103 protein-coding genes, 3 tRNA genes, 1 rRNA gene and 1 riboswitch (1 of these 108 running past the window's edge) are annotated in these 115,343 nt (G+C 33.3%); of the genes, 56 read left to right on the forward strand and 51 right to left on the reverse strand.

What is annotated here, in order from left to right; translation table 11 throughout:
- The first annotated feature begins 89 nt into the window (after positions 1 to 89).
- The 10 genes from rrf (at position 90) to FLP_RS08710 (ending at position 10,009) form a co-directional block, all read left to right on the forward strand.
- Positions 90 to 199: ribosomal RNA gene (rrf, locus tag FLP_RS08665) — 5S ribosomal RNA — on the forward strand.
- A 1,246-nt stretch (positions 200 to 1,445) separates the two neighbouring features.
- Positions 1,446 to 1,519 (forward strand) — tRNA-Asp (locus FLP_RS08670).
- Positions 1,520 to 1,787: 268 nt separating this feature from the next.
- Entirely contained in the window at positions 1,788 to 2,609 is an 822-nt protein-coding gene (locus FLP_RS08675) for an AraC family transcriptional regulator (protein ID WP_065449135.1), read from the forward strand.
- Positions 2,610 to 2,974: 365 nt separating this feature from the next.
- Positions 2,975 to 4,285 (forward strand): TolC family protein, encoded by a 1,311-nt coding sequence (locus FLP_RS08680; RefSeq protein WP_243397610.1) that lies wholly within the window; start codon positions 2,975 to 2,977, stop codon positions 4,283 to 4,285.
- A gap of 153 nt (positions 4,286 to 4,438) precedes the next feature.
- Positions 4,439 to 5,491, forward strand: a complete 1,053-nt coding sequence (locus FLP_RS08685) for an HlyD family secretion protein (RefSeq protein WP_065449137.1) — start codon at positions 4,439 to 4,441, stop codon at positions 5,489 to 5,491.
- 1 nt (position 5,492) lies between these two features.
- Entirely contained in the window at positions 5,493 to 7,076 is a 1,584-nt protein-coding gene (locus tag FLP_RS08690) for an MFS transporter (RefSeq protein WP_065449138.1), read from the forward strand.
- A gap of 142 nt (positions 7,077 to 7,218) precedes the next feature.
- Positions 7,219 to 7,884, forward strand: coding sequence for an HAD family hydrolase (locus FLP_RS08695; protein WP_065449139.1), 666 nt, complete (start codon positions 7,219 to 7,221; stop codon positions 7,882 to 7,884).
- 417 nt (positions 7,885 to 8,301) lie between these two features.
- Positions 8,302 to 8,535, forward strand: a complete 234-nt coding sequence (locus tag FLP_RS08700) for a hypothetical protein (RefSeq protein WP_065449140.1) — start codon at positions 8,302 to 8,304, stop codon at positions 8,533 to 8,535.
- A 99-nt stretch (positions 8,536 to 8,634) separates the two neighbouring features.
- Complete coding sequence (locus tag FLP_RS08705; protein WP_065449141.1) at positions 8,635 to 9,261, forward strand: hypothetical protein; 627 nt, start codon at positions 8,635 to 8,637, stop codon at positions 9,259 to 9,261.
- A gap of 169 nt (positions 9,262 to 9,430) precedes the next feature.
- Positions 9,431 to 10,009 (forward strand): DUF4468 domain-containing protein, encoded by a 579-nt coding sequence (locus FLP_RS08710; protein WP_065449142.1) that lies wholly within the window; start codon positions 9,431 to 9,433, stop codon positions 10,007 to 10,009.
- Between the two features lie 117 nt (positions 10,010 to 10,126).
- Here the strand turns inward: FLP_RS08710 and FLP_RS08715 are convergent, their stop codons facing one another.
- Positions 10,127 to 10,756 carry a hypothetical protein gene (locus FLP_RS08715; RefSeq protein ID WP_065449143.1) on the reverse strand — a complete coding sequence of 210 codons (630 nt, stop codon included), beginning with the start codon at positions 10,754 to 10,756 and terminating at the stop codon, positions 10,127 to 10,129.
- Between the two features lie 341 nt (positions 10,757 to 11,097).
- Here FLP_RS08715 and FLP_RS08720 point away from each other — a divergent pair, with 341 nt between their 5' ends.
- Entirely contained in the window at positions 11,098 to 12,411 is a 1,314-nt protein-coding gene (locus tag FLP_RS08720; protein WP_065449144.1) for a phage integrase SAM-like domain-containing protein, read from the forward strand.
- A 100-nt stretch (positions 12,412 to 12,511) separates the two neighbouring features.
- Here FLP_RS08720 and FLP_RS08725 read toward each other — a convergent pair whose 3' ends face one another.
- Complete coding sequence (locus tag FLP_RS08725) at positions 12,512 to 12,793, reverse strand: helix-turn-helix domain-containing protein (RefSeq protein WP_083195837.1); 282 nt, start codon at positions 12,791 to 12,793, stop codon at positions 12,512 to 12,514.
- Between the two features lie 229 nt (positions 12,794 to 13,022).
- On the opposite strand from FLP_RS08725, the gene FLP_RS08730 reads away from it, so the two are divergent.
- Entirely contained in the window at positions 13,023 to 13,565 is a 543-nt protein-coding gene (locus FLP_RS08730) for a hypothetical protein (protein ID WP_065449145.1), read from the forward strand.
- Positions 13,566 to 13,635: 70 nt separating this feature from the next.
- On the opposite strand, the gene FLP_RS25755 is transcribed toward FLP_RS08730, so the two are convergent.
- Together FLP_RS25755 and FLP_RS08735 are read right to left on the reverse strand one after the other, a co-directional pair.
- Positions 13,636 to 13,728 carry a DUF3387 domain-containing protein gene (locus tag FLP_RS25755; RefSeq protein ID WP_243397611.1) on the reverse strand — a complete coding sequence of 31 codons (93 nt, stop codon included), beginning with the start codon at positions 13,726 to 13,728 and terminating at the stop codon, positions 13,636 to 13,638.
- Between the two features lie 259 nt (positions 13,729 to 13,987).
- Entirely contained in the window at positions 13,988 to 16,321 is a 2,334-nt protein-coding gene (locus FLP_RS08735; protein WP_065449146.1) for an nSTAND3 domain-containing NTPase, read from the reverse strand.
- A gap of 255 nt (positions 16,322 to 16,576) precedes the next feature.
- Here FLP_RS08735 and FLP_RS08740 point away from each other — a divergent pair, with 255 nt between their 5' ends.
- The 3 genes from FLP_RS08740 to FLP_RS08750 are packed head-to-tail and all read left to right on the forward strand — an operon-like array spanning position 16,577 to position 20,765.
- Positions 16,577 to 18,622 carry an ATP-dependent nuclease gene (locus FLP_RS08740; RefSeq protein ID WP_065449147.1) on the forward strand — a complete coding sequence of 682 codons (2,046 nt, stop codon included), beginning with the start codon at positions 16,577 to 16,579 and terminating at the stop codon, positions 18,620 to 18,622.
- Positions 18,623 to 18,626: 4 nt separating this feature from the next.
- On the forward strand, positions 18,627 to 20,387 hold the full coding sequence (locus FLP_RS08745; RefSeq protein WP_065449148.1) for a UvrD-helicase domain-containing protein: 1,761 nt from the start codon (positions 18,627 to 18,629) through the stop codon (positions 20,385 to 20,387).
- Positions 20,388 to 20,435: 48 nt separating this feature from the next.
- Complete coding sequence (locus FLP_RS08750) at positions 20,436 to 20,765, forward strand: DUF3892 domain-containing protein (RefSeq protein ID WP_065449149.1); 330 nt, start codon at positions 20,436 to 20,438, stop codon at positions 20,763 to 20,765.
- A 67-nt stretch (positions 20,766 to 20,832) separates the two neighbouring features.
- Here the strand turns inward: FLP_RS08750 and FLP_RS08755 are convergent, their stop codons facing one another.
- The 3 genes from FLP_RS08755 to FLP_RS08765 form a co-directional block, all read right to left on the reverse strand.
- Entirely contained in the window at positions 20,833 to 21,252 is a 420-nt protein-coding gene (locus tag FLP_RS08755; RefSeq protein ID WP_065449150.1) for a DUF2513 domain-containing protein, read from the reverse strand.
- Complete coding sequence (locus tag FLP_RS08760) at positions 21,236 to 21,523, reverse strand: hypothetical protein (protein ID WP_065449151.1); 288 nt, start codon at positions 21,521 to 21,523, stop codon at positions 21,236 to 21,238. The genes FLP_RS08755 and FLP_RS08760 overlap by 17 nt, the downstream gene beginning before the upstream one ends.
- Positions 21,524 to 21,589: 66 nt before the next feature.
- Entirely contained in the window at positions 21,590 to 21,928 is a 339-nt protein-coding gene (locus FLP_RS08765) for a helix-turn-helix domain-containing protein (RefSeq protein WP_065449152.1), read from the reverse strand.
- Positions 21,929 to 22,025: 97 nt separating this feature from the next.
- Here FLP_RS08765 and FLP_RS08770 point away from each other — a divergent pair, with 97 nt between their 5' ends.
- The 3 genes from FLP_RS08770 (at position 22,026) to FLP_RS08780 (ending at position 24,081) form a co-directional block, all read left to right on the forward strand.
- Entirely contained in the window at positions 22,026 to 22,238 is a 213-nt protein-coding gene (locus FLP_RS08770) for a hypothetical protein (RefSeq protein ID WP_065449153.1), read from the forward strand.
- Positions 22,239 to 22,304: 66 nt separating this feature from the next.
- The gene (locus tag FLP_RS08775) at positions 22,305 to 23,621 is read left to right on the forward strand and encodes a fibronectin type III domain-containing protein (protein ID WP_123921656.1); all 1,317 of its coding nucleotides are present in this window, start codon (positions 22,305 to 22,307) and stop codon (positions 23,619 to 23,621) included.
- 217 nt (positions 23,622 to 23,838) lie between these two features.
- Positions 23,839 to 24,081, forward strand: a complete 243-nt coding sequence (locus FLP_RS08780; protein ID WP_065449155.1) for a hypothetical protein — start codon at positions 23,839 to 23,841, stop codon at positions 24,079 to 24,081.
- An 88-nt stretch (positions 24,082 to 24,169) separates the two neighbouring features.
- Here the strand turns inward: FLP_RS08780 and FLP_RS25835 are convergent, their stop codons facing one another.
- Together FLP_RS25835 and FLP_RS08785 are read right to left on the reverse strand one after the other, a co-directional pair.
- Entirely contained in the window at positions 24,170 to 24,301 is a 132-nt protein-coding gene (locus FLP_RS25835) for a hypothetical protein (RefSeq protein ID WP_262496265.1), read from the reverse strand.
- Between the two features lie 15 nt (positions 24,302 to 24,316).
- Entirely contained in the window at positions 24,317 to 25,846 is a 1,530-nt protein-coding gene (locus FLP_RS08785) for a hypothetical protein (RefSeq protein ID WP_123921657.1), read from the reverse strand.
- Positions 25,847 to 26,487: 641 nt separating this feature from the next.
- Between FLP_RS08785 and FLP_RS25450 the strand changes: the two genes are divergently transcribed.
- Positions 26,488 to 26,670: a hypothetical protein gene (locus tag FLP_RS25450; RefSeq protein WP_165606659.1), complete on the forward strand. Its 183-nt coding sequence runs from the start codon at positions 26,488 to 26,490 to the stop codon at positions 26,668 to 26,670.
- Positions 26,671 to 27,358: 688 nt separating this feature from the next.
- On the opposite strand, the gene FLP_RS25840 is transcribed toward FLP_RS25450, so the two are convergent.
- A complete protein-coding gene (locus FLP_RS25840) occupies positions 27,359 to 27,481 on the reverse strand; it encodes a hypothetical protein (protein WP_262496266.1) in 123 nt (40 codons plus the stop codon).
- Between the two features lie 989 nt (positions 27,482 to 28,470).
- Here FLP_RS25840 and FLP_RS08790 point away from each other — a divergent pair.
- The 7 genes from FLP_RS08790 (at position 28,471) to FLP_RS08825 (ending at position 35,489) form a co-directional block, all read left to right on the forward strand.
- The gene (locus FLP_RS08790) at positions 28,471 to 29,268 is read left to right on the forward strand and encodes a hypothetical protein (protein ID WP_065449157.1); all 798 of its coding nucleotides are present in this window, start codon (positions 28,471 to 28,473) and stop codon (positions 29,266 to 29,268) included.
- Between the two features lie 18 nt (positions 29,269 to 29,286).
- Positions 29,287 to 29,865, forward strand: a complete 579-nt coding sequence (locus tag FLP_RS08795) for a hypothetical protein (RefSeq protein ID WP_065449158.1) — start codon at positions 29,287 to 29,289, stop codon at positions 29,863 to 29,865.
- A 978-nt stretch (positions 29,866 to 30,843) separates the two neighbouring features.
- Positions 30,844 to 31,854 (forward strand): hypothetical protein, encoded by a 1,011-nt coding sequence (locus FLP_RS08805; RefSeq protein ID WP_065449160.1) that lies wholly within the window; start codon positions 30,844 to 30,846, stop codon positions 31,852 to 31,854.
- 191 nt (positions 31,855 to 32,045) lie between these two features.
- Positions 32,046 to 32,639 carry a hypothetical protein gene (locus tag FLP_RS08810; RefSeq protein WP_065449161.1) on the forward strand — a complete coding sequence of 198 codons (594 nt, stop codon included), beginning with the start codon at positions 32,046 to 32,048 and terminating at the stop codon, positions 32,637 to 32,639.
- 149 nt (positions 32,640 to 32,788) lie between these two features.
- Positions 32,789 to 33,637: a hypothetical protein gene (locus FLP_RS08815; protein ID WP_065449162.1), complete on the forward strand. Its 849-nt coding sequence runs from the start codon at positions 32,789 to 32,791 to the stop codon at positions 33,635 to 33,637.
- 73 nt (positions 33,638 to 33,710) lie between these two features.
- Positions 33,711 to 34,532, forward strand: coding sequence for an HNH endonuclease (locus FLP_RS08820; RefSeq protein ID WP_065449163.1), 822 nt, complete (start codon positions 33,711 to 33,713; stop codon positions 34,530 to 34,532).
- Between the two features lie 33 nt (positions 34,533 to 34,565).
- Positions 34,566 to 35,489 (forward strand): hypothetical protein, encoded by a 924-nt coding sequence (locus FLP_RS08825; RefSeq protein WP_065449164.1) that lies wholly within the window; start codon positions 34,566 to 34,568, stop codon positions 35,487 to 35,489.
- A 110-nt stretch (positions 35,490 to 35,599) separates the two neighbouring features.
- Here the strand turns inward: FLP_RS08825 and FLP_RS08830 are convergent.
- Positions 35,600 to 35,681, reverse strand: a tRNA-Leu gene (locus tag FLP_RS08830).
- A gap of 109 nt (positions 35,682 to 35,790) precedes the next feature.
- Here FLP_RS08830 and FLP_RS08835 point away from each other — a divergent pair.
- The 4 genes from FLP_RS08835 (at position 35,791) to FLP_RS08850 (ending at position 39,965) form a co-directional block, all read left to right on the forward strand.
- On the forward strand, positions 35,791 to 37,179 hold the full coding sequence (locus tag FLP_RS08835) for a dipeptidase (protein WP_065449165.1): 1,389 nt from the start codon (positions 35,791 to 35,793) through the stop codon (positions 37,177 to 37,179).
- A 575-nt stretch (positions 37,180 to 37,754) separates the two neighbouring features.
- Positions 37,755 to 38,177 (forward strand): toxin-antitoxin system YwqK family antitoxin, encoded by a 423-nt coding sequence (locus FLP_RS08840; protein WP_065449166.1) that lies wholly within the window; start codon positions 37,755 to 37,757, stop codon positions 38,175 to 38,177.
- A 196-nt stretch (positions 38,178 to 38,373) separates the two neighbouring features.
- Positions 38,374 to 38,745, forward strand: a complete 372-nt coding sequence (locus FLP_RS08845) for a BlaI/MecI/CopY family transcriptional regulator (RefSeq protein WP_065449167.1) — start codon at positions 38,374 to 38,376, stop codon at positions 38,743 to 38,745.
- The gene (locus tag FLP_RS08850) at positions 38,742 to 39,965 is read left to right on the forward strand and encodes a M56 family metallopeptidase (RefSeq protein ID WP_065449168.1); all 1,224 of its coding nucleotides are present in this window, start codon (positions 38,742 to 38,744) and stop codon (positions 39,963 to 39,965) included. The genes FLP_RS08845 and FLP_RS08850 overlap by 4 nt, the downstream gene beginning before the upstream one ends.
- Before the next feature lie 294 nt (positions 39,966 to 40,259).
- On the opposite strand, the gene FLP_RS08855 is transcribed toward FLP_RS08850, so the two are convergent.
- Positions 40,260 to 41,624 (reverse strand): saccharopine dehydrogenase family protein, encoded by a 1,365-nt coding sequence (locus FLP_RS08855; RefSeq protein ID WP_065449169.1) that lies wholly within the window; start codon positions 41,622 to 41,624, stop codon positions 40,260 to 40,262.
- 193 nt (positions 41,625 to 41,817) lie between these two features.
- Between FLP_RS08855 and FLP_RS08860 the strand changes: the two genes are divergently transcribed.
- A complete protein-coding gene (locus FLP_RS08860; protein ID WP_065449170.1) occupies positions 41,818 to 42,204 on the forward strand; it encodes a DUF423 domain-containing protein in 387 nt (128 codons plus the stop codon).
- Positions 42,205 to 42,504: 300 nt separating this feature from the next.
- Positions 42,505 to 44,109 carry a phosphoenolpyruvate carboxykinase (ATP) gene (pckA, locus tag FLP_RS08865; RefSeq protein WP_065449171.1) on the forward strand — a complete coding sequence of 535 codons (1,605 nt, stop codon included), beginning with the start codon at positions 42,505 to 42,507 and terminating at the stop codon, positions 44,107 to 44,109.
- Between the two features lie 211 nt (positions 44,110 to 44,320).
- Here pckA and FLP_RS08870 read toward each other — a convergent pair whose 3' ends face one another.
- Both FLP_RS08870 and FLP_RS08875 read right to left on the reverse strand, forming a co-directional pair.
- Positions 44,321 to 45,376 carry a phytase gene (locus FLP_RS08870; protein ID WP_065449172.1) on the reverse strand — a complete coding sequence of 352 codons (1,056 nt, stop codon included), beginning with the start codon at positions 45,374 to 45,376 and terminating at the stop codon, positions 44,321 to 44,323.
- A gap of 74 nt (positions 45,377 to 45,450) precedes the next feature.
- A complete protein-coding gene (locus FLP_RS08875) occupies positions 45,451 to 48,261 on the reverse strand; it encodes a TonB-dependent receptor (protein ID WP_065449311.1) in 2,811 nt (936 codons plus the stop codon).
- Positions 48,262 to 48,491: 230 nt separating this feature from the next.
- Here FLP_RS08875 and FLP_RS08880 point away from each other — a divergent pair, with 230 nt between their 5' ends.
- Positions 48,492 to 49,592: a DUF4407 domain-containing protein gene (locus tag FLP_RS08880; RefSeq protein ID WP_065449173.1), complete on the forward strand. Its 1,101-nt coding sequence runs from the start codon at positions 48,492 to 48,494 to the stop codon at positions 49,590 to 49,592.
- 146 nt (positions 49,593 to 49,738) lie between these two features.
- Here the strand turns inward: FLP_RS08880 and FLP_RS08885 are convergent, their stop codons facing one another.
- The 7 genes from FLP_RS08885 to ruvC all read right to left on the reverse strand — a co-directional run bounded on the left by FLP_RS08885 (position 49,739) and on the right by ruvC (position 54,423).
- Positions 49,739 to 50,455, reverse strand: coding sequence for a PH domain-containing protein (locus FLP_RS08885; protein ID WP_065449174.1), 717 nt, complete (start codon positions 50,453 to 50,455; stop codon positions 49,739 to 49,741).
- Positions 50,456 to 50,526: 71 nt separating this feature from the next.
- Entirely contained in the window at positions 50,527 to 50,898 is a 372-nt protein-coding gene (locus tag FLP_RS08890; RefSeq protein ID WP_065449175.1) for an MmcQ/YjbR family DNA-binding protein, read from the reverse strand.
- Between the two features lie 8 nt (positions 50,899 to 50,906).
- Positions 50,907 to 51,257, reverse strand: a complete 351-nt coding sequence (locus FLP_RS08895; protein ID WP_065449176.1) for a DUF4260 domain-containing protein — start codon at positions 51,255 to 51,257, stop codon at positions 50,907 to 50,909.
- Complete coding sequence (locus FLP_RS08900) at positions 51,254 to 51,652, reverse strand: GNAT family N-acetyltransferase (RefSeq protein WP_065449177.1); 399 nt, start codon at positions 51,650 to 51,652, stop codon at positions 51,254 to 51,256. The genes FLP_RS08895 and FLP_RS08900 overlap by 4 nt, the downstream gene beginning before the upstream one ends.
- A gap of 158 nt (positions 51,653 to 51,810) precedes the next feature.
- A complete protein-coding gene (locus FLP_RS08905; RefSeq protein ID WP_065449178.1) occupies positions 51,811 to 52,578 on the reverse strand; it encodes a cyclase family protein in 768 nt (255 codons plus the stop codon).
- A 77-nt stretch (positions 52,579 to 52,655) separates the two neighbouring features.
- The gene (gene hemW, locus FLP_RS08910) at positions 52,656 to 53,792 is read right to left on the reverse strand and encodes a radical SAM family heme chaperone HemW (protein ID WP_065449179.1); all 1,137 of its coding nucleotides are present in this window, start codon (positions 53,790 to 53,792) and stop codon (positions 52,656 to 52,658) included.
- 76 nt (positions 53,793 to 53,868) lie between these two features.
- Positions 53,869 to 54,423, reverse strand: coding sequence for a crossover junction endodeoxyribonuclease RuvC (gene ruvC / locus FLP_RS08915; protein WP_065449180.1), 555 nt, complete (start codon positions 54,421 to 54,423; stop codon positions 53,869 to 53,871).
- 143 nt (positions 54,424 to 54,566) lie between these two features.
- Between ruvC and FLP_RS08920 the strand changes: the two genes are divergently transcribed.
- Positions 54,567 to 55,511 (forward strand): lysylphosphatidylglycerol synthase domain-containing protein, encoded by a 945-nt coding sequence (locus FLP_RS08920; RefSeq protein WP_065449181.1) that lies wholly within the window; start codon positions 54,567 to 54,569, stop codon positions 55,509 to 55,511.
- 205 nt (positions 55,512 to 55,716) lie between these two features.
- Positions 55,717 to 56,823 carry a glycosyltransferase family 2 protein gene (locus FLP_RS08925; protein ID WP_065449182.1) on the forward strand — a complete coding sequence of 369 codons (1,107 nt, stop codon included), beginning with the start codon at positions 55,717 to 55,719 and terminating at the stop codon, positions 56,821 to 56,823.
- Positions 56,824 to 57,047: 224 nt separating this feature from the next.
- Here FLP_RS08925 and FLP_RS08930 read toward each other — a convergent pair whose 3' ends face one another.
- A complete protein-coding gene (locus FLP_RS08930) occupies positions 57,048 to 57,527 on the reverse strand; it encodes a hypothetical protein (RefSeq protein ID WP_065449183.1) in 480 nt (159 codons plus the stop codon).
- A 47-nt stretch (positions 57,528 to 57,574) separates the two neighbouring features.
- Positions 57,575 to 57,958 carry a hypothetical protein gene (locus tag FLP_RS08935; protein WP_065449184.1) on the reverse strand — a complete coding sequence of 128 codons (384 nt, stop codon included), beginning with the start codon at positions 57,956 to 57,958 and terminating at the stop codon, positions 57,575 to 57,577.
- 49 nt (positions 57,959 to 58,007) lie between these two features.
- Between FLP_RS08935 and FLP_RS08940 the strand changes: the two genes are divergently transcribed.
- Both FLP_RS08940 and FLP_RS08945 read left to right on the forward strand, forming a co-directional pair.
- Complete coding sequence (locus FLP_RS08940) at positions 58,008 to 58,508, forward strand: DUF456 domain-containing protein (RefSeq protein ID WP_065449185.1); 501 nt, start codon at positions 58,008 to 58,010, stop codon at positions 58,506 to 58,508.
- 271 nt (positions 58,509 to 58,779) lie between these two features.
- On the forward strand, positions 58,780 to 59,382 hold the full coding sequence (locus FLP_RS08945; RefSeq protein WP_065449186.1) for a DUF937 domain-containing protein: 603 nt from the start codon (positions 58,780 to 58,782) through the stop codon (positions 59,380 to 59,382).
- 66 nt (positions 59,383 to 59,448) lie between these two features.
- Here the strand turns inward: FLP_RS08945 and FLP_RS08950 are convergent, their stop codons facing one another.
- The 6 genes from FLP_RS08950 to FLP_RS08970 form a co-directional block, all read right to left on the reverse strand.
- Positions 59,449 to 60,357, reverse strand: coding sequence for a pseudouridine synthase (locus tag FLP_RS08950; RefSeq protein WP_065449187.1), 909 nt, complete (start codon positions 60,355 to 60,357; stop codon positions 59,449 to 59,451).
- A gap of 434 nt (positions 60,358 to 60,791) precedes the next feature.
- On the reverse strand, positions 60,792 to 61,748 hold the full coding sequence (locus FLP_RS08955) for a geranylgeranylglycerol-phosphate geranylgeranyltransferase (RefSeq protein ID WP_065449188.1): 957 nt from the start codon (positions 61,746 to 61,748) through the stop codon (positions 60,792 to 60,794).
- 65 nt (positions 61,749 to 61,813) lie between these two features.
- On the reverse strand, positions 61,814 to 62,404 hold the full coding sequence (locus FLP_RS08960; RefSeq protein WP_065449189.1) for a DUF502 domain-containing protein: 591 nt from the start codon (positions 62,402 to 62,404) through the stop codon (positions 61,814 to 61,816).
- Between the two features lie 76 nt (positions 62,405 to 62,480).
- Positions 62,481 to 63,419 carry a mevalonate kinase family protein gene (locus tag FLP_RS08965; protein WP_065449190.1) on the reverse strand — a complete coding sequence of 313 codons (939 nt, stop codon included), beginning with the start codon at positions 63,417 to 63,419 and terminating at the stop codon, positions 62,481 to 62,483.
- 2 nt (positions 63,420 to 63,421) lie between these two features.
- Positions 63,422 to 63,571, reverse strand: a complete 150-nt coding sequence (locus FLP_RS25455; protein ID WP_165606660.1) for a hypothetical protein — start codon at positions 63,569 to 63,571, stop codon at positions 63,422 to 63,424.
- Positions 63,572 to 63,601: 30 nt separating this feature from the next.
- Positions 63,602 to 64,690 (reverse strand): diphosphomevalonate decarboxylase, encoded by a 1,089-nt coding sequence (locus FLP_RS08970; RefSeq protein ID WP_065449191.1) that lies wholly within the window; start codon positions 64,688 to 64,690, stop codon positions 63,602 to 63,604.
- 144 nt (positions 64,691 to 64,834) lie between these two features.
- Here FLP_RS08970 and FLP_RS08975 point away from each other — a divergent pair, with 144 nt between their 5' ends.
- On the forward strand, positions 64,835 to 65,317 hold the full coding sequence (locus FLP_RS08975) for a TspO/MBR family protein (RefSeq protein ID WP_065449192.1): 483 nt from the start codon (positions 64,835 to 64,837) through the stop codon (positions 65,315 to 65,317).
- 9 nt (positions 65,318 to 65,326) lie between these two features.
- Here the strand turns inward: FLP_RS08975 and FLP_RS08980 are convergent, their stop codons facing one another.
- The 12 genes from FLP_RS08980 to FLP_RS09035 form a co-directional block, all read right to left on the reverse strand.
- Complete coding sequence (locus FLP_RS08980; protein WP_065449193.1) at positions 65,327 to 66,076, reverse strand: hypothetical protein; 750 nt, start codon at positions 66,074 to 66,076, stop codon at positions 65,327 to 65,329.
- Between the two features lie 23 nt (positions 66,077 to 66,099).
- A complete protein-coding gene (locus FLP_RS08985; protein ID WP_065449194.1) occupies positions 66,100 to 66,831 on the reverse strand; it encodes a hypothetical protein in 732 nt (243 codons plus the stop codon).
- A 161-nt stretch (positions 66,832 to 66,992) separates the two neighbouring features.
- The gene (locus FLP_RS08990) at positions 66,993 to 67,640 is read right to left on the reverse strand and encodes an HAD family hydrolase (RefSeq protein WP_065449195.1); all 648 of its coding nucleotides are present in this window, start codon (positions 67,638 to 67,640) and stop codon (positions 66,993 to 66,995) included.
- Positions 67,641 to 67,644: 4 nt separating this feature from the next.
- Positions 67,645 to 68,853: a BaiN/RdsA family NAD(P)/FAD-dependent oxidoreductase gene (locus tag FLP_RS08995; protein WP_065449196.1), complete on the reverse strand. Its 1,209-nt coding sequence runs from the start codon at positions 68,851 to 68,853 to the stop codon at positions 67,645 to 67,647.
- A gap of 152 nt (positions 68,854 to 69,005) precedes the next feature.
- The gene (locus FLP_RS09000; protein WP_065449197.1) at positions 69,006 to 69,683 is read right to left on the reverse strand and encodes a glycerophosphodiester phosphodiesterase; all 678 of its coding nucleotides are present in this window, start codon (positions 69,681 to 69,683) and stop codon (positions 69,006 to 69,008) included.
- Positions 69,684 to 70,045: 362 nt separating this feature from the next.
- Positions 70,046 to 71,635, reverse strand: coding sequence for an alpha-amylase family glycosyl hydrolase (locus FLP_RS09005; RefSeq protein ID WP_065449198.1), 1,590 nt, complete (start codon positions 71,633 to 71,635; stop codon positions 70,046 to 70,048).
- Between the two features lie 360 nt (positions 71,636 to 71,995).
- Positions 71,996 to 73,873: a glycoside hydrolase family 13 protein gene (locus FLP_RS09010; protein WP_065449199.1), complete on the reverse strand. Its 1,878-nt coding sequence runs from the start codon at positions 73,871 to 73,873 to the stop codon at positions 71,996 to 71,998.
- 110 nt (positions 73,874 to 73,983) lie between these two features.
- On the reverse strand, positions 73,984 to 76,098 hold the full coding sequence (locus FLP_RS09015) for a glycoside hydrolase family 97 protein (protein WP_065449200.1): 2,115 nt from the start codon (positions 76,096 to 76,098) through the stop codon (positions 73,984 to 73,986).
- 19 nt (positions 76,099 to 76,117) lie between these two features.
- Complete coding sequence (locus tag FLP_RS09020; RefSeq protein WP_065449201.1) at positions 76,118 to 78,421, reverse strand: glycoside hydrolase family 65 protein; 2,304 nt, start codon at positions 78,419 to 78,421, stop codon at positions 76,118 to 76,120.
- 220 nt (positions 78,422 to 78,641) lie between these two features.
- A complete protein-coding gene (pgmB, locus tag FLP_RS09025; RefSeq protein WP_065449202.1) occupies positions 78,642 to 79,295 on the reverse strand; it encodes a beta-phosphoglucomutase in 654 nt (217 codons plus the stop codon).
- A gap of 16 nt (positions 79,296 to 79,311) precedes the next feature.
- Positions 79,312 to 80,667, reverse strand: a complete 1,356-nt coding sequence (locus FLP_RS09030) for an MFS transporter (protein ID WP_065449203.1) — start codon at positions 80,665 to 80,667, stop codon at positions 79,312 to 79,314.
- A gap of 180 nt (positions 80,668 to 80,847) precedes the next feature.
- Positions 80,848 to 81,879: a LacI family DNA-binding transcriptional regulator gene (locus FLP_RS09035; RefSeq protein WP_065449204.1), complete on the reverse strand. Its 1,032-nt coding sequence runs from the start codon at positions 81,877 to 81,879 to the stop codon at positions 80,848 to 80,850.
- 235 nt (positions 81,880 to 82,114) lie between these two features.
- On the opposite strand from FLP_RS09035, the gene FLP_RS09040 reads away from it, so the two are divergent.
- The 3 genes from FLP_RS09040 to FLP_RS09050 are packed head-to-tail and all read left to right on the forward strand — an operon-like array spanning position 82,115 to position 87,521.
- The gene (locus FLP_RS09040; RefSeq protein ID WP_065449205.1) at positions 82,115 to 85,183 is read left to right on the forward strand and encodes a SusC/RagA family TonB-linked outer membrane protein; all 3,069 of its coding nucleotides are present in this window, start codon (positions 82,115 to 82,117) and stop codon (positions 85,181 to 85,183) included.
- A gap of 15 nt (positions 85,184 to 85,198) precedes the next feature.
- Complete coding sequence (locus tag FLP_RS09045) at positions 85,199 to 86,764, forward strand: RagB/SusD family nutrient uptake outer membrane protein (protein ID WP_065449206.1); 1,566 nt, start codon at positions 85,199 to 85,201, stop codon at positions 86,762 to 86,764.
- A gap of 10 nt (positions 86,765 to 86,774) precedes the next feature.
- Complete coding sequence (locus tag FLP_RS09050; RefSeq protein WP_065449207.1) at positions 86,775 to 87,521, forward strand: SusE domain-containing protein; 747 nt, start codon at positions 86,775 to 86,777, stop codon at positions 87,519 to 87,521.
- 150 nt (positions 87,522 to 87,671) lie between these two features.
- Here FLP_RS09050 and FLP_RS09055 read toward each other — a convergent pair whose 3' ends face one another.
- Entirely contained in the window at positions 87,672 to 87,899 is a 228-nt protein-coding gene (locus tag FLP_RS09055) for a DUF6814 family protein (protein WP_065449208.1), read from the reverse strand.
- 11 nt (positions 87,900 to 87,910) lie between these two features.
- Positions 87,911 to 89,407 carry an MFS transporter gene (locus FLP_RS09060; RefSeq protein ID WP_065449209.1) on the reverse strand — a complete coding sequence of 499 codons (1,497 nt, stop codon included), beginning with the start codon at positions 89,405 to 89,407 and terminating at the stop codon, positions 87,911 to 87,913.
- A gap of 241 nt (positions 89,408 to 89,648) precedes the next feature.
- Positions 89,649 to 89,840: riboswitch (cobalamin riboswitch) on the forward strand.
- Between the two features lie 320 nt (positions 89,841 to 90,160).
- Here FLP_RS09060 and FLP_RS09065 point away from each other — a divergent pair.
- Positions 90,161 to 91,480 carry a DUF5074 domain-containing protein gene (locus FLP_RS09065; RefSeq protein ID WP_065449210.1) on the forward strand — a complete coding sequence of 440 codons (1,320 nt, stop codon included), beginning with the start codon at positions 90,161 to 90,163 and terminating at the stop codon, positions 91,478 to 91,480.
- A 591-nt stretch (positions 91,481 to 92,071) separates the two neighbouring features.
- On the opposite strand, the gene FLP_RS09070 is transcribed toward FLP_RS09065, so the two are convergent.
- Positions 92,072 to 92,147, reverse strand: a tRNA-Phe gene (locus FLP_RS09070).
- A 104-nt stretch (positions 92,148 to 92,251) separates the two neighbouring features.
- Here FLP_RS09070 and FLP_RS09075 point away from each other — a divergent pair.
- The 7 genes from FLP_RS09075 (at position 92,252) to FLP_RS09105 (ending at position 99,184) form a co-directional block, all read left to right on the forward strand.
- Entirely contained in the window at positions 92,252 to 92,983 is a 732-nt protein-coding gene (locus FLP_RS09075) for a type III pantothenate kinase (protein WP_065449211.1), read from the forward strand.
- Entirely contained in the window at positions 92,980 to 94,209 is a 1,230-nt protein-coding gene (gene bamG, locus FLP_RS09080; RefSeq protein WP_065449212.1) for a BamG family beta-barrel-assembly machinery protein, read from the forward strand. Before FLP_RS09075 ends, bamG begins: the two co-directional genes overlap by 4 nt.
- Positions 94,210 to 94,259: 50 nt before the next feature.
- The gene (gene lptC / locus FLP_RS09085; RefSeq protein ID WP_065449213.1) at positions 94,260 to 94,817 is read left to right on the forward strand and encodes an LPS export ABC transporter periplasmic protein LptC; all 558 of its coding nucleotides are present in this window, start codon (positions 94,260 to 94,262) and stop codon (positions 94,815 to 94,817) included.
- 2 nt (positions 94,818 to 94,819) lie between these two features.
- Entirely contained in the window at positions 94,820 to 95,014 is a 195-nt protein-coding gene (locus tag FLP_RS09090) for a hypothetical protein (RefSeq protein ID WP_065449214.1), read from the forward strand.
- 3 nt (positions 95,015 to 95,017) lie between these two features.
- Positions 95,018 to 96,280, forward strand: coding sequence for a hemolysin family protein (locus FLP_RS09095; protein WP_065449215.1), 1,263 nt, complete (start codon positions 95,018 to 95,020; stop codon positions 96,278 to 96,280).
- Between the two features lie 108 nt (positions 96,281 to 96,388).
- Positions 96,389 to 98,488: a peptidylprolyl isomerase gene (locus tag FLP_RS09100; RefSeq protein WP_065449216.1), complete on the forward strand. Its 2,100-nt coding sequence runs from the start codon at positions 96,389 to 96,391 to the stop codon at positions 98,486 to 98,488.
- Positions 98,489 to 98,767: 279 nt separating this feature from the next.
- Positions 98,768 to 99,184 (forward strand): hypothetical protein, encoded by a 417-nt coding sequence (locus FLP_RS09105; RefSeq protein ID WP_243397590.1) that lies wholly within the window; start codon positions 98,768 to 98,770, stop codon positions 99,182 to 99,184.
- Positions 99,185 to 99,248: 64 nt separating this feature from the next.
- Here the strand turns inward: FLP_RS09105 and FLP_RS09110 are convergent, their stop codons facing one another.
- Together FLP_RS09110 and FLP_RS09115 are read right to left on the reverse strand one after the other, a co-directional pair.
- A complete protein-coding gene (locus tag FLP_RS09110; protein ID WP_065449218.1) occupies positions 99,249 to 100,169 on the reverse strand; it encodes a GYDIA family GHMP kinase in 921 nt (306 codons plus the stop codon).
- A 101-nt stretch (positions 100,170 to 100,270) separates the two neighbouring features.
- Complete coding sequence (locus tag FLP_RS09115) at positions 100,271 to 101,584, reverse strand: hydroxymethylglutaryl-CoA reductase, degradative (RefSeq protein WP_065449219.1); 1,314 nt, start codon at positions 101,582 to 101,584, stop codon at positions 100,271 to 100,273.
- Positions 101,585 to 101,767: 183 nt separating this feature from the next.
- Between FLP_RS09115 and FLP_RS09120 the strand changes: the two genes are divergently transcribed.
- The 7 genes from FLP_RS09120 to FLP_RS09150 all read left to right on the forward strand — a co-directional run bounded on the left by FLP_RS09120 (position 101,768) and on the right by FLP_RS09150 (position 110,794).
- The gene (locus FLP_RS09120; protein WP_065449220.1) at positions 101,768 to 103,939 is read left to right on the forward strand and encodes a S9 family peptidase; all 2,172 of its coding nucleotides are present in this window, start codon (positions 101,768 to 101,770) and stop codon (positions 103,937 to 103,939) included.
- A 36-nt stretch (positions 103,940 to 103,975) separates the two neighbouring features.
- A complete protein-coding gene (locus tag FLP_RS09125; RefSeq protein WP_065449221.1) occupies positions 103,976 to 105,652 on the forward strand; it encodes a peptide MFS transporter in 1,677 nt (558 codons plus the stop codon).
- Positions 105,653 to 105,728: 76 nt separating this feature from the next.
- The gene (locus FLP_RS09130) at positions 105,729 to 107,387 is read left to right on the forward strand and encodes a peptide MFS transporter (RefSeq protein WP_065449222.1); all 1,659 of its coding nucleotides are present in this window, start codon (positions 105,729 to 105,731) and stop codon (positions 107,385 to 107,387) included.
- Positions 107,388 to 107,402: 15 nt separating this feature from the next.
- Positions 107,403 to 108,887 (forward strand): peptide MFS transporter, encoded by a 1,485-nt coding sequence (locus FLP_RS09135; protein WP_065449223.1) that lies wholly within the window; start codon positions 107,403 to 107,405, stop codon positions 108,885 to 108,887.
- A gap of 52 nt (positions 108,888 to 108,939) precedes the next feature.
- Complete coding sequence (locus tag FLP_RS09140; protein WP_065449224.1) at positions 108,940 to 109,407, forward strand: thioredoxin family protein; 468 nt, start codon at positions 108,940 to 108,942, stop codon at positions 109,405 to 109,407.
- Between the two features lie 221 nt (positions 109,408 to 109,628).
- Positions 109,629 to 110,081 (forward strand): hypothetical protein, encoded by a 453-nt coding sequence (locus tag FLP_RS09145; RefSeq protein WP_065449225.1) that lies wholly within the window; start codon positions 109,629 to 109,631, stop codon positions 110,079 to 110,081.
- Between the two features lie 263 nt (positions 110,082 to 110,344).
- Positions 110,345 to 110,794, forward strand: a complete 450-nt coding sequence (locus tag FLP_RS09150) for a hypothetical protein (RefSeq protein ID WP_065449226.1) — start codon at positions 110,345 to 110,347, stop codon at positions 110,792 to 110,794.
- A 17-nt stretch (positions 110,795 to 110,811) separates the two neighbouring features.
- Here FLP_RS09150 and FLP_RS09155 read toward each other — a convergent pair whose 3' ends face one another.
- The 5 genes from FLP_RS09155 to surE form a co-directional block, all read right to left on the reverse strand.
- Positions 110,812 to 112,833, reverse strand: coding sequence for a ComEC/Rec2 family competence protein (locus FLP_RS09155; RefSeq protein ID WP_065449227.1), 2,022 nt, complete (start codon positions 112,831 to 112,833; stop codon positions 110,812 to 110,814).
- Between the two features lie 52 nt (positions 112,834 to 112,885).
- The gene (locus FLP_RS09160; RefSeq protein WP_065449228.1) at positions 112,886 to 113,383 is read right to left on the reverse strand and encodes a C40 family peptidase; all 498 of its coding nucleotides are present in this window, start codon (positions 113,381 to 113,383) and stop codon (positions 112,886 to 112,888) included.
- Positions 113,384 to 113,398: 15 nt separating this feature from the next.
- Positions 113,399 to 114,511, reverse strand: coding sequence for a lipid-A-disaccharide synthase (gene lpxB / locus FLP_RS09165; protein ID WP_065449229.1), 1,113 nt, complete (start codon positions 114,509 to 114,511; stop codon positions 113,399 to 113,401).
- 68 nt (positions 114,512 to 114,579) lie between these two features.
- On the reverse strand, positions 114,580 to 114,852 hold the full coding sequence (locus FLP_RS09170; protein WP_065449230.1) for a hypothetical protein: 273 nt from the start codon (positions 114,850 to 114,852) through the stop codon (positions 114,580 to 114,582).
- A protein-coding gene (surE, locus tag FLP_RS09175; RefSeq protein ID WP_065449231.1) for a 5'/3'-nucleotidase SurE crosses the window boundary here: on the reverse strand, positions 114,845 to 115,343 show its 3' portion. Its footprint extends 281 nt past the window's final position; the window shows 499 of its 780 coding nt (coding positions 282-780); its start codon lies off the right edge, out of view — the gene reads right to left on this strand; its stop codon occupies positions 114,845 to 114,847. Before surE ends, FLP_RS09170 begins: the two co-directional genes overlap by 8 nt.

Below are 115,343 nucleotides of genomic sequence, written 5' to 3' on the forward strand. Positions count from 1 at the left end.
ATAAATAAAATACTTTTCTTTGTCTCAGTATGTTAAGATATTGTGTAATGTTGACTAGCTAAGGCTAATCACCCATTGCAAAACGGCCTTAAGGTGGTTATTGCGGCGGGGCTCACCTCTTCCCATCCCGAACAGAGTAGTTAAGCCCGCCTGCGCAGATGGTACTGCAGTTATGTGGGAGAGTATGTCGTCGCCTTTCTTTTAAGAATCCTTCCCGATTTATCGGGAGGGATTTTTTGTTTATATCACTTTGTGAAATTTACCGCAAAGTGCGCAAAGGTTTTTTTTATCGTCTGTACTGCTGTCTTTATTAAGGTCGCAAAGGCTGTTCGTTGCGCACTTTGCGTAATCCCTTGCGTTCTTTGCGGTTAAATAACAGTTTATTTACATGATCTCTTCTGAAAGTAAAAACTATGAGGTTCTATGGATTGGAATTTGGGATTTAGAAGTTGGAATTTCTTTTGAAAATAATACTTCCTTTTTACCGTAAACTGCGTTAGGGATGGGAGCGGTATCCTTTTGCGACACACTACACTTCTGGCAAAGCAGCCTAAAACCTCTCTCGCAAAAGATTTAGCGGACAGCCCGGCCCGGAGGGAAACGCCCAAATACATTTAATTATGCTTTCTGTGATTTATTTTTAGGTCTCATAAAATCGATAAGTTCTCAATGCTTAGATTGTCGTTAAAAGTCTTAAATTCTTAATGATTTCATTTTTCATGCCGTTTAGTTAGTTTATCAATGATTTTTTTTCTTTTATATTTTCAAAGATCTTAAAATTCTTCAGATGGGTTAAACCCTTTTTTGAATACCACTATATAATTCAAATTATTTAGCCCTTTTTATTTGATTGTAACGTCTATTTAGCTTGCTTTTATTCTGTCTAGTTTAGGTGTAATTAATCCTATTTTGAAAAGGGAATTAATCTCTTTTATGAAAATTGTATTGAATCCAGACTCATTTGCTTTTTCATGTTCTTCGGGTAATTTGATAAGGTCAATTATTTTATTGTTCAAATATTAAAGAAATATTCTGTTAGTTTATATAATACGTATTTAGAAAATAATCCCATATTTCGAGCTAATTCAAACGTTTTTTAGAAAGATTTCTTTTTTCAAATGTAATCTAACTTAAAAGAGCGATATTTTTTTTTAGTTTATTAGCCCAAAGTTATAATTTTGAGGGATGATTTCTATTAAATAAGTTGCATTTCAATGGTTGAGATCATTGACAATATTTAGAAAGCAGCCATTTATTTTTGTACGAAAAAACCTTTGTATAGGTTCTGAACCTTGAGAAATCCGTAGATATTCAATGGGAATTTGGATTTTAGAGGATTGGAATTTATTTATAATCAGTTCATTAAAAATAATTTAATTTTTATTCGTAAAAACCCTTGTAGAATCCAACTTCTGTTGTATTTTTGCACTCACAATAACGCAGTTGGTTTGGTAGTTCAGTTGGTTAGAATACATGCCTGTCACGCATGGGGTCGCGGGTTCGAGTCCCGTCCAGACCGCAATATTGGAAGAAGCCTTTCTTAACGGAAAGGCTTTTTTGTTTTTATATCTTTTGAGATTTAACCGCAAAGAACGCCAAGATTTAATTTTACTTTACGCATAGAAAACACAAAGTTCGCAAAGCTAGATCAAGACAAAGCTTTGCGAACTTTATGTTTTCTAAAAAGCATACTTTAAAAATCTTAGCGGACTTTGCGGTTAAATCAACACTATTTTATATTCCAAACTATTTATTTCTTCTTATATTTATATGTCATTATTATCTCAATGGAACATTCCGGTCAGAAACTAGATAGATATTACATCAAAAAAGTAGATGCCGATAAAAAAAGCATTTATTGCCACCATGATTTGATGGGTGAATTGTTTGTGCCTACACATAAACACAACAAAGCTCAGTTGCTATATGCTGAAGGTGATGTTGTTTTTGTAACTACAGAAACTAAAACTTATTTTTTGCCTGCAAGGCATTTTATTTGGATTCCGAGTGGTGTTTCGCACAGTATTGAACCAAAATCTGAAAGTGTGACAATGCGAAATTTGTATTTTCCTGTTGAGAAAGACGAGGATTTGTTTTATAAAAATGAAGGGATCTATCCGGTCAATAATTTACTGTTGCAAATGATGCTTTTTACCAATAGGTGGAATGGTGATCTCAAAAAAGGCTCTCCGAATTTTGCCATTGCCAAAGCGATCAAAGCAATATTACCTCAAATATGCCTTACTAATTTACCTTTAGAATTACCGCAGCCTAAAGATCCGCGTTTGAGTAAAATTTTGCGCCATGTTGAGAATAATTTGGGAGAAACGATTTTGTTCTCAGAAGTTGCACATGAATTTGGTTACAGCGAACGTTCTTTGTATCGCTTATTTCAAAAAGATCTTAATATGTCATTCATTCAATATTATACTATTCGAAGAATTTTGAAAGCAATTGAGCTTTTATTAGAAAGAAAACTTTCGGTAAAAGAGGTAGCGCTTGAAGTTGGATATAATAGCGTTCCGACATTTAGTAATACATTCTTTAAATTCCTCGGACAAAGACCTTCTGACTACTTAAATAGGGAAGAGATTTTAGAAGGGAAGTAAAATTTTTTATTTCACGCAGATTTGACAGATTTTAGCAGATCAGCGCAGATTTATTTAAAAATGTCTTTCTACATCCTTACTAAGTTCTCCTAATAAATAAAATAATATACGTAAATCTGCGTAAATCCTTTAAATCTGCGTGAAATTTAAAATCCAAACATTGTTTTTTAATGAATTGTTTATCAGTGTTTTAATATAACGTTTTCGGAAAATAAAATTTTAACATATGTCCGAAATGAATATGTTATTGACTTTTTATAATTATCAGTCAACAAAAAAATGTGGGAACTTTGCAGTATTAAAATCTTAAAATATTCATGTTCCTTAAAACAACAAATTCTACAGAAGATTGTTTTCTCAAAATCGTGTTGATATTTATAATCGTATTAACATTCAGTAATGTACAAGCACAGGAAATTCATTCGGTTTCGTTAAGTGAAGCAGTGAAACTGGCTAAAGAAAACAATAAAAAAATCCTTAGATCTCAGTTAGAGACTACGCTCTCTGAGCAAAACATCAAAGAAAGAAAAGAACTCCGTTTGCCGGATATCGAATTAAACGGTGAATATTCCAGAATTACCAATATTACGGAATTCAAAGGAAATGGTTTCCTAAATGGTAAAGAAGTAACCAAAGCAATTCCGGAGATTTATCAGGTAAATTCCACTTTTAAAATGCCAATTTATGCCGGTAATAAGATCAATAACGCCATTAAAATTGCCAATCAGGAAAATGAAATTGCCAAAATAAAAACCGAAAAGACCGAGAATGATATCGAGCTTGAAGTGGTAGCCAATTATCTGGCGATTTATAAAATGATGGAACTTCAGAAGATTTTTGAAGAAAACATCAAAGAAGAAAAAAGCCGATTGAAAGAAGTTCAATCACTTCAAAAACACGGAACCGTTACAAAAAATGAAGTGCTGAGAGCCGAATTGCAGCTTTCGGACCGTGAATTGAATTCGCTGACCAATTCAAAAAATATAAAAATCGCATTGCATGATTTAAAGACTTTGATTCAGCTTCCTGAAAACGAAGATGTGGCGATTGATACAACGGCAAACATTGATGAAATGAATAGTTTGGATCCGTATGATTTTTATTTGGAAAAAGCTTTTCAGAACGAAGAAATGCGAATCGCAAGCCAGGAATTAAACATCAAAAAAACAGAACTGAAATTGGTGAAAGGAAATTATCTGCCTACGGTAAATTTCTTTGGCAACTATGGATTTTATTATCCCAACTACAAATTTTTTCCACCAAATCCGTACTTGTACACTTTAGGACAAATCGGTATCGAAGCGCATTTTGATATTTCGGCTTTGTATAAAAACAAGACCAAAGTAGAACAAGCTACGACGCAAATCGAATGGCAAAAAATGCAGTCTGAAATTATAAAAGATGAAATTCAGGATAAACTGTTTAAAGAACATACCCAATACCAGGAAATCCTTGAAAAGTTTGTGGTTGTTGATAAAGCTTTGGATTTGGCCAATGAAAATTACCGAATTGTAAAATTAAAATACTTAAACCAATTGGTTTTGATAACCGAAATGGTGGATGCCGATAACGCTTTATTACAGGCAAAATACAATAAGATTTCGACCCGATTGGACGCGATTCTTAAACATTATGAATTGCTTCATACGGCCGGAATAATGCCGGATCAGATTTAATTTAAGAAGAAAGAAGCAAGAAGAAAGATTTTAGAAGCAAGAGAATAGTAAAGAATATAGATTTTAAGTTCCAGAGGAACGATTCATATTGTAGCGCCGGATTTTAATCCGGTGGAGAATTAGAAAAAATAGAAATAAAGAATATAAAATAATATGGTTAAGATAAAAAATGAAACTAAAAGAAACAGAACGTTTCATGTATTAATAACAGTTATTGCTTGCATATTAGTAGCAAGCGGAATCATTTTAGGGATTTGGTTTTATGTGTTCAATAGCAATCATGAAGAAACCAATGACGCGCAGGTTGAGCAATATGTAACACCTATCATGTCCAGAATTACGGGTTATGTTCAGGAAGTTCGTTTTGATGAAAATCAGTTTGTGCATAAAGGCGATACTTTGGTGGTGATTGACAATAGAGAATACAAATCAAAATTGAATGTGGCGCTGGCCGATGTTCAAAGTGCAAAACAAAGCAGCGTTGTGGCCGAAAGAAATGTAGCAACAACAGCAAGTACAACCACAATTGGCGAATCGCAATTGGCTGCAGCCAAAACCAATCTTTGGAAAACAAAATTAGAATACGAACGTTATCAGGCTTTGGTAAAAGATGAAGCCGCAACATCGCAACAATTAGAGAAAGTACGAGCAGATTATGAATCGGCGCAAGCGCATTTTCAGGAAATGCGAGACAGAATTCAGTCATCCAATTTAAGTACTTCTCAGGCGCAGGCAAATGTTCCTACGATGCAAACCAATATTGCGTCGAAACAAGCTGTGGCAGATAACGCTGCATTGTTTCTTTCGTACACCATAATAACCGCACCTTATGACGGTTGGGTGGGCAAGAGAACTTTGCAACCAAGGCAAATGGTTAAGGAAGGACAATCATTAGTTTCTATTGTAAGCAAAGAAAAATGGATTACGGCGAATTTTAAGGAAACGCAATTACAATATTTAACCGTTGGTCAGGAAGTTCGCATTAAGGCTGATGCTTTGAGTGGTAAAGAATTTACAGGAATCATTACTTCATTGTCTCCGGCAAGTGGCGCGAGATTCTCGTTATTGCCTCCGGACAATGCAACAGGGAACTTTGTGAAAATCGAACAAAGAATTCCGGTTCGTATTCAAATGAAAGAAGCCAACAAACAAGCCGACTTTTTAAGAGCCGGAATGAATATCACGGTTATTGCAGAACACCACTAAAATGGAAGATAAAAGTATTTTTAAATCCTGGGTTCCAAAATGGGCAATCATTATTATTTTGTTTGTCTGTCTCTTGCATTCCATGATTTTATTGGGCGTTTATACGTCAAACGTAACGTACGCGGCAAGTTTTCTGGACATTGAGCCTGAGGATTTGCAGTTTGCGATGTGCGTTACATACGGAACTTTGCTGGCAACAATCTTGATCGAAAGTCGATTTTCGAGTTTTTTCCCTGCCAAAAATTATCTCATGGCGGTGTATTCCGTTATCGGGATTACGATAATTTCATCGGCCTATATTACAAATTTTTATGTCTTTTTATTGCTGCGTGTTGCCGAGGGAATTTTAATGGCGCTTCCGGTAATTACGATCAGGCAATTGTTGATAGAACAATTCAATTCTAAAAACGCCATCATAATTGGTTTCTCTCTTTATTACGGTTCATTGTTATTGTCAACGCCGTTTATTATGAATATCGCCGTTTGGTTTTTGGATCATTACGATTGGAAATACATGTTGTATGTTTCGGGCGGACTTCAGGTTCTGAATGTCTTCTTGATTCTGGTTACTTTTCGTGGACATAGAATCACAAAGAAAATTCCGTTGTATCAAATCGACTGGATCAGTTATATTTTGGTGCTAACGGCAATTCTCGGCGGTGCGTACTTTTTTGTTTATGCTGAGAAAAAATACTGGTTTGAGTCTGCTCATATGGTTTTAATATTGATGATTGCGCTCATTACAGGAGGATTATTCATCTTTAAAGAACTTTTGGTAAAAAGACCTACCTTTAATTTTGAAGTTTTTAAATACGCCAATCTGCGAATTGGTTTTTTGTTATTCTTTCTTTTTTACATCAGTAGAGCCACGCTAAGTCTGTGTCATTCGGCGATGTATTCAATCTGGAATTGGGATCCATCCCGAGTTGCCGGCGTGCAATACATAAACGGATTAGGAAATGTAATTGGACTAATTTTGGCTGCTTTTTTCCTAATGAAATCCGTTTCGACTAAAGTTATTTTTATCATTGGATTTTCGCTAATTGCGTTATTTCACTTTTGGTTTACGTTTCTTTTTGTGCCAGATGTCGCTTTATCAGATATTATCATTCCGTATGTTTTGCAAGGCATTGGTGTTGGATTTTTATTCGTTCCTCTAATTTTGTTTACTACATCATCGGTTCCTGCAAAAATGGCGGTTTCTTCAGGAATTGTTGGGGTTTCCGGGCGTTTCTGGGGAAGCACAATTGGCTTTTGCGTGATGCAGAATGCGATGGTATTTTTAAACAAAAAACACTTTCTTAAACTAAGCCAATTCGTAACAGGAGATAATCCGCAAGCTCAGGAAACAATCACCAAAACTGCGCAGAGCTTCGCTGCAAAAGGATATTCGCTTGATGAATCGAATACATTAGCGCTCAAAAAAGTTTTTAGCACTGTCGCCAAACAATCGACTCTATTGGCCGATATGGAAATTTATACCATCGTTGGGTATGGTTTGGTAGTTTTAATTATTCTTATTGCCTGTAATCAGCATTTATGTCATACAGCTAATTTGTTTAAAAAGAAGATTTGGATTAGTTGATGGTTTTAATCTCGCAATCCCGATAGCTATCGGGATTGCGAGATTAAAAAAAACTCAGCGAATCTCTGCGAGAAACCTCCGCGAATCTCTGTGAAATAACTCTTTATTACCTTATCTTGCAACCGTTAAAAAAACAAAAATAATGAAACAGCAATGTGTAATTTTTGATATGGATGGCGTGATTTGTCACACCAATCCGCATCATGCAAAAGCTTTCGAGGCATTTTTCGATAAATATCAAATTTCTCATTCAGAGCAGGAATTTGAAGAACATATGTACGGAAAACATAATGGATATATTATGACGCATTTCTTCAAGCGCCCAATTGCGGGAGAAGAACTCGTAAAACTCGAAGATGAAAAAGAAGGAATGTTTCGTGAGATTTATAAAGACAAAGTCGAAACCATTCCGCATTATTTGGAGTTTTTAGGCGAACTGAAATCTCGTGGATTCAAAACGGCCGTGGCAACATCGGCACCGCGCGCAAATCTTGATTTGATTATGGGCGCACTAAAATTCGAAGACAAAATGGATTCTGTAATGGCAAGTGAAGACGTAAAATCTCATAAACCAAGTCCCGAAGTATATCTGGAATCTGCCAAACGTGTTGGCGTTTCTCCGTCTGATTGTATTGTTTTCGAAGATTCTTTTTCGGGCGTTACAGCAGGCTTAAATGCCGGAATGAAAGTCGTAGGTGTTTTGAGTACACATACAAAAGGACAGCTTCCGCCATGTAGTTTTTATATCAATGATTATAGCGAAGTGAATGTTGATAAGGTAATTGAGTTATTAAATTCCAATTTTTAAATTCCAAATTCCAACACAAGCGAAATTTACCTCAATTTTGTCATTTCGAGAAACGAGAAATCTTCGTAAGTAACTCCGTAACGAGATTTCAATCTTGTCGAGCTTCTAGTGGTTACTTTGCGCTCCTAGGGATTGAAATCCCTAGCTACAAAATAAATCATTCCTCCGGAATTTTATAAAGAGTTCCGGAGGAACGAAACATATTGTAGGGATGGATTTTAATCTATCTTAGCGATTAGAAATGATGAAGTAAATGAATAGCCTCCTGCTTTAGCTGGAGGTGTTTTTACGTTTTAAAGAAAGACTTTAGCCAAAATTTGATTTTATATATGAAAATAATAATTAGAGTTGAACGCATATATGGGTTCAAATGAAAATAAGTTTTGAGGATTTTTGCTTTTTGAAACTTTAAAAATTATGAACAAAAATCATCTTTCGAAAGAAGTTGAAACGAGACTAAAAGTTTTTTTTATTGATGTGATAGATCCCAAAGATATGGCAAAGATAATACGACAAGTAAATCATCTTCTTTCTTTATGTGTAATGCGAGGATGCGAAACGGTAGAATCTGAAGTAAAAAATATTGAAGATAATTTTTATTGGCTCAATAAATTAGCCGAAGCTTTAGATCCTTATTTGGATGTTGATTGAATGCAATTATAAGAACAAGAACATTTTTTTGTTTAAAAATATATTTTAATAAACCGAAAATTCTTATTTTTAAATAATGTCATTTAATTGAACAAAAAGATGAAAAAGGAAATTCTGGAACAAATTAAAAAATTAGGCGGAAATATAGACAATGTAAAAGGCAATTCGCTTCAGGAAGATTTACAATCCATAACTTTTGATACCGTTTTGTATCAACGACCAACAGATAAACCTTGGGCAACCGCTGAAGAAGAAGAACCGATTTACGGAATTGGAGATTTTATTAATCAAAACGAATCGCTTTTTAAAGAAGATAAAGCAGCTCTTTACGATAAAATCATTCAAAAATATTTCAGATTAACAACCGAAGGTTTTGGGCAGGTTTTTTGGGAAGCTTCTCCTTTTACACCTTTTAAAGAAGGAACACCAGATTACGCTGAATGGAATGGTGATTTCACAGACGATGAAACAGATTTAACTGAAATTATAAAAGTAACAAATGATCCTTCGCCAGATTTTATAATGCTTTTTACGAGTTATGGTTTTCCAGATAGTTATTACATCGCTTTATCTGACCCAAATCCCGAAAATCCAACTTTATTTGGCACAGATCATGAAGTCTTTTTCAGGGAAGTTACAAATGAAGGAAACTTAGAAGATTTTTTAAACACTTTTATGACCAAAGAGGAACTATTGGAAATTGTGAAGAGGAGAATTGAAAAGTAAAATAGAGAAATGACAATATTGGGGTTACTTTGTGATTTAGAAAAAAGTCAAAATTTAAAACCAAAAAAAAATTAATAATAGAGAAATGAATTACTTTTTTACGGAAAGTCGTAAAATCAATGATTTTCAAAGGACTACATTTGGCTATTATTAATTTAAGAAAAAAAAGATGAAAAAATTATTACTATTAATGCTATTCGTTTCAAGTATCATTAATGCTCAGGAATCAGAATTTACTTTTGATAATGTAAAAGGAATGACCGATTTTGTGGTAACGCCAATAGAAGGGAAAGCTGCTCCGGAAATTTATAAAAAAATTATTGAATGGATTAAAATAACGTATAAAAATCCTGATAAAGTTATACTTTCAACTATTGAAAATGAATATATAAGATTTGAAGGTAGTTCTGAGACTTTGTATTCTGCTAATATTATTATGCTAGGGAAGACATATTATAATTCAAAATATCAAGTAGAAATTTCAATAAAAGATAATAAGTACAAATTCGATTTAATTAGTATGCAAAATTATTATCCTAGAAGCCAGTATTCTGCCGGTGGTTGGACTGATAATATAATTTTCAATAGCAATACTGCAAAAGAAGGTTTAGGAACTTTTTACAAAAAAGACGGGACTTTAAAAAGTATGTGGAAATATGTACCAGAAGTTCCTGCTTATTTTAATGAATTAAATAAATCAATGTTCGAAATTATTAATTCAACGGTTAAAAAAAATGATAATTGGTAATGGGATTTAAAAAGAATATAAAGTAGAATTTTGACAAAAAAACCTTTAATTGTTTTGATGAAATTTTTAAAAGTTTTTTTTGAAAGATTTTGAGATTTAAGTTTATTCGTAGTGGTTTTAATTTATTAAAAGGCTATCAGAGAATATTTCACAAAGTCTTTCTGTCCAAACAAAACCTGTTGACGACATATCTAGTACGAACCAACCTAATCCAACAGATAAGTAAAGATGTTTTCGGATATGTTCGACATGATTCAATTCTATATTTCTCCATTTTTTCAAAGCTAAAATATCATCCATTGGTAATTTTTCTATCACAAATGAAATTCTCCAAAATTCATCATTTGAAATTATATTATTTCCAACAAGTGCAAATGCTTTTCCTAAAAGTTTAGCTTTTGAGCCGGTTTCTAATTTATCAATAATAGCTATTAATTTTTCGCCAACTTCCAATTGGTAGCTACTATCTTCTAGTTTTTCAATAATTTTTTTTCGACTTTTTTCTGGTAAAGTAGATGATTCCTTAAGGAAAAATATTAGCTTATTTAAAAATAGGTAATCTTTTACAGTAACACCAGTTTTCCAGATACCAATCAACGAACCTATAATTGGAAAATCTTTAAGTACTCCACTTTCTAATACTGAATCAATTGATATTTCTGTTATGTCAATTCCAATTTTTGTAAAATCTGAATCAGTAATAGTTTTAATTAGAGATTGAGGAAGCTCCTTTTCGTTATTCATCATTTTTCTTTAAAGTTATCATTCAAAAATAGAAATACAAAAGTAGAAATATGATATTCTTGTGGTCTGTTTATCAACAACTTTAGCAACAAAAAGTAAAAGAGATATAAAACAAAAAAGCTTCTGATTTCTCAGAAGCTTTTTTCAGTGCGGATAATAGGAGTCAAACCCTAATTTAAAGGGGATAAATTGGATTAATAAATTCTACTTAAATCTAATAAAATCAAGGATTTTTGTTTTACTTAATTAAATTGAATTCTGTTGAATTAACTTAAATTAAGTCATAATGGGGTATTTATTGGGGGAATATAATTTATCACTATATTTGAAGAAAGAAAAATATCATGGCAACTGGCAATTATCGGATTAAAACAAATAATGAACTCAATAGTATTTACTACCGATTTAAGCAGGGTGGTCAGTTTGATTTGGAAATCTCTACAGATATTCAAGTACCTAGTGGTAGATGGAGTTCTGCAAAACAACAAGTTTTACCGACTATAGATGTTGATTTTGAAAACATCAACTTAAAATTAAAAGAACTTGATGTTTTTGTAAAGAAAGGTTTCAATGATTCAAAGATTTCAGGTAAAAATATTTTAATTACTAGTAAATGGCTTAAAGATAAAATGGCTTTTTACTTTAAGAATGGTTCCAAATCCAAAAAAATAAATGAACAGGTGTTTTTTGCGGATTTCATTAAGAAATTTATTGAAGACTCATATAAGAGAAAAACTAAAAATAATACTCCAATAAAAAGGCGTACAATTCAAGACTATCAAACGACCTTAAACAAGATTGAAGATTTTGAAAAATATATTGGGGAGAAAATAAATTTAGATGCGGTTGATCTTAATTTCCATAGTAATTTTGTACATTATTTAGAAACTGTGGCTGCTTTAAATGATAATACTATTGGTGGGTATATAAATAATATCAAATTGTTTTGTAGATCGGCAATACTCAAAAAACACGTTATATCGATGGAATTTCAGGAAAAGCAATTTTATAGCCCCTCGAATGCCACACATGACATTTACCTTAAAGAAGAGGAAATAATAAATATTTACAATACTGCTTACCCTCATGATTATTTAGACAATGCGAGAGACTGGCTTATTATTGGACTAAGAACAGGTCTAAGGGTCTCTGATCTTCTCCATCTTACACAAAAAAGTATCGATGGTAGTTTTATTCAACTTCGAAATAAAAAAACAGACTATCCAGTGATAATCCCTTTACATCGAAATGTTAGTGAAATTCTTGAAAAAAGAAATGGATCATTTCCAAGGAAGATAAGTGATACTAATTTCAACGTTTACATTAAACAGGTTGCAAAGATTGCTGGATTAATTGAAATGACAGCCGGAGCAAAGATTTCAGAAAGGACGATTGAAGTAAATGGAAAAAAAGAGACCATACATCGTAAAGTTGTTGGTGATTATCCAAAACATGAATTAGTATCTAGTCACATTTGCCGACGAACATTTGCGACTCTATTATATGGTAAAATTGACACATTGACTATTATGAAGATAACCGGGCATCAAACGGAAAGACAATTTCTCGCCTACGTTAAAATTACACCAAAAGAGTATGCTGAAAAGTTAAAAGCTTACTGGAAGCTAATGGGGCAATTAGAAATTTCAAATAATTAGAATAAAGTGGTGTTAATTTTTCATTCCTGAATAGAAATCTAAGAAAATTAGATTTGTTATTAAAAATAAGAAAGAATGAATTTATTCCGGATCAATGATTTTAACGTAATTGCCTCAATACATCGTCTTTATTATAAAACACTTTCTTACCCATTTTCTGGGCTCTTAAAATGCCACTTTTGTTCCATGACCATAAAGTGGGAAAAGATACCTTTAAAAGGGTTGAGACCTCTTGTCGTGTTAAAAGTGTATCGGTTTCTGATTCTTCCTTGATTATTACAGATTTCTGGTGTTCTTGAAGACCTATAATAACTGCATTGTTAATCATTTCCTGTAATTGATCAACAGTCAGTTGTACCACCATTGTATTGTTATTTTGCATTTCTAAACTATTTCTAAGCTTATACAAAATAATATAGTTAAAGTTTAGAAGATTTGAAAATAAAATTAAAGAAATTCTTTTTGAAACTGTCAGTGTTTGTACTTAAAATTCATCCCAATGAAAACTGCAGCATATAGTTTATTCATCCGTACAATTTGTAATTTTGTTTCGTCTTGAAGCAAACTTTCTCTTTATTATTTGATATAATATAAAATTTAAAACAAATTATATGCACGGAAAAACGATCAGCGAGACGATTGCAATACTAGAAAAAAACAGTATTAATATTAAAATTAAAAAGATTGAAGGTTATGTAGTTAAGAGGGATATCATTATTGATGAAATGATGCACTTTTATAGGATGAGTAGACCATTAAAAACAAAATGCATGCGATCAGGTTTGCATTACCGATTTTTTGCATATCCAAATGGCAGTATATGTTGCATTTTTACTAAGTTTCCTGAAAAAGATATGTATAAGTTACCGCAAGGGGCAAATGTAAAAGATTATATAATAGTAACAATTTTTGAATCGCCTGAAGATTTTATGGCCAGCCCACTAGCGTTCTTCTATCGTGATAAAAAAGTTGGAACAGAATACGTAAGTAGTTGGGATGAGTTTGGCTACTACACGACAAACAGTTACAACTACAATCGCATTCCACTGGTTGCAGCTACAAATAAATTAGTCAGGAATAAAGAAATAAAACGAAACCCACCGCAGCCACCAGTGCAAGAAACAAATGGTTTATTCCTTACATTATTTGGATAAAAAGATTGAACAAAAAAGAATGATTCCGTAGGGACTCATTCTTTTTTATTTTTGATAGTTCTTAAAATTTTCAACTTGCTTCAAAAATCCCTTTATAAACTTCATCTCGATCAACCGGAGGATACCCGTTTTCGTCTAATAAAATGATTAAACCAACTTTCAATTCAGCTTTGATATCCTCTCTTTTGGGCTAGTCAGTATATTTGACTTTATCATCCACAACTATTTTTACTTTTCGGATAACCTAGTATAACTGCATTGCTAATTATTTCTGTTAATTGAATAACTGGCAGTTTGTACGTCTGTTATTTTTCATTTTGTAATTAATTTATAAGCTTAACTGAAAAATATGGAAATTGTTTAGAAACATACAAAATAAATAAAGTGAAGTAATAAGAAAGACTTACAGAGTCCTAAGCCTCTTATCTCTCAAATAAACGCTCAATTTCAGAGTTTTCATCAAATGTTTGACTGTGACTAATCCTATCACTTGGATCATAATTATCATCTCTGCTTCCGTAATCATCGACTAAAGAACTCAATACGCTAGATGAATCAATATCCGCATAATCATAAAATTCTTCATAATAATTAGAAAGATTACAGTTATTCAGAAAATTTAAATAATCATTTGACAATCCCTGCTCAACGAGAGATAGAGCCTCATTTGTATAACCTCTATGATAGTTTCTAAAAATGTCATCATGTTCTTTTGAAAGATCTGCATCACCTGCCGAATAAAGTTGGTTTACCCTTAATTGGACTGCTGACATAAAAGCTTCATCTTTTGACCAATCTTCTTCATCTAACTCATAATATCCAAACATCCCTAAAATACTGCTTATATCATAACTTTCTGTGGCAGCTTCTATTGCTACAGTAAAATATTCTTGCCAATTTGCTTTAATATAAGTATTAGTAGTATTATATTCATCAATTTTGAATAAAACAAAATTAATTTCATTATAATTGACATTTTGAGATGATTTAAGATCATTTGTGCTTAGAATTTGTAGTAATCTTTCCTCTGTTACTATATCAGGAAAATATTGAAGAAGAATGTACAGTAAAGTGATATTTCCTGACATTTTATCTTTGCATGAGTCAAGTAACTTAGGTACTAATTTGTTAAATCGAAGATAGTATTGCTTTAGTAATGGTTGACTAAGTTTTATCCCATTTGATGAGTCTGATCGAAAATAAGTTGTGATCTGCTTAAAATAAACAACGGAATATAGTATTCGTTTAACCTCGGTCGTATGATCCTTTAAAAAATTAATTACAAAATCTGCGACTGATGGATTTAGAAAACTGAATGTTAATCTTCCAGTATAGAGATTTTTTTCACTTTTAATGAAGCCGTCTAACAACTTCTTAAGTGACTGTTGAAAAGAATTACTATGTAAAATGAAACCATTTTCCCTTATTTCATACTCGTATCTTGCATCAAATGCCTTATTTAATTCAGCGCTTCCAATATTGTATCCGCCCAAGCTAAACAATGTCATTAAGAGAAATTTCTCCTCTTCATTTAATTGTTGATCGTAAGCAAAATGCCATATCTCTTGAGGATTATCAAGACTATTAAATATAAATGTTTCTGTTTCCTTTACCGGTATCTTGTTCAGTTGATTTGTAGAGGTTATAAATTCTATCAGGCGTGGAAAATAATTCCGGTGGTTAATTATTTTTAAATAATTCTGAGATTTAAAAAACATATCATATTGTTCTGCTATCATTCCCGAATGGAACATGTGATTATAAAGTATCCTTGCCTTATCCACTTTTGAGTACGATTTGATCTCTAACTCATATTTTGATAAATCAGCTAATCCTGAGCGATTAAATTTTTCAAAACGGTACTGTGCCTGTTTTAATATCGTTGTTCTTGTGGTCATAACAAGAAACTTATTGGTGCTTGCCTGAATACGCTCTATAAAACTCAATATTTTTCCTTCGGAATTTCTTGGATTTATAATTTCTGACAAATTAGCACCGAAAAAATCATCAAAAAATACAACCTGTTTTACATCCGGAGATTTGCTTAAAAGATCTTCCGCATCTTTTAAATGATCATCAACATAAATCAATTCATATCCATCTGCTAACATGTCACATATTAAAAGATATGATATCGTAGTTTTACCGATGCCAGGTTCCCCAGAAATTATCAAAAAATGGTTTTCTTTTAGTTTATTAACAGCAACATCAAAGTTTAGGGTGGGAACATAAAAACTTGCTTTTTTAATAATTTTCTCTTTTACAAATTCAGATCTACCATTGACACCATTATGCAAAATCAGATTCAGGACATTCGTGCTCGTTATCCAGAGTTTATAATATTTCTTTTCAATTTCGGGATATTTTACTAGCAAATTCATTATTCGATCTCGACTATAAATATCCTGAGAGTTTTTTACAAATGGCTTAAGTTGCGATACAACCTCGTCTACTTGTCCCACGCTTAAATCAAAGGCAGTCATCAAAATGTAGCGTTTGGGTTTTGAAGTGAGTTTATTAATACTTATTATTTCTTTTTTTATTTCAGTTTTGAGATTTGAATATGTAGACCTTCCAAACCGCTTAGCTTGGACTATAATTTCATTTTCGACATTATTTGCGTAGCGTAGATCAATACCTTTATCTCTTCCGGTCTTAAAAATTTGAAATGAAATATTGAGTTCTTTTTCTAAAAGGTCTTTGCATAATTCTTCAAATTCCTTATCGTTTAGGACTTCCAGGTTATATAATGCCATGAGTTATATTAAATAATGATTTCCAATAGGGGATGTTCCCAACAAAGCTAAATAAAAGTCTTAAACTAAAACCAGTATTACTACGTATTGTATATAATTTTGAAAATCATTTCTTTGTTATGGTTTTCCGTAATTATACAAAAGAACTTTTGTTGTTATTTGTGTCTGTATTAAAAATAGGCAATTAATAGCTGTTGCTTATTTATAATTCATTATAAAATAAAAATTAAAACTATTATCATTAAAGCCATAGAAATGAAAATTAAAACTATTGAAATATCCAATTTTCGATTATTAAAACATGTTATCCTTTCTTTAGAAGATCACACAACAGTTATCGTTGGAAGAAATAATTCAGGCAAAACATCATTGACGGAAATTTTTCGCCGACTAATTGGTGATAAAAATCCATCATTCTCAATTTATGATTTTAGTCTTTCTGCGATGGATGGTTTTCTTAAAGGATTAAATGCGAAGTTGAATGGAAAAGAGGATGATGAGATACGAGCCAATCTTCCATTTATTGAAATTCGAATTACAATAGAATATCCAATTGATATAGATGATTTGGGATTATTAGGAGATTTTGTAATCGATCTTGATCCGGCAAGCAATATTGTTATCATAGCTATTAAATACTCTCTTAAAAACGGTAAAATAGACTCACTTTTCGATGGTATAGTAGACGAAAGTGAAGATAGCATAAAAATCTTTATGAAGTCACTTAAAGAGAGAATCCCAAGCCTTTTTGAAACTCATATTACAGCTGTAGATCCTACTGATCCGGAAAATACAGCTACAATTGATTACTCGAAATTTAGATCATTATTAGGGGCTAGCTTTATAAATGCACAAAGGGGACTTGATGACGTTACTCATTCTGAGAAAGATGTGTTAGGAAAAGTTTTAGCGCAGCTTTTTAAAACATCCCAATCTAATGCCGCACCTGAAGATATGAAAGATAGTTCGGCAGCATTACAGGTAGTGATTGATGATATTCAAGAAAAGGTAGACACTGATTTTAATAGTCAGTTAAATAAGCTTTTACCTGCTCTAGGGCTGTTTGGTTATCCAGGTCTTTCGGATCCTAATTTGAGTACTGAAACCACAATCGATGTATCAAATATTTTAGAGAGTCATACAAAAATTCGATATGGACAAGGGAATAATCTTTTCCTACCTGAAACATATAATGGATTAGGTTCTAGAAATTTGATTTACATTTTATTTCAACTTTTTGAGTTCTTTCGCAGGTACCAAAGTAGGCAAGTTTCCAACAGTTTAGATATTATTTTTATTGAAGAACCGGAAGCACATCTACATCCGCAAATGCAACAGATTTTTATTAGAAAACTGTATGAAATTGCAAAGGAATTTTCAAACACATTAAATGATGGTAAACCTTGGCCTGTTCAGTTTGTGGTTACTACACATTCTACACATATGGCGAATGAAGCCGAGTTTGAAGCAATTAGATATTTTTTAACATCAAAAGAACCAGAACGACAGACGATAGTGAAAGATTTGAGAAAAGAATTCACAGCTAATGATCTGAAAGAAGATAAAGAGTTCCTTCATAAATATTTGACTTTAACTAAGTGTGACTTATATTTTGCCGATAAAGCTATTCTTATTGAGGGGCCAGCGGAAAGATTAATGATGCCATTACTGATAGCAAAAAGTGATGCAACAGATGCGACTAAGCCGCAACTTGGTTTGCAATATGTAACAACGATAGAGGTAGGTGGTGCATTTGCTCATCATTTTTATAAATTTTTAGATTTTCTTGAATTGCAATGTTTGGTTATTACTGACTTAGATTCGGTACTTATAACACATGGTGAGAAAACTACTTATCCAGGCTCATTTGTAAAAAATGGCTCGCATACTTCAAATGCTGGAATAAAAAACTGGTTTGCTAAAGACTCTCAAGGCTATTATCAGCTTGCAGCTTGTCTTGCTCTTACGGCAGAGAATAAAGTTTCTGGATCGAGAAGAATTGCATTTCAAATTACAGAAGATGGAAAGGCGGCAATTGGTAGAAGCTTTGAAGAAGCATTTATATTGGCTAATAGAGAACATTTTGGAATTTTAGAGATTGAAGAAGATGATGTAGAAGCAAGCGCCGAAGCACTAGCACCAGACAACAAGAAAAAAACTGAATTTGCTTTGAAATATGCACTTGAAGAAACCAAATGGACTGTGCCAAAATATATCCATGAAGGTCTAGAGTGGCTTGCAAGTAAGCCTATAGCCCCAGCTATAGATGCAGTTGAAGTTATTAATGAAGTAGTAGAATAAAATCATGTCAGAAAAAGTAGATTTAAGTCCTGCAGAGAAGGCATCAATTGAGTGTTTAGCTAATGTATTTAAAGCAATTGATGATAAAAAGCACTTTCTTGTTGAAGCCGGTGCGGGTGCAGGTAAGACTTACACGTTAATTAAAGCTTTAAAGTACCTTATAGAAAAAAATAATGCAGAGTATTTAAAAGCAAGTAAAAAAATCGCATGTATTACCTATACAAACGTGGCAAAAGATGAAATCCGTTCAAGAACAGATAATCATCCCATCGTGTTAGCAGATACAATACATGCTTTCGCATGGGAAGCGATACAAAATTTTCAAAAAGGACTTCGTGACCGAATCTTAGATTTGGGTGATAAATGGCAGGAAAGGATTAAAGAAGCGGGAGGAATAAAATCTCAAAGAGTTATCTATAATTTAGGATATCCAAAGATAACTGACGAAGAAATCTTTTTGCATCATAATGATGTAATAAAATTATTCACTTCGCTATTGAACGATGATAAATTTAAAAAGATATTTACAAGTAAGTATCCGATTATTCTAATTGATGAGTATCAGGATACAAATAAAGCTTTAACTGAAGCATTAGTCGCCAATTTTATTGAGGTAGAATCTAATATAATTTTAGGATTTTTTGGTGATCACTGGCAGAAGATTTACGGCACAGAATCTTGTGGTTTTATTGAGACAAGTAAAGGTAAAATGGAAATTATTGGTAAACAAGCAAATTTTCGTTCGGATAAAAATATTGTTACAGTTTTAAATAGGATGCGTCCTTCGCTTAAACAGTTTGAGTATGATCCAGAATCTGAAGGAGAAATTGTTGTTTTTCATAGCAATAATTGGAAAGGGGAGCGAAGAACAGGCGCACATTGGAATGGTGATCTTCCAGAAGATGTTGCACATGATTATTTAGAATGGACTAAACAGGAATTAAACAAAAATGATTGGAATATTAGTTCTGAAAATACTAAAATTCTTATGCTTACAAATAACGTTCTTGCTTCTGAACAAGGATATCAAAATGTCGCTAAAGTATTTTCTGACAATGACGACTTCCTTAAAAAAAATAATGAATACATGTCTTTTCTTATGGATGTAGTAGAAATAGGTTCTGAGGCATTTCAAAACAATAAGTATGGAGAAATGATTCGTTCTTTTAATATAGGTACACCCAGTATCAGAAAGCACGCAGATAAAAAAGTCTGGTTTGATGATATGACTAATCTTCTTGCCTTGCGTCAAGCCGGAACTGTTGGTAATGTATTGGATTTACTAAAAACAACGAAGAAACCAAGATTGCCAAGGAAAATTGAGGAGAAAGAATATCGTTTTACTCAAATTAAAGCTGTAGCTGAAAAAGACAGAGAAGATGATGATAAGAACTTTGTTTCAAAAATCGAATCAATAAGGTCAATTCCATATGCTGAAATCTCAAGTGTTTCAAAATATATCGATGACAAAACTTTATATTCAACAAAACATGGTGTAAAAGGTGCTCAATTTGAAAATGTGATTATAGTTCTAGGTAGAGGATGGAATCAGTATAATTGGAATCAATTTCTTGAGTGGATAAATTCAGAAAAAGTTCCTGCTGATAAAAAAGATACTTATGAAAGAAACAGAAACCTGTTTTATGTTGCATGTTCAAGACCTAAAAAGAGATTATCACTACTCTTCACACAAGAGTTATCAGATAATGCTTTAGAAGGCTTAAAAAAGATATTTGGGGATGTAATTTATGAAGCAAATAATTAAGAGAATGTTTACTAAAATAACGTAAATAATTTAAAAAAGAAAAATAAAATGGCAAATTATGCAATTTCAGGAGTGTGGAAGAATGATAAAAATGTTATTACGCACTATGCTATCCATCAATTTAGTTACAAGGATAACACAATCGGCTTGGCTGCAAAAACAACAAAATCAAATGCTGTTAGCTTGTTAGATAATAGTCAAAATTCTGCAATAACAATTTTATGGAATTACAATACAGAAGGATGGAAAAGAGGTGCTACTATTACAGTAGTAGGGAGCAATCCTAATAAGTATTTGAGATCAAATCAAGACGGTACAGTGGTAGATAACTTAAGTAATTTGATAAATTATGGTTCAGTGACTAATAATTTTTCATAAACCTAAGATTATTGTTAATAGGTTTAAACTTCATTGTTGCTTACGAGTCTTATCATAACTAAATCACTTAAATAGATAACTGATGCTTAATCAACGCTAGGGCAATCGTAGGGATTTGTTTGATACTTTCTACACCAATTGTACCTAGTTGAGATTTGGTAAAATTCCAAATTTTAGATTGCTGCATTATCTCTAAAGTTTTATGCCCTTCATTAGTAAGTCTAAAATGCTTACTGCTTAACATAACTATTCCACTGTGACCAAATGTAATACCTAGGGTTTGCCTGTCATCTGCCTTATTACTCTCGATATCTATTAAATCTTGGTCATAAAGTATTTTTAAATAATGATATACTATCTTAATGTCATCATTTTTTTGATAATTTAATCCTAGCTTTTTGAACAGTTCGTATGTTGAAATTACGGGGGAATCGTATTCTTCGAATACAATAAGATAATTTTTGACTACTTCAATGTCTATTTTCATTTTCTCTTTTTAATTTCGACAATATTTCTGACTTCAATTGCTGAACCTGCTCCTGATGTCGCTTTGCTTCTTGTTCAAATTCCTTCATTTTTCGATCGTGAGTAAATTCCTTAAATTGAAGTTCTTGATTTATATTGGCAAGTTCTATCTCTAATTTTAAAGTCTGACGGCGATGATCAACTAATAAGACGCATAATAGTGTAGTAATTGCCAAAAGTATTATGACAAGAAACTTAAAGTATCTGGAATTATCTAAGACATGAAGTATCATAGAATAAGATTTAGGTACTGACTAATAGTTAATTATAAAAATACAAAAATCTGTTTAAAAAACATCTTAATTCTTTTTCAATTGCTTCAAATTCTTTTTTAACTGATCGATTTCTTCTTTTTGATAGTCTATTATGGCTTTCCTTGCTTCGGCTAATTCCTGGTAGTTTTGATCACCAGCTTCACTTTTATCATTGGTTGCTGCCTCAGTATTTCCAAAACACAGCCAATCCATTGTTACACCGAAATGGGAAGATATATCCATTAATTGCTGAATTGTTGGTTGCAATTTTCCAGATTCTATTTTACTAAATTGACTAGTGTCAACCTTTATTTTTGTAGATAAATCCTTTTGAGTGAGGTTTTTCAGATTTCTTAACTCTTTTATTCTCAGTGAAATACTCATAAAAAATTAATTATAAAGGAATATTATTCCTTTTTTATTTGTTAAAGCGGAATATAATTCCATATTTTTGTTTCAATATTTGAAACGAAATTTCTAAATGAGTAAAAATACAACAAAAAATTATAATTCTTATGATGCTGTTGCCTTAGAAGCGCTTTATGTTAAATATGGTTTATCCAAATTTTATATAAGACAATCTATTAATGGTAAAGTTGTAGGAATTACTCCAGACGCCATTAAAAAAGATTATAAATCCATGGTCATTGAAAACCAGAAAACAGTAAAAAATTTGATCGATAAAACTCGTTAAGGATTGATGTTACATCATTTTGATCAAATTAAACCGAAAACCATTCCAATACCAAAAAACTTAAATATGAAAAAAATTACAATTTTGAAATTGAGCATTTTATTACTTTTTCCAATAATACTCTGTAGTTGTGCAGGGGATGATAAACAAGAGAATAGTCCTTCTTCGATTAGTATAAAAACAATTGAAGTAAAGAACATCACAGAAAAATCTGCAACGATATCCGCTAATATAGAATTAGTAGGCATGAATGAAATAACAGTTAAAGGAATTTGTATCAGTATCAATACAAACCCAACTATTGAAAATTTAAAAATTGAAGAAAAGGGGAACGCAATTGGACAATTCAATTTTTCATTTCAAAATCTAAATGCTATCACAAAATATTATGCTAGAAGCTATGTGTTGACAAACTCCGGAATAATCTATGGAAATGAAATCAGCTTTGTAACAACTCAAAATACAAAACCAATAGTTAGTACTGGATCGGTGACGCTGATAACATCTAAAACAGCAATCACAAGTGGAACAATTGTAAATAAAGGAACCTCAGACGTAGTTGGTTACGGTGTGTATATTTCTTCAACTAATGTAATACCAACCACTACAGATAGAGATGTACAAGGAGTTATTGATTCCAATAAATTTATTTGTTCGCTAGCCAATTTAGAGCCAGACACTAAGTATTATATTCGAGCATATGCTATTAATAATTCAGGGATTTCTTTTGGCGAAGTAATGTCATTTACAACTGAAAAAGTAGGCTTACCAACTATAATAACTAATCAGCCCAGTTCTATTTATACATCTACAGCTAAAGTTGGTGGTACTATCCTAAGCGATGGTGGTAGTAAATTCTTATCGGTTGGTGTTTGCATTTCAGCTGTTAGTCCAATTCCGACCACAGCAGATGCTAAAACCGATGTAACAAGTCCTTCTGAGAATGTATTTGAAATTAATTTGAATGACCTAAAAGCAAATACCAAATATTACACAAGAGCGTATGGTACAAATGGTTTGGGCACCTTTTATGGTGAAGTGATCGTATTTACTACTAAAGCAGTTGGAGTTCCAGTTCTTAAAATCTCTGCTTTAAGTGGATCGGGATTAACAGCTAGTAGTGGTGCATCAGTTATAAATAACGGTGGCGATGTAATAACTTCCTATGGTTTTGTTTGGTCAAAATTTGAGAACCCGGACATTACTTGGCAGAATGTTTATAAGACAAAACAAGAAGGCACATTTCCAAATCTTACTTATTTCAACGGAACATTGATGGGCGGTATATTTCCAAATACCACGCATTATGTCAGGGCTTATGCAACAAACAGCTATGGTACAGGTTATAGTCCACCATTAACCTTCACGACAGGTAAGAACTAAAATCAATAACTTAAAATCTAAAAACCAGATGAATATATGTAAATGGTGAAATAGCCAAGTTTCAGACGAAAAAACAGTGTGGTACCGAAGAGACTTAGTATTAGGATATTCATTTTGCAGTACAAAATGTGCCACTCATGGAAACCGTCAAATAATGAATCTAATCGTAGTGATTTAAAATCTCCGGAAACTTCCATTGAAAATTTACAATTACAAAATGAGGAAAGGAAGATTGATCAGAGAGCAACAATATATACAAAATATTGAAGCTGCGCAAAAGATAATGGCAATCGTACGGGAATTATTTCGCCATTGGAAAATAGTTGTTCCCTTATATATAATTGCTTTTGCAGCATTGGTATTATTGCTTGATCCCAAACATATAATCATTATTGTTATAGCTTTTTCTTTACCAATTATAGCTATAATATGGGCCTATTTTATGGCGCCGAAAAATTAATTATTAAATAAAACATGACATTAAACCCCAGCTAACTAAAATCCTTAGATCGGCTGGGTTTTTTATTTTATATGGTTGTATTATCGTGCTATATTGCAATAAATTTTGACATTATTTCATCACTTACCTCCGTGGCTTCTTCCTCTGTTGCTTCCGCCAATCTAAATGATTCCCATTTGGTACTTATTTCCCAGCAATCGTCTTCTTTTATTTCTTTCATAATGTTCTTTTATTTTTATTTCGCAGTGGTGTAAATTGATAAGTCACTTGCCACTCGATTCATTACTTCTCTTACCCTGTCAACATTCTTTTGAGTGGTAAATAAGGCATCGTAAACGTACCCGGCATTTATTCCCTCAAGATTCAATCTTCTTATTACCTCGGTCATTATTTCGACTTCTTTTTCAAACAATCTTTGTGATGTGATTTTATAATTTAAACAAATCTTTTCATTTATAATATTCTTAATCATTCTATTTTCAGTGCTCGTATAATAATTGTATAATGGGGACTTTTTCATTTCCGCTCGCTGCTTATTGAAAAATGACAGATGCTCTATTTTGATGATGTCTTTATCAATTCCTGTATCATCAGAAATTGATTTATGCGTGATGTATTTTTGTGCTCCACCGTATAATGATATTGCGATATTTGGATGAAGACAGGCATAATCTACTTCAACAATTGGTTCTCCATCGATTTTTATCATTGCTCTTATCCAACTGGGCATTAAAGTAAAGCAATCAACAACTCGACCGCCTGATTTATGATCGCCAACGATCGGAATCATAATTCCGTTATCAGTCAGATATTTATATAAGAGGATATTGTCCTCAATAAATGTTCTGTTTTCATGATCCTTCCAATATTCATTTTTGTGCCTGTTCCTCATGGTGTATGTTTTGCCTTTCTTGTTCTTTTTTTTTGCTTTGCAAAGTTCTTTTCCTCTTTTCAATATCTCTGATTCATCAGGGTAATCTATTTGAGAATATAACTCTATAAGATTAGCAGCTATTATGTTGTCACTAGCTATTTTAAGGGTCTTGAACGTGTGCTTTTGTCGTTGCCGAATAAGTTTAGGTGTAGTCAAGTTATAGGTCGTTAAACCGGCGTTATAATACGTATCTGTGATTTTAAACTTTCGTGATGTTACGCCCTGACTATAGGTTTCTTTGCCAAATTTGTTCTTCATTATTTCTATCATTGGCCCCTTCTCTTTCGAGCCGGATAATAGACAATCAATCACTTTGTTATAAATGTAATTGGATGCACTATTTTGTGTCTGTTCGTGTAGGATCGTTGAGTTCAATGTCTTCCATTTATCGTTAAAATATGTGGAGGAGAGATTAGAAATGACTATTAAGCACTTTTCGACCGCCACGGTCAAATCCTTATCGATTTCTCTTAGTAAAGATTTCGATGTATATTTTTTTAGGTTGTAAACTATTTTGTTCGGTATGTGGAGCAGAGAAGAACTGGCAAAAAATAGCGCAATCTGCGCACATTGATTTTCATCAGTACATTCGGCAAGGTCTGTTATCAGTGGTTCTACATCAGTATTATTATCATAGTCATTAATAATATAGATGAGAGATGTATTGGATGATGATAGAGGTGTAAGTGATGATGATGATGATGATGATGTGGTATATAGTGGTTTGGATATGGTCGTGTTATGACTATACACATTTGGTACTGGTGTACTGAATAGCTTATTTAATTTTGATTGGTCTAAGATGGATTTCTCCTTGTTTGTTAAGATCATTTTTATGCTGGATTATTTTTATGGGCTGTTTTTTTACTGAGGTCGAGCAGCCAGGCTAATTAATCCTGGCAACCTCATAAGAGTTATACAAATTTTTATACAATTTGTTTTCTTATTCCATAAATTAATTCTATTCCTTGGACTAAGAACTTCAAACGGGGATAACACAGCCAAATTAAAAAGGATATCAGGAATTACAACGTGGTGTTGTGATGAAAGTGAGGAATTGGTGGATGAAACTCTCTTTGATAAAGTTGACTTATCTGTTCGAACCCTCGGAATTTAAAACCGGGTTATAATGATCTTGAATCCAACTACAAAGAACCATTGGATTTATAACTGTTTTTTTTTTATTATTACGAATTGAGGATGGGACCGGTTACATCCAATCAACTTACCTGGACAGCAAGCAGAATTTAAGTACTGACTTCATTAGAGAAGTTGAGACCTTAAAAGAGTTAAACGTTGAGAAGTACTCGAATATAATTTTAGGATCTTGGTCAGAAAAGAGCGAAGGCGGTATCTTTTCAAACTGGGAATATGTAACGTTTCCGAAGGATGAAGAAATTACTTTTGGCGCGGATTGGGGTTACAGTGTAGGTCTATCGACATTGATTGCGGTAGTAATCGATAACAAAAACATGAGGATTCATGTTTGTCAACATCTCTATCAAAAGGGATTGAATACTTATCAGTTAATTAAAATTTTTAAAGTTGTATGCGGTTCTAATCTTATTGTTGGTTATAGCGCAGCAGGTCGTCAAATAGATGAAATCAAACTTGGCGGTATTAATATTGTTCCCGCAAAAAAGGCTGCCGGATAAGTAAGAGAGGGAGTAATGCTAATGAAAAATTACGTTATCGTTGTTGACTATAAGTGTAAAGACTTAGCAAACGAATTAAATAATTATTCTTGGAAGACTAATGGTGAGAAACCAATTGACCGCTGGAACCATACTATTGATGCAATAAGGTATTGCGTAAAGCATTTGAAGGAAAATAACAAAGAATGTTTTGTTTGCTAATGACAGTAGCTTATTTAATTTGGTTATAACTGACACTACTTGTCACAAAGCACAATAAACTGATTATAATTGACATGATTTTGCACGAGAACAAGTAAAAAACGACGTTTAGTCGCTAAAAAAGTAAGTTTTTACTTGCTTATTTTGTCATTTTTTATGTCGTTTCATTCGTTTTCGTGCAAAAAATTGTCATAAAAAACATAAAAAAAAGGGTATTTTGGTGCCTAAAAATTCACTAAAATAGCATAAACCGTTGTGATTCAATTATTTACTTATTTATATTGATTCTAAATTGATGTTTGTGTTTCTGGAGTATGATTACAAACGTATTAAATGAGTTATTTTTGACCATGCGGTTGTCAAACAAGTGACAATTACGGATTTCCGTAAAAATAAAAAAGTCCTACCCGATTAAGTAGAACTTTTTTTGTCCTTCAACAGCATTCTCTTTGACAAGATCTGTAAACTAATTCAAATTTTTAGATTCTTAAATATCTTTTACAAGAAATTTATAGAGTCCGCCATTTGCTTTATAATGTCTTTTACCTTTGATAGTTTTATATCTAGAGTAAACATATTTGTAGCCATTTGGGGCATCGTTATGTATCATTGTAACCGAAGTTAAAATTAAACATTGGAATGATAAGCGTCAACTTATCAAGTTACAGAGTCTATATCAAAGAACATTCACATTCGAAATTTACTAATCGCTGTAAACTCGATTACACATCAACAAAGGCTAGTGCTTCTCACGGCATAATTAGCCTTTTTTCCTATTTCTAGGTTTCCTGTAACAAAGATACTTAATAGTGTTATTAATGCACCATGTGCGAAAAATTTATTTTGTTGATAACTATGTAAAGTTTTGACTGTTAAATATTTGTCTTTTTTTGACTTTTAAACTTTAACATTATTTTAACTTAATACATGCGCTTTCTTTAACATTTGACAATTATATTATTGTCATAAATCACAATAAAATAATAAAATCACAGTTTGTGATTATTTTTTTTGAAATTTACATAGATTAAATCTATACTATTAAAAAACGAACAGCCAATTCGCAGAATGTAATTAAAAGGACATTGAACGTGATTATTATAATATTTCAAAAGCTGGTAACTGGATTACAAAGTTAGGAAATGGTTCTTCTATCAGTCATGATAATAGAATGCTGGGTGTGAAAGCTGTGAAAGATAGAGTTGCATCCTTTCGTCCTGTCTTAGCTAAATAAACCGAAATTGATGATATTTAAGCCGTATAGAGCCATTATTTCAGCATATCAGGTACTCTTTATATTATTCTCTTTTCTTCCTTTCTTATCTATTTATCGATATCAGCTTTTGGATAATTGATTTAATTTCGTTTGACCCGCCAAAAGGGTCGAACAGGATAATTTAAAGTATCGAATTTCTAATTGATCAAGCATTTGGTGTTGAAATTAAGGTCACACATACCAAGGTTGTATGTCGGGTATATTTATATATCAAAATGTGAGTTCCGGGAAATGGATAAAAGAGGAAAATAATTTTAATTCTTCTCGTAAATGCTGGTGTATATTGATCAGGCGGTATATCTTAGCTTCAAAACCAGATGATTATGATAACTAAAGTGCAAATTGAGAATATAGTTAAACGCTATAATATAAAACTCGATCGTTTCATTTTAAGAGAGGATCTGGTAGATGTTCACGGAAGTGTAAAAATCACCAATACATCTTTAAGAAAATTACCAATTAGGTTTGGAAGAGTTAGTGGTGACTTCTATTGTTACGCTAATAAATTGCAAACCCTTAAAGGATCACCAGATTTTGTTGGCGGTGATTTTAATTGTGCCAACAATCAATTAACATCCTTGAAAGGCTCACCAAGTTCTGTAGGACGGGATTTCGCATGCCATGAAAATTCATTGACATCATTAAAGGGGTGTCCCACACATATCCATGGTAATTTTAACGCTTTCCTGAACAAACTTGTAACACTTGATGGTGCGCCTGAAATAATAGGTGGCAATTGTTCATTATTTGAAAATGATCTAATTTCATTAGAATCTAGTTTGAGACATGTTGGATCATCCTTGCATGTGACTGGGAACCCCCTAACTAACTTAATTGGACTTCCTGAATACATTGGCAATATTTTATCAATCAATAATAGAACCTCCATATACATGGGGAAAAAGAACTGTCAAGTGAAGCGAATTGAAATTGAAATACAAAAAAAACCGCATAAAAAGGATTTTTACTTACCTCCAATTATTGTTCAAAACCAAAAGTACCTGCCAACCGTTTTTAAATATATGTATTACTTAAAAGACGACATCTTTTCTGATGATGATAAATTGAATCAATCGAATTTCGAAAATATTATCTATGACATTAAATCTGGTTTACGTTAAAAAAATATCACTACCCATATGAATTTAGATTCCATTTTGCAAGATGATTTTATGGTTAAGGAAAATGAAATTGACGCTATTATAAGGTCTTATTGGATTGTTATAATAGGTAATTATACAATAAATATTGAAAATACCGTTGATGTTTTGGGATCTGTGAGATTTCCGGATTTTGCTTCTTTTTTAACGGAACTACCATTACAATTTAACCTTGTAAGTGGGGATTTTGACTGCTCGGCGTTGGTTAATCTTACCTCTTTAAAAGGCGTTCCAATTCAAGTTGGAGGTACATTTAACTGTGCATATACAAATATAAGATCACTCAACTATGCTCCGAGGAGTGCACAAAAACTGATCTTTGATAATACTATCAAATCACTATCAACTAATTGCAATTGTGATTTCAATCAAGTTCAGATCATCTGGAGAAATAGTAATCCACTGGACAGTTTTCCTAGTACAATTTTGGAGTATGCTGCATTCTTACCAACAATTCTCAAATATCAAACCTATTTTGAAGTTTGGAATGCTGATTATTCATTCAACGAGCCGGGATTCGAGAACCTGATTGCAGATATTGAAGAAGGGTTGCAATGAGATTTTTGACATAATGTTAAAACAACGATCTTCATCCTAATACTTAGTGCTGATTTTTCCAGTACGCATTTTAAAGAAGAAAAACTCCCATATTGAACTTTTTACGTTGAAAAATATTAGTTTGATCAATACAGGTGCCTTATGTCGCTTAAAGATGTGTACTTCCTGGGTCTACGGGCATTTATTTGTAAATTGGTAATAGTCATAAATATAACAAAATATACAAAAATAACCAATGTTAAATCGTTTGTTGGGTTAATAATTATCTTCCAATTAGTGGCAGCGAAATTTAATATTAATCAATTTAATTGATTGAACCAACTATCTTGACAATCCAATTATATAATCTCTAAGACATCGAATGTAGTGCAACTTATTATTGCCACATAATGATAAACCAAACGAATATCTAAGCATAGCACAAGTGTTTGAAGGCGATCCATTGAAAGTATATTATAATAGGTTGAACTATGGAACGCCATTCATTAGAAACCATAATGGAGAATATATAGTAGTGAAAATGGGATTTTCAAAAGATAGGCACGCCTTAGATGCAATGACAAAATCTGCATATGTATGGAGAGGACAACAGGATGGAGAATATATCCCGGTACTCATAGCTGAACTTTCGAAAAAAAATCATATAAAGATTTGCCTCATTCACTTACGGAAGTAACTTATGAAGATGGTTTATTTGTGCATGCAAAAGATGGAGTTGGGGTTTCGCCCTATGGAAGAGTTGGAAGAATTATTTACCAAATATACCCAAGATCTCTAATGGATAAGTCGAGATATATTTGATAATTACTTGAAACAAAAGGAAGAACCGCTGACAGCGGTTTCGCGTAATGTGTTGCTAATAACCTTGACGTTTTTTTATCAAGAAAAAACTTTATCTTTAACTGAAATAAATCATACCTCTGTCATCACCAATTCGTAAGCAGCGGAACGTTAACTGCATAATCAACCATATGGTATATGAACGAACTTATTGGACTTAAAAATATCAATTCATTCCAAAATATAAACGATATCAAAAGGGAGTTATTAATTTTTGATAAAATTTTCATAGTTGGATTGCTTGAATGGAAAGAAGTCATTGAAAAACAAATGTTCAGAGATTCTCGTTCTTTTTTGGAGCAAAAGGGTTTAGTTTCGCTAAATGATTTTGTAATATACCAAGGCTACTTATTTATGAATGAGGAATTTAATAAATTTGGTGGTTTGGATAAATATTATGAGGATAAAAAAACTGATGATTTAGATTTTAGGAATCAAAATTTGGAATATTTAATTCAAGAAAAAAAAATCATATTTGATTATGATGAATTGTCTAACGAAAAAAAATATATTGAAATTCATAAACAGATTAGTCCAATAATTGAATCTAAATTAAATGAATCTAAAAGCCAAAACACTGCCAATTTTTTTAATCTCTGTAATTTATGTCATGACTTAAAAACACGTATTATTTCGACTTCATATGACGAATCAAAGTTCACTGCAATTCCTTGTGACAATTCAATCTATTCTATTGAAAACATTACAAATGTTAAAGCCGAGATTTACAACCTGATTCTGGAGGATTTCCCAATCATAGAAGTTAATGATTTAAGTTGGGAGCAAATATTTTATTTTAAAAAAGATCCTGAAACATATAATTCCATTTGGGGATTGCGAACTTGGATAACAAATCTTTCAAAGTCTAATAAAAGTATTGGAGAAATTGAAGAAGAATATAGATATTTGAAATATAAATATGAACAATCTATTAAAATTCATAAACTAAAAACAAGTAATAGTATATTTCAAACAACAATACAAACAAGTGCAGAATTATTAGAAAATGTAGCAAAATTAAAATTACGAAAGTTATCAGATTTATTGTTTAAATTTAAAGAAAATAAAATTTCGCTAATGGAAGCCGAATTAAAAAATGACGGAAATCAATTTTCCTACCTTTTTAAAATTAATAATAAATTCAAATAAATAATGATATCACAGTGGCTTAATTTAAAGTTGGTTTTATTTTTGAAAAGTTGTGTTTAACCGAAACGTAAACCTTAATTTAATTTAAAGCAGGTTGTAGCATGGGAACGTTAGCGTAGCAGTTCGTTGCCTGACTTAATGGAGTTTTAGCTTTGCAATATATGAATCAAATAAAATGTTTTTTTAGCACAATGGGTACTTCCGATATAATAAATTCAGTTGTTGCGGTTGCCGCAATAGGAACTATTATACTTACGATCTTGATGATTAGGGAGTCTATGTTGATGCGGAGATTTTACACAACACCCGACATTAATATTTACTTGCAATTTGCAGAAGCCTCTCCTAGTTTGCTTTTTATCATTTTTGAAAACTCTGGAGCGGGAGTAGCTATCGATGCTAAATTTAAATTAATTAAAGATTATAGCTATTATAATGATTTCGATGTATTGAAATTAGGGTCTATGGGAATAATAAAAAACGGCATTCATAATTTCTATCCGAAGCAAAAGTTCAGATACCTCGTCTCGAGTCTTGTAGGGGATTTTGATCAAAAAGCAACAGATGTAATTAAAATAAACGTGACATACAAGCTTGACAACGGAAAAAAAATAAGCAAATCTCATGAACTTTATATTGAAGAATATTTAGGCGGAGGAATGCACACTCCGGGCGATACACACATAAGACAAATATCTTATAGATTAGAACAAATTCAAAAAGATTTCGCTAAAATAACCTCTGTTGTTCTATCTGATCACAATGCGAAAAACAAAGAGCATTAAATAACATGTAAAAGCAATTAGCAATTACTGGTTTTTGATGTTAATAGATATTTCAACTGTAATATTTACTTTTGAGTGAGGGTATGATCGTTGCATTTCTGTTGATAAGATTTGAATACAGAAATTTTAATAGGAACCTATGACAAAATATGTATAAAATAACAAAAATAGAAGGATTTGAATTAACTAAAGAGACATGTTTTGTTTGTGGTAAAAGTGCCGATTCACGAGAGCATATTTTTCCAAAATGGTTACAACATAAATTCAATTTATGGGATCAACAAATTACTATGGCCAACGGAACGGACATATCATATAGACAGCTGGTCGTCCCTTGTTGTAAAAGATGCAATACAGGTTTTTTTTCTGGATTAGAGAATAAGATTGCCAATGGAACTGAAACTGATTCCGATATTTGGAAATGGGCAAATAAAGTTCATTTTGCTTTGACACTGAAAGATAAATTTTTAGATTGGGATAGAAAAAATCCAGGTTATAAAATTGGTGACATTATTAGTTCTTCAGATCCACTTGAGCAATCGCGACATTTTTTACATTGCGTTTCTGGAGTATTTAAAACCGATCCTGATCCATTTGGTTCTGTATTTAGATTTGATTTTACCTCTGAGCAGAAATATAATTTTATTCATGTCATAAACTCAAGTTCTATTTGTATTTCGTTTGGTGATAGAGGGTACGTAATTTTCGTTCGAGATGGTCAATTTCTTAAAGAACAAAATGTTGTTATGGATGATTTTCATGCCTTACTAGATAAGAGTTTGATAGAGATGACCGATATGCTTTTCTTCTATGCAAAAAATATTGAGTATTTAGAAAGGTGTACAATCTCATTACCAGCAATGATAATGCCAGGCAAAATAGTGAAATTGGGTAGGGTTATAATTCGAGAAAGTAAACCTGTTGATAAAGAATTGTTACGAGCAGGTTGCGAGTGGATGGGGGTTACATGGATAGATCCTGACGATCTGCAAAAGTAAACTAATGGCTTTATGAATAAAAATTGGTTCGTATTTAATCTGTAAGACAAAGCTGCAATTTTAAAATAATATTATGCAAAACCGAGATGATTTTACCTCTAAGACTAAAGATATTCTTTCAAAAAGAGTAAGTTTAACTTGCAGTAATCCAGATTGCCAAAGACCTACAAGCGGGCCAAATACTGATCCGAATAAAGCAACGAATATTGGTGTTGCTGCACATATATCCGCTGCTGCTTCCGGCGGGCCAAGATATGATGATCAAATGGATAGTAGTGATAGAACTAGCATTGAAAACGGAATTTGGCTTTGTGTAAATTGCTCTACACTCATTGATCGCGATCATCAGAGATACACCAAAGAAATACTTAAAGAATGGAAGTTTATTGCAGAACAAAGGCTTCAATTAGCACTACAGAAAACTCCAGTTTTACGAGAACTTCCTTTTATTGAAGCTGATTTGACGTACGACTATAAATCACGTATGACTCATGGATATAGTTCAAAAAACTTAGAGTTTGAGCAACCCATTCCCGCAGGAACTGATCTTTATCAATATTGGACACTAAAGTGGAAATTTAAATTTTCTCTTCACAATAATTCAGAAGTTCCGGCTTACAATGTTGCTATTGCCGAAGAAAGAAATTTTTTGAAATACTTACAAGTATTGCCTAGAATTAACAATTTGCAACCTTTTCAATCGATGGAAGTCGAAGCGATTTTTTTAAAGCCATTTCATGGAACATCGACTGAGGCTGACACATTACTAACAGATATCCCGGAAGAATTGAATGGCGCACGTTTTCTAATTATATATAATGATACTGCAAGATCCGAACATAGAACTACTGTAACTTTATATCATGAAAGTATATCTAATGAAAGAACTTCTTAAAGCTTTACACGGTATAATAGAACTTACGTTGATATGAACGATCAAAATACAAAAGTACTTAGTAACTATTTTAAAAACCTAAAATTGAATAAGACTATCTATTTAAAGTCCGTTTATACCGATTTAACTAAAGATAATGTAGAACTCTTAATTAACTATCTTCAGGAAATTGGTGGAAAAGCACTAACGCTAACTTGTAGAAAGCAAAATGCATTTAAGACAACATGGTCGATACGGGAAGAAAATCTAAGGATAAGATGTCACGTTCAAAATGCGGCAGATTATCTCCGATCTATTAAAGATAATTATTTAACAGACCAGATTAAAGTAGTAATTGCAGATGTTGCTAAATATGTTAATATATTGGATTCTAATGAAGATGTTAGTTTTATTTTAGTGAGCACAAATACTTTGCCTTCTGCAATTCATTTTGACATTGCTCAAAGATTATTCATAACTCATAAAATTAGAGATCAAAATCAGAATAACTACAATGCAGACCTTTTGACAATTTACGCTTTAAGATTAGCGTTAGAAAGCCGTATAAGGGGGCTTTTAGGTATCGACTATGCTACAAATAAAGGTAAGACTGTTGGTTTGAATTCTCTAATCAAAATTTCTAAAGATCTTAAATCTGTTCTATATTCAAAAGATTTAAAATGGAATGAGATTGAATGGGTAAATAAGTGGATAAATCACCATATGCATAGACATCTTCGGCCATATCCTTGGATAATTTATTTAGCAATTGACTCATTAAAATTATTTATCGACCCTAAGGAACCATTTATTGACGAAATAAGGACTGTGTACTCATTTTACAGCGCAACTTACGTTGAGAATGAAAAAGACTTACATGAAGAAATCGAATCTTCTCTAAAACATGAATATCCGGAAATTGAGATTACGTGGCTGGCCAAAAGAGAAATTTTGAAGCCAGTAGTTAAAAGCGATTAATTTAAGTTAAAATACAATAAATAATAAGATACAGGGTGTTTTTTAGGGGAATATACAAAATGAAAAAGACTTAAAAAACTGACTAACAGTTATTTAAGTCTTAATGTTTGTGCGGATAATAGGACTCGAACCTACACGCCTTGCGGCACCAGATCCTAAGTCTGGCATGTCTACCAATTTCACCATATCCGCTCAATTGTGGGTGCAAAGATAAACATAACTTCTATATTTCAAAGCATTTTTTGAAAAAAAATATTAATTCTCTTTTTTGTATTTTTGAAATTCTATAAAAATTATTTCAATGGAAAATATTAAGTCCTACGTTCAACAACATAAAGATCGCTTTATCAATGAGTTGATCGAATTATTAAAAATTCCGTCGGTAAGTGCCGACACTGCATATTCGCAAGATGTTATCGATACTGCCGAGGCTGTAAAGGAAAGTTTATCAAAAGCAGGCTGTGATTTAGTCGAAATTTGCGATACTCCGGGGTATCCAATTATATATGGAGAGAAAATAATCGACCCAAATTTACCAACAGTTCTTGTATACGGACATTATGATGTTCAACCGCCAGATCCAATCGAATTATGGACATCGCCACCATTCGAACCCGTAATTAAAAAAACCGAAATTCATCCGGAAGGTGCAATCTTCGCTCGTGGTGCCTGCGATGACAAAGGACAAATGTACATGCACATAAAAGCGCTTGAATATATGGTGCAAACGAATAATTTGCCTTGTAACGTAAAATTTATGATCGAAGGCGAAGAAGAAGTAGGTTCGGCAAGTTTGGCCTGGTTTGTAGAACGCAATCAGGAAAAACTGAAAAACGATGTAATTCTAATTTCAGATACCGGAATGATCTCGAACCAACAACCATCGATCACAACAGGTTTGCGCGGTTTAAGTTATGTAGAGGTCGAAGTTACTGGTCCAAACCGCGATTTGCATTCAGGTTTATACGGTGGAGCAGTGGCTAACCCAATCAATGTTTTGGCAAAAATGATTGCTTCTATGCACGACGAAAACAATCATATTACCATTCCTGGTTTCTACGATAAAGTTCAGGAATTATCTGCTGAGGAAAGAGCCGAAATGGCAAAAGCGCCTTTTAGCTTAGAAAAATATAAAAAAGCCTTAGACCTAAACGACGTTTACGGCGAAAAAGGATATGTAACCAACGAACGCAACTCGATTCGTCCAACATTAGACGTAAACGGAATCTGGGGCGGATATCAAGGCGAAGGAGCAAAAACCGTTATTGCGAGCAAAGCATTTGCTAAAATCTCCATGCGTTTGGTTCCTAATCAGGATTGGCACGAAATCACAGAACTTTTTACTAAACATTTCACCAACATTGCACCGTCAGGAGTTACCGTAAAAGTAACGCCTCATCACGGTGGACAAGGTTATGTTACGCCAATTGACAGTATTGGATATCAGGCGGCAAACAAGGCATATACAGAAACTTTTGGCGTTCCTGCAATTCCTGTTCGCTCAGGCGGAAGTATCCCGATTGTTGCTTTATTCGAAAAAGAACTTAAAAGCAAAACCATTTTAATGGGCTTTGGTTTAGATTCTGATGCAATTCACTCGCCAAATGAGCATTTCGGAATCTTTAATTACTTAAAAGGAATCGAAACTATTCCGTTGTTTTACAAATATTTCGTAGAGCTTTCTAAGTAATAAGTTTTGCCACGAAGGCACTGAGACACAAAGATTTTTTTATGTTTCGCTCTTTGTCAAAGTTTTAAACTTTGACAAAGATGAATCTCAAATTATATAAAATCCGTTTATTCTTTAAGGGTAAGCGGATTTTTTTATGGGCGTTCCCTACGGTCGGGCTATCCGCTATATCTTTTTGTTTTTAAAGAAAAAACAAAAAGGATATCGCTCCTATCCCTAACGCTTAAAGAAGATTCAAAGGTTTAAAAAGGTTCAAAGTTGCAAAGGAATAAAGTGACAAAGGTTTTTTGCATCAGAATTGAATAGCCCCTAGCTTTAGCCAGGGGATTTTTTAGATGAAAAGAATTGGCTTTAGACAAAATTTTTAAACACCTGAGAATTTATTTGGCTAAAGCCATGCTCTTTATTCCTACAGTAAACCTAGCTAAAGCTGGGGTCTATTCAAAAACCTTTGTCACTTTGTGTATTCTAAAAAACTCAGAGCCTTAGAAACTTAGCAACTTTTTCTTGCATATTAAAAAACTAACTCTACATTTGTAGAGCAGTATCTATGAATGTAGAGTTAAACTAAAAATATGAAAAACCTTCTTTTACTATTTTTTTGCGGAATGATGCTTTTTAGTTGTAAAAGCAAACCCATCAATCAGAAGGTTGATAAAAAGAAAGAAGGACTTTGGGTCGATAATTACGAACAAGATAGTACGACATACAAATCGTTCGAATATTATAAGAATGATCAGCCGGTAAAAAAGTGGAAATCCTACATCAACGGAAAAATCTACAAAACCGAAAAATACAAAAACGGAATCTGTATCGTAAGATATTATTATGAAAACGGAAAACTACAATCAAAAGGAAAAACAAAAATCGAAGTCAATGCGCTAGAAACACATTGGTTCTATTTTGGCGATTGGAAATTCTATTCAGATAAAGGAAAACTAACCGAAATTAAAAAATACAATAACGGGGATTTGATTTCAGAAAAAGCAATACAATAAATAGCCCACGGGTTTTACGGATTAAACGGATTGACGCGGTTTTTTTTTAGAATATAGAATATAGAATAAAGAATAAAGAATAAAGAATAAAGATTAATCGTAATCATCAAAAGAATCATTTTAATCATTCAATCAGTGGCAAAAAAAAACTCAGCCACTTAGAATCTCAGAACCTTAGCACCTTAAAAATAAAAACATGCAATTATCAAACTCAGAAGAACAATTAATGCAACATCTTTGGAAGCTTGAAAAAGCTTTTATGAAAGATTTGCTCGAAGCGTATCCGGAACCAAAACCAGCAACCACAACCGTGGCAACACTTTTGAAACGAATGATCGACAAGAAATTCGTAGCCTATAACGAATTCGGAAATTCGAGAGAATATTATCCTTTGGTCGAAAAGACGGTCTATTTCTCGAAACATGTAAACGGATTAATCAGTAGTTTTTTCAATAATTCGGCATCACAATTTGCTTCTTTTTTCACGAAAGAAACCAATTTGTCGACTTCGGAATTAGAAGAACTCAGAAAAATAATCGATTCAGAAATTCAAAAAAAGAAAAAATGATACTCTATCTTTTAAAATCAGGAATACTGCTTTTGGTTTTTTATGCAGTATATAAATTATGGCTTGAAAATGAAAAAATGTTTCGTTTTAATCGCATTTATCTATTGGGAAGTTTGGTTTTTAGTTTCGTGATTCCGTTGCAACTTATTTCGATTGCTTCTGGTTTTTCTAACAAAATTGGATTCATTCAACTTGAAGAATTGGTAATTCAAAAAAACAATGAAAATGTTGAGATGATTTCAATAAATGATTTTGTGTTTGTTTTAATTGGAGTCGTTTATGCCTTTATAGTTTTGATGTTAACGATTCGTTTTGTCCTGAATTTGTATTCATTTTACAAAAGAATAAAAAATAATCAGGTAGAATTTATACAAGGCGAAAAAATAGTTTTAATCGAGCAACCTATTTTGCCACACTCTTTTTGGAAATCGATTTTCATCAATAAAAATGAATTCGAAAAAGGTAAAATTCCATCAGAACTAATAGCGCACGAAAAAGCACATTTAGATCAAAAACATACTCTGGATATTCTTTTTATAGAAGTTTTGCAAATTGTTTTTTGGTTCAATCCATTGTTGGTCTTTTATAAAAAAGCAATTAAACTCAATCATGAATTTTTGGCAGATGAAGCTGTGAATAAACAGTTTGGATCTGTAAAAAGTTATCAGAATCTATTATTGGACTTTGCTTCAAATAAAAATACAGTTGCCTTAGCAAGTAATATTAATTATTTAATAACTAAAAAACGTTTACTTATGATGACCAAAAAAGAATCTCCGATTAAAATTGTATTAAAAGTATTTAGTGTAGGTGTAGTATATGCTTTATTATTGTTTGTTTTTAGTACAAAAGTAACGGCTCAAAAAGCATTGAACAAAGCTGATGTTAAAGAAAAAGACCTTTATGTACTCGCCGATGTTGAAAAATTACCTGAATTTCCAGGCGGTCTCACAGAATTCTATAAATTTATTGGGAAAAATTTTAAAATGTCTGCAGAAGCTAATAAAATTAAGATCAAAGGAAAGGCTTATATGCAATTCATCATTGAAAAAGACGGAAGCTTATCGGATATTAAAACCATAAAAGATCCAGGTTACGGATTAGGCGATGAGGCAATCCGCGTTTTAAAGCTTTCCCCAAAATGGACAGCAGCTACTCAGGAAGGAAAAGCTGTTCGAGTAATGTACAGTTTACCAATTACGTTTCAGTCTGCGGAATAGTTTTTTAAGGTTCAAAGAAGCAGAGAGGTAAAGGGCCAAAGGTTTTCTTTTGATATGGATAGGCTCCAGCTTTATCAGGAGTTTTTTTAGAAAAGAATTGGCTTCAGCCCAAATCTTTAATCCTAATTAAATGTATTTTTTTAGCTATAGCCAATTCAAAAATCTTTGTGTCTTAGCGCCTTTGTGGCTAGAAAAAAAACTTAGTACGTAAAAAAAATCCGCTTCTAGTCAGTAGAAGCGGATAAAATTAAAAACTAAAAAAAAATCTAAAAAAAAAACCAACAAAACCAGATCTTAAAATAAGTCTGGATTATATCCAAAATAAGGCATGTTTTGTTCATTAAAAACAACCCCATATTCTTCTAACTCTTTTAAAATAGGCTGATACACTTCTTTTTTTATCGGAAGCTGTACGCCCGGAGTTGTAATTTTTCCGTTCAAAATCAATAATGTTGCCATTGCAACCGGTAAGCCAACGGTTTTTGCCATTGCAGTATAAGTCTGATCGTCACCAATACAAACCATTTTCGAATCGATTTGCTGTTTTTTGCCATTTAGGATATATCCAAATTTATGATACATTACAATCATATCTTTGTCGTTGGGCTCTAATGTCCAACTGTCAGACAATATTTTTTCTAATATTTGCGCCGGCGTAGCATTGGGTAAATTGACTTTTTTGTCGGGATTAAATAAATCCAGTTCCAAAAGTTTATCCCACATGATATCATCCTGATCGATTTTTAAAATCAATCTTGTTTTAATTTCTACAGAATCTGTTGGGTGATAAGGCAAAAACGAATTAACGAACTGACGATAACTCATGTTCTCAGAATCTTCCATGATATAACTATCATCCGTCATGCCCAATTGCACAAACATATTCCATGCTTTCGAATAACCTACTCTTCTGATAGTACCACGATATAAAGTAAGGATATCATCTAAACCATAAATCGATCTATATTTAAGCGAGTCACGGTTCGAATACGCTTCGAATTTTCCGTAGCCTTCTACTTCCAGAAATTCTGTTCTGCGAAAAACCGTTCCGTACGGGATATATTTATAAGTGCCTTCCTGAATAAATTTTGCTGCACCGCCTTGTCCGGCCAAAACTACATTTCGTGGCGCCCAGGTAAATTTGTAATTCCATAAATTGTTATCGCATTCAGGAGCCACTAATCCGCCGCAGAATGATTCAAAGAGAAGCATATTGCCACCTTGCGCCCTAATTTCGTCAATAACTTTCATGGCGCTCATATGGTCAATTCCGGGATCGAGACCAATTTCGTTCATGAAAATCAAATTGTTTTTCCTGACTTCTTCGTCAAGCGCCTGCATGGCATCGCTTATATAAGATGCTGTAACAAGGTGTTTTTTGAATTCGATACAATCTTTGGCGATTTCGATATGCAAATGAGCAGGAAGCATCGAGATTACTATAGAAGCCTTTTCGATTGCTGCTTTTCTTTCTTCGGTTTCAAAAATATTTAAAGCAATTGGAGTTGCGTTCGGATGATTTTGAGTCTTTTTTTCGGCCAATGCCAAAGACAAGTCGGCTACGACAAGATGTAGGTTTTCGCTTTCTGATTTTGCTAATAAATAACGTATCAGCGATGATGCAGATCTACCGGCCCCAAAGATTAGAATACTTCTCATTTTTTAAATTTGTAACACAAATATATTAAAATGTTAAATATATAACAATTTTAATTTTCAAAAAGTGTTTTATTTTTTATTTTGAAGCCAAATTGTAATGAATTTCTTTTTCCGGAAAAGATTTTTGAAATCTAAAATGCTTTTTAAAATGTATTGAAGTATTTTTGTTGAAGAATAAAAAAGTATAGAAAATATGAAAAGAAGAATTGTTTTAGCAGCAGCTTTTATGGGAATGTTGTCGATCATTTTGGGTGCCTTTGGCGCGCATTTACTTAAAAAATATTTATCTATAGAAGAGTTAAATACTTTTGAAGTTGGGGTTCGTTATCAAATGTATCATGCTTTGTTTTTACTTTTTCTTTCGACCAGAAAAGATATTGCCGAAAAAACCGTAAAAACAATCTATAATTTGGTTGTTGCTGGTGTTCTTCTATTTAGTGGTTCTATCTATTTATTAGCTACTAAAAGTCTTACAGTTTTTGATTTCAAAATTATCGTATTCGCAACTCCTTTGGGTGGTTTCTTATTAATTATTGCTTGGGCGGTATTATTTATTACGATTTTGAGGAGAAAATCATAAAATCCCGAATAAAAAATTTTATCTAAAAATTAATCTTTAATTTTGTCTCATAAATAACATATAATCTTATTTATGTGAATTTCTGTTGTTTTTTACTTTAATACGTAAATAATATAACAAATTCATTTACTGGATTATAAGAAAACAAATTGGGAGCCGTTATTTTTTTATTTTATTGATTTAAAAGGGGAAATTTTACTTTATTGATATAAATAAAAGTAAATTTTAATTTTTTTTAAAGGATTAATAATAAATCTGTAATTTTGTTTCCTACTAAATATCACACACAACTTAAAATTTATGGACAGTCACACCGTTTTCACGCAATCGATTTCGTTAAAAGATTTAGGAATTGAAAATGCAAAAGTTCGTTACCAATTATCTGCTGATGAATTGCATGCGATCACTTTGCAAACAGGCCAAGGTGTTGAGAACTCTACAGGCGCATTGGCAATTAATACAGGTGAGTTTACAGGACGTTCTCCTCAGGATCGTTTTATTGTAAAAGATAGTATTACAGAAGATCAGGTTTGGTGGGGAAATGTAAATATTCCTTTTGACCCAGCTGCTTTTGAAAAATTGTATAATAAGGTAACTCAGTTTTTATCAAACAAAGAAGTTTTTGTTCGTGATTCTTATGTTTGTTCTGATGCCAATTATAGATTAAATGTTCGTGTTGTTACAGAAACGGCCTGGTCGAATTTGTTTTGCTACAATATGTTCTTACGACCAGAAGAATCTGAGTTAGCCAACTTTACTCCGGAATGGACAGTAGTTTGTGCGCCAAGTTTTATGGCAGATCCTGCTGTAGACGGAACACGCCAGTCGAATTTTGCTATTTTGGATTTTACTAAAAAAATAGCTCTTATTGGAGGAACAGGTTATACAGGAGAAATGAAAAAAGGGATTTTCTCTGCTTTAAACTTTATTTTACCGGTTTTCAAAAATGCTTTACCAATGCACTGCAGCGCCAATGTGGGTGAAGCCGGAGATACTGCCATTTTCTTTGGATTATCAGGAACCGGTAAAACAACTTTATCAGCAGATCCTGCACGTAAGTTAATTGGAGACGATGAACATGGTTGGACTGCAGAAAATACTGTTTTTAACTTCGAAGGTGGTTGCTACGCAAAAGTGATCAATTTAACCGAAGAAAACGAACCGGACATTTTTAGAGCGATCAAGAAAGGAGCGCTTTTAGAGAATGTGGTTTTCAAACCGGGAACAAACGAAGTCGATTATGATGATGTTTCTATTACTCAAAATACTCGTGTAAGTTACCCAATAACGCATATCGATAATATTCAGCCAGGTTCTATTGGGCACAATCCTAAAAATATATTTTTCTTGACGGCAGATTCTTTCGGGATTTTGCCTCCAATTTCAAAATTAACTCCAGGTCAGGCAGCGTATCATTTTATTTCAGGATATACAGCCAAAGTTGCAGGAACAGAAGCTGGAGTTACAGAGCCACAACCTAATTTTTCAGCTTGTTTTGGAGCACCATTTATGCCATTACACCCAACACGTTATGCAGAAATGTTAACCAAGAAAATGAAAGACGCAGATGTAAAAGTTTGGTTGATCAATACAGGTTGGACCGGCGGTGCATACGGAACAGGAACGCGTATGAAACTAAAATATACCCGTGCCATGATTACCGCTGCATTAAACGGAGAATTGGACAATGTAGCATTTGAAAATCACGCAATATTTGGAATCGCAAAACCACAATCTTGCCCAAATGTTCCAAGTGAAATTTTAAATCCTAGAAATACTTGGGAAGATCCTGAGTTATACGATAAAAAAGCATTAGAATTAGCGCAGAAATTCAAAGCGAATTTCGCCAAATTTGAAGAGTTTGCCAATGCTGAAATTTTAGCCGGCGCACCGATTACAGAATAAGGAAGATTACTAATTCAAACTAAAAAAAGCTGTTCAGTGATGAACAGCTTTTTTTTGTCTCAGTCTCAGTCTCAGTCTCAGTCTCAGTCTCAGTCTCAGTCTCAGTCTCAGTTTTCAGTCGCAGTCTCGGTTTTCAGTTTTCAGTTTTCAGTCTCGGTTTTCAGTCACAGTTAAGAAACTGAAAACTGCGACTGCGACTGAAAACTGAATACTATTTCTTAGCGTCGATACGTTTTTGGATCAAATCCCAGGCGTAGTAATGAAACGTCATTCCGTTGCTCATGGCTACGAAAAGACCGTTTTTAAAGTTTCCTCCTAAATTTACGCTGGTAACATCGGCACCATCACATTCTATTGTTGATGTTGGGATTTCTGCCAACAAAGGATAATCGTTTGGATTACCTTTTGCGCCTTCTCTTGGATATACCATAAAAGTGTTTGCTTGCTGGTTGGATACTAAAATATAACCTGTAGAATCTGTTTTTTTGTAAATCGCAATTCCTTCGTTATCGGCTTTAAAACCAGTTTTTCCAAAAAGAGCCATTTCTTTATTGTCGTTTAAAGCAGGATCCGCTTTGTATTTTCTAATTCCGAATTGTTCGTCGCAATACAAAATTGTTCCTAATTCATTATCAACCGCAATCGCTTCGATTTCTTTCTTTCCGCTATAAGCACCAAACTTTCGAACCACTTTTGCCGTAGCAAATTTCCCGTTTCCTGAAAGTTCATATTGCCATAAATAACTTCCTGACGGGCCTGATTTTCTGCCTACAATAGCAAAAATTTTAGCGTCGCTTTTTCTGGTGTACAAAGCAATCCCCATTGGGTCACGTAATTCTTCTCCATCAAAAACAGCAATTCCGCCGTTATCAATTGCTTTTAGATCCGGTAAACTAAAGATTCTTATTTTGTTCGATTCGCGTTCTGTTGTCACGGCAACGTCAACTTTTTTCCCGTCGATTACTAAGCCGTAAGCGATGTCAACATTATTTGGGCGTTTTAAAACCTCTGATTTTGCAACAATTTTCCCTTTTAAATCAAAAGCATACAAACCACCGTCAGTATCTTTATCAGTACCAACAATAATGCTTTTAGACGCATCTGTGGGATGAATCCAGATCGAAGGATCATCTGTATCGTGAGGTAAAGCTTCGGTAACAACGGTTGGTTTTACTGCGTTTGCAGCAATAGGAGCAAGTTTATCATCTTTACAAGCTGTGAATAAGGTACTTAAAAGTAAAAATGCTATTATGGATTTATTTTTCATTATGGATTTCATTTTAATAAAACGAGACAGAACCGTTAAGTTCTGTCTAATTTAAGGATTTTATAAATTGATTATTACAAGTCAAGTTTCAAACCAAAATTATATCTGGACTGATAGTACTCTGCTTGTTTGGTGTGCGCCTCAACTCCCTGGTAGTAACGTAAAGGCTGGTTAGTTAAATTGTTGGCTTCGGCAAAAAGACGAAGTTTTGGTGTAATCTTGTAAGACGCATTGGCATCTAAGAAAAATTGTTTGTCGTAATAACTGTCTTTGTATGATTCTGATCCTAATTCATCTAAATAATCTGAAGTAAAGTTGGTCGAAACTCTGGCAGAAAAACGTTTGTTTTCCCAAGATAAAGATCCGTTAAACATATGTGGCGTTGTTCCCGGAAGACTGATGTTGTTTCTTTCGTTTCCGTCTTCATCAGCAATTCCTTTTGCTTTAGATTTTGTGTATGTATAGTTTAAATAAATACCAAATCCTTTAAGGAATTTCCCCGGAAGGAAATCTAACTGACGTTGAAAAGCAACTTCAAAACCATAAACATCAACCGTATCTCCGTTTCTTGATTGTAAAAATGACCAGTTTTCTCCTGCCGGAATTGGGTTGGTCTGGTTAGGAAAATCAGCAGCAAATTTGGCGGCATTGTATTGATTATCGCTATAATTGTAAATAAAATTATCTAATTTTTTATAAAAAACGCCTCCAGAAATTAATCCAACAGATTTGAAATAATTCTCGGCCATGAAATCATAATTGTAAGAGTAAGTTGCTTCAAGATCCGGATTTCCGGCAGTGATTTCTTTATCAGCAGCAATATTATTAACGTAAGGAGCCAATGCATAATAATTTGGTCTTGCCAAAGCCGTTGTAACAGCCGCTCTTAAAACTAAATCTTTAGTCGCATTATATTGCAAAGAAATACTTGGTAATAAATTGGTATATGAATTTTTGGTTTGAATTTGGCTCTCTAATTCTTCTTCATCCAAAACGCGGTTTCCGGTATAATCAATATGAGTATTTTCGACTCTGAAACCTAAAACCATAGAAAGTTTATCATTAAAATCCTGATCCCATCTTACATACGCAGCATAAATACTTTCTTTTGCATTATAGTTTACCGCTAAATATTCTGCAGGATCTGATGTTTTGTCGAATAATGTTGCGTTATTTAAATCTAAACTTCCTAAAAAGCTTGCAGATGCGAAAGCTCCGGGAACATATTTACTACCCGGATTAAAGTTTTTTCCATCATAATAACTGTTTGGAACTTCGGATAATAATTCCATTCCGTCGTTGATAGGCTCGTAAGAATAGAACATATTATTTCTTTCTTTTTCTTTCAATCGAAGTCTAAGTCCTGTTCTTAATCTTCCTTTTTCAGATGGAATAATGCTGAAAGGAAAACGAATATTAACTTTTGCTCCAAATTCGCTTTCGCTCGTCTCATCCGTATTTTCTGTAACAGAGTCAAATTTAAATTCATCTGTAGATTCTCCAACAGTTGTCATTAACGGAAATCTGATGTCAGATAAATCTTGAATCATTTCAAGACCTTTTTGGCGGTATTCGATATAACGCTCCTGTGGACGGTATTCTCTTGCTTTTGCATAATTGGCAGACCAGTCTAAATCTAATTTAGAATTGATTAAATGTTCTCCTCGAATAGAATAATTCTGAACGCGTTGATCTTCTAATCTTCTGTTTTTATTACGATCATTATCCAGTCCACCTTTTGTCTGACGTTTTACACGACCTTCGAAACCTGTAATTTGTTCTCCGTTATAAATGGGTTCGATGTCATCATAAGTAGTTCTAAAACGGTTTTCTCTGTCATCTCTCCAGTTGTAAATGGCATTGGCAAAAATGGTGTTATTTTCGTCAAATTTATAATCTAAAGCTACAGATCCGCTGCGACGAATACGTTGTACATCGTACTTTCTAATTTCTGAAGCTTGCAGATATTCATTCCCAAATTCATCTTTTACCCATTCGTTTTCGATATTATCAGATCCGTAGTTTACGTTATTATACGATCCGCTAAAAACGGCTCCCAATTTATTATCTAAAAAACGATTTCCATACACTAATCCTGCTGTATATGTGGCATGTTCACGAATTGGCATAAAACCACCCGCAAGCGTTGCCGAGATTCTTTCGCCATTTGGAGTCGCTCTGGTTACTAAATTTACAGAACCTCCAATGGCATCAGCATCCATGTCTGAAGTCAGTGTTTTGTTTACTTCGATAGTTGAAATCATATCAGACGGAATCAAATCCATTTGAACGTTTCTGTTGTCTCCTTCTGCAGATGGAATGCGGTCACCGTTTAATGTTACCGAGTTCAAAGACGGAGCCAAACCTCTGATGATAATATTACGCGCTTCACCCTGATCATTTTGCATCGTGATACCCGGAACACGCTTTAATGCATCTCCAACATTAGCATCCGGAAAACGGCCCATTTGATCAGATGAAATAATGTTTCCGATGTTTTTACTGTTTTTTTGTTGGTTCAATGCTTTGGCCTGACCTTTTAAAATGTCTCCAACAACAACTTCGTTCAATTCAGTTCCTGAAGTTTTAAGTGCAAAATCAATTACGTTATTTTTACCTTGTTCTACAGTAATTTCCTGAGTTATGGCAGTATATCCTATATATTTTACTTCTACTTTGTAAGTTCCAACATTGATGTTTAATAATTCAAAACGACCGTTGTAATCTGAAACCGTGTATTTGTTTTCACCAACAATTTGAATCATAGCTCCCGGCAATGGAAGTTTGTCATCAATATCTAATACTTTTCCTGAAATTATGGCTTTTTGAGCATAACCCGAAAAGGCTAATAGCATGAATGTTACTACTAAATAAATTTTTTTCATTGTGTTTAGTTTGATTTTCTGCGAATCTAGAACCTTAATGTTACTAAAGCCGTTCGAAAAAATTAACATAGTGTTATGATTGACCTCTAAAAACTAGCTTTTAGTAATGTTTAAATAACATCTTGCTTTCAAATTATTGAGTGCCAACTGAAAACAAATTAATTATTTAGATCAGAATTAAATTTTTGGCGTTAAATTTGCCTTATCAATCACAATCAAAATCATCAATCATGTTAAAACAATTTTTTATCCTGTGTTCAGGAGCTGATCGTGACCTGCTCGAAGGTTGCTCAGAAGGCGAACAAACCAAATATGTTGGTATTGGCGCCACCGTTTTCTTTACTGCCGTTATGGCTTTTCTGGCCAGTGCTTATGCGCTTTTTACGGTTTTTGACTCCATTTATCCGGCTTTAATTTTTGGGTTTGTCTGGAGTTTATTAATCTTTAATCTGGATCGTTTTATTGTTTCGACAATTAAAAAAAGAGATCGTTTTTTTGATGAATTTCTGCAAGCGACACCTAGAATCATGTTGGCAGTTATTATTGCTATCGTAATTTCGAAACCTTTGGAGATTAAAATTTTCGAAAAAGAAATCAATACTGTTTTATTGAAGGAAAAAAATGAAATGGAATTGGCCAATAAAAAACAAGTTGGTAATTATTTCAAATCAGATTTAGATAAAAACAAGGCTGAGATTGCCGGTTTAAAAACAGATATTCTAAATAAAGAGAAAGAAGTAAATGCACTTTATGCTACTTATATCACAGAGGCCGAAGGAACTACTGGAACTAAAAAACTCGGAAAAGGCCCGGTTTATAAAGAAAAAAGGGAAAAACACGATGCGGCATTAAAAGAATTTGCTGCTTTAAAAACGGCAAATGAAGCTAAAATTGCCGACAAAGAAAAAACCGGTAAACAATTACAAGCCGATTTAGATAAAAAAGTATCGCAAACACAACCTATTATTGAAGGTTTTGATGGATTAATGGCGCGAATAAACGCATTGGATAAATTGCCTTGGTTGCCATCATTCTTTATTATGCTGTTGTTTTTGGCTATTGAAACGTCTCCAATTATTGCAAAGCTTTTAGCACCAAAAGGCGAATTCGATTTCAAGCAAGAAGAAGCCGAAACAGCCATGAAAGCGACCTTAGAACAAAACAAATACCAACGTGATTTATTGGTAAAAACCAGTGCCGAAATGCATGATAAAGTTTATGCTGATATTGCTGAAGATAAAAGCTTGTACGATTTGCAGCGTAAAAATGCAACGGAGTTATTAGAACTGCAATCGAATAGTTTTGTAGAAAAGCAGAAAGCGACTTTGTAGAGGATTTAACCGCAAGGAGCGCAAAGATTTTACGCAAGGTTCGCAAAGATTTATAAAAGAAAAACCATCAGTTGAAGCTGATGGTTGTTTTATGTTTTTAATCGCGTTCTTTGCGTAAAATCTTTGCGCTCCTTGCGGTTAGATTATTACATATAACTCAATATTTCTTTTTTGTAAGCATCATATTCGCCTTGCATAATTAATCCATTATCAAGCAATTTTTTGTAATTCTGTAGTTTATCAAAAAGTTCTTCTTTTGATAAATCACTTAATTTACGATCTCCTGTTGAAGGTTGTGCTGGCTGAATTGGTTCATACGTTTCTGTATAAGATGGAGTAGTAGCCGGCATGATTTCAGCGTAATTGGTTACTTCTTCCGTTTCAACTTCTTCAACTTCGTCTTCAAGATCATCTTCTTCCTCAATAACTTGCGCAGTTTCTACGATTGGCGTTTCGGCAACAATTGGATTTTTAATTAGATCTAATTGTTCTTTAGCGTATGTATAAATTTTTCGGGCCTGAATTTTCGGAATGTAATCAATCGAAATTGATAAATCAGTATTGGTATTAAATGAAAATTCTGAACCTAAAATATTTTCTTTTACAAAAGCACCCGCAACATTATCCCAAGTATAATCTGTAAAATCCATCGAAAGACCTAAATTTTTAGGCTGACAAATAATGATTCGTTTGTTTGTTAATACAATACTATCAGGAAAAACAGTAATTGCCGGTTTTTTTTGAACGGCAATATATCCAATTTCTTCACCTTTCATCAATAAATCATGGAGTTTCGAAGTGATTTTTTCAATCGCTTTTGGATCTTGTTCTTCGTTCAGAAATTTTTTAAATTGTTCTTTCATATTTTTATAAGTTGCTAAGTTATCTAGTAACTAAGTTGCTAAGTTTTTTTCTTACGATGCAAATGTAATGCCTAATTTTCTAATTCAATAATTTCATTCTGAATTTTCTTTGTCAAACTTTTGAAAACCAATTCATACGAATGATCGATCAATTCTTTGACCAAAGTATTCGATAAATTTCCGTTTAAAGCAATCGTATTCCAATGTACTTTGCTCATATGAAAACCTGGTTTTATCTCGTCATATTCGGCACGCAATTCCTGAGCACGTTCCGGATCGCACTTTAAATTGACTGAAGGTTCGTTCTTTTCCCATTGTGACAAAGATGATAAAGCAAACATTTTTCCGCCTACTTTAAACACTAAAGTATCTTCATCAAAAGGAAAATGTTCGCTAACGCCTTTTTTCGAAAGACAATATTCGTAATACGTTTCTAGATTCATATCATTTCTTATTTACCAATTTCACCTAAGTGAGTGTATTTAAAACCTTTTTCATGTTTTAACCCGTAACCAAAAATTCGATCCATTGCAGAATGTGAAAATAAAATAATTCCGGCTAACTGAATAGTTTCAATACCTAAATAATATCCTAAACCGTAAATTAAAAGCGCAATTCCTTTATGATGGAATATGTTGTAAAAAAAGGCTCCGCTTTTGTTGCCAAAAAGATAACCCAACATAGATAAATCCGGGGCTAAAATCAAGACTAAAAACCACCACCATTCAAAATTTAAACGGTTGAATAAAAAGATTCCGAGGATAAATAAAGCAGCTTCTTCGAGTTTGATTATTGTTTTCATAGTTTTTTTTCCATCATTTTTTCAGGATGTTTCAATTCTGTAAAACCAAATTTACGATATAAAAAGTGTGCATCAGTTGTAGCCAATCTCCAAATTTGAATGTTTTTAAGAATAGGCTCGTTCATCATATTTTCAATTAAAAGAGATGAATATCCTTTTCCACGATGTTCTTTGGTAATAAATACATCCATTACATAACCAAAAACGACATAATCTGTAATGACTCTCGCAAAACCAATTTGTTTGTCGTTTAAGTAAATTCCAAAACAAACCGAAGCATCAATGGTTGTCTGCACTTCTTCGACCGTTCGACCTGCAGCCCAGTAAATATCCTTGAGAAAATTTTGTATAAAAGGAACGTCAAGTTTGGTCTTATCTGTTGATATGCTAATCATATTGGTTTGTTTTTTTGCCACGAATTTCGCGAATTTGCACTAATTTCTTCTTTTATTCTGCCACAGATTAAAGGATTAAAATGATTAAATCTGTGTAAATCTTCTAATCTGTGGCAAAAAATACATAAACATAATTCGTCAAATTATTGGCGGCTATTTTAAATCTTATATAAAATTGGTTTTGACGGACTTGCATCATTTTCAAACGAAGCAATTTGAAGATTTAGGATGTAATTTCCATCTTCGATTTCGTCCGGAACATAAATCATTTCTGTAATTGTGGCATTTAAACGCGCATCAGAATTTAAGTTTAAAGTGTCTTTTATATTCCAAAAAGCTTTGTGCGCCAATAGTTTACCTTCGTCATGTTCTTTGTCTACACTTGGCAAATCAATTAATAAATGCTGAATTTCGCTTTCGCGGATGAAAACCGCTGCTTCCTCAGACAAATAAGGCGGATTGGTATTCGAGTATTTTCGGGACTTTTTTTCTTTCTCGTTTGGAAGCGTTCTGATTACTAAAGCTTCATTTGTCACACTGAGCGAAGTCGAAGTGCTCAATGCTTTTTCAACTTGATTTTTCGTAATAACCAAATCGTCACCAACTTTTTCTGGTTCAATCGTAATCAATTTAGCAAAAAAGAAAAACTGTTTCAAAGATTGATTGATGCTGTAAAAATCATTCGTAATGTGTCCTAAACATTCCGTATGCGTTCCGTGCCCATGCGGATTGAAGAAAATATTGTTGAAATTAGTCGACGATTTTCCTTCAGAAACTTTCCCGATCCAATCTCCAAAAACGACAGGTTCAATAACCGGTTTTTCAATGTACCAGGCAATTGGGTTTTCGTCTGTATTCGTTAACGGAATTGAGATATCAATTGGTTTTGATAAATCTATCTCGAAGTTGTTTATTTTTGCTAACACAAATTAGGTTTTATGCCGCAAAGACGCTAAGTCACAAAGTTTAAATAATTCGCGCCTTTGTGCCTTCGTGGCTAATTTTATTCTTCCAAATTTAAATAAAATAAATCTGAAGCAATTCCATCCGTTAAAAATTTTCCTTTTGCGGTTGGTTTTAGAATGTTGTTTTCTATCGAAAGTAAATCGTCGTCTAAGAATTTCTGACTTTGCTTTTTGAGATAATTCAAATATTCTAAGCCAAATTCAGTTTCAATTCGTTCTAATGAAACACCCCAAATAGTTCTTAAACCTGTCATAATATATTCATTATAACGATCAGAAATAGTAAGAATTTCAGTTTCGATTGGAAGTTCATCATTTTGAATCGACTTTAAATACAATGAATTATTCGCAATATTCCAACCTCTTTTTTCACCATCATAACTGTGTGCCGAAGGACCAATTCCGATATATTTTTTCCCTAGCCAATACGCCGAATTGTTTTTAGAGAAATAACCTTCTTTTCCAAAATTCGATAATTCGTAATGGATAAAACCATTTTTCTGAAGCGATTCCACCAAAATCATGAAATGGTTTGAAGCGACTTCGTCTTGCGGTTCGGCAATTTTTCCGGTATCGATTAGTTTTCTTAAAGCTGTTTTGGGTTCAACGGTCAAAGCATAACTTGAAATATGGGGAATGCCAAATGACAACGCCGTTTCAATATTTTTCTTCCACATTTCATCTGTCAAACCCGGAATTCCGTAAATTAAATCAAGTGAAATATTATCAAAGTATTTTGTTGCTTCTGTCAAACAATTTATAGCTTCCGCCGAATTATGAGCGCGATTCATCATCTTTAAATCTTCTTCATAAAAAGATTGAATCCCAATGCTTAAACGATTAATTGGGCTTTTAGATAATTCGAAGATTCGTTCTGTAGACAAATCATCCGGATTTGCTTCGAGTGTTATTTCGGGATTTTCTACAACTTTATAATTCTTATAAACTTCTGAAATTAAAAAGTTTATTTCGTCATTTGATAATACCGAAGGAGTTCCGCCACCAAAATAAATAGTTTCTATAATTTCAGTTGAAAACTCATTTTTGCGCATGGCTATTTCTTTGGCTAAAGCCAAAACCATATCGTCTTTCTTTTTCATAGAAGTCGAAAAATGAAAGTCGCAATAGTGACAAGCTTGTTTGCAAAAAGGAATATGAATGTAAATACCGCTCATTTTTTAGTATTCAGTCTCGTTTTCAGTCTCAGTTTTCAGTCTCAGTCTAACTGTGAACTGCCACTGCGACTGAAAACTATTTTTTAACTCGTTCTTCGTTTTGTTTTACAAAAGCATCCCAGCCGGTATAACTTTTTCCGGCAACGATTTTGCCTGAATTGAAGAAATGACAAACCGCGGCTGCCAAACCATCTGTTGAATCCAGGTTTTTTGGTAATTCTTTTAAACCTAAAAGTTGTTGCAGCATTTTGGCAACTTGCTCTTTACTGGCGTTTCCGTTTCCAGTAATGGCCATTTTTATTTTTTTAGGTTCGTACTCGGTAATAGGAATATCCCTCGAAAGTCCCGCTGCCATTGCAACGCCTTGTGCTCGACCCAGTTTTAACATCGATTGCACATTTTTACCAAAGAAAGGCGCTTCAATAGCGATTTCGTCAGGATGATGCGTTTCGATTAATTCGATGGTACGCTCAAAAATGATTTTTAGTTTTTGGTAATGATTGTCGTATTTAGAAAGTTGCAATTCGTTCAATTGCAGAAACTCCATTTTTTTATTGATGACCTTAATCAATCCAAAACCCATGATTGTGGTTCCGGGGTCAATACCTAATATGATGCGTTCTTTTGTCATTTTTTATTTTGGTTACACAAAGCTGCACTAAGGTGGCACAGACAATCACAAAGTTTTTTTTGATTCTTTTTGTGCGTCTTTGCGAATGCTTTGTGAATCTTTGCGAAATAGCTTTTTCGCAATAGTTTCCTTTACTTTGCAGCATGATTTCAATTCCTCACAAAGCTAAGCAATTCCTTGTTCTTCTGATCAAACTTTTGATTGTAGGTGGTGCATTTTACTTTATTTATAATCAGTTGGCGAACAATGACAAACTCGACTGGCAAAAGTTTATTACGCTGTTCCGTAAAAATCAGTCGGTTTTAGGGATTGGGTTTATTTTACTTTTGAGCGTTTTGAATCGTTATTTCGAGATTTTGAAATGGCAGAATCTTGCCAAAGTCATTCACGAAATTTCATTAGGAGAAGCTACAAAACAAGTATTGGCGGCACTTACGGCAGGAATTTTTACACCAAACGGAGTAGGAGAGTATGCAGGAAAAGCATTATTCTATCCGAAATCTGAAGCAAAAAATGTGATTTTCCTGAACTTGATCTGCAACGGAATCCAAATGGTTTTAACTGTTATTTTTGGGCTTTTTGGGTTGATGTATTTCAATGCCAAATATGAGGTCATTACAACTCAAACGGTTGCCATTTTGTTTGGAGGTTTTGTATTGCTTTTGATTGTTTTGTTTTCACTAAAGAAAATAAAAATCAAAGGATATTCGATCGAGAAATTAGTACATAAGATCAATGAAATTCCAAAACCAATTCATCGTAAAAATATTCTTTTAGGCGTTTTGCGTTATTTGGTTTTCTCCCATCAATATTACTTTTTGTTTCTGGCTTTTGATGTCGATTTGCCTTATTTTACACTTATTTCTACCATTGCTGTAGTGTATTTTTTAGCTTCGTCATTGCCGACTTTTCAGTTTTTGGATTTTGCTGTAAAAGGAAGTGTTGCCATTTTTTTCTTCGAAAAATTGGGCGTAAACGAATGGATTGTAGTTTTTATAAGCACGTTGATGTGGTTTCTTAATGTAGTTTTACCTGTAATTTTAGGCAGTTATTATGTGTTGAATTTTAAAAGTTCTCCTAAAATTTAAGCATCAGGTTCTTAAATAATTAATAAGATTGTATAGTCCCTACGGAGCAAAATATTCTGGTCGCAGTGATTCTGTTACCAACATATAATCTCTACGAGATACTCCGTTAGGAGTTAAATGTTGGTAGAAATAATAGAAAAAACACCCGGCAAAATGTCCCATAGGGACTACATTTGTTTATAAAAAATGATTTTAAGCCAAAGTTATGATTACCATTATTCTAAGTATAATTTTGATTGTTTATTTAGCTGGCATAGCATTACTCATTTATGGTTTTAACAAAGTAAATAACTATCAAAAAACAGATCTAAAACCGCAAACGAGTTTTACAATTATAGTTCCGTTCAGGAATGAAGCAGAGAATTTACCGAATCTTTTATTGAGTTTTTCAAAGTTAAATTATCCTATTGATTTGTTTGAAGTGATTTTGGTTGATGATAATTCTAGTGAAAAATTCCAAATTTTAAATTCCAAATTCCAAGTTACAATTGTTGATACTATTCGTACTTCGAATTCGCCTAAAAAAGATGCTATTTCAACAGCAATGCAACATGTAAAAACCAATTGGATAATTACTACAGATGCTGATTGTCTGGTGCCTGAAAATTGGCTTTTAGCCTTTGATAATTATATTCAGCACCATGATGTTTTGATGCTTGCGGGCACGGTTACTTATCAATGTGAGAATTCATTTCTGGATCATTTTCAGCAATTAGATTTAACAAGTTTGCAAGGCGCAACAATAGGAAGTTTTGGACTTAGAAAAGCTTTTATGTGTAATGGAGCCAATTTTGCATACACCAAATCTTTATTCGAAAAAGTAAACGGATTTGACGGGAATAATAAAATTGCCAGTGGCGATGATGTTTTTCTTTTGCAAAAAGCAGCCCATTTATTTCCGGATAAAGTTCACTATCTAAAAGCAGAAGAAGCAATAGTAACTACAAAGCCAACTGAAAACTGGAAATCCTTATTTTATCAAAGAGTGCGTTGGGCGGCGAAAACGAGTTCATATCAAAGTAGTTTCGGAAAGGTTTTAGGACTTATTGTTTTCTTTGGAAATGTGGGTTTTGTAATTGGGTTTTTGTTTTGTGTTTTAATGATTTGGCCTTATTTGTTTTTTGTTTTGTTTGCTTTTTCTAAGTTTATAATCGACTATATTTTACTTTATAAAACGAATCAGTTCCTGAGTAAAAGCCACATAAAAAGCCTGGTTTTGAGTAGTTTGTTTTATCCTTTTTTTAGCACAGCTGTAGCTTTGTATAGTTTGTTTGGAACTTATGAATGGAAGGGAAGAAGATTTGGGAAATAAATTCCAAATTCCGAAAACTTTGGGATTATTTAGGGGACGCTAAAATGGCACACGGATGACACGGATTCGCTTCGCGAAAGCACGGATTGATGCGGATTTTTTCGTGGTATTCTTAATTTTTTTCGAATTAATCGTGAGATCATTCTTCTTCAGAATTGGATAAAGTAAAAAGGAAATCTGTTTAAATCCTTAAAATCTGCGTGCCATTAATTGTACTGAAATAATTATTCTTTTTCTTTAAGAATAACAGGCAAAATAAATTGTGTTTTTACCGGAAGTCCCCGCTTTAAGGCGGGATTTATTTTGGGAAAATCCACTAAACGAGCGTGTAGAATACTATCAATTTTGATCGTGTCATAAGCAACCGAATCTTTAGGAAATTGCGGCTCGAATTTCATGGTCGAGTTAGGGAAAACCGTTACTTTTACCTGAATGGTATCGAGTTCTGGATATAATATAGAAAGCGTATCAATATCTAGTTTTTGCTGAATAAGCTGCGCCATTACCTGAAAAAAGCATTGCTGGCGTTGTTTTTTGTCGGCGATTTTTTCGCAATTTGCTACCGATGGATATTCGTCGACTTCTTTCCAGTTGATTGATTTTAATTCTTTTTGAAGTAACTCTTTTTCAGACGGAACCTGCTTGTCAATATACTGGCAAGAATTGAAAGATAAGACGACTAAAAAAAGGAAAAACTGCTTCAAGATTATGATGTTGAATTGAATGAACAAATTAGAGTATAAAAATACGATTATTTTTTTTGAGAAGCTTTGTATTGCAGATAATCTTCATAGCTTTCTGAAAGCCATTTTTCTTTATTTTGTGCTGCAACTTGTTTTTGGTCAGGATATAAAGAAGATAAACGGTCTGAAAAAGTGGCAATTTGAACCGTGTAATAATAAAATTCTTTTCTGCTCAAAATAATATTTTCATCATTTTTACGACTAAAGTATTCAAAGAAAAGTGCATCAAATTCTTTCATAGAAAAATTGAGAACTTTTTTCTTATTACTTTTATAAATGCTATCCTGAAGTAATTGATCGTCGACAGGAAGTTTTTTAACTTGCGCGCAGGTAGTCTCGCTGATTAAAATAATCAAAAAAATAAATAATACGATTTGTACAAGTCTTTGCATTTACTGGCTTTGCTAAAAAGTTTGTAGGTGCAAAATTACAAAAAAATATATGGATTTACTATTGTTATTACTTGGTTTTATATGCATGATAGTGGGTATTTTTGGCAGTTTCCTGCCGGTTTTGCCAGGCTTATCGAGCTGTTGGGTGGGCCTTTTATTGTTGTATATGACAAAAGCGGTCGAGAATAATTACTGGATTTTGGGTATTACACTTGTTATCACAATAATAATTACGGTGCTGGATTATGTCATTCCGGCAAAAGGAACCAAAAAATTTGGAGGAAGTTCGTACGGAATTTGGGGCACCAATATTGGGTTAATTGTTGGTATTCTCGCTCCAATACCTTTTGGTGTTATTATAGGTCCTTTTGTTGGGGCTTTTGTTGGTGAAATAATTTATGATTCTAAAAATCACAAACGGGCACTAAAAGCAGCTACTGGCTCATTACTGGGTTTTTTGGCCTCTAGTTTTATCAATTTTATGTTTTGTATTATTTTTCTAGGTATATTTTTGAGTGTGACATGGGAATATCGAAACTTTTTATTTTAATTATATAACATTTGTTTGGCTTTTTTCTTATTTTTTTAGTTTTTATACAAAATTTACAAAAAAATAATTCAACTTTGATTTGATTACGAAAGGGTTATGTTTATTGACTCGAGCAGTTTTTTTTGTTAAACAACTGTTAATCATTCGCTCTGGTTTTTAACTTATTTTTTGGAAATGTTAAAATATTTTATATTTTTATCCTGATAAACGATAAAAAGCCTCACTTTATCGGTTATTTTGAATAGATTTAAATAATTTAAACCATTTAAGTATGACTCCAAACCTACAAATTGAACTTAGACGTTTTATTTCTTCTAATGTTGTTTCAAAGTTGAACAAGTTTTATTTTGAAAATGATGCACTTTTAATAAAGGGAATTGATGTTTCGATAGGTACAGTTTTAATGGGGTTGTATAATAGGGCCGAGGAATCGGGTTTTTGCAAAGAAATTGTTTCGCAAATTCAGGAAGATTCGACCTTTTATCAGGAAGTCGATTTTACATCCGGTCGAATTTTATCAGTAGATGATTGTTACCGGTTAGAAGGAAATGCTTTACTGAAAGAAATCTTCACCAATAAAAAAGGAAGAATTTCTGAAATGATCTCCAACGAAGTCGGAATCAAAAGCGAAACAGCCAGAGAGATTCTAAACTTTTCAGCCTTATTAGTTGCCTCTTATCTTAAAAACAATATTCAATTGTTAGACAGTCTAAAATTACTTCTGGACGATCAAAAAAGAGATATCTTAAACAGTATTCCTCCCGGAATCAAAATTATCCTTGGTTTCTCCTGTTACGAATCAGTCGAAGAAAAAAACCAATCCATCGGAAGATCCATTTTTACCCTTTTCGGACACAACTTTTTCAGTTTCTAGCATAAAAAAATCCCATCTTACAAAGTAAAACAGGATTTTATATTTAAATCAATTTTTGATTCGTTCTTAAACGTTTTTCAAATTGATAATTTCTTGGTCTGTCAAAAAACGCCAGTTACCTCTTGGTAAATTCTTTTTGGTCAAACCGGCAAAAGATACACGATCTATACGTAAAACATCATAATCAAAGTGTTCGAATATAGCGCGAACCACTTTTACATTTGATGAACGCAGCTTAAGACCCACTTCGCTTTTTGCTTCTTTCTCAATATAACTTACTTCTTCAACAAACACTCTGTGTCCGTCAAGAACCAAACCTTTGCTTATTTTTTCTAAATCCTCAAATTTCAGGTTTTTATCTAGTGAAACCTGATAAATTTTTGATGATTTCTGACTCGGTAAAGTAAATTTACGAATCATATCCGTATCATTAGTAAACAACAACAAACCAGTTGTATTCTTGTCCATTCTGCCAATCGGAGCAATTTTTGCCGTTGTAGAACCACGCACAAGTTCCAGAACGTTACGGTATTCCTGACCTTCGTCAAGAGCAGTTGTAAAGTTTTTAGGTTTGTTCAACAAGATGTATTCTTTCTTTTCAGGAGTCAAAACAACACCATCAAAATTAATAACATCATTCAATTTTACTAAATAACCCATTTCAGTAACCGGTACGCCATTTACTTTTACGTTTCCGGACTGAATGTATATATCAGCATCACGACGCGAACAAACACCAGAATTAGAGATGTATTTGTTCAAACGAATTTCGTCTGCAGCTTTTTGTCTTTTTGGAGCCTGATTCTGTTTTTTGATTTTTTCAGCCTTTTCTTCTTCGGCAGCCTTAACAGCAGGTTTCACTTTTTTTGGCCCTTGGGCGCGCTTCGCCATAGGAGGTTTTGGCTTGTTAGAGTTTGGTCTAGAGCTATTTGGCCTAGAACCACCTCTTTTATTATTGCCTTCCTTATTGTTCATAAATTCTGTAATTTGTGCAAAGATAGTTTATTCTTGCTAAATAATCCTAAGTTCATTGTTCTTAGATTAATAGCTATTATTTTTTAGGGTTGCAGGAGCAGTACAATTGGCTTTTTTTCAGGCATGTTGTCCCGCTTTTCGTTTCAATCTTTTATTTTTTTAAAGGAAAAAAATAAAAAGATTTCCACTGCAAACGAAGTTCACTGAACTCCTATGAAAATAAATGTTAAGTGAAGTAATCGGGGCTATTTTCAGACAATTCACTTTTTTTAGACAGGCTTTACCACAGAGATGCACAAAGGTTTCACAAAGGTTCACGGAGTTTTTTAAGCTTTGCGCAACTCTGTGAAACCTTTGTGTATCTCTGTGATAATTATTTCAAACAAAAAATCAGTGTAAAACGGTCAAATCCGTACAACCTGTGGGCTATCACTTTAAGGATGTAAAAGCAGGTTCTTTCCGTGCCATAAAACGCTAGGATTAATCAAAACGATACAGCAAACGCCAGAAACAATCAGGAATTTCAATACATTATGCAAAAGCAAAAACTGTCCTTTAGAATTCGATTTCCATAAATAAATCAGGAAAAATAATAAAACAGCAAAACATACATAAAAGTAAATATCCATATAGCCCACATCGTAAATGTTGATTAGGATATATACCGGAATCACGGTTAGAAATGTTAGCACTGTAATAATTTGTTTAGAAACCGTTTCGTTATAAATGATCGGAATGGTTCTGTAGTTGTTGACCAAATCACCTTTTATATTTTCAAGATCTTTTATCATTTCTCGAATCAGTAATAATAAAAATAAGAAAACTGCATGTGCTGAAATCACCATAAAATGGCTCATATGATCTTCTATTTCTTCAAACGAAACCTTATTATAAAAATACAAAAGAATGGCAAAAAAAGGCAGAACAGCCAAAAATGCCGCTGTCAAATTACCAACAATTGGGTATTTCTTTATTTTATGAGAGTAAAACCAAATCAGGAAAATATAAGCCGAAAAGAACAAGAAAGCACGCCAGGAAACAATCAAAGCCATCAGAGCCGCAATAAAATTAAGCGTAAAATAAACCGAAAGCTTAGTCTTCTGACTCACCAATCGATCCAGCATCGATTTATTGGGTCTGTTGATTAAATCCTTCTGACTGTCGTAAAAGTTATTGATAATATATCCTGAAGCAATGGTAATGGCAGAGGCAAAAACAATCAAGAATAAGTTGAAATCCAATAAAATGTCAAGTGCTCTTTTCTCGGGAGCCAATATAAAAATAGCAGATAAATATTGTGCTAAAACAATAATCGGAATGTTATAGCCTCTCACTACTGAGAACAAACTAACAATTTTCATTACTAAAAGTTTATGCTGTCTGCTTAACATTTTTTAAAGTTAGTTTTGGGGTTTAATTTGAAGTTTGTTGTAAAAAGTGAAGTTTGGTGCAGCTTTTAAAGTTTGTCTTTTAATAATGCTGCAGAACCTAAGCCTAATTTTCGAATGCAAGCTAAGGCTTCTTTTTGAGATATTCCAACTTCTGTGATGTCTTTTTTATTTACAAAACAAACAGATCCAGTCCAGGGACTTGGTGCATCGGGAACAAACACGGTAAAATTACTTTCATTTATTTGCTCTATTAAAAAAGCAAATTGCAATCCGGCATCTGTAGGAACTAAGACAACTTTTAAATTTTCATTAGATTCAAAACCCATAATATTTTCATTCGTTTTCTTCATGAATGAATAACCTGGAATAAAACTTAAAATACCGTTTTCTAATCTTTCAATTAGTTTCTTTGCATAAGCAGTTCTGGCAACTAAACCAGCACTAATACAAATGATGAATATAATTAAAATGGCAATAATTTCCTCAATTGCCAATCCTAAAATTTTAACTTTCGGGAAATGACTTATAATTGGAAGTGTGATTTTCTGGATGATATGATATCCTTTTTCCAAAATTACTAATAATAGTACTAATGGTGCCAAAAACAGAATCCCGCCTAAAAAAGTTGTTTTGATAATCTTTAAAATGCTTTTCATATTAAATAACTTTTAGGGTGATGATTTCTAGAAAAGGATATTCAATAAGCCGGATTTTTTTTAAAGAAGTTTAAATTTAGAATTGGTAAACAACTTCTAATTTATAATCTTTTAAAGATGCTTTAGCACGTTCTAAGTCTTCAGTAAAACCAAGAATATAACCGCCTCCGCCAGAACCGCAAAGTTTTAAATAGTAATCGTTTGTGTCGATTCCGTTTTGCCAGATTCCGTGAAATTGTTCCGGAATCATTGGTTTAAAGTTGTTTAAAACGACTTTTGACAGCTTTTTAGTATTGGTAAACAACGATTTCATGTCGCCATGTAAAAAGTTTTCTACGCAGGCATCAGTATATTTTACAAATTGGTTTTTAAGCATCGTACGGAAACCTTTATCTTTCAGATTTTCCATAAAGATGTTCACCATAGGAGCCGTTTCGCCTACAATTCCAGAATCTAATAAAAACACAGCGCCTTTTCCGTCAAAACTCTGAGTCGGAATACCAGTTGCTTCAATATTATCTTTAGAATTAATTAAAATCGGAATACTCAAATAACTGTTTAAAGGATCTAAACCAGAACTTTTTCCGTGGAAAAAACTCTCCATTTGAGCAAAAATATTTTTTAGTTGTAACAGTTTTTCACGAGTTAAATTCTCTAAAACTGTTATTTTGTGTGTAGCATATTTATCGTAAATAGCAGCAACGAGAGCACCACTGCTACCAACGCCGTATCCTTGCGGAATACTTGAGTCAAAATACATTCCGGTCTCGACATCATTTTTTAAACTAACCAAATCAAAAGCTACCAATTCCGGTTGTTCTGTTTGTAAAGTTTCAAGATAAGTTGCAAAACGTTGTAAACTTGCGTTTGATGCGATTGCTTCAGTCGAAGGATCTTCGATTTTTTTCAATGCACCATTGTAAAAATTATAAGGAATAGAAAGTCCTTTAGAGTCGCGGATGATTCCGTATTCTCCAAAGAGTAATATTTTTGAGTAAAATAATGGTCCTTTCATGTTTATTTTATGTCTTTCTTTATTTTATTTGGAGTAGAAGATTTTTTATTTAATCCCTTCTCAAGAATCTCTCGAACTTTTCTTATGATTATAGGATTGTTACATTCCATAATCAATTTCATTACTTTGATTTTTTCTGCTTTGATGCCCATCAATCAAATTTTAATTAAAGATACGTAAAATTATAATGCAATTGCACCTTCTCCAATTTGGTCGCAAATGTACTGACGATTCTGACAAAATACAACTAATTCGTCCTTAATAAATTGTAATACTTTCTCGCTAACGTTTTCGGGATAAAGGACATGTACATTTGCACCGGCATCAAGAGTAAAACAAACCGGAATTTGGGTTTCATTTCTAAATTTCCAAATCGCATTTATGATCTGCAAAGTATTTGGTTTCATCAAAATAAAATACGGCATCGATGTCATCATCATAGCATGCAAAGTCAAAGCTTCACTTTCGACCACTTTAATAAATTCGTCTAAATTTCCACTTTCAAAAATGGCAATTAGCTGATCCAGATTTTCATGTGCCTGAGCAAAACGTCTTTCGGCATAAGGATGATTGTGCATTAAATCATGTCCTACAGTACTTGAAACTTGTTTTTCGCCTTTGTCAACCAATAAAATAGTATCCTGATAATTCTTAAAATTCTCATGAATTGTATACGGAAATTCAACTCCGTATAAATCAGAACTTCCTTCAATATTCGCCTGATTTCCCCATGCAACAACATTTCCTTTTACACTTCTGCAAGCGCTTCCGGAACCTAAACGGGCTAAAAAAGAAGCTTTCTGATAAAAATATTCATCCGTCATTTCCGGATTCAGTACTTTTTCTAAACTCATAAAATTCATTGCCAAAGCTGCCATTCCAGATGCCGAAGAAGCAATTCCCGAACTGTGCGGAAATGTGTTTTGTGTATCAATCGTAAAATGATAGTCTTTCAAAAAAGGCAGATAAACCTCAATTCTTTCTAAAAACTTCTGAATTTTAGGTTTGAAATCTTCTTTTGGTTGTCCTTCAAAAAGTAAATCGAAAGAAAAAGTATCATTTGTCGAAGTGCTTTTCTTCTCAAATCCCACTTTAGTAATCGTCTTGCAATTATTAAGCGTAAAACTTACCGAAGGATTCGCCGGAATTTGATTCTCTTTTTTCCCCCAATATTTTACTAATGCAATATTGCTGGGAGCGCTCCATTCAAAATTTCCGTTTTCGATCGTCGAAGTATATTTTTTAGGAATAAAATCAGTTGCTGTAACCATGAAATATAAAATTTTGGCAAAGATAGTTTTTAAATATTTTTACCATATAAGTTATATAAGAAATTATAAGTTTGGCTTTGATTAAAATGAACTTATATGGTTTAAACTTTCTTTTTAACTATTTTTGACTAAAATTTGAATAGAATGAAATTAAACAAGATCACCAAAATCTTCGTAGCACTAATAATTTGTTTAATGGTTGGGTATTCTGCAAGCATAGTGACCAGGCCAAGTGTTGAAACGTGGTACCCAACGATTATAAAGCCAAGTTTTAATCCGCCCAATTGGATTTTTATGCCGGTTTGGACGTTGCTTTATATTTTAATGGCGGTTGCAGCAGGATTGGTTTGGGATAAAATAAAGGAACAAAACCAGGAAGTAAAAGTTGCCTTAGGTTTCTTTTTGATTCAACTGACATTGAATGCTATTTGGTCGTATATATTTTTCGGGTTAAAAAATCCCATGTTGGCTTTAATCGAAATTGCACTTTTATGGCTGATGATTTATGAAACTTATTTAAAGTTTACAAAAATCAACAAGACTGCGGGTTATTTACTGATTCCCTATATGGCTTGGGTTGCTTTTGCCGGGATTTTAAATGCTAGTATTTGGTGGTTGAATAAATAGAGGTTTATTTTAATTTTTAGATTCTGCTTTTACTTTCTTGAACATTTCATTTTTAGCGTACAAAAAATCCATTGTAGTCAATACATTATTGTTTTCTATTAGGTGTTTAGATCTTGGGTCGGCATCGCAGAAATCAATAAAAAGATCTTTTTCTTCGGGTTTTAATTTTAAATCGTTAGTAAAGAAAGAGGAAGGAATAGAGGCCGCTACGAGTTTCTTAAAGCTACTATCCTCAGTTTTTTTCTTGAGTTCTTCTTTCTTATCATTTTTAAATAGATTAAAAACTCCTTTTCCCATTCGGGAAAAGTCCATTCCATTTGGAATAGTTCCGTCGTAAACACCCGTGTATTTTTGTAAAGAAGCGGCATCTTTTTCGAATTTTACTTTATCCAAATCTTGTTGGGAAATTTTAAATGGCTCAAGTTTCATGTTGGTTACTATAACTTCATCTAATTCTTCAGGTCTTGGAATCATGTTGACAATAATATTATTTTTATCAATGTTGTCCTGGGATATTTTTAATCTTGTAAAAAAGTGATTTTTATGAAAGAAAAGTAAACTATCCTTAGGTCTAACCAAAATTGAAAAGTCTCCTAAATAATCGGTTGTTGTACTGGTTTTGGCTGTTTTATTAATAACTTCTACTTTTTTGAGAGGGAAATTATTAGATAATACCTTTCCCTGAATTAATTTTTCTGTTTGAGAAATAGAAAGCTGGTACGTTAAAAAAGAAATTATAGTGAGCAATTTTACTTTCATTAGATGTTTTTTTTCAATCTTTTTTAATTTTTAAGTTCCGTTTTCAGTTTCTGGAATTCTATGTTTTTTGCATATAAAAAATCCATTGTTGTTAGGATATTGTTGTGCTCTAAAATCATTTTCGATTTAGGATCAGCATCGCATAATTCTATAAATAATGCTTTTTCTTCTGGTTTCAGTTTTAAATCTTTAGTAAAAAAATCTTCCGGAATTGAAGCTGCTAATTTTTTAAAATCAACTTTAGAAACTTTCTTTTTGGGTGTATCTTTTTCTTTTTTAAATAAATCAGCAATAAAGCCGCCTACTGCAATAAAATTCATACCATTTACAATACTTCCGTCGTAAACTCCAGTATATTTATGCAAAGAAGCAGAAGGGAAAACAGTAGAACCTACACCCGCAGCACCAACATGAGGAAATTTGATATTTGTAATTAAAACTTCTTCTAATTCTTCGGGTTTTAAAATCATATTTACTACAAGATCATTTTTATTGAGGTCTGTTTGCGTAAGTTTTATTCTTTTGAAGAAATAATCTTTCGAGAAAAATATCAAACTGTCTTTAGCATTAACTAAAATGGAGAATTCTCCCAATTCATTAGTGGTGGTACTTGTTTTAGACGTTTTATTGATTACTTCTACATTTTTAAGTGCAACCGTTTCAGATAAAACTTTGCCCTTTAATAATTTTTCTGTTTGAGAAATAGAAAACTGATAGGTTAAAAAAGAAATTGTAGTGAGTAATTTTGCTTTCATCTAGTGGTATTTAGCTGAACGTAAAATTATTAGAATTGTCTTAACGAAAACTTATCGAATCTGTAAATTCTTGTTAATTCGGATTTTTATAGTTTGCAGTCGCAGTCTCAGTTTTCAGTCTCAATCTCATTATGAAAACTGTAACTGAGACCAAATACTTTTTATAGAATTTCAATTAATTCTGAAGCATTGTTGATCACTACTTTTGCTCCGCTTGCTTTCAATTCTTCTTCTGTTCTGTAACCCCAGGAAACCCCAACAGGAAACATATTGGCATTTTGGGCAGTCTGCATATCAATATCAGAATCTCCAACAAAAAGAATTTCTTCGGGTTTAAAATTCCATTTTCTGCTTATTTCTAAAGCTTCAAAGGGATTTGGTTTTTTAAGTTCTTCAGTACTCAAACCAATTGCAGCTTCAAAATAATCCGGAAATATTTCTGCCGCGATTTTCTTGGTAAGTTCATCGGCTTTGTTTGAAAATATAGCTAGTTTAATGTTTCTAGAAACTAACTGATCTAGTAATTCAAGAATGCCGTCGTAAGGTTTTGTTTTAATTGTGCAAACTTCGCGATATTCATTAATCATACAATCAAAGCATATTTCAATTTGTTCATCAGAATTGTTAGTGGCTGGTAACGCTTTGCTGACCAAATTTCGCAAACCGCTTCCTATAAAATATTGATAAGTTTCGTAAGTATGAGTGGGATAATTTAGACCTGTAAGCACAGTATTCATGGCATCAGAAATGTCTTCTAATGAGTTTACTAATGTTCCGTCTAAATCAAAAATAATTCCTTTAAATTTCATTGTATTATATATTATTGGCTAAAATAAATCCGCTTGTCCAGGCATTTTGGAAATTGAAACCTCCCGTAATGGCATCGATATTGACGATTTCTCCGGCAAAATAAAGGTTTTGATGCAATTTGCTTTCCATGGTTTTGAAATTGATTTCTTTTAAATCTATTCCGCCTGCAGTTACGAATTCTTCTTTGAAAGTGCTTTTTCCGTTTACTTTAAATTCGGCTTTTGTTAGTTGAGAAACTAAATTCTGCAATTGAATTTTAGATAAATCAGCCCATTTTGTTTCCGCTTCAATTCCTGACGCTAAAACCAGACTTTCCCACAAACGATTCGGGAAGTCGAAAGGAGATTTTTTCGAAACGGCTTTTTTGGCGTGTTCCTGTTTTAAGTCTTTCAGGATTTTCTCAGCATCTTCAGGATCAACATCATTTAACCAATTTACATAAATCGTAAACTGATAATTTTTATCGAATAAAGTACGAGCGCCCCAAGCCGAAAGTTTTAAAATCGCAGGCCCGCTCATTCCCCAATGCGTGATCAGCAAAGGTCCGGTTGATTCGAGTTTGGTATCTTTTACGTTTACGGTAACTTGTGCCGCAACGCCTGGTAATTCTTTTATTCTTGAGTCTTTAATATTAAAAGTAAATAGGGAAGGGACAGGACTTACAATGGCGTGACCTTGTGTTTGAAGCATTTCCCAAATTTTAGGATTACTTCCTGTCGCCAGAACTAGTTTTTCTGTAGCGTAATTTTCGTCCTGCGTATCAATTTTCCAGTGATTTTCAGCTTTAAAAATCGATTGTACACTTTGACCCGTTAATACTTTAATACCTAATTTTCCGGTAGCTTCTAAGAAACAATCTATTATGGTTTGAGAAGAATTCGAAACTGGAAACATTCTCCCGTCATCTTCAATTTTAAGTTCTACTCCATGTTTTTCGAACCATTCGATGGTATCTCCTGAACAAAACTGATGAAAAGGTCCACGAAGTTCTTTTTCGCCACGCGGATAAAATTTAACCAGTTCATTCGGTTCAAAACAAGCGTGTGTTACATTGCATCTTCCACCCCCGGAAACACGAACTTTAGAGAGTACTTCTTTCCCTCTTTCTAAAATGGCAATTTTAAGTTTTGGATTTTTCTCTGCAATGTTAATCGCTGTAAAAAATCCTGCAGCGCCTCCGCCAACAATGATTATGTCGAAATTTTTGATCATATTTTATTTTTTTGCCACTTTTTTTTGCCACGAATTGCACGAATTCGCACAAATTTTAAATCTTGTGGTTTTTCTTTTTTGCCACAGATTTTACAGATTAAAAGGATTGGAAAATCTGTGAAAATCTGTGAAATCTGTGGCTATTCTTTTAATTATAATCTATCTGGAAAATCACTGATGATTCCGTCTACATTATAGCTTTTTATTCTTTGAATGTCTTCTTCTTTGTCAACTGTCCAGGGTAAAACAAGAAAACCTTTTTCTTGTATTTGTTTTACGTTTTCAGCATTCAATAACTGATAATCGGGATTAATGGCTTCTGCTTGTATTAATTCGGCGAAAGCCACAGCTTTATCTATATCTTCTTCTGTTAAAACTCCAATTGCAATATTTGAATTTAGATTTGATGTTTCTTGTAGCATATTCCATTCAAAACTTGAAACGATGAAATGACCGTAATTCCAGTTTTTATCAGCAATATATTTTTCGATTAATGTAACAACTTTACTCGCAGTTCCTAAACCTTTTAGCTCAATATTGATGAGGCATTTTTTGTTTACCAAATCAAATACTTCGTTTAAAGTTGGTATTTGATATTTTTCATCAATTAAAAACGTCTTCAATTCAGCTAAAGAAAAATTGTTTACTAAACCTTTGCCGTTGGCTGTTCTGTCGATGGTTTCATCGTGAATGACTATTAGATATCCGTCAGAACTAAGGTGAACATCGAGTTCGATTCCGTCAGCATTTAAGTCTAATGCTTTTTGAAAAGACTTTAGCGTATTCTCAGGTTCGTATCCTTTGGCACCGCGATGAGCTATTTTTAGCATGTATGGAGAGTTTAACCGTTTAACCGCAAAGGTCGCAAAGTTTTACGCAAAGGTCGTAAGGATTAGATAAAAAGTTAGCCACAGATTAAAATGATTTTTTGTTTCACGCAGATTTTGCAGATAGAGCAGATTTTTTCAGAATATATTTACAAATAATCTTTAGATATAGATTTTTTAATCTGCATTATCTCCAAAATCTGCGGGAGAAAGATTTTTACAAGCTTAATCACAGCAGTAAGAATTAGAAAAAAAAGTTAGCCACAGATTAAAAAGACTAGCGCAGATTTTTAAAATCATTTTAATCGTTTTAATCTGTGGCTAAAACCTTGCGACCTTTGCGAATGTCTTAGCGTTCGTTGCGGTTAAGCAAGTTCCAATAAAACAAGTCCAAATTCAGAATGTACAAATGCTTTTCCGTCCTGAACTTCTGTTTCTTCACCAGAAAAAGCATCTCTTAATTTTGTTCCATCCTGAAAAATAGATGCTACGGGAAGTTCTTTTAGACCAACGCCAAGATCTAAACCAATTACAACCTGATCGGTATAATTTCCATTTGTATAACTTCTGGAGAAAATATATGGTTTTGCTGAAATCATGTTGTGGATTCCTGCGCCAACTGCAGGATGATTTCTTCGAAATTGCCCTAGTTTCTGCCAATGCCAGAGTATTCTTTGTGTTTCAGGATTGTTTTGAATATCATCCCAGTTCATGAAAGATCGTAAAGTAGCATCGCCTTGTGTACCTTCTATAATTAGAGCACGACCAGATTCGTCACCATAATACACCTGAGACATTCCGGGAGAAAGCAATAATTTGGTTCCGGATTCGAAAGTTCGGTTACGATGCGCATCAAAAGGATCGGGATCATCGTGCGACGATACATAATTAAGAACGCTATATTCTTTTAATTCATTTTGAAGTTTGTCTGAATATTTAGAGAATATTGCTTCATAATCGTTTTGAGCATCGAGTTTAAACTCAAAATTGATCATGCTGTTAAAACCATGTTGAAAATAATTTACTTTTCGATCACCAAAATCATAATCTTGTCCGCCGCTGATTTCATAACCGTAAACTTCTGCAATAGTATAAAATGGGGTTTGATCTAAAACCTGTAAAGGATGGTGTTTTTTCCAGGTTTCAAAAGCATAGTCACATTCTTTTTTAAAATCGACCCAAACAATTTCTTCAGTATGTTTTACAGTATCACACCTGTAACCGTCAATTCCAAATTCCAGAATATAATCTGTTAACCATTTTATGATGTAATATTTGGGCGTTCTGGGATAGCCGGTTCTTCTGAAAAATTCATTGATTGAAGCAATTTCTTTTTCATAGCGGCCTTCCTTGTTCCATTTTTCGATTAAAAAAAAGGGTATTGGTACTTCCTGATCACTTTCGGTTCTCACATCCGGCAGATTATCTACTAAGGTACACATTGTAGTATTTTCGAATGATTTGTAATCACAAACAACTCCGGTTCTTACCCAGTCTTCAGGCCACATAGGATCTTCGGGAGTCACAGGTCCGGTATGATTGATAACACCGTCAAGCATGATTCTGATGCCTTTTTCATGTGCTTTTTTGACTAAATTGGCAAGATCTTCTTTTGTGCCAAAGTTAGGATCTAAAGAGGTCCAGTCCCTTGCCCAATAGCCGTGATAGCCATAACTAAGTCCGGTTCCTTCATCAACACCATCGTGAATTTGCTCTACAATCGGCGTCAGCCAAATAACATTTATTCCTAATTGATTAAAGTAACCTTCGTCTATTTTTTTGATAATTCCGATTAGGTCTCCGCCTTCAAAACCGCGTAATTTTCCGGGAGTTTTGGTTCGGTTAAAGTTTAAATCGTTTGAAGTATCTCCGTTATAAAAACGATCTGTAAGTAAAAAGTAAACATTTGCTCCTTCCCAAACGAAAGGAACTTTCAAAGTATTGTCATTATCCATTGCAACTGATTTAAGTCAGAATATTAAAGATAAAAAAAGGAAAGTTTATTTTCTTAATTATCTCAAATTTAACATGCATTTGTAATTTGTAGAAAAAGAAATTAGCCACGAATTCACGAATTATTATTTTATAGTGTTGTGAATCCTGTGTGTAATTTTTTTAACACATAGAAACATAGATTTTTATTCTTTCGATTTAGATCAAAATAAATGACAGATCATTTAAACATAGCTATTAGTAAAAAAAACGCCACGAATTCACGAATTTTATTAAACAATAATTCGTGAATTCGTGGCGGAAAATACTTTGCGGGAGACACACAGCAGTGCGTCTCTACGATATACGTTGTATTAAAAAAATTATTCCAATTCTAAAACAATAGCTGATTTTGGTTCTAAACTAATTTCAGAAGCTAAATCGAATGTTTTTCCCGTCAAAACATCTTTACCTGATTTAAAGTTTTTGATGTTTTCTTTAAAACGATTTGTTTTGATGGTTTGTGCTGTAGCGTTGTTATTGAAAACTACCATTACGGTTTTAGCATCAGTATATCTAAAATAAACATAATTATTGTTTTCCGGAATATAATGTGTCATTTTTCCGAAGTGAACCGCTTCATTCGATTTTCTCCAGTTGAATAATTTTGAAGTGAAATCGAAATATTTTGCCTGTTCAGGAGTTCTTCCTGCTGCGGTTAGCGCATTGTTTTTATCGCCAGCCCATCCACCAGGAAAGTCCTGACGAATGTCAGCGTCGCCGCCTTTTCCTTTGTCGCCGCCCATTCCAATTTCTGAACCGTAATACAATTGCGGAATTCCTCGAACGGTTGCTAATAAAGTCATGACCAATTTGTATTTCGTAAAATCGTATTTATACGTATGATTAATACGGTCTGTGTCGTGATTTTCGGCAAAAACTAAAAGGCTGTTCGTATTTGGATATAAGTAGTCTAAAGCAAAATTATTATAGAATTTAATCATTCCGTTATCCCATGTTGCTTCACTTTCGTTAAAAGCAGAACCAATTTGATCTTGTAGAGTAAAATCCATTACACTTGGTAAATTCGAATTGTAATTTTCAATCGCGCCAATTTTGCTGTCTTTTTGCCAATACGCCAAATTTGCCTGATTGTGCATCCAGATTTCTCCAACGATATTAAAATTTGGATATTCTGTTGTAATAGCTTTTGCCCAATTTGCCATTGCAGTAGCGTCAGAATAATTGTAAGTGTCCACTCTAAATCCGTCAAGATTGGCAAATTCTATCCACCAGATTGCGTTTTGCGTTAAGTATTTTGCTACCAAAGGATTTCTTAAATTCAAATCCGGCATTGAAGGTACAAACCAGCCATCAACACAAACTTCCTGATCTACTTTTGAAGCGTGAATGTCTGTAATCACTTCACGACGGTGGTGCGTTTGAGTGTAGTTTTCGAATTGATTGATCCAGGATTTTGTTGGTAAATCCTGAATCATCCAATGCGTGATTCCCCAGTGATTGGTAACATAATCCATAACCAGTTTCATATTCTTTTTATGCATTTCTGCAGATAAACGAGCGTAATCATCGTTTGTTCCGTAACGGGGATCGATTTTGTAAACATCAGATTGTCCGTAAGTATGATACGAATGCTGTTTGTCGTTGTCTTCGCATAAAGGCGTGCTCCAGATTGTAGTTGCACCAAGAGACGAAATATAATCTAAGTTTTTGATGATTCCTTCGATATCTCCACCGTGACGTCCGCTTGGATCTTGACGATTTCCTTTTTCTGTTAAAGCAGCATTACTGTCGTTTTTCGGATTTCCGTTAGCAAAACGATCCGGCATGATTAAGTAAATCATATCCGATGCATCGTAACTTTTTCTGTCTGCAGAGTTTGCTCTTCTTTCTTTAAGCGAATATTTCTGCGTAAAAGCAACTTTGTTTTTTGTTTTGAAAGAGAAAACCAATTCTGAAGCTTTTAAGTTTTGCGTATCAATGGTTACGAAAAGATAATTCGGGTTTTCTGTTTTTTCTACGTTTTTAATCTTGACATTGTTTGAAACCGAAGCTTCATATTGTGCAATATTTTTTCCGTAGAACATGATCTGTAGTTCGGGATTTTTCATTCCTGCGTACCAAAATGGCGGCTCTACTTTCTGGATTTGCGCTTTCGCGGAAGCAGAAAACAATAAAACAAATAAGATTATTGTATAGAATGAATGGTTGAGGTTTAGTGTTGTTTTTTGGATATTCATAGTAAAGAAGAATTTAAACCATATAAAAAATGTAAGAATACTTAAGAAAAAAAACTGAGAGATTTTAATTTTAAATGAACTTACATTTCTTATAGGATTAATTAAATTATTTATTTGGTTTCGATAATGCTAATAGCATAACCTCCGCCTGGAGCAGATAACTGCGATAATTTTGATTTGTTTGTTATGGCAATTTTCTTGATAGTATAAGCTTGCGGATTTGTTTTGTAATGCGCATCTTTTGCATCAGCATAAATTGTAGCGGTATATTTTTTACCTTTTTCAAGGAAACTGAAATCGATGTTTGATGTACGAGGAGTTTCTCCGTTTACATTACCAACAAACCAGTTGTTTGTTCCTTTTGCTTTACGGGCAACAGTGATAAAATCGCCTGGTTCAGCCTCAATATATTTACTTTCTGACCAGTCTACAGCTACATCTTTAATAAATTGGAATGCATCCGGAAAACGGTTATAATTCTCTGGAGTATCCGCAGCCATTTGTAACGGACTGTACATGGTAACGTATAAAGCCAATTGATTTGCAATGGTGCTGTTTACATGAGACTTGTTATCAGGATTCATTTTGCTGATATCCATTTCGAAGATTCCAGGAGTATAATCCATTGGACCTCCAATTAATCTTGTAAATGGTAAAACTGTTACGTGATTTGGTTTAGAACCTCCAAAAGCTTGATATTCTGTACCTCTTGCTGCTTCATTTCCAATTAAATTCGGGTATGTTCTTGCAATTCCGGTTGGACGAACTGCCTCGTGAGCATTTACCATAATTTTATAGTCAGCTGCTTTTTCGATTGCATATTGGTAATGGTTTACAATCCACTGATTGTAATGGTTTTCACCACGAGGTAAAATATCTCCAACATAACCGCTTTTTACAGCATCATATCCGTTGTCATTCATGAATTTATAAGCAGCATCCATGTGACGCTCGTAGTTACGAACAGAACCTGAAGTTTCGTGGTGCATGATCATTTTTACACCTTTAGATTTTGCATATTCGTGCAAACCTTTTACGTCAAAATCAGGATAAGGTGTTACAAAATCAAAAACATAATCTTTTGAGTGTCCAAACCAGTCTTCCCAGCCTTCGTTCCATCCTTCAACCAAAACAGCATCGAAACCATTTGCAGCAGCAAAATCAATGTATTTTTTTACGTTAGCATTGTTTGCTCCGTGCGTTCCGTTTGGTTTTGCTTTAGAGAAATCTGTAACTCCTAACTGAACTGTTGGGTAATCATTTGTATACGACCAAGAACTTTTTCCTGTAATCATTTCCCACCAAACACCAATGTATTTTACAGGTTTAATCCAAGAAGTATTTTCAATTTTTGATGGATCGTTTAAGTTATACGTCATTTTTGAAGCCAGGATTTCTCTTGCATCATCGCTAACCATAATTGTTCTCCAAGGCGAATGATTTGGGGCTTGCATATGACCTTTGTCTCCTTTTGCATCCGGTGTTAACCAAGAAGTAAAAGTCATGTTTTTGTCATCAAGATTCAGGTGCATACACGAATAGTTGATCAAAGCAGCTTCGTGCAAGTTGATGTAGATTCCGTCATTCGTTTTCAACATCAAAGAAGTCTGAACTCCTGTTGGAGAAAAGTTTTTTTGCGATACGTTTGCGGTATATGCTTTTTCAGATAATCCTCTAATTTCAGATAATTTCGATTTTGTATAATCGTATTCCTGAGTATCATAATCTCCAGGAATCCAGAAAGCAGTATGATCTCCAGTCATGGCAAATTGAGATCTTTCTTCTTTAATAATAAAATAAGTCAGATTTTTTTGTGCCGGGAATTCATATCTAAATCCTAAACCATCATCAAATAAACGGAAACGAATTACGATTTGTCTGTCTGTTCCTTTTTGATTTAAAGTAACAGCCAATTCATTATAATGATTTCTAATATGATCTACTTCTCCCCAAACCGGTTTCCAGGTTTCATCAAAAGTGGAAGTTTTAGTATCAACAACAGTAAAATCGTTCAATAAAGATTTCTTGTCATCTTTAAGTTCAATACCCAATTTACTGGTTTTTACAACTTCCTTATTTTTGTATTTTAAATTGTACGTTGGAGTTCCGTCGTTTTGAAGAGAAAATTCCATTACGAACTTGCCTTCGGGTGATTTTAATTGTTGTGCCTCTGCAATCGAGCTAAAAGCAAACAAGATTAAACTTGCGAAAAATAAGTTTTTCATGTTTTTTAGTTTTATGTAATTAATTTATTTGTACAAATTTACTTGCAATTTCAGGATTTCCGTTTACGATAATTGTTAAATCTTGGTCGCCATCTACGGTAAATGTTGTTTCGTTATGATTTACAGCTACTTTTAAAATTTGGTTTCTGAAATTAATTTTAAAAGAATACCCTTTCCATTCTTTTGGAATTTTTGGAGAAAAATGCAGTTGGTCATTTTTAACACGCATTCCCCCAAAACCTTCTACAATACTCATCCAGGTTCCGGCCATTGAGGTAATGTGACAACCTTCTTCAACTTCTTTGTTATAATCATCAAGATCAAGACGAGAAGTTCTTAAGTAGAAAGTATAAGCCATATCCATTTTATCTAAATGGGCAGCCTGAATCGAGTGTACGCAAGGTGAAAGCGAACTTTCGTGTACGGTAAAGGATTCGTAAAATTCGAAATTGCGTTTTAATTCTTCTTTAGAAAAATGATCTTCAAAAAAATAAAAACATTGTAAAACGTCGGCTTGTTTGATGTAAGGCGAACGTAAAACACGATCCCAGGACCATTTTTGATTGATTGGTCTTTGTGAACGATCTAAATCTTTTACCGGAACTAAATCTTTGTCTAAGAAACCATCTTGTTGTAGATAAACTCCCAATTCTTCAGATTTAGGGAAATACATATTGTCAGCCACTTTTTTCCATTCCTGAATTTCAGCCTCAGCAAGATTTACTTTTTCTAAAATGCGTTTGTGATCTGCGGCATATTCTGAAGCCACTTTTGTAATTTGTTCGGATGCAAAATCAATACACCATTTTGCAATATAATTGGTGTAGAAATTATTGTTGATGTTGTTTTCGTATTCGTTTGGACCTGTAACTCCCAAAATCACATACTGATTTTTTTCTTTTGAGAAAGAAGCTCTTTGGTGCCAAAAACGCGCAATTCCAATCAAAACTTCTAATCCTTTTTCTGGAATATAAGAGTAATCGCCAGTATAACGGTAATAGTTGTAAATCGCAAAAGCAATCGCTCCGTTTCTGTGGATTTCTTCGTGTGTGATTTCCCATTCGTTGTGGCATTCTTCACCATTCATGGTCACCATTGGATACAAAGCCGCGCCATTTTTGAAACCTAAATTATCTTTAGCATTTTCGATCGCTTTGTCCAATTGATTGAAACGGTAAGTCAATAAGTTTCTCGCAACTTGCTGATCTTTTGTAGCCATATAAAACGGAATACAATACGCCTCAGTATCCCAATAAGTAGATCCGCCGTATTTTTCTCCGGTAAAACCTTTTGGTCCGATATTCAAACGAGAATCTTTTCCTAAATACGTTTGATTTAATTGGAAGATATTGAAACGAATTCCTTGTTGTGCTTTTACATCGCCATCGATGGTAATATCTGACATTTCCCAGATTTTTGCCCAAGCATCAATTTGATTTTGAAGCAAAGCATCGTATCCTGAATGAAGGGCAGACTTTATCGTTTTTTCGGCTGCAGCCAAAGTATTATCGTGGTTTAAAGAAACCGTATATCCACCAATTTTTTGAATTGCTGAGGTTTGTCCTTTAGCAATAATAGTTCCGTAAGTATACTGAACTTTATCTGCAGTTGAATCGATTGTAGAAGGCGAAACATGAATGTCTTCATCGTTTGCCAAAATCGTATTGTGCATAAAAGTAGTCACTTTAAAATGCGTTTTAAACGTCTGAGCCGTTACAAAAGCTTCGTTTGTACCTTTTTTAACTTCAAGAGGTTCCCAGAATTTTTCTTCCCAGTTGGCATCTTCGTTTGTCACTCCGGCATCAACATAAGGTTTGTAAACAATTTTTGCATCTTTGTTTAAAGGCGTAATTTCGAATTTGATAATTCCGGCTTCATCTAAATCTAAAGAAAGAAAACGACGAATGTTTACGGCAATTTCGGTTCCGTTTTTCAGCGTAGCTTCAAAAGAACGATTGTACCATCCTTCCTTCATATTCAATTCTCTACGAAAGTTTCTAACCTCACTACAAGTATTTAAATCAAGATTTTCTTCGTTGATTTCAACGTCAATTCCAATCCAGTTTGGAGCATTAAGAACTTTTGCAAAATATTTTGGATATCCGTTTTTCCACCAGCCTACTTTTGTTTTGTCCGGATAATAAATTCCGGCAATGTAGCTTCCCTGAAAAGTTTCGCCAGAATACGTTTCTTCAAAATTGGCACGTTGTCCCATAGCACCGTTCCCGATACTGAAAAGACTTTCAGACGACTTTACTCTTTCGGCATCAAATCCTTCTTCTATGATGGACCAGTTGTCTGGTTTTATATAATCTTGATTCATTTTTTCTTTAATTAGATAATTGGGCAATTAGATAATTAGATAATGTGTCAATTAGATCATTATTTGGTTGACGTTTTCTAATTTTATTTTTCTAATTGCTGATTGTTTTACTATTTTGATTGATGATTTTTAATTGCTTTTGAGTTTATTTCAATTGGATAATTCAGTTGTAGTAAATTATCTCATTTGCTATTGAAACATTCTCTAATTGTCACATTTTCTACTGGATTAACTTGTCGATAAAGCTTTCGTCGATTACCGTAAAATCTTTAAAAATGTATTGGGCTTCATGTAAAATTGTTTCCTCACCAATTCCTACACTTACCATTCCGCCAATATTTGCAGCCTGGATTCCTGCAACAGAATCTTCGAATACAATGGCATCTTTTGGATCAATGTTTAATAATTGAGCCGCTTTCAGGAAAACTTCCGGATCTGGTTTGGCATTGGTAACGTCGTTTCCGTCAACAATAACATCGAAATACGAAATGATTCCTGTTTTCTCAAGGATTGGTCTGGCATTTTTACTCGCAGATCCCAAAGCAATTCCCTGATTTTTTTCTTTTAATAGTTGTAGCGTTTTAAAAACTCCCGGAAGAATCTCACTTTCATCCATATCAACCAAATAAGATAAGTAATCTTCATTTTTTTGAATCAGCCATTTATCTTTGTCTTCCTGCGAAGCCTGAACATTTCCTAATTCAAGAATGATATCTAACGAACGTACACGGCTTACACCTTTTAATAATTCGTTATTTTCATGTGTAAAATTTATATTTAATGCTTTTGCAATTTTCTGCCAAGCTAAAAAATGATATTTGGCGGTATCAACGATTACGCCATCAAGGTCGAATATGAATGCTTTTTTGTTCATTATATTAGAGATGTTCTTATGATTTTTGAATAGTGTCGTCTACATCTTTTACTTTGTAAACTAAAAGAGCCGCGATTAAAAAACTTACTCCGCTTGTAATTAGGGCATAAATTGCATCGCCATTATAAAGATACTTTACAATTGGACCTCCAATAAGCGCGTTTACAATTTGCGGAATCACAACAAAAAAGTTGAAGATTCCCATGTAAACTCCCATTTTTTTAGGTGCAATTGATCCTGCAAGAATGGCATAAGGCATAGCCAAAATACTAGCCCAGGCAACTCCAACTAAAATCATTGGTAATACAACCCAATCTTCATTTGGCATGAAATAAATCGAAATCAATCCGATTCCTCCAATGATTAATGAAACGGCATGAGTTGATTTTCGTCCGATTTTTTTAGCGATGTAAGGCAGGAAAAACAGTGCAATAATAGCAGAAACTAAATTATAAACTCCAAACAGAATTCCAACCCAATCTCCCGCGTCCTGATATTGCTGGCTTGAAGTGTCGCTTAAAGGCAATCCGTAAATGTGATGTGCAATGGCCGGAGTTGTAAAAACCCACATGCCAAATAATCCAAACCAGGAGAAAAACTGTACCCAACTTAGCTGACGCATAGTTGTTGGCATTTTTGCAAAGTCTGTAAAAATGTCTGAAAGTTTAGATTTTTCTTCAGAAGGAACATCGACTTCACTTTGAGGGTCTTCAAAATTGGCTAATTCTTCTGGCGAATATTCTTTTGTTGTAAACAAGGTTACTAAAATTGAACCAATTAAAACTGCCGCTCCAATGATAAAAGAAAGAGTCAGATTTAATGGAACACTTCCCGGAACTGTACTGTTTGAAACGTGAAAGTACTTAGTTAAAACATACGGTAATGCTGAACCGATTACAGCGCCAAAACCAATTAATGAAGTTTGAATACTAAAACCTGCAGTACGCTGATCTGTTCTTAAATTATCACCAACTAAAGCGCGAAAAGGCTCCATAGCGATATTGAAAGATGCGTCCATAATCATTAACATTCCGGCTCCAACCCATAAGGCAGGTAATATAGAAATGAAAATATTGGCTTGGGGCATTAAAATTAATCCAACTGAAGCTAAGATTGCGCCAACAAGAAAAAAGGGCTTTCGTCTTCCGAACCGTCCCCAGGTTTTGTCGCTATAATGACCAATGATTGGCTGTACTATTAATCCCATAAGGGGAGCAATAATCCAGAACCATGATAATTCATGTACGTCGGCACCAAAAATTTGAAGAATTCTGCTGGCATTTGCATTCTGAAGTGCAAACCCCATTTGTATTCCCAAGAAACCGAAACTCATGTTCCAAATTTCCCAGAAACTTAATTTACGCTTTTCCATTATCGTAATTAAAAAAATAATTAGACGATAAGCGCTTTGCTTATCAAAACTTACTTATGGTTTCGAAGTAAAAGTAAAAGCTTTGAGCAGGCGTAAAAGTATTAATTATTTTTTTAATTCAAAGCATAAAAAAACCATAAATAACATTTATGGCTTTAGAATATGTTGATTTTAAGAAAATTAGTCAGTAGATTCTCTTTCTATCAAATGTGTTTCTATAACTTCTGTGGTGTAATTTTCGTTTTCTTCATCGTCATCATCATGCTCAGCTTCGAGTCTTTCGATCAGCATTTTAGCTGCTTTATTACCCATTTTTTCGCCACTTTGGCTTACTGTTGTAATGGTTGGAGTAGAATATTTAGAAATAATTCCGTCAGTAAAAGCGATTACGGCAAGATCTTCGGGAACTTTAAGTCCCATTTTATTGGCTGTTTTAATGATTGTTACGGCAAAAAGCTCGTTTACAGCAAAAACAGCATCAAAAGCTCTGTCGTGTAAAAGCTGGCTAATGGTAATTTCGCAAGTATCTACGTCTTCAATTTTAATGATTAAATCTTCGTTAAATGGTAATCCGTTGTCAAGAAGTGCTTTTTCGTAACCATCGGTTCTTAGTTTTCCAACACTTACATAGTCGACGGTTGTAACAAGCGCAATCTTTTTTCGGCCATTATCAATCAAACTCTGAACGGCTTCGTAAGCGGCAGCTTTATCATCAATAATCACTTTATCACATAAAATGTCGTTGGTCACGCGATCGAACATTACAACGGGCATTCCTTGATTGATAACTTCGGTAATATGGTGAAAGTCACCTTTGTATTGGGTTTCTTTAGAAAGCGACATGATAAAACCATCGATACTTCCGTTGGCCAGCATTTCCATATTTAAAACTTCTTTATCGAAAGAATCATCAGATAAACAAATGACAACACTATATCCATGTTCGTTGGCCACTTGTTCAATTCCGTTGATTACAGTAGAGAAAAAATAATGTACAATTTCCGGAATGATAATACCAATACTTTTGGTTTTTCGGTTTTTTAAACTAAGGGCAATGTTGTTGGGTTTATAGTTGTAAAACTTTGCAAAAGCCTGAACTTTAAGACGTGTTTCTTCTCCTATTTCTAAGCTGTTTCGGAGTGATTTTGAGACAGTTGAAATAGATACGTCAAGTTCTCTTGCGATCTGTTTTAGGGTGATTTTGCGTTTCATAAGAATTATCGAAAAAAATCTAATTATTAATAAAGGTATCTTTTATTTTTTGATTTGTCATTTTTTGACTGAAAAGATTACAAAAAATAGAAAGTTTTCAACACTACCACGTTTTCGTAACTCAATTAAAATGGTCTCTGGTCGAGCATGTTAATAAATTCATAATTTTGAAATTCGAAGTAAAATTAAAAACTTAACTAACAATCAAAAACTCAAACTAATTTAAACAAAAAGTATGAAAACAATTTACAAAAAGTTGTTATTTTTATTCCTACTGTTACCGTTTAGTGTGCTAGCTCAAAGTACCTTAACAGGAACAGTTGCCGATGTGGCAACGGGGCAACCAATCCCGGGAGTAAATGTAAATGTACAGGGTGCTCCAGGCGGATCATCAACAGATTTTGACGGTAAATTTCAGTTATCTAATTTAAAAAATGGAGACAAAATTTTGGTTTCATTTATTGGATACAAAACGTCAACTGTAGTTTTTAATGGTCAAAAAACTATATCGATTTCTTTAGAAGAAGATACCAATCAGCTTAAAGAAGTTGTGGTACAAGTAGGTTACGGTACTGTTAAGAAAAAAGATGCTACAGGTGCAGTAACGGTTTTATCTGCCAATCAGCTTAACAAAGGACCTGTTGGTTCTGCAGATCAGCTGCTTGTAGGTAGAGCTTCTGGTGTTAGAATTACTACAGATGGTGGTATGCCAGATGCAAATCCAAATATTAGAATTAGAGGTGGAAGTTCATTATCAGGTAACAACAATCCGTTGATTATTATTGATGGTGTGCCAATTGATAATACCAATCCGGCAGGAATCTCTAATCCGTTAACATTGATAAACCCTAACGATATTGATTCGTTTACGATTTTAAAAGATGCATCAGCTACAGCTATTTATGGTTCAAGAGCCTCTAACGGTGTTATTATTGTTACCACTAAAAGAGGTGTTTCGGGTGCTCCAAAATTCACTTTTTCATCTAATGTAACAATAGGAAAAGTTAATAATCCTGTTGATATGATGACTGGACCTGAATTTACATCTTTCATTCAAAAATATCATCCAACTTACACTAATTTGTTAGGTATTCCTGATGGTAGTGGTGCAGTTGATAATCCGGCAACTCCTCAAATAGAAGGAAGAACTTTATATAATACAGATTGGCAGGATTTAATTTACAGAACCTCTATCTCTACTGATAATAACTTTAGTGCAAGAGCAAACTTATTTGGTAAAATTCCATTTAGAGCTTCTGTTGGTTATGCTAAAAATGAAGGAGTTGTAAGAACAAATGATCTTGAAAGATATACCGGATCTCTTAGACTTTCGCCAGTTTTATTAGATAATCATTTAAAAATTGATGTTAATGCTAAAGGTATATCGGTTAAAAAGAATGCTATAGATGGTGATGCTGTTATTGGTAGCGCTCTAGGAATGGATCCTACTAAACCGGCATATGCTGATCCTAATTCACCAAATAATATATTTGGAGGATATTATCAGTTGCTTAATACTAATAATTCTATAAATGGAGCACAAAATCCATTAGCAATACTGAACCAGCGATCACGTCCTGAAGAAGTTCAGAAATTAGTAGGAAATATTGAATTAGATTATAAAATGCCATTTTTAGAATCATTAAGAGCTGTTGTTAATGGTGGTGTCGAAGCATCTAAATCAAAAATTAGAGAAACATATACAGATAATGCTATTCAGACTTATCAAATAGATAACTCTGCTGCGACAACTCCTCCAACGTATGTGTTTAATCCGGGTTTAAATTATGCCGAAGATCAAACAGTTACAAATAAAACATTAGATGCTTATTTTGTATACAACAAAAGTTTAACAGGATTTGTGACAAGAGTTGATGCTCAGGCGGGTTATTCTTATCAGAATTTTAAAACTGACGGAAACAAGGGAATTTACAGATACAGTACTGAAAATGGTTTAAGAGAGCCAACTCCAAACCCTTCTAATGCCAATAATAGATATTATAACGAGAGAAACTTACAATCGTTTTTTGGAAGAGCTAATTTTGACTTAGTAGACAAATATTTATTTACGTTTACATTAAGAGCAGATGGATCGTCTTTGTTTAAAGAAGATAAAAGATGGGGTTATTTCCCTGCAGCGGGTGTTGCATGGAGAATGAAAGACGAATCATTCTTAAAAGATTCTAAAACATTCAAAGACTTAAAATTAAGATTAGGTTACGGTATTACAGGACAACAAGATATAACAGGAGTTGCTGGTTCTTATCCTTACAGTGCGTTATTTGCTCCAACTAGTAGCTCAAGTACTTATATCCCGGGAGTAAATGGTTATTATGCTAAACCTTATAATGAGGATTTAACATGGGAAAAAACAACTACATATAACGTAGGTATTGATTTTGATCTTTTTGAAAAAAGTATTGTTACAGGTAGCATCGATGCCTATCAAAAATATACAAAAGATTTACTATCAGTAGTTTCGGCGGCTCCTGGACAAGCTTTAACAAATGAATTTGTTTCTAATGTGGGAAGCATGAAAAATAAAGGTATTGAGGGAAACTTGAATGTAAAAGTGATCAATAGTGATGATTTCAATTTATCTCTAAACGGAAATATAGCGTATAATATTGGTGAAATTACAGATTTGAATAACAGAACTACAAACGTAGATAACGCATCAGGTATTCCAGTAGGAACAGGACAAAAGATCGCTTACAATACTGTTGGACAACAACCTTATTCGGCTTGGGTATTTCAACAAGTTTATGACTCAAACAACAGACCTGTTGAAAATGCTTTTGTAGATAAAAACGGAGATGGTGTTATCAATGATAGTGATAGATATTATGTGGCTTTAAGACCAAACTGGACCTACGGTTTAGGATTGACAGCTTCGTACAAACAGTTTGATTTATCAACTACTTTCAATGGTCAAATAGGAGGAAAAGTATACAACGCCAGAAAACTTCAGTCTGGATTTATTGATAAGGCATTGCCTGCTAATTCAACTAGTTTAACGAATGTTTTGAATACTGAATTTGATTTTCAAACGATTAACGGAAACGTTCCATTTTCTGATTATTACTTAGAAGATGCAAGCTTTTTACGTTGTCAGAATATTACTCTTGGATATAATTTTGATAAAGCAATTAAAGGTGCTGTTTTAAGATTGTATGCTTCAGCTAATAATGTATTTATTGTAACCGATTATACAGGGGTTGATCCGGAGAATTTCAATGCAATTGATAATAATTTCTATCCAAGATCAAGAACTTTCAGTTTTGGTCTGAATTTAGACTTTTAATAAAAAAATATAAAGATGAATCAATTTAAATTTAAGATTATAGGAGCTGCTTTTGTTCTTTTCTTATTCACTGCTTGTGTAGATGACTTAAATACAGAACCAAAAGTAGAATTGACTTTGGATAAGCTTTTAGAGCAGGATCCAAATGCTGTAGACGGTTTAGTTTCTAAAATTTACGGAACTTTTGCTCTTTCAGGTCCTGATGGTCCGGGTTCTAGTGATGTTACTACAAAAGATGCGGGAGAAGCTGCATTTTTAAGAAGTATAATCAACTTACAGGATTTCTCTGCAGATGGCATGAAAAATCGTTGGGGAGATGATGGTTTAGACCAGTTAACCACAACAAGTGGCTGGAATGGGAATAATAAATTCTTTAGATATTTATACGACAGGGCTTATTACACGATATCTCAGTCAAGTAATTTGATTCAGATTTTAAAAACAACTAAAGTAGCAGTTCCAGACAGAGAAAACCATATTGCTGAATTACGTTTTTTAAGAGCATTATCTTATTATTACCTAACAGATTGTTTTGGTAAAGGAGCTATTACGACCGAAGATGATATTAATACCACTACTCCGAAAAAGGAATCAACAAGAAAAGAACTTTTTGCTTTTATAGAATCTGAATTAAAAGAAGTTGAAGGTACTATTACAGCAACAAAATCTTACGGTAAAGCAGATAAAAATGTAGTAAGAATGCTTTTGGCAAAATTATACCTAAATGCAGAAGTGTATACAGGTACTCAAAGATATGATGATGCTTTATTGTACTCTAAAAAAGTAATCGACGAAGGTGGTTATACTCTTGCTCCAAGTTTTGCAAGTGTATTTTCAGGAGACAACAATACTTCACCGGAAATTATCTATACTTTAATTGCAGATGCAGTGGTAAGTCAGGGTTATGGTAACACAACTTACATCATCAATGGAAATTTAAGTACAGAAACAATGAATCCTAATACTTATGGTGCAACTGATGGCTGGAGTGGTCACAGAGCTACAAAAGCCTGGTATGGATTGTTTAATAATGGAGATCTTGTTGATTCTAAAGATGACAGAGCAAAATTATTCTTTACTACAGGACATTCATACGAGATGAATGATTATAAAAAATGGACAGACGGTTATCCTAGTGTAAAATTTACAAATAAAAACTTTGTTGGAACTACTAATGCAACAAGTTTTGCGAATACAGATTTTCCTTTGTTCAGATTATCTGATGCTTATTTAATGTATGCTGAATGTGTGGTAAGAGGAGCAAGTGGAGGTTCAGCAGGATTAGCTTTAGAATATGTAAATAAAGTAAGAACAAGATCTCATGCTTTAGAAATAAATGCAGGAGAATTAAACCTTGATTTCATTTTGAAAGAAAGAGGTAGAGAATTAAACCTTGAAGGACACAGAAGACAAGATTTAATTCGATTTGGAAAATTCACTGGAGGATCTTATTTATGGCCTTGGAAAGGTGGAGTAAAAGATGGAGTTGCAATTCCTGAAACTTACAACTTGTACCCAATCCCTACAAGTGCATTACAAGCGAATTCACAGTTAACTCAAAATCCAGGCTATTCATCTTAATCCGAGAAATATGAAAAATATATTAAAACTAAGTGTATTTGCACTGTTATTTATATCAGCTACAGCTTGTGATTCAGATGATGATCTTACCGTTGTAACGCCATCAAAGGCAGCTGTACTGGCAATTCCTGCTGAAGGATCAGTTTTTGTTCTTGATAAATTAACACCTAATGAAGTAGTTGCGACCTTTACATGGGATGCTGCGCAATATCAAGGTGAATCTACACCTGTAAGTTATGAACTTCAAATGGCAAAATCAGGAACAGACTTTAAAGATGTAGTTGTAGTTTCTGTAACAACAACAAATAAGGTAGCGGTAACAAGTGGAGAGCTTAATGCAGCAGCGCTTAATGCCGGATTAACGGCTTTTGAATCTCAGGATGCTGATATTCGTGTTAAATCGTATGTTGGGACAAGAGGTATTGTTCAGTATTCAAATGTGATCAAAATAGCTGTTACTTCTTATTCTGCCTGGGACAATTGGGGAATGATTGGTTCTGCAACGCCTAATGGATGGAATGATCCGGATACAAATCTAGAGTATGATTTAGCAACTAAAACATACTCCTATACAGGACCATTGGTAGTTGGGGAGTACAAATTCAGACTTGACGATAAATGGGATACTAACTTTGGTGACGATGGTAATAATTTATCATTAGAAGCCGGAGGAGCTAATATTCCAGTTGCTGTTGCAGGAGATTATACAATCGTTGTTGATTTTATTGGAAAAAAATACACGATTACAAAAAACTAATGTTTTCTGATAATTAAAAAAGGGCTATCTCTTTGAGATGGCCCTTTTTAAGATATACTTGCTAAGTAAAGATTTTGGTTTGGTTAGTAATGCAAAAGGGCTGCTCTATATAATAGACAGCCCTTTTCTGGTTTTTGTTTGTAGTTTTTCTTATCTCTTCTTATCATTGTATTCTCCAATCACGGCAAAATAACCAAATGTTCCTAATCCTAAAACAATAAGAGGAGTCAGAATAAAAAGGATGATGATTCCAAAAACTAAATCATCTTGCTGGTCTGACAGGAGTTTGGGTAAGCCAAATTCAAATACACAAAAGTAAGCCGCTGCAGCTGCAAGAATAATCCATAAAACACCTAAAATTTGTTTGATCGTATTCATAGTTTATAATATTAAAGGTGATTGGTTTTGTTTTTATTATCGATATAAATCATTCCAATTACAAAACAGACTGAAGCTATAATAATAGGATACCAAAGTCCGTCGAGATAAAAGTCCGTTTTTCCGGCTTGTTTGGAATGTGTGACAAAATAAGTAGAAATTGCGGGAAGTAAACCTCCAAAAATACCATTACCAACATGATAAGGCAATGACATCGAGGTGTATCTGATTTTTGTTGGAAACATTTCGACCAAAAATGCCGCGATAGGTCCGTATACCATCGTAACAAATAAAACCTGAATGAAAACTAAGAAAATTAAAGTCCATTCATCGCTTGAATTGATAGCAATCGAAGTAGTAATCTGATCATCTTTTTTGCCTGAAAAATGCGTCTTTTTCTGTAAAAAAGAAGTTCCGTCGGTATATTCTTTATGTGTGGTATAGATAGAATCGTTGTCTTTATTGACCTCGATTGTTTCTTTTGTGGCCTGAGTTAGTTCAGTTTTGTAGCTTACATCTGTGGTATTGTACATCATTTTGTAAATAGGTCTGTAGAATAAAATGGCAAGAAGCATACCGCCCATCATAATATATTTTCGTCCTATTTTGTCGCTCAGCCATCCAAAGAAAATAAAAAACGGAGTACCTAATAATAGTGCAATACCTAATAATCCATCTACCTGCGATGAATCGATATTCATTACGGTTTTCATAAAACTCATCGCATAAAACTGTCCCGTGTACCAAACAACACCTTGCCCCATTGTGGCTCCAAATAAAGCGAGTAAAACAAACTTGAGGTTGTATCTGTTCCCGAAACTTTCTTTTAGAGGGTTTGTACTGGTTGTACCTTCTTTTTTAGCTTTGGCAAAAACCGGAGATTCGTCCATGTTTTTACGAATTAAATAAGAAACGCCTACCATAACAATCGAAACCCAAAACGGAACACGCCATCCCCAGGAGTCAAAATCTTCAGGAGAAAGCACATTTTTGGTTGCCAGAATAACCATTAACGAAATAAATAAACCAACTGTAGCGGTAGTTTGAATCCAGGAAGTCCAGTATCCTTTTTGTCCGACTGGAGCATGTTCGGCTACATAAGTCGCTGCACCTCCGTATTCTCCACCAAGCGCTAATCCTTGCAATAAACGCAGAATTAATACTAATAAGGGCGCCATAAAACCAATCGTTTCGTAACTCGGGATACATCCTATTAAAAAAGTAGAACCTCCCATTAATAATAAAGTGGCCATAAAAGTATATTTTCGGCCAATAATATCTCCCAGTCTCCCAAAAAATAAAGCTCCAAATGGTCTCACAACAAATCCGGCAGCAAAAGTGGCTAATGTGGACAAAAAAGCCGCAGTGGGATTATCACTAGGGAAAAATTTAGTTGAAATTACGACGGCCAAACTCCCAAAAATATAGAAATCATACCATTCGATCATAGTACCCATTGATGAGGCTGAAATTACTTTCCAGATGCCTTTTGTAGAAGTTTTACTCATAAACTAATTTGTATACTTGGTAATAATTAAAACTATTAAATATTTTTTCACGAATATAAAAGATAATTTTTTATTTATTTGATACTTTTTTAACAAATAGTGTTTATTTGTTGATTTAACATTTATTCGGTAAATCAAAGCTTTAAAAATCGAATAAGCTATAGTTTGCTGCAATGCTCAAGGCCTTTAAAATAAAGAACTCTTGCTTTGTTACGAAAGAAAACACTAGTTTTGCAGCTCAAATTTTAGAACAGAAAATGGTTGTCGTATTGATACAATATTGACATTAAAAGGGAATTTGGTGTAAATCCAAAACTGTCCCGCAGCTGTAAGCTCATTAACTGAAACCCTTTAATACGTCACTTTTCATTTTGAAAGGGAAGGCTGGGTGTAGGGAGCAAGTCAGAAGACCTGCCATTTTTATAGTAATAAATAGCTTTCGGGGATTGAAGCTTGAATTAAGAACAATACATTTCACTTTGTGTGATCATGTATGGTTTAGTTATTCTATTCTCGTAAGCCAAAAATAGAGTTTATGAGATTTTTTTTCTGCAAATATGATATCGTCAAAACAATTTCCTTCGGAGTGTTTTTGTATTCGATTCATTTTTTTTCTTCATTAAAAAAATCATTAAAACGTATCGATGTACAAGATGTTTTGCTTTTACAAAAGTGTATTTATATAACTTTTGAAAGGGTAAATTGTATTTCGATTTAAAGATTTAAGTACTATAATTTTTTAAATATTTAATAATGAAAAACCAATTTTTTTCCAAACCTTTAATTGCAATCGCCTCTTTGATGCTGCTGACAGTTTCGTGTAATAATGATGATGATTTTACAGCGCCGCCTGTTATAAAAGGCGAACAGCAGCTAAAAGATACTTTGACCGTTGGAAAAGCACTAAAATTAAGCTCAAAATTAGCAGATAGAAAAAATGTTTCTTTTGAATGGGCTATAGACGGAAAAGTAGTAGGATCTGATTCTACCTATATCTTTAAACCGGAAACAAGAGGAGATTTTAAAATTACAATGATAGCCAAAAATGATGGCGGAAACGTAGCTCTTACTTATGATATTCATGCATGGGGAGCATATGAAAATGGTTTCTTTATGATCAACGAAGGATGGTTTGGTCACGGAACAGGAACGGTAGGGTTTTACAGATATGATACAAAAGCAGTAGAAGACAGTGTTTTTGTAAAAGTAAATCCGGATAAGGATTTAAAACCGGCAACATCTACACTAGAATTTGGAACGATCATTAATGAAAAACTATTTTTAGTTGCTAAAGTTGGTGGACCAGTGGTAGTTGCTGATGCTTATTCGCTTAAAGAAGAAAAAAGAATTGCGGCTAAAGGTGGAAACGACTGGCGTGCAGTAGTAGGTATTGATGAAAATCAGGCTCTTTTGACTTCGAGTAAAGGGATATTTAAGCTTAATCTTAATACAATGGAAGTGAGCGGACAAATTGATGGTATTACCGGTCAGGTAGGAGATATCGTGAAGTCTAACGGTTATGTTTTTGCATTGTCTGCTTCAAAAGGCGTGATTGTTATTAATGCTTCGACATTGGCGATCGAAAAAACGATTCCGGGTATGGTTTTAGGATTTGCAGTTACCGACGATAAAAAAGTATGGGCAGCAGGAGGTAAAAATCTTATCAGTATAGATTCAAATACTCTTGAAGTAAAAGAAATTCCATTAGGTTTTCAGGCTTACGGAAGCTGGGGAGCATGGCATCCGGGATCTATTACAGCGGCTAAAAATGATGTTTTTATTGCTAAAAACGGAAGTTTTAGTGGTGGTAAAGAAGTTTATAAATACACTGGAACTCCAGAGTCATTGACTGCGCCTTTTATTACATTAACAAATTCAAATATCTTATATGGTGCAGGAATTGGTTATGATCGAAAGAAAAATATTTTGGTATTAAATACATTAAATGAAGGTTTTGGCGTTAATTTCTCCATCAATAATCTTTATTTATTTAATGCTGATTCAGGAGTTAAAACAGCTTCGGTAAATTATTCAGGATATTATTTCCCTGCAGTTTCTGTATTTCATCAATAATTTTTTGCAGGTGATTTAATTGCGAAAAAATTTAACCGCAAGGAACGCTAAGATTTACGCAAGGGTTCGCAAAGTTTTATTATAAAGCTTTGCGAACCTTTTTTTGCAATATTTGTAACAGTCAACGGTTTTAACCGTTGAGACGCAATATTGGCAAGATTCATTAGGCTTTTTAAGGAAAGATCGCAAAAGAAAATACGCATTCATAAAGTTTTATTATAAAGCTTTGCGAATCTTTTTTTGTGTATTATCACGTGTCCCGTGGTTGAAACCACGGGCTATATTCGAAATGCAACAGCATGTAAGAGTAGAAATTAATGCTAGAATTTTTTAGTACAATATAAACATAGCCAACGGTTTTAACCGTTGGGACACAATATTGGTAAAATTCAATAGGCTTTTTATCGCGGTCAAAAACTAAAAAAAAACACAAAGTTCGCAAAGCTTTTTATCGTAAAGCTTTGCGAACTTTGCGTTTTCTCAACATAACGTTAGGTAAAAAAAACTTAGTGACCTTTGCGGTAAAAAAAAATAGCGGTAAAGTCAGGAAAGTGTTAAAAACAAAAAACCCGAATATTGCTATTCGGGATTTGGTGGTACCTCCAGGGATCGAACCAGGGACACATGGATTTTCAGTCCATTGCTCTACCATCTGAGCTAAGGTACCGTCTTGTGCTCAATGCGGGTGCAAATATAGAATCATTTTTCGTTTATCCAAAACATTTTTTTAAAAAAATCAATTCGTATCTTCGCAATGGTAAAGAAATAAATATGATTTTAACAATTGATGTGGGTAATACTCGAATTAAAGCGGCTGTTTTTGAGGAGAGTACTGTTCTTGAAAACTTTGTTTTTGAGAAAAATGAGCTTGAAGAAAAAATTAAAAAAATTTTAAAAAAATTTTCGAACTGCTCCGATTTGGTTGTTGCATCAGTCGGAAAAATCGAAAAAGAATCTTTTTTGACTTTCGAAAAAGAGCTGAATATTCATTTTTTTACTCATGAAGATGTTTTTCCTTTCGTAAATAAATATGCGACCCCAAAAACTTTAGGAATTGACAGAATGATTTTGGCTTCCGGAGCTACTTTGCAGTTTCCTAAACAAAACAGGTTAGTGATAGATGCAGGAACTTGTATTACCTACGATTTTATCGACGAAAATGATAATTATCTGGGTGGAGCAATTTCTCCGGGTTTACGATTGCGATATGAGGCGTTGCATCACTACACAGCCAAGTTGCCTTTGCTGGCTTTTGAAACGCCTGAAAACTATATAGGAAACTCAACAAAACAGGCCATTCATTCCGGAGTTGTAAATGGGTTCGTCTATGAGATTGATGGTTTTATCGATGAATATCGTGCAAACTTTTCAAATTTTATAATAATTTTAACGGGAGGCGATGCAGTTTTTTTGGCTAAACGATTAAAAAATACCATATTTGCCAATTCAAATTTTCTTTTAGAAAGTTTGAACCAAACATTTCAATATAAAAATCGACAATGATTAAAAAAATTATAGTAAGCGCTTGTTTGCTTATCTCGTTCGTTTCATTTGCTCAACAGGGTGCATCTCCTTATTCTTTCTTCGGAATTGGGGATGTTAGATTTAAAGGAACTCTTGAAAATAGGTCTATGGCTGGAGTTTCTGTAGAGCAGGATAGTATCCATTTGAATATTGAAAATCCGGCAAGTTATGCTAGTTTAAGACAAACTACTTTTACCGTTGGAGGAACTTTTGGAAGTGCAAAACTAAAAACTACTGAAGAATCTGCAAAATCACAAAAATCTACTTTTGATTATTTGGCATTGGGAATCCCAATGGGAAAATTTGGTGCAGCGTTTGGTTTGGTTCCTGTAACTTCTGTTGACTATAGAATCTTAAATAACCAGACTGCCATACCAGACGGGACAAGTTCTCAACTTCAGGGGAAAGGCGGCGTGAATAAAGTATTTTTAGGTTTAGGATACAAAATTACACCTAAGTGGAATATTGGAACTGATGTACAATATAATTTTGGTAAAATTACCACTACAACTATTGAGCTTGCTACTGGAGTTCAAAATGGCACCAGCGAAACTAATGCTTCTGAGTTGTCAGGGGTGAGTTTTAATATTGGTACAATGTATCAAACAAAAATCAATAAAAAATTAAGCGTATTTACTAGTTTAGCGTATACTTTTGCAAGTACTCTAAATTCAAATAGTACCAGAGTTATTGCGGTAGATGGAGATCCGGATCCTTATCAGGCTCCTGCACAGGAAGATAAATTAAAACTGCCTAATAAAATTACAATTGGTGCAGGTATTGGTCAGGCAAGAAAATGGTTAGTAGGGACTACACTTGCTTTTCAGGGTAACGGAGAGCTTGCCAATTATTATAATGCCGCTCCTAACGTAAGTTACGAAAAATATCAAAAGTATGCAGTAGGTGGATATTTTATTCCTAACTATGCTTCTTTTACAAGTTATTTAAGCAGAATTACTTATAGAGCCGGATTGAAATATGAGAAACTTGGTCTGGTTGTTAATAACGAATCAATCAATGATGTTGGAATGTCTTTAGGGGCTGGAATTCCAATTGGTGGCGGAACTTTTTCAAACGTAAATGTTGGAATTGAATATGGTAAAAGAGGAACAACATCTGCGGCTTTGGTTCAGGAGAATTATTTCAACTTTAGTTTGAGTTTTTCTTTCAACGACAGATGGTTTGTAAAAACTAAATTCAATTAAGCGTAAAAATTGTGTTTTTATAAGCTCGTACAATTTACTACATTTGGCAAATGAATTTACCAAAAAGATATATTATAGCGGTTGTCACAGTTTTTACTGTGACACTGTTTTTTGGATGCGAAAGTAATTTTAAAGAAGTTCAAAAAATTAACTTCTCAGAATTTGTTCCGGGGAGTGATGCTGATACTGTAAATATAAAATATACAGATTCAGGACTTATTACCGGAGTTTTGAAAAGTCCAAAAATGCTGGATTACTCTAATTTGGATTTTCCTTTTACCGAGTTTCCAAAAGGAATTGATGTTACTTTATACGATAAAAAACAAAAGCGTACTTTTATAGTGTCTAATTATGCCGTTTCATATAAATTAACCGGTATAATAGATTTGCAGGGAAAGGTTAAGATTACTTCAGAAACCGGGCAGATGCTTGAAACGGAGCAGTTGTATTTTGATCAGAAAAACGAATGGTTTTACACCGAAAGAAAATTTAAGCTTACAGATGCTAAAGGTGTTTCTTACGGTCAGGGAATTGATTTTAGTAAAGACTTTAAAGTGATTAATTCGCAGCGTGTTAGCGGTGAATTTGAATCAGACGAAAAATTATAATTATGGGTTACTTAAAATATACACAATACGTTTACATAGCATTTGCAGTTTACTTCATCTATGATGGGTTTACAAAAATAAACGAAGGAAATGATACCGCTACTTTAAGCTTTTTAATTGCTGGTATGGCTATATTTATGTTTTTCTTCAGAAGAAAGTTTGTCAAGAAATTTGATGAACGTAACAAAAAACAGTAAAAAATGGAAATTAGTATTATAATACTATGTTTAATACTATCAGCCTTTTTTTCAGGAATGGAAATAGCTTTTATTTCTTCGAATAAAATTTATCTTGAAATCGAAAAAAAACAAGATAATTTTTTATCCCAAATTCTAACCAAACTTACAGAAAATCCGTCAAAATTTATTGCTGCAATGCTTATTGGTAACAATGTAGCATTGGTAGTTTATGGGTTTTATATGGGAGATTTAATTCTAAAATGTATTGGCAATTTAGGATTTCATTTTTCTAATTTAACGAGTTTACTGGTTCAGACGGTAATTTCTACTTTTGTAGTTTTAATAACGGCAGAATTTTTCCCGAAAGTTTTTTTTCAGATTTATGCCAATTCATTAATTAAGATTTTTGCGATTCCTGCCTATTTGTTTTACAGGTTGTTTTATTATATTTCTACTTTTTTTATCTGGATTTCGGATTTTGTATTGCGAAAATTTTTTAAAACAGAAGGCGATCAGGTTCAGTTGTATTTTAGTAAAATTGAGCTTGGAAATTACATCACAGAACAAATGAATTCTGTTGAAGATGATGAAGAAGTCGATTCGGAAATTCAGATTTTTCAGAACGCATTAGAGTTTTCCGGCGTAAAAGCACGTGATATTATGACGCCTCGTACAGAAATAGTCGACATCGATTTATTTGATAGTATTGATGATCTAAAGGCTTTATTTATTGAGACAGGCTACTCTAAAATTGTAGTCAGTCAAAATTCGCTGGATGATATTGTAGGTTATGTGCATTCATTTGATTTGTTTAAGAAACCTAAAACAATAAAATCAGTTTTAATGACGGTTGAATTTGTGCCGGAAACGATTTTGATAAAAGACGCTTTGAATTTGTTGATTAAAAAACGAAAAAACGTTGCTGTTGTTTTAGATGAATATGGAGGAACTTCCGGGATAATAACGATAGAAGATATAGTCGAAGAACTTTTTGGAGAAATCGAAGACGAACATGATTCAGAGGAAGAAGAATTAATTGAAAAAGAGTTAGGTGAGGGTAAGTATTTGTTCTCGACCAGATTAGATGTTGAGTATCTTAATGAAACATATAAGTTGGGTATTCCTGAAGAAGATTCTTACGGAACATTAGGTGGCTTTATTGTTAATTCTACCAAAGAAATCCCTCAAAAAGGCGAAGAAATAGTGATTGACAGCTATCATTTCGTGATTGAAGAAGCCACAAATAAGAAAATTGAATTGGTCAAATTGACAATAAAAGAGTGATTTTTTAAATTAATAAAAAAAAATGTTGAAAATAAAACGCTAGTTGTATTGTTATTAACTAGATAATTGTATTTTCGCAAACTGAATATAAAATTAACGATAATAAAAATGGCAGTTTTAGCAAAAATTAGACAGCGTTCCGCTTTATTGATAGGAGTTATTGCACTTGCATTATTTGCATTTATAATACAAGATCTATTCACTAGAGGGAGTTTCGGTCAAAGTTCAAAGGATGTGGGAAGCATCGATGGAAAAGATATTTCATTTGAAGACTTTAGAGTTAAAGTTAGTAATGTTGAAAAAAGTGGGCAAGGAATTACTTCCACTGAAGCTGCAAACAGAGTTTGGGATCAAGAAGTTTCAATCGCATTATTATCTTCTCAGTTTGATAAATTAGGATTAAGAGTAGGTGAGAAACACTTGCTTGAAGTTTTAAAATCAGATCCAAACATTGGTAAAAATCCAATGTTCCTAAATGCTGCTGGTGCTTTTGATGTAGCGAAATTTAAAGAATACTTTAAAGCTAATCCTGAAGCGGCACAATTCATTTCTGAAAAAGAAAAAGATGCTGAATTAAATGCAAAATTCCAAATCTACAGCACATTAGTAAAAGCGGGTCTTTATACTACTGTAAGCGAAGGAAAATTGAAATATGAAATGGAAGCTAACAAAGTAAACTTTGCTTATGCTGCTGCATTATATTCTTCGATTAAAGATAGCGAAGTAAAAATTTCTGATTCAGAAATTGTAGATTATATGAAGAAAAACGAGAAAAAATTCAAAGCGGATGCAACTCGTGAAATTCAATACGTTTTAGTAGAAGACAAAGCTTCAAAAGAAGATGAGGCTGAAATCAAAACTAAAATCACTGCTTTATTAAACGGTAGAGTAGAGTATAACGCAAAAACAGGTAAAAATGATACTTTGCCAGGTTTTAGAAATGCTACAAACATTGCTGAATTTGTAAACTCAAATTCTGATGTTCCTTACGATTCTACTTACGTTCCTAAAAATGCTTTACCGGCTGTTGATGCTGATAAATTATTCAGCTTACCTGCAGGAGCAATTTACGGACCATATGTTTACGGAAGATATTATGCTATTTCTAAATCTTTAGGATTTAAAGCTGGTGTTAACGCAAAAGCAAGTCATATCTTAATTGGTTACGAAGGATCTCAAACTCCAAACCAAAAAGAAAAAAGAACTAAAGAAGAAGCTAAAGCTAAAGCAGAAGAAATTTTGGCTCAGGTTCAGGCAAATCCGGATAGTTTCATGATGTTGGCTTTTACAAGTTCTGATGATTCATCTGCCCAACAAGGTGGTGATTTAGGATATTTTGGTCCAAACCAAATGGTAAAACCATTCAATGATTTTGTATTCAATAACGGAATTGGAAAAGTTGGTTTAGTTGAAACTCCTTTTGGATTTCACATTATCAAAATTACTGATAAACAAGACGGAATTCGTTTAGCAACTATTGCTCAAAAAATTGAGCCTTCTGAAGCTACTTCTGATAAAGTATTTACATTAGCGACTAAATTCGAAATGGATGCTGCTAATAAAGATTTTAATGCTACAGCAAAAGAGTTAGGTTTAAAAGTAGCTCCTCCTGTAACTGCAAAAGCTATGGATGAAGCGTTTGGTCCTTTAGGAAACCAACGTAACATTATCAGATGGGCTTATGACAAAGAAACTAGTGTTGGAGATGTAAAACGTTTTGAGATCGCTAATATTGGTCACGTAATTGCTCAATACAAAAGCGAAAACAAATCAGGTTTAGTATCTGTAACAGTAGCAAGACCATACGTTGAGTCTATCTTGAAAAACAAGAAAAAAGCTGAAATGCTAAAAGATAAAATGAAAGGTTCTACTATCGAGGCAATTGCTAAAAGCGCTGGTGTAGCAGTTCAACAAGCAGCAAATGTTACTATGGATAATCCGGTTTTACCTGGTGGAGTTGGACAAGAGCCTAAAGTTGTTGGTAATGCATTTGCATTAACAGCAAACAAAATTTCTGCTCCAATCGAAGGAAATACAGGAGTATATGTTGTAAAAAACATTAGTACTATAAAAGCGCCTGCTGCTGCAAATCACGCAGAATATGTAGCGAAAGTGAAAGCTCAAAGCGCATCTGATGCAAGCAGAATTTTGCCTGCATTGAAAGCTAACGCTAAAATTGAAGATAACAGATTGCAATTTAATTACTAGTCTTTAGTAAATAAAGGTTTCAATATAAAACCCGAAACGTTCTTAATGAATGTTTCGGGTTTTTCTTTTATATGAATAGTGTTTTTTGTAATAATTATCACCTCATTTTTCTTAAGTTATATAGGAATAATAGAAATGTAAGTGAAAAGTTTGTGATATTCAAAATATTACAGTTAATTTGTTCCGATTTTTATGTTAACAATTTTTTGTTAATCTAAAGGTTGTTAAATAAAAATTACAAAAGGATAATGATCAAGTACTTTAATAATCAAGCATTTAATGTTTATGTTTAATTTGTTGAAAAGAAGGCCCAGAGTCTATTCTAAAATTGAAAATCACATTTTTGGAATAATTACAGAGCTTTTGAAACTGAGCAGTACTGATATCAATAGTGATGAACTGGGAGGTAAGTATTATTTGAGTAATGAAGAGCAGCATTTTAAAGTTACGATTATGAGTAACGATTATGTGATCAGGCTTACCAATACTCGTGATTCTGTTGCTGAAAAATATGATAAAGCTTTTGTTGAAGATGTTTTGAAAGCCGTGAAGGAGGAGAAACATCGCAGGATGGAAGTTGTGTATGATTCTATTAATAACAGTATCGAAAAAATGGCAGAACGTTTACACAATACTTTGATAGAATCAAACGAACTGGAAACTCAAAAAGTCCGACATCTGGAGAAGACATCGTAAAAAAAAAAAAGTAAACGAATAGTTTACTTTTTTTGCTTTTATGTCGGTTATAGATAATTATTTTTTATTGCTGTAATATCATTTCATCATAAGTAAGAATGGTTTCGTATCCTTTTGAAATGAAATAATCTTTTGGATCTTCTTTTGCAATTGCCATTACAAAATCGCCGCCCCAAGCGCCAAGACTTTTAACAACACCTTTAAAATCCGGAAAAGCAACTTCTTTTATAGTACGTATTTCTAGAATGTCACTCATGTGAATTTCATGCTTTTCTACTGCAATAGCAAATTCTTTTACTGTTTTAGCATTTAGAATAGTATCGGTGATTTTATTATTGTCAATGATATTATGGGCTAAATGTTGGTTTTTATTGTTGTAATACGCACTAATGGCTGCTTTGCTATTTTGTTTTTTATTAAGGTAAACAAAATAGATGTTTTGCGTAAAATCAGGATTAAAATGTACTGTTTCTACGACAGGTAAATTTTGTTCAATGCGATATACAATTGGAGTATCGTTTTGTGCACAGGCGATATCATAACCGCTTCCGCCAAAACTATTTTTTAAGAGCGTAAAAGCATCGATATTGGTCCATTGTGCAATATTATTTAATAATGTGGAAGAAGTCCCAAGTCCCCATTTTTTGGGAAATGTAAGGTTGGTGCTGATTTTGTATCCTTCTGAATTATTGATGAAATCAGGATTTAAAAGATACGCTTCATTTAAAATCTGCAGTAACGTTGTTTTTACTGTTTCGATTTTTGCATCAACTTTGTTTGTTATTTCAGAAAATGAAATCGTGTCCTGATACCAGATGTTTTCGTCAAAATCATAGCTTTCCCATTGAATTTCCTGGTTTGAGCCATTTTCTACAATTAAATTTTGTCCAAATTTTGTGGGTAATGCAAAAGCTCTGGCGCCATCTAAAACTAAATATTCGCCTGTAATCAGGAGTTTTCCGTTACTATAAAAAGTTGTTTTCATTCTCTATTTTTAAAATAAATTCCAATATTTTAAATTCCAAATTCCAATTAGCAATGGGATTTGGAATTTTAGTCGAAAGCTGTAATATTTGGAATTTTTGTTTATTTTCTTATAGTTTCGATAAATTCTACAACGGCGCTATGAGATACGGCGTTTTTCTTAAAATGAGATTTAATTAAACGACGCTCTTCTTCGGTAGCTTCAAATTGGTTGATGATGTTGTTTAAGTGCATTTTCATATGGCCTTCCTGAATTCCGGTTGTAGTTAGTGAGCGCAATGCGGCAAAGTTTTGTGCCAAACCGGCAACAGCAACAATTTGCATTAATTCTTTTGCAGATGGTTTTTCGAGTATATCAAAACACAGTTTCACCAAAGGATGTAAAGAAGTTAATCCACCAACAGTTCCTAAAGCTAAAGGAATTTCAAGCCAGAAAGTAAAAATTCCGTTCTCGATTTTGGCATGAGATAAACTGGCGTACTGACCATTTTTTGAAGCGTAGGCATGAACTCCGGCTTCAACAGCTCTAAAATCATTTCCGGTCGCGAGAATTACCGCATCAACTCCGTTCATGATCCCTTTGTTGTGGGTTACGGCTCTAAAAGGTTCGACTTCGGCAATTTGCACCGCTTGTAAAAAACGTTCTGCAAATTCTTGCGGATTGGGTATATGTTTTTCTGTTAAGTCTTCAATAGGGCAGGAAACTTCTGCTCTAACAATACAATTCGGAACATAGTTGGATAAAATACTCATAACTACTTTTAAATGTTCATCTTCTGAAAATAAATCAGAATCTTGAAATTCTTCCTTTAAAGTAGTAGCAAATTGTTCCAGACAAGAATTGATGAAGTTGGCACCCATACTGTCTTTGGTCTCAAAAGTAGCGTGAAGCTGAAAGTAATGCTCTAATAAGCTTCTTTTGTCTTTTAGTTTAATATCTAAAATTCCTCCGCCACGTTGTTGCATGTTTTTGGTAATGCTTTGTGTGTCAGAGAAAAATTTTGATTTTATCTGATCAAAGAATGAATGTAATTTTTCTGCGTCCCCGTTGAAAGTAAAATGAACCTGACCAATTTTTTCGGTATCAATTACAGTTGATTTAAATCCTCCTCGGGTTGACCAGTATTTTGCTGCTTTTGAGGCTGCTGCAACCACGGAACTCTCCTCAATTGCCATTGGAATGGTTTTGTATTTTCCGTTGATTAAAAAATTAGGAGCAACTCCAAGTGGAATATAAAGGTTTGTAATGGTGTTTTCGATGAATTCGTCATGCAACTGCTGCAGCTTTTCGTCTGAATTCCAGTAATTTCTTATAATAGTTAGTGCTTCTTCAGGGCTTGAAAAATAGGTATTGGCGATCCAGTTTATTTTTTCTTTTTTGGATAATTTAGAAAATCCGGCAACGGCGTTGTTCATTCTCAGTATTTTAAATAATAATGTCGCGGCAAAGATACCATTTTAAGAGTTTTGTTTGTAATGTATTTCAAATTTGAAAAGGACGCAAACGTTATTTTTTTTAACATTTAACAGTTGAAATGTGTATTATGTTCATTTTTTTTACTAAAATTGGGCTCTTTTTTATATTTAAAATAATTCTCAATGAATACGAGTAAAATTACTGTAATACTTTTATTTTTAGTGGCTACTGTTTTTGGTCAACAAAAAATTACTGTCGAAGATATTTATAGCGGAGCATTTCGTGCAAAAGGAATGGATGAGTTGCAATCACTAAAGAATACAGACCAGTACACAGTTTTAAATGTAGACCAGGCGAGTAGAAGTATGCAGATTGATTTGTATGATTTTGCTACCCTAAAAAAAGTATCGAACTTAATTGATACTAAAAATCATAAGGAACTTGCTGAAGGAATTGATAGCTATACTTTTGATGCTTCTGAAAAAAAGATCCTAATTGCTTGTAATACAAATAAAATCTTTCGCCACTCTTTTACAGCAGACTATTTTTTATACGATATAACAACAAAATCACTAACGAAACTTTTTGATTTTCAGGTTCAGGAACCAACTTTTTCGCCTGACGGAACTAAAATTGCTTATGCAAAAGAAAATAATCTTTATGTATATGATGTAGCTTCAAAAAAATCTACAGCCGTTACAAGCGATGGAAAGAAAAACGCCATCATTAATGGTATTACGGATTGGGTTTATGAAGAAGAATTTGCTTTTGTACGGGCTTTTGACTGGAGTAAAGACAGTAAAAAACTAGCTTACATTCGTTTTGATGAAAGCCAGGTGCCGGAATTTTCGATGTCGATGTTCCATAAAGATTTATATCCCAATATCGAAACATTCAAATATCCTAAAGCAGGAGAGAAAAACTCAGTAGTTTCATTACATATATATGATGCAGCCGCAAATAGTACTAAAAAAGTAGCATTAGATAATTATAATGACTTTTATATTGCAAGGTTGCAATGGACAAATGATAACAATGTATTGTCGGCTCAGGTTTTAAACCGCCACCAGGATAATCTTGATTTACTGTTTGTTGACGGAACTACAGCTGCTGCAAAAGTGGTTCTAAATGAAAAAGACAAAGCGTATGTTGATGTTACAGATAATTTGACTTTCTTAAAAGATAACAGTTTTATCTGGACAAGCGAAAAAGACGGTTTTAATCATATCTATTTGTATGATAAAACAGGAAAACTTAAAAATCAGGTTACAAAAGGAAACTGGGAAGTAGTATCTTACTACGGTTTCGACGAAAAAAACAAAACTATTTTCTACCAATCTACAGAAAATGGTTCTATCAACAGAGATATCTACAGAATTGGTTTAGACGGAAAAAGCAAATTACGCTTAACAGCAAAAGTGGGAACAAGTACAGCTACTTTTAGCCCTAACTTCCAATTTTTTATTAATACTTTCTCAAGTGCCTCTCAGCCTACGACTTATACTTTAAATGAGTCTAAAACAGGAAAAGAAATTCAGGTTATCGAAAACAATCAGGCTCTGGCGGCCAAATTGAAAAACTATAATTTACCAGCAAAGGAATTTTTTGTTTTAAAAACAGCTAAAGGAAACGAATTGAATGCCTGGATTTTGAAACCAAAAGATTTTGATCCTTCAAAAAAATATCCTGTTTTCATGTACCAGTATTCTGGTCCTGGATCCCAGCAGGTAAATAACGATTGGAATAATTCTGATGATTATTGGTTTGCTTCGCTAACACAACAAGGTTATATTGTGGCTTGTGTTGATGGAAGAGGAACTGGTTTTAAAGGTGCTGATTTCAAAAAAGTTACTCAAAAAGAATTAGGAAAATACGAAGTTCAGGATCAAATCGATGCAGCTAAAGTAATTGGAGCTTATCCTTATGTTGATGCTGCAAGAATTGGAATCTTCGGATGGAGTTACGGTGGATTTATGGCTTCGAACTGTATTTTTCAAGGAAACGATGTCTTTAAAATGGCGATTGCAGTTGCTCCGGTAACCAACTGGCGTTTTTATGACAGTGTTTATACCGAAAGATACATGCAGACTCCTCAGGAAAATGCAAGCGGATACGATCAAAACTCGCCAATAAATCACGTTAGTAAATTAAAAGGTAAGTTTTTACTGATTCACGGATCAGGTGATGACAACGTTCATGTGCAGAACTCTATGCAAATGATGGAAGCGTTAATTCAGGCCAATAAACAATTTGATTCTCAGATATATCCGGATAAAAATCATGGTATTTATGGCGGTGCAACGAGAATTCAGCTTTATAATAAAATGACTAACTTTATCAAAGAAAATTTATAATCTAAAACTTTAAACCTTAATCAAATAATAAATAATATGGGAGAAACTCAAGTAAAAACTGCGCATCCAAAAGGACTTTGGGTATTGTTTGGAACGGAGATGTGGGAGCGATTCAACTTTTATGGAATGCGGGCTTTATTAACTTTATTTCTTGTGAATTCACTATTGATGAAGGAAGAAGAAGCATCTTTAATTTATGGAGGTTTCCTTGGACTTTGTTATTTGACGCCAATGTTGGGAGGTTTTGTAGCCGATCGTTTTTTGGGTAACAGAAACTGTATCCTTTTAGGAGGATTATTAATGGCAATTGGACAAATGCTATTATTTACAAGTGGTAGTGTTTTTGAAGCAAATTTGCCTTTAGCTAAAATCATCATGTACTCTGCCTTAGGAGTTATTGTTTTTGGTAACGGATTCTTCAAACCAAATATTTCCAGTATGGTGGGAAGTTTGTATCCTAAACAGGAAAAAACAAAATTAGATAGTGCATTTACTATTTTCTATATGGGAATTAACATCGGAGCTTTTTTAGGTCAGTCTATTTGTCCTTTATTAGGAGATGTAAAAGATAGTGGCGGAATTAGAGATATCCATGCTTTTAGATGGGGATTCATGGCGGCTTCTATTGCAATGTTATTAGGTACGTTACTTTTTTACTTTTTGAAAAATAAATATGTGGTTTCTCCTGAAGGAAAACCATTAGGAGGTTTGCCTTCTAAAAACGATGCTTCTGATTTTGAAGAAGGAGAAGCGCAAAAAGCTAATTTTTCTAACAAAGCTTTGGCTATTGCCGGAATTGCATTTGTAGCTTTAGGATTCTTTTTTCACTATGTAGTAGAACAAAACTTAATTTATACCCTGATTTACTCAAGTGGTTTATCATTGGCCGGATTAATTATTTCAGATACTTCTTTGACAAAAATAGAAAGAGACAGAATTATTGTAATTTATATCGTTTCGTTCTTTATTATTTTCTTTTGGGCGGCTTTTGAACAAGCAGGTTCATCATTAACTTTTATTGCAGATAACCAAACCGATAGAAATTTCTTTGGCTGGTTAATGCCGCCTTCAATGGTTCAAATTTTCAACGGATTATTTGTGGTGATTTTAGCAGTACCTTTCAGTATTCTTTGGGATACTTTAAGAGCTAAAGATAAAGAGCCAATTTCTCCTGTAAAATTAGCTGTAGGTTTAGTGGTAATTTCTATTAGTTTCTTCATGATTGCTACTCAGGTTTCTTATATCGGAACTTCGGGACTATTATTAGTGAAATGGCTTATTCTATTGTATTTCTTAAATACATGTGCTGAGTTATGTTTGTCTCCAATTGGTTTATCATTGGTGGGTAAATTATCTCCAAAACGTTTTTCTTCTTTATTGTACGGAGTATTCTTTTTGTCGAATGCGTCAGGTTATGCTTTAGGAGGAACTTTAGGTTCTATCTTACCGGCTACTGGTGATAAATTTGCAAAAGCAAAAGAATTAGGAATCGATCTTCAGGCAGTTTTAGATAATAAAATTACGCCAACTGCAGAGCAAATAGCTTTATTAGATCAACATCAGATTAGTGCTCACAATCACTTTTTTGCCGGTTTCGAAATTCATAACTTATATGAATTCTTTATGGTATTTGTGGTTCTTACAGGTATCGCAGCAATTATATTATTTGCTTTGACTCCATTCTTGAAAAAGATGATGCACGGTGTTCGATAAATAGTACTAATGATATATGAAAATTACCTACAGGTTTAGGCTTGTAGGTAATTTTAATTTTAAAGAGATTACAGCTATGTGGAAAAAACACCCAAAAGCACTTCCTTATTTGTTTTTATCTGAAATGTGGGAGCGTTTTGGTTATTATTTAATGATCGGGATTTTTACTTTATATTTAAAAGATGTAAAGGATGGATTTTCAATGACCGAGAAAGAAGCTTCTGATTTATACGGAACTTTTATAGCTTTAGTTTTTTTAACACCTTTTATTGGAGGACTTGTTGCTGATAGGTATTTGGGCTACAAAAAATCTATTGTTTTTGGCGGAATTTTAATGGGTATTGGATACTTCTTAATGGGAGTGCATGATATTACAGTGCTTTACATCGCCATGACTCTGGTAATTGTGGGTAATGGTTTTTTTAAACCTAATATTTCTACATTATTAGGAAGTTTTTATTCTAAAGAAGAGTATAAAGATAAAAAAGACGAAGGCTACAATATTTTCTATATGGGAATCAATGTTGGGGCTTTTATTTGTAATTTCTTTGGTGCTGCCTTGCAGATTCTTTTAGGATGGCATTGGGCTTTTATGGCTGCCGGTGTCGGGATGTTTATAGGTGTTATAGTGTTTTTATTAGGTACAAAACATTATGTAGGATACGATCAGAAAAAAGGAGTGCAGGAAGGCGATATGCCGTTCTATAAAATTATCCTGTTTATCTTGTTGCCTTCTTTTGTTTTCGGAGCTATTGGCTGGTTGATAAAAGGTGTTGCTTCAGAAACTAATTTAGACAGTTATATCTTTGGTTCAGATAGTACAGATGCTTTTATTTTTGCCTGTATTCCGATAGTTTTCTTTTACGGGTCACTTTATTTTAAGGCTAAAGTAGAAGATAAACGACCAATTGGAGCTTTATTGGCTATTTTTGGAGTCGTAATTTTATTTTGGGCCGTTTTTAAACTTAATGGTTCGGCACTTACTACCTGGGCTGATCGTTATACGGACAGAGAAGTAACCGGAACTGCTGGTCAGTTTGTAGGTAAACTAAAATTAGCCAAAGAAGTAGAATATAAAAAAGTATCAACTGAGGTATATGATGAACAATTTCGTTTGCAAAAAGTAAATGGAGTGGTAGAAACAGAAGTAAATTACCCACTATATTTTAGAAATGTTGCTCCTGAAAAATTACCTGCAGAAGGTGCGAAAGTGCATCTTTGGGCAACCAATTTAAGTCAATCTATAAATCCTGCCTGGGTAATTATACTAACGCCTTTGATTGTTGCATTTTTCTCTTTTTTACGATCCAGAAAAAAAGAACCCTCAACACCTACAAAAATTGCTTTTGGTTTGCTAATTTCGGCACTGTCTGTTTTGGTAATGGTCGCTGCTGTACAAATTGGTCATGACGGAGCAGAAAAAGTGAGTGCCTGGTGGCTGGTAGCAAATTACGGAATCATAACAATCGGAGAATTATTTTTAAGTCCGATGGGCTTGTCGGTAGTATCTAAATTAAGTCCGGTAAATATTACTTCCTTAATGATGGGAGGTTGGTTTTTGTCAACTTCTATAGGTAATAAGTTAAGTGGAGTTTTGGCGAGTATGTGGGATACGTACGACAACAAAGCCAACTTTTTTTGGGTTAATTTTGCATTGTTAATGTTTGCAACGGTACTGATGTTTGTTTTGGTAAAGCAGCTTAACAAGGTGATGAAAGAAAGAGGAATCAATTAAATTATTTATAAATAAATGGAGCAGAAGATCACTTTAGAGGAAATTCAAAATTTTAAAGGCAATTACCCAAAACAATTGTGGTATTTGTTTTTTGTTGAGATGTGGGAGCGTTTTTGTTTTTACGGAATGCGCGGTGTTCTTGTGATTTTTATGGTAGATCAGCTTTTTTTGAAAGAAGATCATGCCAGTGAACAATATGGGGCTATTCAGGCTTTTGTATATGCCTTTACTTTTATTGGAGGTATTTTTGCAGATAAAGTGCTGGGTTTCAAAAAGTCATTGTTTTTTGGAGGAATCGTAATGATTTTAGGGAATCTTTTGATTGCCGTTGCGCCTCATGATTTCTTTTATTACGGAATTGCTTTTTCGATTATTGGAACAGGTTTCTTTAAACCCAATGTTTCTTCGATGGTAGGAGAATTGTATCACGAAAACGACGGACGAAGAGATGCCGGTTACGGAATGTTCTATGCGGGAATAAATGTTGGAGGACTTTTTGGTGGTGCGTTATGCGTTTATTTAGGGAAATTTTATTCTTGGCAATTGTGCTTTTTATCAGCGGCAATTGTGATGTTTTTAGGATTAATTACCTTTTTGTTTACTAAAAAACATTTAGGACCAATTGGAGATTCTCCATTATTGCATTTAGAGAAAAATAAAAGAAGAATCAGGGAAATTGCGGTATATGCTTTGTCTATTTTGAGTTTGCCTTTTATTTTTATAATGGTAAAGAATACTAAATATACAGATTATTTCATGTATACTATTGGTACAATTGCCGTTTTATATTTTGCCTATGAATTGTTTAAATTAGCAGATGCTAAATTACAAAAGAAGCTTTTTGCAGCTTTTCTGTTTGTGTTTTTCTATTTCTTGTTTAATTCTATTTACGAACAAAGTGGCGGCTCATTGTCGCTTTTTGCAAAAGATAATCTGAATGATCAATTGCTGTTTTTTACTATTGATCCCAATGTTGTTAATAATAGTTCCAATACATTTTTTGTAGTGGTTTTAAGTCCGCTTATTGGATTATTATGGATATGGCTTGGAAAACGAAAAATTGAACCGAATACTTTAATTAAATTCGGAATTGGATTTTTATTTCTTGCAGCTTCATTCTATATTTTCTATCTAACGAAATTCTTTGCAAATTCTAAGGGAATTGCTTCTTTGAATGTATTTACTTTTGCTTATTTAATAACCACTATTGGTGAGCTTTGTTTAGGACCAATCGGAATGTCTATTATTACAAAATTGTCTCCAAAAAGACTTTTTGGTATGATGATGGGATTATGGTTTCTGGCAAGTGCTTTTGGTCAATTGGCTGCAGGTAAACTGGGAGCGCAGATTTCGAGATCTAATACGGGAGATACTTTAGTCTCTAAACTGCAATCGTATACAGAAGGATATTATCAATTGGCTATATATTCGCTAGTTGCAGGATTGATTTTATTGGCAATTTCTCCTTTTATCAGGAAATTAATGCAGGAAGTAAAATAGACTTATATACGGATTCATTTTTTGTTTAAATTTGTCAAAAATTAAAAAGACCATGAAAAAAATATTTTTAATAACCTTGTTTTTAGTTGGTGCATTTGCAGTGCAGGCGCAAGAATTAAAATGGTATACTGATGTAAGAGAGGCAATTACTGTAAGTAATAAAGAACAAAAGCCAATGTTGATGTTTTTTACGGGAAGTGATTGGTGTGGTTGGTGTATTCGTTTGCAGACTGAAGTTTTAAAAACACCGGAATTTACTAAATGGGCTAAAGATAATGTCATTTTAGTGGAGCTGGACTATCCTAGAAGAACACCGCAAGCGCCGGAAATTAAAAATCAGAATAACGAATTGCAACAAGCTTTCGGGATTCAGGGATTTCCGACCATTTATTTTACAAGTGCTGAAGCCAAAGATGGTAAAGTAAATTTTAAAGGATTGGGACAAACAGGATATGTTGCCGGCGGACCATCTGCCTGGTTAACAGTTGCTGAAGGAATTGTTCATCCAAAAAAATCTTAAAAACTACATACTCTATAATAGTATAGAAACTCCTTACGTTTGCGTAAGGAGTTTTTTTTGTTTGGTAAGAAAAGTATTCATTTGTTTTAGAGTATTTTGACACTTTGATATTTTATTATGTGTAAAAAAACATATAATGTATTTTTTGTATTAATAAAAATTGGAAAATTAAAATAATATGTTAATTTCGTCATGCTATACTAACCAAAACCAATTAGATTATGACTAAAAAATTACTTATCCTACTATTTTTTTTAGGTTCATTTTTTCTGCAAGCACAAAATTTAGTTTGGAGAACAAACATGACTGATGCAATTGCTATAAGTAATGACCTAAGAAGACCAATGTTAATTTTATTCACTGCCTCAGGTGTACCCGAAAATCTTCAGAATGAAATTTTTAAAACTCCGGATTTTGCAGTTTGGTCCCGTGATAATGTTGTTCTTGTAAAACTTGACCTGTCAGACTCTGCTATTGATCAAAGTGATAAAGAGCAGAATATCAAATTAAAAAATGCATTTGGTGTACAGGAATTGCCTGAAGTATGTTTTGCAAGTGCTTCAATCCGAAAAAATAAAACAACTTTTAGCGCTTTAGGAAAAATTGCCTATAAACCAGGTGGTGCAAAAGCATGGATAGCAGAATCAAATGCAATTTTGCATCCTAGCGAATAAATTAAATTTAAATTAAGTTTCTTAGTTTAATTTGTAGATTCCCTTTTCGTTTTTTAAACGAAAAGGGATATTTTTTTTTACGAGCTTTTTTGCTGTTAATCAGTAGTTTGTTAATTAAACTCCTGTTTTTTATGAAACCAACAAAAAAATAATGATTTATTAGTGATTGCGTATTTTTAATTAATTACGCTCGTATTCTATATGTTTTTTATATCGTTTATGTTAAATTAGTGAAATAAATTTAATTTAAACTTGGATTAGATATGAAGCAAAAACTACTTATTTTTTTATTTATTTTGGGTTCCTCGTTTTTACATTCACAAAATTTAGTTTGGAAAACAAATATGATTGATGCCCTTAAAATGTGTGATGAGCAAAGAAAACCGCTTTTGATTTTCTTTACATCATCGGGAACTTCGCAGAGTATTCAGAACGAAGTTTTTGCAACACGTGATTTTTTAGATTGGTCCAATAAAAATATCATTTTGCTAAAACTTGATTTGTCTGATGCGACCTTATCTCCAGAAGACAGAGAACAAAATGTTAAGCTAAAGGAAGCTTTGGGGATTGAGGAATTGCCAAAAGTTTGCCTGGCTACAGCATCTATCAGAAAGAACAAGCCCATGATTAACAAACTGGGTTTGCTTGATTACAATTTTGGTGGGGCAAAAAAATGGATATCGGATGCTAAGATGATATTAAACGGAGAATAAACTCGTTTAATTTTATTCTAATTTAATTTATAATATCCTTTTTCGCTCGTTGCGTGAAAAGGGATATTTCTTTTGAGACAAGTATATTTCCATGTTTTCTGGATCGAATATGAATTTGATGCATCGGCGATTATTATTTTTGGATGTAGATCTTCTAATATTCGATCTAAATTTATTTTAGGCGATTGGGTAAGAATCAAGATATCAGGTTGAATCCTGGTTTCATAAATTCCGGAGCTGTCTATTATGGATATTTTTTTTCCATTAAAATATAAGACGTTTTTAATTTTATTGGTTGATGATAATTTTCCAAAATTTCCAACTAAATAAGCATTGAGAATGCTGTTTTTCGATAGAGTATCATTTGTAAAAAGTGTAATTTTCTTTCCTGTTCTTTCAGAAAGAAGTGTATTTTTCTTGGTGTTATAAACAATCAATTCGTTTGTGTTTTCGATTTCTTTTTTGGTGTAGATAAAAGATAGCTGCAGCAGAACTATCGTAATTAATAAAAAAGCAAATTGATTGTAATTGGGCTTTTTATTCCAGACGATTGCCGAAATAATGAAAATATAAAAAGTAAGGAGATAATAAAAGTTGAAACTGATATCTCGTATTACGAACCATTCAAACGAAGCTACAATATGAATCGTTTTGTTTAATAGGTAAATACTTTTTTCGAAAATTTCTATGATGATAGCGGGAGGAGACATGAAAATCGCGAGAATCATTACTATAATTCCAGCGATCATTATAAAAGATAAAATTGGAATAATAACAATATTGGTAACGAAAAATAATCCCGGAAATTGATGAAAATAATACAAGCACAAAGGCAAAGTACCAATTTGTGCGGCAAACGAAACCGTTAATGCATTCCAGATTGTTGTTTGAATTTTATGTTTTGGAGTCCAGATTTGTTTTAATAATGGTTGCAGCCAAACAATAAAAAACAAAGCAAGATAGCTTAACTGAAAACCAACATCAAATAAAAAATAGGGTTCACAAAGTAATATTAGTAACATTGAGACCAGTAAGGTATGGTAAATACTTCCGCTTCGGCGTAAATGGTTTCCTATTGCTAAAAAGGAAAACATCACAACAGAACGTAAAACAGATGGCGATAACCCTGAAATTATGGCAAAAGCGCCTAAGGATAATAAAATCGAAATTAATTTTATCAGAGAACCTTTTCGGGTATTTGGAATTGGTTTTAAAATAAAATTGATAAAAAGCATTATAAAGCCTACATGTAATCCTGAAACCGATAATATGTGTGTCGCTCCGGAATACTGATAATCCTGAATAATTTCAGAGGAAATATCTTGTTGTTGCCCTAAAATAAGTGCGAGAGCAACATTCATTTCTTCATTGTTAAAATTGGCTTTTTCAAGATTACGAACGATACGCGAATGCAGTCGGCCGGAATAATACCAAATGTCTTTTTTAGGGTTTTTATTAATAGTGATTTCTGTTTTGTTCGTATAGATCTGCGCGTAAATTTGCTTATCTGCCAGATATTTACCGTAGTCAAATTGGTTGGGATTTTTGTTTGAACTATTTTGTTGTAAAACTGTTTTTACTTTGATTACATTTCCAATAATCAGATTTTTAAGGCTGTCTTTTTGAATGTTGACAATGATTTTACCGGAATAATTTCCCCCATCAATATTGTTTATTATCGCAATAAACCTATCATTGTAAGCATTACTTTTTAGTTTTTCCCGTAAAGTGAAGGTGATAATTTGCGGAGTTTCAAATGCTTTTTTGCAATGAATGTAATTAGATTTTTGAAGGGAATTAGTATGAAGAAGCAAGGTTAAAATTCCAATAGCAAACGAAATAAAATAAGTATTGATTCCAAAAAAAGTAGTGAACCTTTTATTTCTTTTGATAAGAAAATACAAGATCGTAAACACAATTATTGCAACTATAAATACTGAAAAAGCAATATCTAATGACGGCTTACAATAATAACAAAACAAAATACCAAAAAGAAACCAAATCGTAATTTTGGTTAACGGGAAATCTAATACTTTCATGGTTTAAAAGTATTAAATATTTGTAAGAAAAAAGATATATTTTATTTATTTGTTATTCAATAACTCTATTGATTTGTACAAATGAATTTTGATAGTACGCTTCTTTTGTAGAAGAAATTATAACTCCTTTTGAAGTTGAAGAGTGAACGAACTTAATTTCATTTGAATTAACTTCGGTAATCAGGCCAACGTGGTTAATTTGTCTGCTTTTATTGGTTTTAAAAAAAATTAAATCGCCCTTTTGAGCATCATTAACTTTAATTATTTTTCCAATTTTTGCTTGTTCATAAGAGGGTCTTGGCAACTTGATATTTTCTGATTCAAAAGTAGTAAATACTAATCCTGAACAATCGTAACCATTTTTTGTAGTGCCGCCGGCTTTGTATTTTACACCAATATTATCTGTCGCTTTCCTGATCAGATTATTAACTACATATCTGTTTTCTTTTTTGTTTTCGGTCTTCGATTCTTTTTTGCTCACAGCAGTTGATGTCGATTTACAAGAAACAAAAAAGACGACTAAAAGAAATATGAGAAGTATTTTTTTCAAACCAAAAATCTTTAATTATTTCAAATCAGCTACAATAAGTTTTGCTGTTTTTTTACTTGCGCCAACTCCGCCCAATTTTTGCTCCAGAATATCATAATTCTGAAGTATTTTTTCGCGATAAGTTGGTTCTAATAATTTTTGCAACTCTTCTTTAATACGTTTTGTATTGCATTCGCTCTGAATCAATTCGGTTACAACTTCCTGATCCATAATTAAATTCACAAGAGAAATGTATTTTAAAGTAATAATGCGTTTCGCAATTTGGTAAGAGATGGAGCTTCCTTTATAACACACTACTTCCGGAACTTTAAAAAGAGCCGTTTCCAAAGTTGCTGTTCCTGAAGTTACCAAAGCCGCAGTTGAAGAACGAAGCAAATCATAAGTTCTATTCGAAACAAATGCGATGTTTTTGTTTTTTATAAATTGCTGGTAAAACTCATAATCCTGACTTGGCGCGCCTGCAATTACAAATTCATAATCCTGAAAATCATCCACAACGCTTAGCATAACGCTTAGCATTTTAGTGATTTCCTGTTTTCGGCTTCCGGGTAAAACAGCAATGATGCGTTTTTCGCCCAATTGGTTTTCTTTTCTAAAAGTAGCTTCATCAAAAGCAGGCTGATTCTGGATAGCATCAATTAAAGGATGTCCCACAAAATCTACCGGAAAATGATGTTTGTCTTCGTAAAAGCTTTTTTCGAAAGGCAAAATCACAAACATTTTATCAACGTCTTCTTTGATCGCTTTGATACGGTTTTCTTTCCAGGCCCAAATTTGGGGCGAAATATAATAATGAGTTTTATAATTTAATGCTTTTGCCCATTTTGCAATTCGCATATTAAACCCGGGATAATCAATAAAAATTAAAACATCAGGCTGAAATTCTAAGATGTCTTTTTTGCAAATTTTGATATTGTTTAAAATGGTTTTTAAATTAAAAATTACTTCAACAAAACCCATAAAAGCCAATTCACGATAGTGCTTTACTAAAGTTCCGCCTGCTTTTTGCATTAAGTCACCTCCCCAAAATCTAATGTCGGCCTGAGGATCTTCCTCGTATAAAGCTTTCATTAAATTTGAACCGTGTAGATCTCCGGAAGCTTCACCTGCTATTATGTAGTATTTCATATGGATTTTATTAAAAGTGTGTTTCAATTTTTAAACACAACATTTTTTTTGCAAGGCAAAGATAAGATTTAAATAAATAAAGTAGAAATGGCCAACACAATAACGGCGAGAACAACACCTCTTGCTTTTAGTTCTTCGTTTCTTTTTAACAGAATCCAAAAAACAGCAAGATCTAAAACCGTTCCTATAGTAATTACTTTTCCTAAATAACCTTCTTTTTTTATGGTATGAATTCCCGTTGCAAAATCGAATTTTGTAAAAAAAGTAACAAACAAATAACTTCCGAGTAATGCTGTGAAAATTCCGACGATAAAACCAATAAGTAAGTCTTTTTTATTCATTTAAATTCCAGGTATTAAGTTGTTGCATAGAATGATGAGCCGTTAAGTCAAACTGAACAGGAACTACAGATATGTAACCGTTTTCTAAAGCCCATTCATCTGTGTCTTCTCCCTGATCTTCATTAGTAAATTTGCCTGTAAGCCAGTAATAATCTTTTCCAAAAGGAGTTTGTCGTTTGTCGAATTTTTGTGCATAATACGCTTTCGCCTGACGACAAATTTTTATTCCTTTAATTTCGTTCTCTTTTAATTTTGGGAAATTAACGTTTAAAACGACACCCGGAGGCAATTTATTTTTGAGGGTTTCTAAAGTTATTTTTTTAACGAATGATTTTATTTGTTCAAAATCGGCATTCCAGTCAAAGTCTAATAAGGAGAATCCAATAGCCTGAATTCCCTCTATACCCGCCTCGACAGCAGCGCTCATAGTCCCGGAATAAATAACATTTATAGAAGAATTTGTTCCGTGATTAATTCCTGAAACGCAAAGA

It is taken from the genome of Flavobacterium piscis (assembly GCF_001686925.1).
Taxonomy (GTDB): Bacteria; Bacteroidota; Bacteroidia; order Flavobacteriales; family Flavobacteriaceae; genus Flavobacterium; species Flavobacterium piscis.

Excerpts from the sequence above, each read along its gene's own strand:
- FLP_RS08675 (WP_065449135.1), top strand. The coding sequence starts at position 1,788 with ATGGAACATTCCGGTCAGAAACTAGATAGATATTACATCAAAAAAGTA.
- FLP_RS08685 (WP_065449137.1), top strand. The coding sequence starts at position 4,439 with ATGGTTAAGATAAAAAATGAAACTAAAAGAAACAGAACGTTTCATGTA.
- FLP_RS08690 (WP_065449138.1), top strand. The coding sequence starts at position 5,493 with ATGGAAGATAAAAGTATTTTTAAATCCTGGGTTCCAAAATGGGCAATC.
- FLP_RS08695 (WP_065449139.1), top strand. The coding sequence starts at position 7,219 with ATGAAACAGCAATGTGTAATTTTTGATATGGATGGCGTGATTTGTCAC.
- FLP_RS08700 (WP_065449140.1), top strand. The coding sequence starts at position 8,302 with ATGAACAAAAATCATCTTTCGAAAGAAGTTGAAACGAGACTAAAAGTT.
- FLP_RS08705 (WP_065449141.1), top strand. The coding sequence starts at position 8,635 with ATGAAAAAGGAAATTCTGGAACAAATTAAAAAATTAGGCGGAAATATA.
- FLP_RS08710 (WP_065449142.1), top strand. The coding sequence starts at position 9,431 with ATGAAAAAATTATTACTATTAATGCTATTCGTTTCAAGTATCATTAAT.
- FLP_RS08715 (WP_065449143.1), bottom strand. The coding sequence starts at position 10,756 with ATGATGAATAACGAAAAGGAGCTTCCTCAATCTCTAATTAAAACTATT.
- FLP_RS08720 (WP_065449144.1), top strand. The coding sequence starts at position 11,098 with ATGGCAACTGGCAATTATCGGATTAAAACAAATAATGAACTCAATAGT.
- FLP_RS08725 (WP_083195837.1), bottom strand. The coding sequence starts at position 12,793 with ATGCAAAATAACAATACAATGGTGGTACAACTGACTGTTGATCAATTA.
- FLP_RS08730 (WP_065449145.1), top strand. The coding sequence starts at position 13,023 with ATGCACGGAAAAACGATCAGCGAGACGATTGCAATACTAGAAAAAAAC.
- FLP_RS08735 (WP_065449146.1), bottom strand. The coding sequence starts at position 16,321 with ATGGCATTATATAACCTGGAAGTCCTAAACGATAAGGAATTTGAAGAA.
- FLP_RS08740 (WP_065449147.1), top strand. The coding sequence starts at position 16,577 with ATGAAAATTAAAACTATTGAAATATCCAATTTTCGATTATTAAAACAT.
- FLP_RS08745 (WP_065449148.1), top strand. The coding sequence starts at position 18,627 with ATGTCAGAAAAAGTAGATTTAAGTCCTGCAGAGAAGGCATCAATTGAG.
- FLP_RS08750 (WP_065449149.1), top strand. The coding sequence starts at position 20,436 with ATGGCAAATTATGCAATTTCAGGAGTGTGGAAGAATGATAAAAATGTT.
- FLP_RS08755 (WP_065449150.1), bottom strand. The coding sequence starts at position 21,252 with ATGAAAATAGACATTGAAGTAGTCAAAAATTATCTTATTGTATTCGAA.
- FLP_RS08760 (WP_065449151.1), bottom strand. The coding sequence starts at position 21,523 with ATGATACTTCATGTCTTAGATAATTCCAGATACTTTAAGTTTCTTGTC.
- FLP_RS08765 (WP_065449152.1), bottom strand. The coding sequence starts at position 21,928 with ATGAGTATTTCACTGAGAATAAAAGAGTTAAGAAATCTGAAAAACCTC.
- FLP_RS08770 (WP_065449153.1), top strand. The coding sequence starts at position 22,026 with ATGAGTAAAAATACAACAAAAAATTATAATTCTTATGATGCTGTTGCC.
- FLP_RS08775 (WP_123921656.1), top strand. The coding sequence starts at position 22,305 with ATGAAAAAAATTACAATTTTGAAATTGAGCATTTTATTACTTTTTCCA.
- FLP_RS08780 (WP_065449155.1), top strand. The coding sequence starts at position 23,839 with ATGAGGAAAGGAAGATTGATCAGAGAGCAACAATATATACAAAATATT.
- FLP_RS25835 (WP_262496265.1), bottom strand. The coding sequence starts at position 24,301 with ATGAAAGAAATAAAAGAAGACGATTGCTGGGAAATAAGTACCAAATGG.
- FLP_RS08785 (WP_123921657.1), bottom strand. The coding sequence starts at position 25,846 with ATGATCTTAACAAACAAGGAGAAATCCATCTTAGACCAATCAAAATTA.
- FLP_RS25450 (WP_165606659.1), top strand. The coding sequence starts at position 26,488 with ATGAGGATTCATGTTTGTCAACATCTCTATCAAAAGGGATTGAATACT.
- FLP_RS25840 (WP_262496266.1), bottom strand. The coding sequence starts at position 27,481 with ATGATACATAACGATGCCCCAAATGGCTACAAATATGTTTACTCTAGA.
- FLP_RS08790 (WP_065449157.1), top strand. The coding sequence starts at position 28,471 with ATGATAACTAAAGTGCAAATTGAGAATATAGTTAAACGCTATAATATA.
- FLP_RS08795 (WP_065449158.1), top strand. The coding sequence starts at position 29,287 with ATGAATTTAGATTCCATTTTGCAAGATGATTTTATGGTTAAGGAAAAT.
- FLP_RS08805 (WP_065449160.1), top strand. The coding sequence starts at position 30,844 with ATGAACGAACTTATTGGACTTAAAAATATCAATTCATTCCAAAATATA.
- FLP_RS08810 (WP_065449161.1), top strand. The coding sequence starts at position 32,046 with ATGGGTACTTCCGATATAATAAATTCAGTTGTTGCGGTTGCCGCAATA.
- FLP_RS08815 (WP_065449162.1), top strand. The coding sequence starts at position 32,789 with ATGTATAAAATAACAAAAATAGAAGGATTTGAATTAACTAAAGAGACA.
- FLP_RS08820 (WP_065449163.1), top strand. The coding sequence starts at position 33,711 with ATGCAAAACCGAGATGATTTTACCTCTAAGACTAAAGATATTCTTTCA.
- FLP_RS08825 (WP_065449164.1), top strand. The coding sequence starts at position 34,566 with ATGAACGATCAAAATACAAAAGTACTTAGTAACTATTTTAAAAACCTA.
- FLP_RS08835 (WP_065449165.1), top strand. The coding sequence starts at position 35,791 with ATGGAAAATATTAAGTCCTACGTTCAACAACATAAAGATCGCTTTATC.
- FLP_RS08840 (WP_065449166.1), top strand. The coding sequence starts at position 37,755 with ATGAAAAACCTTCTTTTACTATTTTTTTGCGGAATGATGCTTTTTAGT.
- FLP_RS08845 (WP_065449167.1), top strand. The coding sequence starts at position 38,374 with ATGCAATTATCAAACTCAGAAGAACAATTAATGCAACATCTTTGGAAG.
- FLP_RS08850 (WP_065449168.1), top strand. The coding sequence starts at position 38,742 with ATGATACTCTATCTTTTAAAATCAGGAATACTGCTTTTGGTTTTTTAT.
- FLP_RS08855 (WP_065449169.1), bottom strand. The coding sequence starts at position 41,624 with ATGAGAAGTATTCTAATCTTTGGGGCCGGTAGATCTGCATCATCGCTG.
- FLP_RS08860 (WP_065449170.1), top strand. The coding sequence starts at position 41,818 with ATGAAAAGAAGAATTGTTTTAGCAGCAGCTTTTATGGGAATGTTGTCG.
- pckA (WP_065449171.1), top strand. The coding sequence starts at position 42,505 with ATGGACAGTCACACCGTTTTCACGCAATCGATTTCGTTAAAAGATTTA.
- FLP_RS08870 (WP_065449172.1), bottom strand. The coding sequence starts at position 45,376 with ATGAAAAATAAATCCATAATAGCATTTTTACTTTTAAGTACCTTATTC.
- FLP_RS08875 (WP_065449311.1), bottom strand. The coding sequence starts at position 48,261 with ATGAAAAAAATTTATTTAGTAGTAACATTCATGCTATTAGCCTTTTCG.
- FLP_RS08880 (WP_065449173.1), top strand. The coding sequence starts at position 48,492 with ATGTTAAAACAATTTTTTATCCTGTGTTCAGGAGCTGATCGTGACCTG.
- FLP_RS08885 (WP_065449174.1), bottom strand. The coding sequence starts at position 50,455 with ATGAAAGAACAATTTAAAAAATTTCTGAACGAAGAACAAGATCCAAAA.
- FLP_RS08890 (WP_065449175.1), bottom strand. The coding sequence starts at position 50,898 with ATGAATCTAGAAACGTATTACGAATATTGTCTTTCGAAAAAAGGCGTT.
- FLP_RS08895 (WP_065449176.1), bottom strand. The coding sequence starts at position 51,257 with ATGAAAACAATAATCAAACTCGAAGAAGCTGCTTTATTTATCCTCGGA.
- FLP_RS08900 (WP_065449177.1), bottom strand. The coding sequence starts at position 51,652 with ATGATTAGCATATCAACAGATAAGACCAAACTTGACGTTCCTTTTATA.
- hemW (WP_065449179.1), bottom strand. The coding sequence starts at position 53,792 with ATGAGCGGTATTTACATTCATATTCCTTTTTGCAAACAAGCTTGTCAC.
- ruvC (WP_065449180.1), bottom strand. The coding sequence starts at position 54,423 with ATGACAAAAGAACGCATCATATTAGGTATTGACCCCGGAACCACAATC.
- FLP_RS08920 (WP_065449181.1), top strand. The coding sequence starts at position 54,567 with ATGATTTCAATTCCTCACAAAGCTAAGCAATTCCTTGTTCTTCTGATC.
- FLP_RS08925 (WP_065449182.1), top strand. The coding sequence starts at position 55,717 with ATGATTACCATTATTCTAAGTATAATTTTGATTGTTTATTTAGCTGGC.
- FLP_RS08935 (WP_065449184.1), bottom strand. The coding sequence starts at position 57,958 with ATGCAAAGACTTGTACAAATCGTATTATTTATTTTTTTGATTATTTTA.
- FLP_RS08940 (WP_065449185.1), top strand. The coding sequence starts at position 58,008 with ATGGATTTACTATTGTTATTACTTGGTTTTATATGCATGATAGTGGGT.
- FLP_RS08945 (WP_065449186.1), top strand. The coding sequence starts at position 58,780 with ATGACTCCAAACCTACAAATTGAACTTAGACGTTTTATTTCTTCTAAT.
- FLP_RS08950 (WP_065449187.1), bottom strand. The coding sequence starts at position 60,357 with ATGAACAATAAGGAAGGCAATAATAAAAGAGGTGGTTCTAGGCCAAAT.
- FLP_RS08955 (WP_065449188.1), bottom strand. The coding sequence starts at position 61,748 with ATGTTAAGCAGACAGCATAAACTTTTAGTAATGAAAATTGTTAGTTTG.
- FLP_RS08960 (WP_065449189.1), bottom strand. The coding sequence starts at position 62,404 with ATGAAAAGCATTTTAAAGATTATCAAAACAACTTTTTTAGGCGGGATT.
- FLP_RS08965 (WP_065449190.1), bottom strand. The coding sequence starts at position 63,419 with ATGAAAGGACCATTATTTTACTCAAAAATATTACTCTTTGGAGAATAC.
- FLP_RS25455 (WP_165606660.1), bottom strand. The coding sequence starts at position 63,571 with ATGGGCATCAAAGCAGAAAAAATCAAAGTAATGAAATTGATTATGGAA.
- FLP_RS08970 (WP_065449191.1), bottom strand. The coding sequence starts at position 64,690 with ATGGTTACAGCAACTGATTTTATTCCTAAAAAATATACTTCGACGATC.
- FLP_RS08975 (WP_065449192.1), top strand. The coding sequence starts at position 64,835 with ATGAAATTAAACAAGATCACCAAAATCTTCGTAGCACTAATAATTTGT.
- FLP_RS08980 (WP_065449193.1), bottom strand. The coding sequence starts at position 66,076 with ATGAAAGTAAAATTGCTCACTATAATTTCTTTTTTAACGTACCAGCTT.
- FLP_RS08985 (WP_065449194.1), bottom strand. The coding sequence starts at position 66,831 with ATGAAAGCAAAATTACTCACTACAATTTCTTTTTTAACCTATCAGTTT.
- FLP_RS08990 (WP_065449195.1), bottom strand. The coding sequence starts at position 67,640 with ATGAAATTTAAAGGAATTATTTTTGATTTAGACGGAACATTAGTAAAC.
- FLP_RS08995 (WP_065449196.1), bottom strand. The coding sequence starts at position 68,853 with ATGATCAAAAATTTCGACATAATCATTGTTGGCGGAGGCGCTGCAGGA.
- FLP_RS09000 (WP_065449197.1), bottom strand. The coding sequence starts at position 69,683 with ATGCTAAAAATAGCTCATCGCGGTGCCAAAGGATACGAACCTGAGAAT.
- FLP_RS09005 (WP_065449198.1), bottom strand. The coding sequence starts at position 71,635 with ATGGATAATGACAATACTTTGAAAGTTCCTTTCGTTTGGGAAGGAGCA.
- FLP_RS09010 (WP_065449199.1), bottom strand. The coding sequence starts at position 73,873 with ATGAATATCCAAAAAACAACACTAAACCTCAACCATTCATTCTATACA.
- FLP_RS09015 (WP_065449200.1), bottom strand. The coding sequence starts at position 76,098 with ATGAAAAACTTATTTTTCGCAAGTTTAATCTTGTTTGCTTTTAGCTCG.
- FLP_RS09020 (WP_065449201.1), bottom strand. The coding sequence starts at position 78,421 with ATGAATCAAGATTATATAAAACCAGACAACTGGTCCATCATAGAAGAA.
- pgmB (WP_065449202.1), bottom strand. The coding sequence starts at position 79,295 with ATGAACAAAAAAGCATTCATATTCGACCTTGATGGCGTAATCGTTGAT.
- FLP_RS09030 (WP_065449203.1), bottom strand. The coding sequence starts at position 80,667 with ATGGAAAAGCGTAAATTAAGTTTCTGGGAAATTTGGAACATGAGTTTC.
- FLP_RS09035 (WP_065449204.1), bottom strand. The coding sequence starts at position 81,879 with ATGAAACGCAAAATCACCCTAAAACAGATCGCAAGAGAACTTGACGTA.
- FLP_RS09040 (WP_065449205.1), top strand. The coding sequence starts at position 82,115 with ATGAAAACAATTTACAAAAAGTTGTTATTTTTATTCCTACTGTTACCG.
- FLP_RS09045 (WP_065449206.1), top strand. The coding sequence starts at position 85,199 with ATGAATCAATTTAAATTTAAGATTATAGGAGCTGCTTTTGTTCTTTTC.
- FLP_RS09050 (WP_065449207.1), top strand. The coding sequence starts at position 86,775 with ATGAAAAATATATTAAAACTAAGTGTATTTGCACTGTTATTTATATCA.
- FLP_RS09055 (WP_065449208.1), bottom strand. The coding sequence starts at position 87,899 with ATGAATACGATCAAACAAATTTTAGGTGTTTTATGGATTATTCTTGCA.
- FLP_RS09060 (WP_065449209.1), bottom strand. The coding sequence starts at position 89,407 with ATGAGTAAAACTTCTACAAAAGGCATCTGGAAAGTAATTTCAGCCTCA.
- FLP_RS09065 (WP_065449210.1), top strand. The coding sequence starts at position 90,161 with ATGAAAAACCAATTTTTTTCCAAACCTTTAATTGCAATCGCCTCTTTG.
- FLP_RS09075 (WP_065449211.1), top strand. The coding sequence starts at position 92,252 with ATGATTTTAACAATTGATGTGGGTAATACTCGAATTAAAGCGGCTGTT.
- bamG (WP_065449212.1), top strand. The coding sequence starts at position 92,980 with ATGATTAAAAAAATTATAGTAAGCGCTTGTTTGCTTATCTCGTTCGTT.
- lptC (WP_065449213.1), top strand. The coding sequence starts at position 94,260 with ATGAATTTACCAAAAAGATATATTATAGCGGTTGTCACAGTTTTTACT.
- FLP_RS09090 (WP_065449214.1), top strand. The coding sequence starts at position 94,820 with ATGGGTTACTTAAAATATACACAATACGTTTACATAGCATTTGCAGTT.
- FLP_RS09095 (WP_065449215.1), top strand. The coding sequence starts at position 95,018 with ATGGAAATTAGTATTATAATACTATGTTTAATACTATCAGCCTTTTTT.
- FLP_RS09100 (WP_065449216.1), top strand. The coding sequence starts at position 96,389 with ATGGCAGTTTTAGCAAAAATTAGACAGCGTTCCGCTTTATTGATAGGA.
- FLP_RS09105 (WP_243397590.1), top strand. The coding sequence starts at position 98,768 with ATGTTTATGTTTAATTTGTTGAAAAGAAGGCCCAGAGTCTATTCTAAA.
- FLP_RS09110 (WP_065449218.1), bottom strand. The coding sequence starts at position 100,169 with ATGAAAACAACTTTTTATAGTAACGGAAAACTCCTGATTACAGGCGAA.
- FLP_RS09115 (WP_065449219.1), bottom strand. The coding sequence starts at position 101,584 with ATGAACAACGCCGTTGCCGGATTTTCTAAATTATCCAAAAAAGAAAAA.
- FLP_RS09120 (WP_065449220.1), top strand. The coding sequence starts at position 101,768 with ATGAATACGAGTAAAATTACTGTAATACTTTTATTTTTAGTGGCTACT.
- FLP_RS09125 (WP_065449221.1), top strand. The coding sequence starts at position 103,976 with ATGGGAGAAACTCAAGTAAAAACTGCGCATCCAAAAGGACTTTGGGTA.
- FLP_RS09130 (WP_065449222.1), top strand. The coding sequence starts at position 105,729 with ATGTGGAAAAAACACCCAAAAGCACTTCCTTATTTGTTTTTATCTGAA.
- FLP_RS09135 (WP_065449223.1), top strand. The coding sequence starts at position 107,403 with ATGGAGCAGAAGATCACTTTAGAGGAAATTCAAAATTTTAAAGGCAAT.
- FLP_RS09140 (WP_065449224.1), top strand. The coding sequence starts at position 108,940 with ATGAAAAAAATATTTTTAATAACCTTGTTTTTAGTTGGTGCATTTGCA.
- FLP_RS09145 (WP_065449225.1), top strand. The coding sequence starts at position 109,629 with ATGACTAAAAAATTACTTATCCTACTATTTTTTTTAGGTTCATTTTTT.
- FLP_RS09150 (WP_065449226.1), top strand. The coding sequence starts at position 110,345 with ATGAAGCAAAAACTACTTATTTTTTTATTTATTTTGGGTTCCTCGTTT.
- FLP_RS09155 (WP_065449227.1), bottom strand. The coding sequence starts at position 112,833 with ATGAAAGTATTAGATTTCCCGTTAACCAAAATTACGATTTGGTTTCTT.
- lpxB (WP_065449229.1), bottom strand. The coding sequence starts at position 114,511 with ATGAAATACTACATAATAGCAGGTGAAGCTTCCGGAGATCTACACGGT.
- FLP_RS09170 (WP_065449230.1), bottom strand. The coding sequence starts at position 114,852 with ATGAATAAAAAAGACTTACTTATTGGTTTTATCGTCGGAATTTTCACA.